The organism is Pseudoxanthomonas sp. GW835-FHT14C01, assembly GCF_058793715.1.
The window spans coordinates 1,110,761-1,226,103 of sequence record NZ_JBXAGB010000001.1 but is presented as its reverse complement, the minus strand read 5'-3'; the positions used below and the strand labels follow the sequence as shown (position 1 = coordinate 1,226,103).

Annotated in this window: 90 protein-coding genes, 1 tRNA gene and 1 pseudogene (1 of these 92 cut by a window edge); 58 read left to right on the top strand and 34 right to left on the bottom strand. The window is 68.0% G+C overall.

Annotated elements, in window-relative coordinates:
* From AC1Q5B_RS05360 to AC1Q5B_RS05325, 8 genes and pseudogenes are all read left to right on the top strand, one after another.
* Positions 1 to 1,628: pseudogene (locus tag AC1Q5B_RS05360) on the top strand (hybrid sensor histidine kinase/response regulator) (it extends 1,840 nt beyond the left edge of the window).
* Positions 1,629 to 1,892: 264 nt separating this feature from the next.
* Entirely contained in the window at positions 1,893 to 2,291 is a 399-nt protein-coding gene (locus AC1Q5B_RS05355) for a hypothetical protein (protein ID WP_492630685.1), read from the top strand.
* 57 nt (positions 2,292 to 2,348) lie between these two features.
* Positions 2,349 to 2,786, top strand: coding sequence for a YbbD-related protein (locus AC1Q5B_RS05350; RefSeq protein WP_492630684.1), 438 nt, complete (start codon positions 2,349 to 2,351; stop codon positions 2,784 to 2,786).
* A gap of 59 nt (positions 2,787 to 2,845) precedes the next feature.
* Positions 2,846 to 3,160, top strand: a complete 315-nt coding sequence (locus AC1Q5B_RS05345; protein ID WP_492630683.1) for a hypothetical protein — start codon at positions 2,846 to 2,848, stop codon at positions 3,158 to 3,160.
* Between the two features lie 89 nt (positions 3,161 to 3,249).
* Positions 3,250 to 3,630, top strand: a complete 381-nt coding sequence (locus tag AC1Q5B_RS05340) for a DMP19 family protein (protein WP_492630682.1) — start codon at positions 3,250 to 3,252, stop codon at positions 3,628 to 3,630.
* Between the two features lie 60 nt (positions 3,631 to 3,690).
* Complete coding sequence (locus AC1Q5B_RS05335; RefSeq protein ID WP_492630681.1) at positions 3,691 to 4,107, top strand: hypothetical protein; 417 nt, start codon at positions 3,691 to 3,693, stop codon at positions 4,105 to 4,107.
* Positions 4,108 to 4,615: 508 nt separating this feature from the next.
* A complete protein-coding gene (locus AC1Q5B_RS05330) occupies positions 4,616 to 4,858 on the top strand; it encodes a hypothetical protein (protein WP_492630680.1) in 243 nt (80 codons plus the stop codon).
* A gap of 73 nt (positions 4,859 to 4,931) precedes the next feature.
* Complete coding sequence (locus AC1Q5B_RS05325) at positions 4,932 to 5,324, top strand: Na+:solute symporter (RefSeq protein WP_492630679.1); 393 nt, start codon at positions 4,932 to 4,934, stop codon at positions 5,322 to 5,324.
* A 42-nt stretch (positions 5,325 to 5,366) separates the two neighbouring features.
* Here the strand turns inward: AC1Q5B_RS05325 and AC1Q5B_RS05320 are convergent, their stop codons facing one another.
* Positions 5,367 to 6,035, bottom strand: coding sequence for a response regulator transcription factor (locus AC1Q5B_RS05320; RefSeq protein ID WP_192203304.1), 669 nt, complete (start codon positions 6,033 to 6,035; stop codon positions 5,367 to 5,369).
* Between the two features lie 117 nt (positions 6,036 to 6,152).
* A complete protein-coding gene (gene acs, locus AC1Q5B_RS05315; RefSeq protein ID WP_492630678.1) occupies positions 6,153 to 8,096 on the bottom strand; it encodes an acetate--CoA ligase in 1,944 nt (647 codons plus the stop codon).
* A gap of 321 nt (positions 8,097 to 8,417) precedes the next feature.
* Here acs and AC1Q5B_RS05310 point away from each other — a divergent pair, with 321 nt between their 5' ends.
* From AC1Q5B_RS05310 to AC1Q5B_RS05300, 3 genes are all read left to right on the top strand, one after another.
* Positions 8,418 to 9,800 carry a DcaP family trimeric outer membrane transporter gene (locus AC1Q5B_RS05310; RefSeq protein WP_492630677.1) on the top strand — a complete coding sequence of 461 codons (1,383 nt, stop codon included), beginning with the start codon at positions 8,418 to 8,420 and terminating at the stop codon, positions 9,798 to 9,800.
* 11 nt (positions 9,801 to 9,811) lie between these two features.
* A complete protein-coding gene (locus tag AC1Q5B_RS05305; RefSeq protein WP_492630676.1) occupies positions 9,812 to 11,476 on the top strand; it encodes an MFS transporter in 1,665 nt (554 codons plus the stop codon).
* A gap of 125 nt (positions 11,477 to 11,601) precedes the next feature.
* Complete coding sequence (locus AC1Q5B_RS05300) at positions 11,602 to 11,982, top strand: tautomerase family protein (protein ID WP_492630675.1); 381 nt, start codon at positions 11,602 to 11,604, stop codon at positions 11,980 to 11,982.
* A 6-nt stretch (positions 11,983 to 11,988) separates the two neighbouring features.
* Here the strand turns inward: AC1Q5B_RS05300 and AC1Q5B_RS05295 are convergent, their stop codons facing one another.
* On the bottom strand, positions 11,989 to 12,324 hold the full coding sequence (locus AC1Q5B_RS05295; protein WP_492630674.1) for an EF-hand domain-containing protein: 336 nt from the start codon (positions 12,322 to 12,324) through the stop codon (positions 11,989 to 11,991).
* A gap of 119 nt (positions 12,325 to 12,443) precedes the next feature.
* Here AC1Q5B_RS05295 and AC1Q5B_RS05290 point away from each other — a divergent pair, with 119 nt between their 5' ends.
* The 4 genes from AC1Q5B_RS05290 (at position 12,444) to AC1Q5B_RS05275 (ending at position 17,571) form a co-directional block, all read left to right on the top strand.
* Positions 12,444 to 13,277, top strand: coding sequence for an ABC transporter ATP-binding protein (locus tag AC1Q5B_RS05290; protein ID WP_492630673.1), 834 nt, complete (start codon positions 12,444 to 12,446; stop codon positions 13,275 to 13,277).
* Positions 13,270 to 14,088, top strand: a complete 819-nt coding sequence (gene mutM / locus AC1Q5B_RS05285; RefSeq protein WP_492630672.1) for a bifunctional DNA-formamidopyrimidine glycosylase/DNA-(apurinic or apyrimidinic site) lyase — start codon at positions 13,270 to 13,272, stop codon at positions 14,086 to 14,088. The genes AC1Q5B_RS05290 and mutM overlap by 8 nt, the downstream gene beginning before the upstream one ends.
* Positions 14,089 to 14,169: 81 nt before the next feature.
* On the top strand, positions 14,170 to 14,736 hold the full coding sequence (locus AC1Q5B_RS05280; RefSeq protein WP_492630671.1) for an ECF-type sigma factor: 567 nt from the start codon (positions 14,170 to 14,172) through the stop codon (positions 14,734 to 14,736).
* 24 nt (positions 14,737 to 14,760) lie between these two features.
* Positions 14,761 to 17,571 (top strand): serine/threonine-protein kinase, encoded by a 2,811-nt coding sequence (locus tag AC1Q5B_RS05275; protein ID WP_492630670.1) that lies wholly within the window; start codon positions 14,761 to 14,763, stop codon positions 17,569 to 17,571.
* A gap of 6 nt (positions 17,572 to 17,577) precedes the next feature.
* On the opposite strand, the gene AC1Q5B_RS05270 is transcribed toward AC1Q5B_RS05275, so the two are convergent.
* Both AC1Q5B_RS05270 and AC1Q5B_RS05265 read right to left on the bottom strand, forming a co-directional pair.
* The gene (locus tag AC1Q5B_RS05270) at positions 17,578 to 18,201 is read right to left on the bottom strand and encodes a thymidine kinase (RefSeq protein ID WP_492630669.1); all 624 of its coding nucleotides are present in this window, start codon (positions 18,199 to 18,201) and stop codon (positions 17,578 to 17,580) included.
* Positions 18,202 to 18,224: 23 nt separating this feature from the next.
* On the bottom strand, positions 18,225 to 18,941 hold the full coding sequence (locus AC1Q5B_RS05265) for a sel1 repeat family protein (RefSeq protein ID WP_492630668.1): 717 nt from the start codon (positions 18,939 to 18,941) through the stop codon (positions 18,225 to 18,227).
* 97 nt (positions 18,942 to 19,038) lie between these two features.
* On the opposite strand from AC1Q5B_RS05265, the gene AC1Q5B_RS05260 reads away from it, so the two are divergent.
* From AC1Q5B_RS05260 to AC1Q5B_RS05245, 4 genes are read left to right on the top strand one after another with little or no spacing between them, the layout of a single operon-like run.
* Entirely contained in the window at positions 19,039 to 21,015 is a 1,977-nt protein-coding gene (locus AC1Q5B_RS05260) for a UvrD-helicase domain-containing protein (protein ID WP_492630667.1), read from the top strand.
* Positions 21,016 to 21,073: 58 nt separating this feature from the next.
* On the top strand, positions 21,074 to 21,460 hold the full coding sequence (locus AC1Q5B_RS05255; protein WP_492630666.1) for a hypothetical protein: 387 nt from the start codon (positions 21,074 to 21,076) through the stop codon (positions 21,458 to 21,460).
* Between the two features lie 20 nt (positions 21,461 to 21,480).
* On the top strand, positions 21,481 to 21,870 hold the full coding sequence (locus AC1Q5B_RS05250; protein ID WP_492630665.1) for a VOC family protein: 390 nt from the start codon (positions 21,481 to 21,483) through the stop codon (positions 21,868 to 21,870).
* Positions 21,867 to 22,400 carry a DinB family protein gene (locus AC1Q5B_RS05245; RefSeq protein ID WP_492630664.1) on the top strand — a complete coding sequence of 178 codons (534 nt, stop codon included), beginning with the start codon at positions 21,867 to 21,869 and terminating at the stop codon, positions 22,398 to 22,400. The genes AC1Q5B_RS05250 and AC1Q5B_RS05245 overlap by 4 nt, the downstream gene beginning before the upstream one ends.
* Positions 22,401 to 22,402: 2 nt before the next feature.
* Here AC1Q5B_RS05245 and AC1Q5B_RS05240 read toward each other — a convergent pair whose 3' ends face one another.
* A complete protein-coding gene (locus AC1Q5B_RS05240; RefSeq protein ID WP_492630663.1) occupies positions 22,403 to 23,053 on the bottom strand; it encodes a YceH family protein in 651 nt (216 codons plus the stop codon).
* A gap of 114 nt (positions 23,054 to 23,167) precedes the next feature.
* On the opposite strand from AC1Q5B_RS05240, the gene AC1Q5B_RS05235 reads away from it, so the two are divergent.
* From AC1Q5B_RS05235 to AC1Q5B_RS05225, 3 genes are all read left to right on the top strand, one after another.
* Positions 23,168 to 24,079, top strand: a complete 912-nt coding sequence (locus tag AC1Q5B_RS05235; RefSeq protein ID WP_492630662.1) for a 5'-nucleotidase, lipoprotein e(P4) family — start codon at positions 23,168 to 23,170, stop codon at positions 24,077 to 24,079.
* Positions 24,076 to 24,801 (top strand): orotidine-5'-phosphate decarboxylase, encoded by a 726-nt coding sequence (gene pyrF / locus AC1Q5B_RS05230; protein ID WP_492630661.1) that lies wholly within the window; start codon positions 24,076 to 24,078, stop codon positions 24,799 to 24,801. Before AC1Q5B_RS05235 ends, pyrF begins: the two co-directional genes overlap by 4 nt.
* Before the next feature lie 868 nt (positions 24,802 to 25,669).
* The gene (locus AC1Q5B_RS05225) at positions 25,670 to 26,149 is read left to right on the top strand and encodes a GNAT family N-acetyltransferase (protein WP_492630660.1); all 480 of its coding nucleotides are present in this window, start codon (positions 25,670 to 25,672) and stop codon (positions 26,147 to 26,149) included.
* Positions 26,150 to 26,386: 237 nt separating this feature from the next.
* Here the strand turns inward: AC1Q5B_RS05225 and AC1Q5B_RS05220 are convergent, their stop codons facing one another.
* Positions 26,387 to 27,445, bottom strand: a complete 1,059-nt coding sequence (locus tag AC1Q5B_RS05220; RefSeq protein ID WP_492630659.1) for an IS110-like element ISPa71 family transposase — start codon at positions 27,443 to 27,445, stop codon at positions 26,387 to 26,389.
* A 153-nt stretch (positions 27,446 to 27,598) separates the two neighbouring features.
* Positions 27,599 to 28,522, bottom strand: a complete 924-nt coding sequence (locus tag AC1Q5B_RS05215) for an IS110 family transposase (RefSeq protein WP_083537669.1) — start codon at positions 28,520 to 28,522, stop codon at positions 27,599 to 27,601.
* A 234-nt stretch (positions 28,523 to 28,756) separates the two neighbouring features.
* On the opposite strand from AC1Q5B_RS05215, the gene AC1Q5B_RS05210 reads away from it, so the two are divergent.
* Entirely contained in the window at positions 28,757 to 29,116 is a 360-nt protein-coding gene (locus tag AC1Q5B_RS05210; protein WP_492630658.1) for a hypothetical protein, read from the top strand.
* Positions 29,117 to 29,206: 90 nt separating this feature from the next.
* Here AC1Q5B_RS05210 and AC1Q5B_RS05205 read toward each other — a convergent pair whose 3' ends face one another.
* Together AC1Q5B_RS05205 and AC1Q5B_RS05200 are read right to left on the bottom strand one after the other, a co-directional pair.
* Positions 29,207 to 30,211, bottom strand: a complete 1,005-nt coding sequence (locus tag AC1Q5B_RS05205; protein WP_492630657.1) for a hypothetical protein — start codon at positions 30,209 to 30,211, stop codon at positions 29,207 to 29,209.
* A gap of 243 nt (positions 30,212 to 30,454) precedes the next feature.
* A complete protein-coding gene (locus AC1Q5B_RS05200) occupies positions 30,455 to 31,795 on the bottom strand; it encodes an ISL3 family transposase (RefSeq protein WP_492630656.1) in 1,341 nt (446 codons plus the stop codon).
* Positions 31,796 to 32,034: 239 nt separating this feature from the next.
* On the opposite strand from AC1Q5B_RS05200, the gene AC1Q5B_RS05195 reads away from it, so the two are divergent.
* From AC1Q5B_RS05195 to plsB, 3 genes are all read left to right on the top strand, one after another.
* Positions 32,035 to 32,970, top strand: a complete 936-nt coding sequence (locus AC1Q5B_RS05195; RefSeq protein ID WP_492630655.1) for a hypothetical protein — start codon at positions 32,035 to 32,037, stop codon at positions 32,968 to 32,970.
* Positions 32,856 to 33,347 (top strand): excalibur calcium-binding domain-containing protein, encoded by a 492-nt coding sequence (locus tag AC1Q5B_RS05190; RefSeq protein ID WP_492630654.1) that lies wholly within the window; start codon positions 32,856 to 32,858, stop codon positions 33,345 to 33,347. The genes AC1Q5B_RS05195 and AC1Q5B_RS05190 overlap by 115 nt, the downstream gene beginning before the upstream one ends.
* Positions 33,348 to 33,467: 120 nt before the next feature.
* Positions 33,468 to 36,152, top strand: a complete 2,685-nt coding sequence (plsB, locus tag AC1Q5B_RS05185; RefSeq protein WP_492630653.1) for a glycerol-3-phosphate 1-O-acyltransferase PlsB — start codon at positions 33,468 to 33,470, stop codon at positions 36,150 to 36,152.
* A 15-nt stretch (positions 36,153 to 36,167) separates the two neighbouring features.
* Here the strand turns inward: plsB and AC1Q5B_RS05180 are convergent, their stop codons facing one another.
* The 6 genes from AC1Q5B_RS05180 to AC1Q5B_RS05155 all read right to left on the bottom strand — a co-directional run bounded on the left by AC1Q5B_RS05180 (position 36,168) and on the right by AC1Q5B_RS05155 (position 41,955).
* Entirely contained in the window at positions 36,168 to 36,734 is a 567-nt protein-coding gene (locus AC1Q5B_RS05180) for a hypothetical protein (protein ID WP_492630652.1), read from the bottom strand.
* A gap of 4 nt (positions 36,735 to 36,738) precedes the next feature.
* Entirely contained in the window at positions 36,739 to 37,326 is a 588-nt protein-coding gene (locus AC1Q5B_RS05175; protein ID WP_492630651.1) for a hypothetical protein, read from the bottom strand.
* A 68-nt stretch (positions 37,327 to 37,394) separates the two neighbouring features.
* The gene (locus AC1Q5B_RS05170) at positions 37,395 to 38,222 is read right to left on the bottom strand and encodes a hypothetical protein (protein WP_492630650.1); all 828 of its coding nucleotides are present in this window, start codon (positions 38,220 to 38,222) and stop codon (positions 37,395 to 37,397) included.
* A gap of 47 nt (positions 38,223 to 38,269) precedes the next feature.
* Complete coding sequence (locus AC1Q5B_RS05165) at positions 38,270 to 38,656, bottom strand: hypothetical protein (RefSeq protein WP_492630649.1); 387 nt, start codon at positions 38,654 to 38,656, stop codon at positions 38,270 to 38,272.
* Between the two features lie 135 nt (positions 38,657 to 38,791).
* Positions 38,792 to 39,820 carry a hypothetical protein gene (locus tag AC1Q5B_RS05160; protein WP_492630648.1) on the bottom strand — a complete coding sequence of 343 codons (1,029 nt, stop codon included), beginning with the start codon at positions 39,818 to 39,820 and terminating at the stop codon, positions 38,792 to 38,794.
* A gap of 173 nt (positions 39,821 to 39,993) precedes the next feature.
* Positions 39,994 to 41,955, bottom strand: a complete 1,962-nt coding sequence (locus AC1Q5B_RS05155; RefSeq protein WP_492630647.1) for a hypothetical protein — start codon at positions 41,953 to 41,955, stop codon at positions 39,994 to 39,996.
* Positions 41,956 to 42,277: 322 nt separating this feature from the next.
* Here AC1Q5B_RS05155 and AC1Q5B_RS05150 point away from each other — a divergent pair, with 322 nt between their 5' ends.
* Entirely contained in the window at positions 42,278 to 43,396 is a 1,119-nt protein-coding gene (locus AC1Q5B_RS05150; protein ID WP_492630646.1) for a helix-turn-helix transcriptional regulator, read from the top strand.
* A gap of 11 nt (positions 43,397 to 43,407) precedes the next feature.
* Here the strand turns inward: AC1Q5B_RS05150 and AC1Q5B_RS05145 are convergent, their stop codons facing one another.
* Complete coding sequence (locus AC1Q5B_RS05145) at positions 43,408 to 44,127, bottom strand: N-acyl amino acid synthase FeeM domain-containing protein (protein WP_492630645.1); 720 nt, start codon at positions 44,125 to 44,127, stop codon at positions 43,408 to 43,410.
* 281 nt (positions 44,128 to 44,408) lie between these two features.
* The gene (locus AC1Q5B_RS05140) at positions 44,409 to 44,675 is read right to left on the bottom strand and encodes a YdcH family protein (protein WP_492630644.1); all 267 of its coding nucleotides are present in this window, start codon (positions 44,673 to 44,675) and stop codon (positions 44,409 to 44,411) included.
* Between AC1Q5B_RS05140 and ttcA the strand changes: the two genes are divergently transcribed.
* The 4 genes from ttcA to AC1Q5B_RS05120 all read left to right on the top strand — a co-directional run bounded on the left by ttcA (position 44,674) and on the right by AC1Q5B_RS05120 (position 48,139).
* Entirely contained in the window at positions 44,674 to 45,585 is a 912-nt protein-coding gene (gene ttcA / locus AC1Q5B_RS05135) for a tRNA 2-thiocytidine(32) synthetase TtcA (RefSeq protein WP_492630643.1), read from the top strand. The genes AC1Q5B_RS05140 and ttcA overlap by 2 nt on opposite strands.
* A gap of 65 nt (positions 45,586 to 45,650) precedes the next feature.
* A complete protein-coding gene (locus AC1Q5B_RS05130; RefSeq protein ID WP_492630642.1) occupies positions 45,651 to 46,553 on the top strand; it encodes a recombination-associated protein RdgC in 903 nt (300 codons plus the stop codon).
* Positions 46,554 to 46,593: 40 nt separating this feature from the next.
* On the top strand, positions 46,594 to 47,418 hold the full coding sequence (locus AC1Q5B_RS05125) for a YgjP family zinc-dependent metalloprotease (RefSeq protein WP_492630641.1): 825 nt from the start codon (positions 46,594 to 46,596) through the stop codon (positions 47,416 to 47,418).
* Between the two features lie 256 nt (positions 47,419 to 47,674).
* Positions 47,675 to 48,139: a hypothetical protein gene (locus tag AC1Q5B_RS05120; protein ID WP_492630640.1), complete on the top strand. Its 465-nt coding sequence runs from the start codon at positions 47,675 to 47,677 to the stop codon at positions 48,137 to 48,139.
* Here the strand turns inward: AC1Q5B_RS05120 and AC1Q5B_RS05115 are convergent.
* Positions 48,119 to 48,964, bottom strand: coding sequence for an alpha/beta fold hydrolase (locus tag AC1Q5B_RS05115; protein ID WP_492630639.1), 846 nt, complete (start codon positions 48,962 to 48,964; stop codon positions 48,119 to 48,121). The two genes, AC1Q5B_RS05120 and AC1Q5B_RS05115, sit on opposite strands and share 21 nt — an antisense overlap.
* A complete protein-coding gene (gene hemH, locus AC1Q5B_RS05110; protein ID WP_492630638.1) occupies positions 48,961 to 49,923 on the bottom strand; it encodes a ferrochelatase in 963 nt (320 codons plus the stop codon). Before hemH ends, AC1Q5B_RS05115 begins: the two co-directional genes overlap by 4 nt.
* A 118-nt stretch (positions 49,924 to 50,041) precedes the next feature.
* Between hemH and AC1Q5B_RS05105 the strand changes: the two genes are divergently transcribed.
* The 4 genes from AC1Q5B_RS05105 (at position 50,042) to tatC (ending at position 52,494) form a co-directional block, all read left to right on the top strand.
* On the top strand, positions 50,042 to 50,899 hold the full coding sequence (locus tag AC1Q5B_RS05105) for a lipid-binding SYLF domain-containing protein (RefSeq protein WP_492630637.1): 858 nt from the start codon (positions 50,042 to 50,044) through the stop codon (positions 50,897 to 50,899).
* A gap of 81 nt (positions 50,900 to 50,980) precedes the next feature.
* Positions 50,981 to 51,202 (top strand): Sec-independent protein translocase subunit TatA, encoded by a 222-nt coding sequence (gene tatA, locus AC1Q5B_RS05100; RefSeq protein WP_492630636.1) that lies wholly within the window; start codon positions 50,981 to 50,983, stop codon positions 51,200 to 51,202.
* 24 nt (positions 51,203 to 51,226) lie between these two features.
* The gene (gene tatB, locus AC1Q5B_RS05095) at positions 51,227 to 51,739 is read left to right on the top strand and encodes a Sec-independent protein translocase protein TatB (protein ID WP_492630635.1); all 513 of its coding nucleotides are present in this window, start codon (positions 51,227 to 51,229) and stop codon (positions 51,737 to 51,739) included.
* The gene (gene tatC / locus AC1Q5B_RS05090) at positions 51,736 to 52,494 is read left to right on the top strand and encodes a twin-arginine translocase subunit TatC (protein WP_492630634.1); all 759 of its coding nucleotides are present in this window, start codon (positions 51,736 to 51,738) and stop codon (positions 52,492 to 52,494) included. The genes tatB and tatC overlap by 4 nt, the downstream gene beginning before the upstream one ends.
* 148 nt (positions 52,495 to 52,642) lie before the next feature.
* Here tatC and AC1Q5B_RS05085 read toward each other — a convergent pair whose 3' ends face one another.
* Both AC1Q5B_RS05085 and AC1Q5B_RS05080 read right to left on the bottom strand, forming a co-directional pair.
* Entirely contained in the window at positions 52,643 to 53,527 is an 885-nt protein-coding gene (locus AC1Q5B_RS05085; protein ID WP_492630633.1) for a BPSS1780 family membrane protein, read from the bottom strand.
* Positions 53,528 to 53,557: 30 nt separating this feature from the next.
* Positions 53,558 to 54,289, bottom strand: a complete 732-nt coding sequence (locus AC1Q5B_RS05080) for a glutamine amidotransferase (RefSeq protein WP_492630950.1) — start codon at positions 54,287 to 54,289, stop codon at positions 53,558 to 53,560.
* 91 nt (positions 54,290 to 54,380) lie between these two features.
* On the opposite strand from AC1Q5B_RS05080, the gene glyQ reads away from it, so the two are divergent.
* The 8 genes from glyQ (at position 54,381) to AC1Q5B_RS05040 (ending at position 67,379) form a co-directional block, all read left to right on the top strand.
* Positions 54,381 to 55,316, top strand: a complete 936-nt coding sequence (gene glyQ / locus AC1Q5B_RS05075) for a glycine--tRNA ligase subunit alpha (RefSeq protein WP_492630632.1) — start codon at positions 54,381 to 54,383, stop codon at positions 55,314 to 55,316.
* Positions 55,313 to 55,969, top strand: coding sequence for a glutathione S-transferase family protein (locus tag AC1Q5B_RS05070; RefSeq protein WP_492630631.1), 657 nt, complete (start codon positions 55,313 to 55,315; stop codon positions 55,967 to 55,969). Before glyQ ends, AC1Q5B_RS05070 begins: the two co-directional genes overlap by 4 nt.
* A gap of 4 nt (positions 55,970 to 55,973) precedes the next feature.
* Complete coding sequence (glyS, locus tag AC1Q5B_RS05065; RefSeq protein WP_492630630.1) at positions 55,974 to 58,070, top strand: glycine--tRNA ligase subunit beta; 2,097 nt, start codon at positions 55,974 to 55,976, stop codon at positions 58,068 to 58,070.
* Between the two features lie 240 nt (positions 58,071 to 58,310).
* Positions 58,311 to 60,095: an autotransporter assembly complex protein TamA gene (locus AC1Q5B_RS05060; RefSeq protein ID WP_492630629.1), complete on the top strand. Its 1,785-nt coding sequence runs from the start codon at positions 58,311 to 58,313 to the stop codon at positions 60,093 to 60,095.
* Positions 60,096 to 60,178: 83 nt separating this feature from the next.
* A complete protein-coding gene (locus AC1Q5B_RS05055) occupies positions 60,179 to 63,925 on the top strand; it encodes a translocation/assembly module TamB domain-containing protein (RefSeq protein ID WP_492630949.1) in 3,747 nt (1,248 codons plus the stop codon).
* A gap of 2 nt (positions 63,926 to 63,927) precedes the next feature.
* Positions 63,928 to 64,989 (top strand): winged helix DNA-binding domain-containing protein, encoded by a 1,062-nt coding sequence (locus AC1Q5B_RS05050; RefSeq protein WP_492630628.1) that lies wholly within the window; start codon positions 63,928 to 63,930, stop codon positions 64,987 to 64,989.
* 81 nt (positions 64,990 to 65,070) lie between these two features.
* Entirely contained in the window at positions 65,071 to 67,212 is a 2,142-nt protein-coding gene (locus AC1Q5B_RS05045) for a S46 family peptidase (RefSeq protein ID WP_492630627.1), read from the top strand.
* A complete protein-coding gene (locus AC1Q5B_RS05040) occupies positions 67,209 to 67,379 on the top strand; it encodes an oxidoreductase-like domain-containing protein (RefSeq protein ID WP_492630626.1) in 171 nt (56 codons plus the stop codon). The genes AC1Q5B_RS05045 and AC1Q5B_RS05040 overlap by 4 nt, the downstream gene beginning before the upstream one ends.
* Before the next feature lie 129 nt (positions 67,380 to 67,508).
* On the opposite strand, the gene mnmG is transcribed toward AC1Q5B_RS05040, so the two are convergent.
* Both mnmG and AC1Q5B_RS05030 read right to left on the bottom strand, forming a co-directional pair.
* Positions 67,509 to 69,398 (bottom strand): tRNA uridine-5-carboxymethylaminomethyl(34) synthesis enzyme MnmG, encoded by a 1,890-nt coding sequence (gene mnmG, locus AC1Q5B_RS05035; protein ID WP_492630625.1) that lies wholly within the window; start codon positions 69,396 to 69,398, stop codon positions 67,509 to 67,511.
* 451 nt (positions 69,399 to 69,849) lie between these two features.
* The gene (locus AC1Q5B_RS05030) at positions 69,850 to 70,503 is read right to left on the bottom strand and encodes a hypothetical protein (RefSeq protein ID WP_492630624.1); all 654 of its coding nucleotides are present in this window, start codon (positions 70,501 to 70,503) and stop codon (positions 69,850 to 69,852) included.
* A 137-nt stretch (positions 70,504 to 70,640) separates the two neighbouring features.
* Here AC1Q5B_RS05030 and AC1Q5B_RS05025 point away from each other — a divergent pair, with 137 nt between their 5' ends.
* The 3 genes from AC1Q5B_RS05025 to AC1Q5B_RS05015 are packed head-to-tail and all read left to right on the top strand — an operon-like array spanning position 70,641 to position 72,683.
* A complete protein-coding gene (locus tag AC1Q5B_RS05025) occupies positions 70,641 to 71,603 on the top strand; it encodes a threonine ammonia-lyase (protein WP_492630623.1) in 963 nt (320 codons plus the stop codon).
* A complete protein-coding gene (locus AC1Q5B_RS05020; protein WP_492630622.1) occupies positions 71,600 to 72,208 on the top strand; it encodes a YdcF family protein in 609 nt (202 codons plus the stop codon). The genes AC1Q5B_RS05025 and AC1Q5B_RS05020 overlap by 4 nt, the downstream gene beginning before the upstream one ends.
* A gap of 46 nt (positions 72,209 to 72,254) precedes the next feature.
* Positions 72,255 to 72,683 carry a ketosteroid isomerase-related protein gene (locus AC1Q5B_RS05015; RefSeq protein ID WP_492630621.1) on the top strand — a complete coding sequence of 143 codons (429 nt, stop codon included), beginning with the start codon at positions 72,255 to 72,257 and terminating at the stop codon, positions 72,681 to 72,683.
* 13 nt (positions 72,684 to 72,696) lie between these two features.
* Here the strand turns inward: AC1Q5B_RS05015 and bioC are convergent, their stop codons facing one another.
* The 4 genes from bioC to bioB form a co-directional block, all read right to left on the bottom strand.
* Positions 72,697 to 73,596 (bottom strand): malonyl-ACP O-methyltransferase BioC, encoded by a 900-nt coding sequence (gene bioC, locus AC1Q5B_RS05010; RefSeq protein WP_492630620.1) that lies wholly within the window; start codon positions 73,594 to 73,596, stop codon positions 72,697 to 72,699.
* A complete protein-coding gene (gene bioH / locus AC1Q5B_RS05005; protein ID WP_492630619.1) occupies positions 73,593 to 74,369 on the bottom strand; it encodes a pimeloyl-ACP methyl ester esterase BioH in 777 nt (258 codons plus the stop codon). The genes bioC and bioH overlap by 4 nt, the downstream gene beginning before the upstream one ends.
* Before the next feature lie 55 nt (positions 74,370 to 74,424).
* Entirely contained in the window at positions 74,425 to 75,624 is a 1,200-nt protein-coding gene (bioF, locus tag AC1Q5B_RS05000; RefSeq protein ID WP_492630618.1) for an 8-amino-7-oxononanoate synthase, read from the bottom strand.
* Positions 75,625 to 75,741: 117 nt separating this feature from the next.
* Positions 75,742 to 76,818: a biotin synthase BioB gene (gene bioB, locus AC1Q5B_RS04995; RefSeq protein ID WP_492630617.1), complete on the bottom strand. Its 1,077-nt coding sequence runs from the start codon at positions 76,816 to 76,818 to the stop codon at positions 75,742 to 75,744.
* A gap of 61 nt (positions 76,819 to 76,879) precedes the next feature.
* Between bioB and AC1Q5B_RS04990 the strand changes: the two genes are divergently transcribed.
* Positions 76,880 to 77,587 (top strand): ComF family protein, encoded by a 708-nt coding sequence (locus tag AC1Q5B_RS04990; RefSeq protein WP_492630616.1) that lies wholly within the window; start codon positions 76,880 to 76,882, stop codon positions 77,585 to 77,587.
* Between the two features lie 14 nt (positions 77,588 to 77,601).
* Here AC1Q5B_RS04990 and AC1Q5B_RS04985 read toward each other — a convergent pair whose 3' ends face one another.
* Both AC1Q5B_RS04985 and ubiA read right to left on the bottom strand, forming a co-directional pair.
* Positions 77,602 to 79,356, bottom strand: coding sequence for a hypothetical protein (locus AC1Q5B_RS04985; RefSeq protein ID WP_492630615.1), 1,755 nt, complete (start codon positions 79,354 to 79,356; stop codon positions 77,602 to 77,604).
* A gap of 127 nt (positions 79,357 to 79,483) precedes the next feature.
* The gene (gene ubiA, locus AC1Q5B_RS04980; RefSeq protein WP_492630614.1) at positions 79,484 to 80,377 is read right to left on the bottom strand and encodes a 4-hydroxybenzoate octaprenyltransferase; all 894 of its coding nucleotides are present in this window, start codon (positions 80,375 to 80,377) and stop codon (positions 79,484 to 79,486) included.
* A 79-nt stretch (positions 80,378 to 80,456) separates the two neighbouring features.
* On the opposite strand from ubiA, the gene AC1Q5B_RS04975 reads away from it, so the two are divergent.
* Positions 80,457 to 80,533, top strand: a tRNA-Arg gene (locus AC1Q5B_RS04975).
* A gap of 190 nt (positions 80,534 to 80,723) precedes the next feature.
* Here the strand turns inward: AC1Q5B_RS04975 and AC1Q5B_RS04970 are convergent.
* On the bottom strand, positions 80,724 to 83,459 hold the full coding sequence (locus tag AC1Q5B_RS04970; RefSeq protein ID WP_492630613.1) for a protein kinase domain-containing protein: 2,736 nt from the start codon (positions 83,457 to 83,459) through the stop codon (positions 80,724 to 80,726).
* A gap of 222 nt (positions 83,460 to 83,681) precedes the next feature.
* Here AC1Q5B_RS04970 and AC1Q5B_RS04965 point away from each other — a divergent pair, with 222 nt between their 5' ends.
* The 6 genes from AC1Q5B_RS04965 (at position 83,682) to AC1Q5B_RS04940 (ending at position 88,144) form a co-directional block, all read left to right on the top strand.
* Positions 83,682 to 84,500 (top strand): OmpA family protein, encoded by an 819-nt coding sequence (locus tag AC1Q5B_RS04965; protein ID WP_492630612.1) that lies wholly within the window; start codon positions 83,682 to 83,684, stop codon positions 84,498 to 84,500.
* 61 nt (positions 84,501 to 84,561) lie between these two features.
* Complete coding sequence (locus AC1Q5B_RS04960; protein WP_492630611.1) at positions 84,562 to 85,506, top strand: hypothetical protein; 945 nt, start codon at positions 84,562 to 84,564, stop codon at positions 85,504 to 85,506.
* Positions 85,493 to 86,305: a hypothetical protein gene (locus AC1Q5B_RS04955; protein ID WP_492630610.1), complete on the top strand. Its 813-nt coding sequence runs from the start codon at positions 85,493 to 85,495 to the stop codon at positions 86,303 to 86,305. Before AC1Q5B_RS04960 ends, AC1Q5B_RS04955 begins: the two co-directional genes overlap by 14 nt.
* Position 86,306: 1 nt before the next feature.
* On the top strand, positions 86,307 to 86,612 hold the full coding sequence (locus tag AC1Q5B_RS04950; protein WP_492630609.1) for a hypothetical protein: 306 nt from the start codon (positions 86,307 to 86,309) through the stop codon (positions 86,610 to 86,612).
* A gap of 67 nt (positions 86,613 to 86,679) precedes the next feature.
* The gene (locus tag AC1Q5B_RS04945) at positions 86,680 to 86,952 is read left to right on the top strand and encodes a DUF4282 domain-containing protein (protein WP_492630608.1); all 273 of its coding nucleotides are present in this window, start codon (positions 86,680 to 86,682) and stop codon (positions 86,950 to 86,952) included.
* A gap of 70 nt (positions 86,953 to 87,022) precedes the next feature.
* Positions 87,023 to 88,144, top strand: coding sequence for a hypothetical protein (locus AC1Q5B_RS04940; protein WP_492630607.1), 1,122 nt, complete (start codon positions 87,023 to 87,025; stop codon positions 88,142 to 88,144).
* Between the two features lie 204 nt (positions 88,145 to 88,348).
* On the opposite strand, the gene AC1Q5B_RS04935 is transcribed toward AC1Q5B_RS04940, so the two are convergent.
* Positions 88,349 to 88,702, bottom strand: a complete 354-nt coding sequence (locus tag AC1Q5B_RS04935) for a helix-turn-helix domain-containing protein (RefSeq protein ID WP_492630606.1) — start codon at positions 88,700 to 88,702, stop codon at positions 88,349 to 88,351.
* A gap of 295 nt (positions 88,703 to 88,997) precedes the next feature.
* Here AC1Q5B_RS04935 and AC1Q5B_RS04930 point away from each other — a divergent pair, with 295 nt between their 5' ends.
* The 4 genes from AC1Q5B_RS04930 (at position 88,998) to AC1Q5B_RS04915 (ending at position 108,618) form a co-directional block, all read left to right on the top strand.
* Complete coding sequence (locus AC1Q5B_RS04930) at positions 88,998 to 91,130, top strand: hypothetical protein (RefSeq protein WP_492630605.1); 2,133 nt, start codon at positions 88,998 to 89,000, stop codon at positions 91,128 to 91,130.
* Between the two features lie 35 nt (positions 91,131 to 91,165).
* On the top strand, positions 91,166 to 101,695 hold the full coding sequence (locus AC1Q5B_RS04925) for an Ig-like domain-containing protein (protein ID WP_492630959.1): 10,530 nt from the start codon (positions 91,166 to 91,168) through the stop codon (positions 101,693 to 101,695).
* 2 nt (positions 101,696 to 101,697) lie between these two features.
* Positions 101,698 to 105,234, top strand: a complete 3,537-nt coding sequence (locus AC1Q5B_RS04920; RefSeq protein ID WP_492630604.1) for a hypothetical protein — start codon at positions 101,698 to 101,700, stop codon at positions 105,232 to 105,234.
* A gap of 720 nt (positions 105,235 to 105,954) precedes the next feature.
* Positions 105,955 to 108,618: a serine/threonine-protein kinase gene (locus tag AC1Q5B_RS04915; protein ID WP_492630603.1), complete on the top strand. Its 2,664-nt coding sequence runs from the start codon at positions 105,955 to 105,957 to the stop codon at positions 108,616 to 108,618.
* 51 nt (positions 108,619 to 108,669) lie between these two features.
* On the opposite strand, the gene AC1Q5B_RS04910 is transcribed toward AC1Q5B_RS04915, so the two are convergent.
* A complete protein-coding gene (locus AC1Q5B_RS04910) occupies positions 108,670 to 112,392 on the bottom strand; it encodes a hypothetical protein (protein ID WP_492630602.1) in 3,723 nt (1,240 codons plus the stop codon).
* An 11-nt stretch (positions 112,393 to 112,403) separates the two neighbouring features.
* Positions 112,404 to 115,202, bottom strand: a complete 2,799-nt coding sequence (locus tag AC1Q5B_RS04905) for an OmpA family protein (protein WP_492630601.1) — start codon at positions 115,200 to 115,202, stop codon at positions 112,404 to 112,406.
* Positions 115,203 to 115,343: the final 141 nt, after the last annotated feature.

Here is a 115,343-nt window from a genome sequence, read left to right as displayed (position 1 = left end):
GCGGCTCGGGCATGGAGCTGGGCGAAGTGGTCGCCGTGCTCGACCAGGCCGGCCAGGAGCTGCGCTTCAACCGCGAGATCCTCTCCACCACGCTGGAGAACATCAGCGCCGGCGTCAGCGTGGTCGATCCGGACATGCGCCTGGTCGCGTGGAACCGCCGCTACCAGCAGATGTTCGGCTATCCCGACGGCATGCTGTACGTCTGACGCCCGGTCGCCGACCTGATTCGCTACAACGCCGAGCGCGGCGAACTCGGCGACGGCGACATCGATGCGCAGATCAACAAGCGTATCCGCTACATGCGCGCCGGTTCGCCGCACATCTTCGAACGCGTGCGCGCCGACGGCCAGGTGATCGAGATGCGTGGCCAACCGCTCCCCGGGGGCGGCTATGTCACCAGCTACAACGACATCACCGATTTCAAGCACGCCGAAGCGCAGCTGCTGGAAACCAACGAGACGCTGGAACAGCGCGTGGCCGAGCGCAGCGAGGCGGCCGAGCACGCGCAGCAGTCGCGCACGCGCTTCCTGGCGGCGATCAGCCATGACGTGCTGCAGCCGCTCAATGCGGCGCGCCTGTTCGTCAGCGCGCTGCGCGACAGCGAACAAGGAGCCGACGACCAGGCGCAGGAGCGCAAGCACCTGGCCGAACGCGTGGATGCCTCGCTGCGCGCGGCCGAAGAACTGCTGGACGGCCTGCTCGACGTGTCGCGCCTGGACGCCGGCGGGCTGCAGACACAGATCACCGATTTCGACGCGGGCGAACTGCTGCGCGAGCTCGCGGCGCAGTACGCACCGGTCGCGGCGGGCCGCGGCCTGAAACTGCACGTGCATGCGCGCGCGATCCCCGTCCGCAGCGACCGCCGCCTGCTGCGGCGCGTGCTGCAGAACTTCCTCGCCAATGCACTGCGCTACACGCGCGAGGGTCGCATCGTGATCGGCATGCGTGCGCAGGGCGAGCGGATCGCGCTGCAAGTCTGGGATACCGGCCCGGGCATCCCCGAGAACCACATGCGGCAGATCTACGACGAATTCCACCGCTACCAGCAACCCTTCGACTGGGGCGAGCGCGGCCTGGGCCTTGGCCTGTCGATCTGCCAGCGCATCTCGCGCCTGCTCCGGCACGAGCTGGATGCACGCAGCACGGTGGACCGCGGCAGCATGTTCTCCATCGTCGTACCGCGCGGCGCCGCGCTCAGCGAGCGACGCACATCGTCGCGGCGCACGCTGTCCAGCGAGTCGCTGGCCGGCCTGCGCGTGCTGTGCGTGGACAACGACCGCGAAATCATCGACGGCATGCAGGCCCTGCTCGGCCGCTGGCAGGTGGAGGTCATCACCGCCACGACGGTGGACGAAGCACTGGAGAAGGTAGGCGAAAGTCCAACCGTCATGCTGGTCGACTACCACCTGCACGACCGCCTCGACGGCCTGGCCACGCTGGATGCCCTGCGCGCCGCCAGCCCCGGCCCCATCGCCGGCGCCCTGCTCACCGCCGACGGCCGCGATGAACTGAAGCGCGAAGCGCGCGAGCGGGGCTATCGGTTACTGACCAAACCAGTCAAGCCCGCCTCGCTGCGCGCGTTCCTCGCAGCGCATCACGTGCCTGCACCGTCACTAGCGAGCGAATGAACGACGCAGCAGGCATGGACTCATGCCCGAGGCACATTGGCCGAGACGCTACCCCGCCGCCACGTTATCACCCCCTATACACCCTGATATCCCAAGGCTGCACCGCATTGTCGGATAACGCACGCGCCAAGAAGGCAGACCTCAGTTCATGGCCTCGCAAGGCACGGATCGGAAAGCCGTTAAGCCGTTGACGCCCACCCCGGCCTGACTGAATACTCGGCGTTATCACCCCATGTATGGGGTCTAATAGGTGTTAGGCCCCGATTGAACATCAATGCACTCATTGCGATTTCGACCATGCTCGTACCTGGCCTTCTCTATCTGGGAAAAATCTCTGCACTCAAGGACTCGAAGCGCTGGTTGCAGTTGAGTGTCTCGGCACTGGCTGTAGCGTTGGCTGCTTGGGTCATTGCTCTTCTCGGGTGGACTAATCAAGTCTTTGCTGTCGCAGCCTCAATTCCGCTCTTGCATCTCCTTCTGTTTCGCGCGTGCCATGCGCTATTCGTCAGACTGAAGAATCGGGAGCCAAAAGACGCCTCTCTTGTCTTTACTTCCGGATTGGCCGCTGACCGAGCCTTCGCTCTCGTGTATGTTCTTTTGGCAGTAGCCCTGGCGTTTGCACTTGTTGGGCCACTCATCTGGGGCGCAGGTGCTGCCGCCTAACAATTCATTCAAGCCGACGCCGCTTCGCGGCGCGGCTTAACTCAGGCGTTAGCGGGCATGACTAAACATACCTTCTGCTCCTTACTCATCGCCGTCTTTCTGGTCGGCTGCACTAACGACACATTAGATGCGTCGTACGACTCAACGTCAGATGCTGTAGCCGCTCAGGCAGTCTCGAAAGGCTGGATACCCCCATGGCTGCCACCGGAAGCGTCGAACCTCATGGAGGTTCATAACTTGGACTCAAGTTCGAGCGCACTGTCGTTCAAGATCCCGGATGGACAAGTATGGGAGCTTCCGTCTCATTGCCGCCCCGTTGGGTTCAGTGACACAAGCCCCTCCAAGTTCTCTCGGTCATGGTGGCCATCGACAGAAGAGCTAGGATCTTCCTTCGACTTCTTTCAATGCCAAGCGGATGCCTCACCAGATTTCACTTTTGTAGCAATCCATAAAATGGGCGGCCGCGGCTTGCACTGGCGCGCGTATGCCCGCTAACAATTCATTCAAGCCGACGCCGCTTCGCGGCGCGGCTTAATTCAGGTGTTAGGCCGCTGATGAGCGTTGTCGTTGTTTATGGTTTTTCCGGTCAGTACTCGGGATCGTCCGAGTACGAGTGGTCGCATCCGCATGTTGGCGTCACCCACAAGTGCATGCTGTTCCTGCTACAAGAGACTGACTTAGATGCTTATCCAGATGCTCTGGTCGAGTGCGAGCGGTATGGCTTCTCGGAGATCCAGTTCTCTGGTTGTGGAAAGCTCCAGACAGAAGTGCTCAACACGGATACGTACCGTGGCTTTTCGGGCTTCTATGAGGAGGCTCTGAGCAGTGGCAGCGCGCTGTTGTATTACCCAAACGACGCTACCCAGTGATCGGGACGCGGCCTAACAATTCGTTCAAGCCGAAGTCGCGTCGCGGCTCGGCTTAATTCAGGCGTTAGGCCCGCAAGGAACTGCGCCACATGGACAGGAACAACTTTCTTATCCAACTCTCTGAAAGCGACCGCACAGCTCACGGTCGTGTTGATTTCGCGGCCCAAACACCTCAGCAGCGGGTGTTCTCGGCCATCTGGGCACTTGAGAGCCAAGTCAATAGCGGCGGCTTTGAGAGCTTCTTTGAGTACGAAGATCCTGCCTTGGTCGCGTTCGCACCAGAAGCGCTGCAGAGAATTGGCGCGATCAGCTGTGCGGACATAGTCCGTCGTGCCGCCTCCGCAGCCCCTGGCCACCTGGACGATCTTGACTCTGAGTTCTATGCCTACCCAGACGATCTGACTGACTTGCTGTACAAGTACGTGGCGGCCAATCCAGACACATTCGGCCCCACCGCTGGCGGGGCCTAACAATTCATTCAAGCCGAGCCGCTTCGCGGCGCGACCTAACTCAGGTGTTAGGGGGGCTAAGTGAGTCTTTTCAAACAACAACCCAATCATCCGTACCGCAACCTACTCGTTTCTACGCTAATTGGCGTCTTCGCAGGCAGCTTCCTTTACTCGATCTTGCTCGCCACGTTTCATTCAACATCCTGGCGGCAAGCGGCGACCCTTATCGCAGATTCGCTATTCACGTCATTCATTGCGTATGTATTTGCTGCCGCCGCGCTCATGGTGTATGCCCTGCCGCTTATGTGGTGCTGCCTGCGGATGCGCGTTGCCGGACCAGCTGTCGCTCTAGCCATTGCCACGCTTCCAGGCATCTTCCTACTTGTTGTTGGCGGGAGCTATCAGGGACTCATGTGGATTCCCATTCTGATCTCCGTATCCACAGGCATCTGTTTCGTACTGCTGGCTTATCGTGGCGCGCCCCTAACAGATCAGTAGGCCCCCATGAGAACTATCAGATTCGTTGCTAGGATTCTCTGCACCATCGGCATCTTGATTGTAGGGGTCTATACGACAATCGCTATTGCGGTCGCGTTCTTCATCGTTACTGACACACGCGCTCCCGGCGATGTCATGCTCTACGACAGTGCCACCCCGACTCTTTTGCAAACGTTGATCTTCATTGGGGTCGGCTCAACATTCGTTTGGCGGCCTTGCGTTTCTGCGTCACAAGCTGTCCGGATATGACTGAAGTTGATCCGATGTTGCATGCCACAACTATGGCCCAACAGCTCATTCAAGCCCCAGCCGCGTCGCGGAAAGACATAGGGCGTAGTCCTTCCATGTCCGGTCGATCGACGGCGCGAGACGGCCATACCCGATCAACATAAGGTCCTGACAGGGGCACAAGCTTGGGTGAGCGGTCATATCCCAGAGGGCCGCATCACGCCATACCAAGCCACGCATCTTGCGCGTACGATCGTCGGATACTCTATCGGAGGCTTTCATGCAGAAGGACAACTACTGGTTCCAGGCCAAGCGCTACGGATGGGGCTGGGGCATGCCATTGCGATGGCAGGGCTGGCTGGTCTATGGCGTGGCGCTGGGGCTGCTGGTTTCGATCTTCCTCTTCTTTCCTCCCCAACGTAATGTCGTGCCCTTCCTGATCGGCACGTGGGCCGTGCTGCTGGCGCTTGTCGCGGTCTGCTGGCTGAAGGGCGAGCCGCCGCGCTGGCGCTGGGGCAAGTAACCACTGCATGTGACCGCGACAAACGCGATGCATCCTGCTTGTCGACCGTCTTTCCAGTAGGGAGCGCAATTGCATGCTGGTATCCCGCAAGCACGCCCTGATCGGTGGCATCGCTGCCATCATCCTCGTCATTGCCTTGCAGGCGTTCAACAGCGCCGGTTGCTATGACCACACCTTGCCGACGTTCCTGCAGGTGCTGGGCACGTTCCTGCTGGTGCCGCTGCTGCCGGCGCTGATCTCGTTGTCGACCGCCAACCCGTTGCGGGCGGTCGGGGCCTGCCTGCTGTTCGCGCCGTGGCTGGTGTTCGCCTATTACACCGACTGCGTGCGGCCTTACCAGGGCGGTGGCGCGTCGATGATCTACGTGGCGGTCCTGCTATGGGGGACGCCCTGCGCCATCGCGGGTGCGCTGCTCACCGGGCCGGTGATGCGGCTGTTCGGCGTGTCGGTGGCACCTCGACGGTAGCCCGCCGCCACGCACCGCCCATCCTCACGAAAGCGTACGCGCCTATTCCGCCTCTTCCGGCGGCAACACGATCCCATCCGGGTCCACCGCCAGGCGGCCAGCGGCCAGCACCGCCTGGGTGCGGTTGGTGACATGCAGCTTGCGCAGGATGGCGGTGACGTGGGCCTTGATGGTGGCTTCCGAGACGCCGAGATCGTAGGCGATCTGCTTGTTGAGGCGGCCGGCGCCGAGCATCTGCAACACCTTGAACTGCTGCGGGGTGAGGTCGCGCAGGCGCTGCGCGGTCTCCTGCTCGTCACGGCTGGTGGCGGGCGCGTTGTGCGCTTCGTCCGGCACCCAGCGTTCGCCGTCCAGCACCGCGCCGATGGCCTGGCCGATGGTGTCCGAGTCGGCGGACTTGGGAATGAAACCGAGCGCACCGTGGTCCAGCGCGCGGCGCATCACCGCCGGCTCCTCGCGCGCCGACACGATGACCACCGGCAACTGCGGATGCAGCGCGCGCAGGTGCACCAGCGCATTGAAGCCGTGCGCACCCGGCATGTTGAGGTCCATCAGCAGCAGGTCGGCATCGGGATGCGCGTCGACCAGCACGTACAGCGCGTCGACGCTGTCGGCCTCGTGCAGCTTCACCCCCGGCATCACGCGCTGCACGGCGCCGCGCAGCGCCTCGCGGAACAGCGGGTGGTCGTCGGCGATCAGCAGGGTGGGCATGGCGTTGCGGTCCATCGTGGGGGAAGGGTAATCCGTGGGGGTCGTGCTGCACAGGTGCGGACGTCTCGTGCCCGCACCGTGCTGGTCCTTCGCCTCCCCGCGAAGGACCGGTCGTACTTACTTGACCTTGCGTTCGGCGACCAGCGATTCCACCACCGACGGGTCGGCCAGCGTGGAGGTGTCGCCCAGCTGCTCGGGGGCGTTCTCGGCGATCTTGCGCAGGATGCGGCGCATGATCTTGCCCGAGCGCGTCTTCGGCAGGCCCGGCGCCCACTGCAGGTGGTCGGGCGTGGCGATCGGGCCGATCTCCTTGCGCACCCACGCCACCAGTTCCTTCAGCAGCTCGTCGCTCTGCGCTTCACCGGCCTTGAGGGTGACGTAGGCGTAGATGCCCTGGCCCTTGATGTCGTGCGGGAAACCGACCACGGCCGCCTCGGCCACCTTCGGATGCGCGACCAGCGCGCTTTCCACTTCGGCGGTGCCGATACGGTGGCCGGAGACGTTGATGACGTCGTCGACGCGGCCGGTGATCCAGTAGTAGCCGTCCTCGTCGCGACGGCAGCCATCACCGGTGAAGTAGGTGCCGGGATAGGTGCGGAAGTAGGTGTCGATGAAGCGCTGGTGGTCGCCGTACACGGTGCGCATCTGGCCCGGCCAGGAATCCAGCAGCACCAGGTTGCCTTCGGTGGCGCCGTCGAGCTGTTCGCCATTGGCGTCGACCAGTGCCGGCTTCACGCCGAAGAACGGCAGCGTGGCCGAACCGGGCTTGAGGTCGATGGCACCGGCCAACGGGGTGATGAGGATGCCGCCGGTCTCGGTCTGCCACCACGTATCGACGATCGGGCAACGGCCGTCGCCGACCACGTCGTAGTACCAGCGCCAGGCTTCGGGATTGATCGGCTCGCCGACGCTGCCGAGCAGGCGCAGCGAGGCGCGCGAGGTCTTCTTCACCGGCTCTTCGCCTTCGCGCATCAACGCGCGGATGGCGGTGGGCGCAGTGTAGAAGATGGTGACCTTGTGCTTGTCGATCACGTCCCAGAAGCGCGAGACGTTGGGATAGTTGGGCACGCCTTCGAACATCACCGCCGTGGCACCGTTGGCCAGCGGGCCGTAGACGATGTAGCTGTGGCCGGTGACCCAGCCCACGTCGGCCGTGCACCAGTAGATGTCGTCCTCGCGCAGGTCGAACACGGCCTCATGCGTGTAGCTGGCATACAGCAGGTAGCCGCCGGTGGTGTGCAGCACGCCTTTCGGCTTGCCGGTGGAGCCGGAGGTGTAAAGGATGAAGAGCGGGTCCTCGGCGTTCATACGCTCGGGCTCGCACTCGGCCGGCTGCGCGTCGACCACGGCGTCGAACCAGCGGTCGCGCGGCATCTGCATGTCGACCGCGCCGCCGGTGTGGCGCACGACCAGGACGGTTTCCACCGAGTTCGTGCCGGGAAGTTTGAGGGCAGCGTCGACGTTCGCCTTCAGCGGCACCTTCTTGCCGCCGCGCAGGCCTTCGTCGGCGGTGATGATCAGCTTGCTGCTGCAGTCGGCCACGCGGTCGGCGATGGAATTGGGCGCGAAGCCGCCGAACACCACCGAGTGGATGGCGCCGATGCGCACACACGCCAGCATGGCGACGGCGGCGTCGGGGATCATCGGCAGATAGATGGTGACGCGGTCGCCCTTCTGCACGCCCAGTGCGCGCAGCGCGTTGGCCAGCTTGCAGGTGCGTTCGTACAGTTCGCGGTAGGTGACGCCGTAGGACGGCGTGTCGGGGCCGTCGGGTTCGAACAGCAGGGCGACCTTGTCGCCGCGCTCGGCCAGCTGGCGGTCCAGGCAGTTGACGCTGGCATTGAGTTCGCCGTCGGCGAACCAGCGGATGCGGAAGTCATCAAGCGCGTAGTTGACGTCCTTGATCTGCGTGGGCTTCTTGAACCAGTCCAGCCGCTCGGCCGCCTTGCCCCAGAACGCCTCCGGATCGTCGATCGACGCCTGGTAGTCGCGCGCGTACTGCTCGCGCGTGATGCGTGTCTTGGCGGCGAATTCCGGCTTGACCGGATACAGGTCAGTCATGAGGTCCTCCCGGGACGTTCAAGGGATGCGTCGATTCTGAAGCAAGCTGGCCGGAAGGCGCGCGTCCCGAGGGACGACGTTGGCGCATCCGGGGTATCGAGTTTGACGCATGCCGGCGTGCGGCATTGCAGCATCCGGCTTAGACGATGGTCTTAAAGTACGCGCGCCGCGCCCTGCGACAGAACGCCGCACCCCTGTTTTTGCAGGGGTTTGCTTTTGCTGCACCGCCGTTACGACTAATGGCGAATAGGCGGTGCCGGCACGCAGGCGCAAGTCTCCCCTCAGCCGCGCAACGCGGCCATCAACCTTTCGGGAGGGGTTATGACCCAACGTTCCGCACTCGCGCGACGGCCACTGGCTGCCGCGCTGTTCGTCGCCTTGATCGCGCCGGGGATGGCGTTCGCACAGACCGCCAAGGAAAAGGCGCTGGAGGCCCGCGTGGCCGACCTGGAGCGGCAGGTGCAACTGCTGCTGTCCGCACAGCAGCAGCAACAGACGCAGATCACCACCACGCAGGAGCAGGTGACGCAGGTGCAGGCCAAGCAGGCCGCCGCACCGGCCGCGTTGCCCGCGGGCAAGCAGCCGATCCAGAGCACCACCATCCTGACCGCCGCCAATCCGGGCACCACGTTCTCGTACGGCGGCTTCATCAAGATGGACGCGATGGTCACCGACACCAGCGACGGCCGCATCGCCGACGGCAACTCCGGCCGCCTGTTCTACGTGCCCAGCACCATCCCGGTGGGCGGCCCGACCGCCGACGGCGGCGATCCGTACACCGACTTCCATGCGCAGTTCTCGCGCTTCTGGCTGAGCGCCGACCATGTCACCGACAACGGCGACAAGTTCAAGGGCTTCGTGGAGATGGACTTCTTCGGCGGCGGCAGCAATGCGCTGGCCGGCAACGAGACCGCGACCAATACCTACGCCGTCAGCCTGCGCCACGCCTACGTGACCTGGAACAACTGGCTGGCCGGCCAGACCTGGTCCAACTTCATGGACGTGGCCGCGCTGCCGGACGCGGTGGACTTCGTCGGCCCCACCGACGGCACGGTGTTCGTCCGGCAGGCGCAGGTGCGCTACACCAAGGGCCCGTGGTCGTTCTCGGCCGAGAACCCGCAGACCACCGTCACCCCGTACCTCACCGGCACCCGCTTCAACAGCGGCGACAACGTCATGCCCGACCTCACCGCGCGCTGGCTGACCAAGGGCGACTGGGGCCATTTCACCGTCGCCGGCATGGTGCGCCAGTTCAAGGTGCTGGACGACACCGACACCGGTGCGTCGGTCAGCGTCTCGGGCAAGTTCAACCTGGGCAAGAACGACGACATCCGCTATGCGGTGAACGCCGGCCAGGGCATCGGCCGCTACCTCGCCTTCGGCGTGGGCAGCGACGTGGTGACCGAGGCGAACGGGGATATCAGCGCGCTGGACGGTTACGGCGGTTTCGTCGCCTGGCGGCACGTGTTCAGTCCGAAAGTCCGTACCAACCTGATGTATGCGGCCTCGCATTTCGACAACGACGCCGCGCTGACCGGCTTCGGCGTCACCGAGCGCACGCAGTCCATGCATGCCAACCTGATCTACTCGCCGTTTCCGAAACTGGACATCGGCGCGGAGCTCATCTACGGGCAGCGTTCGCTTGAGGACGACCGCGAGGGCGACCTGAAGCGTCTGCACACCACCGTCAAATACACATTCTGAGGGGAATGCACATGAGTTCCACGTCTGCGCAGCATGCGCCGAAGGGCGAGCTGACGAAGGGCCACAAGAAGGTCATCTTCGCCTCCAGCCTCGGCACCGTCTTCGAATGGTACGACTTCTATCTGTACGGGTCGCTGGCGGCGATCATCGCCAAGCAGTTCTTCAGCGGCGTCAACCCGACCACGGGCATGATCTTCGCGCTGCTGGCGTTCGCGGCGGGCTTCTTCGTGCGTCCGTTCGGCGCGGCCTTCTTCGGCAGCCTCGGCGACCGCATCGGCCGCAAGTACACGTTTCTGGTCACCATCCTGATCATGGGCATCTCGACCTTCCTGGTCGGCGTGCTGCCCAACTACGAAACGATCGGCATGGCCGCTCCCGTCATCCTGATCGTGCTGCGTCTGTTGCAGGGCCTGGCGATGGGTGGCGAGTACGGCGGCGCGGCCACCTATGTGGCCGAGCACGCACCGGACGGCAAGCGCGGCCTGTACACGGCCTTCATCCAGACCACCGCGACGCTGGGCCTGTTCCTGTCGCTGCTGGTGATCCTGGCGTGCCGCCTGTCGCTGGGCACCGAGGCGTTCGAAGCCTGGGGCTGGCGCATTCCGTTCCTGGGCTCGATCGTGCTGCTGGGCATTTCGGTGTGGATCCGCATGCAATTGAGCGAGTCCCCGCTGTTCCAGCAGATGAAGGCCGAGGGTAAGGGTTCGAAGACGCCGTTCCGCGATTCGATGAAGGGCGGGAACCTGAAGCTGATGCTGCTGGTGCTGTTCGGCGCCACCGCCGGCCAGGCCGTGGTGTGGTACGCCGGCCAGTTCTACGCGCTGTTCTATCTGCAGAGCATCCTGAAGGTCGACTCCACCGTCGCCTACCTGCTGATCGCCGCCGCGCTGTTCCTGGCCACGCCGTTCTTCCTGTTCTTCGGCTGGCTGTCGGACCGCATCGGCCGCAAGAAGATCATCATGGCCGGCTGTCTGTTGGCCGCGCTGACCTACTTCCCGATCTTCAAGGGCATCACCCACTACGCCAACCCGGGCGTGGAAGAAGCCAGCCGCACCTCGCCGGCCGTCGTGGTCGCCGACAAGGCCACCTGCTCGTTCCAGTTCGACCCGATCCCGGGCACGCGCAAGTTCACCAGCTCGTGCGACCAGGCCACCGCCGCCCTCGCCCGTGCCGGCGTGCCGTACAGCGTGCAGTCGGCACCGGTCGGTTCGCTGGCGCAGGTCAATGTCGGCCAGACGTCGGTGGCATCGTTCGAAGCCGCGGGTCTGGCAGGCGATGAGCTGAAGGCGAAGACGGCAGCGTTCGGCGGCGAACTGAAGACGGCGCTGGGTGCGGCCGGCTACACGGAGAAGGCACCGACGGATCGCATCAACGTGCCGATGACGATCTTCCTGCTGTGGATCCTGGTGATCTACGTGACCATGGTGTACGGCCCGATCGCCGCGTACCTGGTCGAGCTGTTCCCGACGCAGATCCGCTACACCTCGATGTCGCTGCCGTACCACATCGGTAACGGCTGGTTCGGCGGCTTCCTGCCGGCGATCTCCTTCGCGCTGGTCGCGGCCACAGGCAACCTGTACTACGGCCTGTGGTATCCGATCGGCATCGCGGTGATGACGCTGGTCATCGGCACGCTGTTCCTGCGCGAAACCAAGGACGTCGACATCACCAAGTAATACGGGTCCTCCCCCGCCGACCCCTCGCAGGGCCGGCAACCTCGACGCCGGTCCTCGTGGCCGGCGTTTTCCTTTGCATGACGGCGGCCCGCTAAGCTGGCCACCCTTTGCTCCGGGAGCGCCCCATGCCGCTGGTCACCGTCACCGTCCGCGCACCGAAGGACGACGCCTTCAAAGCGTCCATCCTCGACGCCGTGCACGCCGCACTCGTCGCGTCCGGCGTGCCGGCCACCGACCGCTTCCAGCGCGTGCTGGAACTGTCGGCCGAGGATTTCCGTTTCGACCCGTCCTATCCGGACGTCGCGGGGACACGCGATGAGGACTTCGCGCTGATCGAGATCCTGTGGTCGGTCGGCCGCAGCGTGAAGGTCAAGAAGGCGCTGCTGGCCGACCTGATGCAGCGTCTCACCGCCGCGGGCCGCAACCCGGAGAACGTCATGGTCTGCTTCAAGGAAACGACATGGGAGAACTGGGCGTTCGCCGGCGGACGCCTGATCCACACCTGAGGCGATCTACCGCGGTGGCGCGGCCAGTTCCTTTTCGCTGAGGAAGCCGTCGCCATCCGCGTCCTGGCGCCTGAAACGCGCGGCGAGCTGGGCGAGGTGGGCGTCGCGGCTGATCGGCTTGCCGCGACCGCCCGGCAGTTCATCGACGGACAGCACGCCGTCGCGGTTGCGGTCCATGCCATCGAACGCGTAGCTCATCCAGACCTGGTATTCGGCCAGGCTGACACGCCCGTCGCGGTCGGTGTCCATGCGCGCCAGATACTCGCCGGTGGCGGTGACCTGGGCCGACGACGTCATCGGCAGGCAGGCAAGCGCGAGGAGCGGGAGCAGGAAGCGGGGCATGACCGCATTGTAGGCCGGGCGTCGCCGGGCACGTGATGCGGTCGCTCCCATCGGACCACGGTTCCCGGCAGGCCGGCGGATTCGGGTACGCTGAACGCGCACCACTCCTCCCCGCACCGATGACCCTGCCCGCCTCCCCCGCTGCGGCCACGTCCGCCGCGCCGCTGTTCGAACTGGACCGCGCCACCGTCGTGCGCGGCGCCACCCGCGTCCTGCACAACCTGTCGCTGAGCATCCCGCTGGGCCAGCACACGGCGATCCTCGGGCCGAACGGGGGCGGCAAGTCGACCTTCATCAAGCTGATCAACCGCGAGCTGTATCCGCTCGCGCGCGAGGGCGATGCGCCGGTGAAGGTGTTCGGCCTGCGCCGCTGGAACGTCAACGAACTGCGCAACCGCCTGGGCGTGGTGACCAGCGACCTGACCCGCGACCTGCAGCAGATGCCTCACCTGCGGGTGGAAGACGCGGTGGTCACCGGCTTCTTCTCCAGCTTCGTGGTACCGCCGCACCGGCAGATCGACGCCGGCATGCACACGCGGGCGCGCCACGCCCTGGAACAGGTGCGGGCGTCGGCGCTGGCCGACCGCCACGTGGCGGAACTGTCGACCGGCGAGATGCGGCGCGTACTGATCGCGCGTGCGCTGGTGCACGAGCCGGAAGCACTGCTGCTGGACGAACCCACCGCCGGGCTGGACCTGGTGGCGCGGCAGCACTTCCTCGGCCTGATGCGCCTGCTCGCGCAGCGCGGGATCACCCTGGTGCTGGTGACGCACCACATCGAGGAGATCATTCCCGAGATCGACCGCGTGCTGCTGCTGCGCGATGGCGCGGTTTACGCCGACGGCGACCGTGCGGCCATGCTGACCGACGCGCACCTGGGCCACGCCTTCGGCGGACCGGTGCGCGTGCGCTGCGAGGACGGCTTCTACAGCGCGGTGCCCGGCCATGCCTGAGCTGCCCGAGGTCGAGACCACCCGCCGCGGCCTGGCGCCGCATATCGAGGGCAAGCGCATCCAGGCGGTGACGCTGCGCCGCCCCGACCTGCGCTGGCCGATCCCGCCGGAGATCGTGCGGGACCTGCCGGGCCAGCGCATCGACGCCGTGCGCCGGCGCGCCAAGTACCTGCTGGTGGATACCGCCGCCGGCAGCGCGCTGCTGCACCTGGGCATGTCCGGCAGCCTGCGCGTGCTGCCCGCGGATACGCCGGTGACGACGCACGACCACGTCGACATCGCGCTGCAGGACAAGGACGCCCGCGTGCTGCGCTTCAACGATCCGCGCCGGTTCGGCTGCCTGCTGTGGCAGCCGGTGGGCGAGATCCACCCGCTGCTGCAGGGGCTGGGACCGGAGCCGCTGTCGGACGCTTTCGACGGCGACTACCTGTTCGACCTGAGCCGCGGCCGCAAGGCGCCGGTGAAGACCTTCCTGATGGACCAGGCGGTGGTGGTCGGCGTGGGCAACATCTACGCGGCCGAGAGCCTGTTCCGGGCGGGCATCTCGCCGCTGCGCGCCGCCGGCAAGGTCTCTCGCGAGCGCTACGTGGCGCTGGCCGGGGCGGTGAAGGACATCTTGGCCTACGCCATCACCCGCGGCGGCACGACGCTGCGGGACTTCCTGAGCCCGGACGGGGCGCCCGGCTACTTTGAGCAGGAGCTGTCGGCCTATGGCCGCGGAGGCGAGCCCTGTCCGCGCTGCGGCCGACCGATGAAGCACGCCAGCATCGGTCAGCGCGCCACCGTCTGGTGCGGGCACTGCCAGCGCTGATCCCCTGAGGGGTGCCATTTCAATCACGTCATGTGAGGTAAATGACGTTATATTCGCGCCCTTGGCACGTGGGGAAGACGTATGGCCGACGCATCCGACATCACCTTGTGGCTGGACTCGGCCCGTAGTGGCGACCGTGCCGCGCTGGACCGCGTCCTGGCCACGCTGTACCAGGAACTGCACACCATGGCGCGTCGCCAGCTGTCCGGCCAGCACGGCTACACGCTGGACGCCACCGCGCTGGTGCACGAGTCCTACCTGAAGCTGCTCGGCTCCACCGGCACGGCCAAGTTCGAGGACCGCGCGCACTTTTTCGCCTACGCCGCGTCATCGATGCGCAGCGTGGTGGTGGACTACGCCCGCAGCCGGCTGGCCCGCAAGCGTGGTGGCGACCTCAAGCGCGTGGCCGACATCCCGGAAGAAGTGGAAGGCAACCTGCGCCTGGACGAGGACATGCTGGCGCTGAACGACGCGCTGGAAAAACTGGCCGCCGCCGACGAGCGCCTGGCCCAGGTGGTGGAGATGCGGTACTTCGCCGGGCTGTCGGAACTGGAGATCGCCGAGCTGCTGCAGCGCTCCGAGCGCAGCATCCGCCGCGACTGGCAGAAGGCGCGGCTGTTCCTGCTGTCGGCGATGGCGGACAGCTGACCCCGCCCACATCGCGCCGTACCGATGGACGTCGAACGCTGGAAACGCCTGTCCCCGTTGCTGGACGTCCTGCTGGAGCTGGAGCCGGAGGCGCGCGCCGAACAGCTCGAAATCCTCCGCGCGGACGATCCTGACACCGCGCGCGACGTCGAAAAGCTGCTCGCGCTGGAAGAGGAAGGCGACGGCTTCATCGACCAGCCGCTGGTCGACAAGCCCGGCCAGCTGAGACCGGGGATGCGCATCGGCCCGTACCAGCTGGAGTCGCTGCTGGGCGAGGGCGGCATGGGCCTGGTGTGGCTGGCCACCCGCGCGGACGGCCTGTACAAGCGCCGGGTCGCGCTGAAGCTGCTGCGGCCCGGGCTGGCCGATCCCAACCTGCGCCTGCGCTTCACCCGCGAGCGCGAGATCCTCGCGCGTCTCGAGCATCCCAACATCGCGCGCCTGCTCGACGCCGGCATCGGCAGTGAAGGCCAGCCGTATCTCGCGCTGGAATACGTCGAAGGCGTGTCGATCACCGACTACTGCCAGGCCAACAATGTCGGCCTGGATGCGCGGCTGGCGCTGTTCCTGCAGGTCTGCGAAGCGGTCAGCCACGCGCACGCCAACCTGATCGTCCACCGCGACCTCAAGCCGTCCAACATCCTGGTGACGCCGAACGGCGACGTGCGACTGCTGGATTTCGGCATCGCCAAGCTGCTCGACGATCCCGAGCCGGTGCCGGTGCACCCGCGCACCGAAGTGCGCGCCTTCACCCTGCACTACGCCGCACCGGAACAGGTGCGCGGCGAACTCGTCACCGCGATGACGGACGTGTATTCGCTCGGCGTGGTGCTGTACGAACTGATCGCCGGCACCAAGCCCTACCGCCTGCGCCGGCAGACCGACGCCGAATGGGAGCAGGCGATCCTGGCGGTGGAACCGCTCAAGCCCTCGGTCGCCACCCTCCGCACCACCGATGGCAGCCGTAGCCAGTGCCCGGAGGCACGCCGCACATCGCGCAAGCTCGCCGGCGATCTCGACAACATCACGCTGAAGGCCCTGCAGAAGGCGCCCGAACAGCGATATCTGTCGGTCGAAGCGCTGTCGCTGGACCTGCAGCGGCATATCGAGGGACGTCCCGTCCACGCGCGCCCGCAGAGCGTCGGCTACCGCGTGCACAAGTATCTCGTCCGCCACCGTTGGGCGCTGGCGACGGGAGGACTAGCCACCACCGTGCTGGTGGCCGCGCTCGCGGCCAGCGTCTGGCAGGGACGGCAGGCCATGCGCGAGACCGCGCGTGCGCAGGCGATGCAGGATTTCGTGATCGGCCTGTTCGACAACGCCAGTGCGTCGCAGCAGGGCAACACCTTCGATGCCCGCGAACTGCTGGCGGCCGGCGAGCGCCGAGGCGAGCGGGAGCTCGCCCACCAGCCGCGCGCGCAGGCGGAATTGCTGGGAGTGATCGCCCGGTTGCGCCTCGGCCTGGGCGACTACCACGAATCGCTCGCGCTGCTGGAGAAGCAGGCGCGCGTGCTGGCGGTGACCGACGATGCGCCCGACAGCCTGCGCCTGCAGGCCGCCACGCAGCATGGCCGCGTGCTGCGCCTGCTGGGCCGCTCGCGGCAGTGCGTACAGGCGATGACGCCGATGGAGACGCGCCTGCGCACCCTCGAATCGCGCATGCCGTTGCGGGTGGCGGAGTTCCAGTCGCAGAACGGCCGCTGCCGCGCGGACGCCGGCGAGAAGCAGCTTGCGCGGCAGATGTTCGACAGCTCGCTGGATATCCGCCGCGGCCTGAAGGACGAGGCCGGGGTCGCGGAGAACATGCGCGACCTGGCGCAGCTGGATGTCGAACTCGGCAACGCCGATGCCGGCGCGCGCGGCTACCGGGCGGCGCTGGCGCACCTGCAGGCGCATGGCTTCGCGCGGCACCCGCTGGCGGTGGAGATCCTGCGCAGCCTGGCCATCCTCCACCGCAACCGCGGCGAAACGGACGCTGCGCTGGCCAATTTCGAGCGCGCGCGCGACATGGCCGTGGACATCCACGGACCGCAGCATCCGATCACCCAGGCCGTGCGCCGCCAGGTGGCCGCGGTCCATGTCGACCTCGGCCAGCTGCAGCGGGCCGAAACGGAGATGCGCGAACTGCACGCCCTGACCCTGCAGACGGTGGGTCCGCAACACCGCGACGCGGCGGCCAGCTGGAACTCGCTGGGCATCATCGCGTGGGAGCGCGGCGACAACGAAGCCGCCGTGCGCGACGTCGCCCATGCGGTGGATATCCTGCGCCATCTGGACAACGAACAACTGCTGCCCAGCAGTCTGTTCAACTACGGCATGGTGCTGCACAGCGCGGGCCGCGACGCCGAGGCGCTGGCCATCCTGGAGGAAACCCGACGGATCCGCGTGCGTACGATCGGCGCCAGCCACCCGCTGGTCGGCGAAACCGATCGCATGATCGGCGAAGTGCTGGCCGCGCAAGGCGAACTCGAGGCCGCGACCGAGCACTTCGACCGCGCCGTTCGATTGACCCGCGTCGGTTTCGGTCCCGACCACCCGCGCACGTGGTTCGCCGAGCTCTCGATGGCGCGCCACCTCACGCGACTGGGTCGTCCCGCCGACGCGCTGGCGCCCTTGCAGCGTCTGGCGCGACACGAAGGCGACGGAAGCGAAGCGCCCAAGTTGCGCTGGCAGGCCCGGGCCTATCTCGGCGAGGCGCGCTGCCGTCTCGGCGCGCAGGAACGCGAACGCGGCCGCAACGAGCTCGCCGCGCTGGTGAACGAACTGCGGGTAGCGCAGCCGGACGGCGGGGTGATTCCCCGGGAGGCGGCGCAGATCCTCGCCGCCTGCCGCTAAGGCCGCTCACTCCAGCGGCAACGCGGGCTGCAACGGTTCGATGCGTCCCTCGCCGCGCGCGATCTTCTTGAACTCGGCGCGGCTCACCGACACATAGCGCTCGTTGCCGCCGATCTCCACCTGCGGCCCATCCTGTACGGCCAGGCCCTGCTCGTTGACGCGCACGGTCATGGTGGCCTTCTTGCCGGTATGGCAGATCGTCTTGATCTCGCTGATCTCGTCGGCCCACGCCAGCAGGTACTGGCTGCCCTCGAACAGCTCGCCGCGGAAATCGGTGCGCAGGCCGTAGCACAGCACCGGGATGCGCAAGGCATCGACCACCTCGCTGAGCTGCCAGACCTGCGCCCGGGTGAGGAACTGCGCTTCGTCCACCAGCACGCAATCGAGCTTGCCGTGGGCGGCGATGTCGTCGCGTATCCGCCGTTCCAGATCGTCATCCCGCTCGAACGCCGCCGCCTCCGCCCGCAGGCCGATGCGCGACGCCACCACCCCGGCCCCGGCGCGATCGTCCAGCCGCGGCGTCAGGATCGCGACCCGCATCCCGCGCTCCCGGTAGTTGTGCGCGGACTGCAGCAGCGTGGTGGTCTTCCCGGCATTCATCGCCGAATAGTAGAAGTAGAGCTTGGCCATGGCGCGGATTCTAGCGCGCTGCGTTACCCACCCTCACCCGTCGTCGGCTTCGCCGGGACGTTCTCCGGTTCACCCACCCTGACACGGCCTTTGAGCGGTGCTTTCCACATGGCGTCCTGCAACTGCCAGTACTTCTCGGGTTGCCAGTACTTGGGGTCGTAGTATTCGTTGCCGCTCAATGTCATCCCACTGTCGACCAGTGGACCGGTGTTGGGAATGATGGTGAGGTTGCCGACGAAACCCACGCGGCTGCCGGTGATGCGTCCCGTCGCGCGGCGCAGGACCCTCTCCAGCCGTGGCTTCGCGACGTCGTCACCGTACTCCGCCAGCACGTCTTGTCCACGCACGATGGCGTCCTGCCGTCCCGCCTCGCCAAGCGCAGTCCACATGCCTTCGCGCCGCACCAGGAAATCGTGGTACAGCCGTTCGGCTGCGATATCCATCCAGGCGTACGCCAGCGGGCGATCGGCCGCGACGCCGATGCCGTTCCAGTACATCTCCGCGATCACCGCCTGCGCGGGCTTGTCACCGTAGTAAGCCGCGCGTTTGAGCTCGGTCAACGCAACGGCGTAGTCCTGCTTTTCATAGGAACGAATGCCCTCGGCCCGCCAGCGCAGGTCCGGGTGCGCGGCCAGGAATCCCTCCGTCAATACCGCCGGATCGATCTTTTCTTCAGCCAGGAGAGAGCCCGGCGGGAGCAGGGCGAAGACGACCAGCACGCAACGGTGGAAAGCGTTCATCGTGGCGAACCTGTTCCAGGAAGCCGTCAGGGGCCCATGCTAGGAGAAGCGGGCAGCCGTTGTCTGTAAACTGATGGCCTACACAGCAGTACTCGCCATGCACGGTCTCAACCCCCCCCAACGCGCCGCCGTCCTTCACAGCAAGGGCCCCCTGCTGGTGCTCGCGGGCGCCGGCAGCGGCAAGACGCGGGTGATCGTGGAGAAGATCGCGCACCTGATCGCCGGCAACCACTTCCCGGCGCGCCGGATCGCGGCGATCACCTTCACCAACAAGTCCGCCAAGGAAATGCGGGAGCGCGTGTCCAAGCGCATCCGCGGCGATGCTGCGGAAGGGCTGACGATCTGCACCTTCCACGCGCTGGGATTGAAGTTCCTGCAGATCGAGCACGCCGCGGTGGGCCTGAAGCGCGGGTTCTCGATCTTCGATGCCGACGACGCCCATGCGCAGGTCAAGGACCTGATGTACGGCGCCAAGCCCGACGACGTGGAAGCGGCAAAGAACCTGATCTCGCGCGCGAAGAACGCCGGCCTGTCGCCCGACGAGGCGCTGGCCGAAGCGCGCACCAATCGCGAGAAGGACGCCGCGCTGCTGTACCAGCGTTACCAGGACCGCCTGACCACGTTCAACGCGGTGGACTTCGACGATCTGATCCGCCTGCCGGTGCAGATCCTGGAGAACAATCCCGAGATCACCGCGGCGTGGCGCGAGCGCATCGGCTACCTGCTGGTCGACGAATGCCAGGACACCAACGACGCGCAGTACCGCCTGTTGAAGGCGATCGCCGGCGAACGCGGTGACTTCACCTGCGTGGGCGACGACGACCAGAGCATCTACGCGTGGCGTGGCGCGAACCCCGACAACCTGCTGCAGATGGCGAAGGACTACCCTGCCCTGCAGATCATCAAGCTGGAACAGAACTACCGCTGCAGCAACCGCGTGCTGCGCGCCGCCAACGCGCTGATCGCCAACAACCCGCATGAGCACCCCAAGGCGCTGTGGAGCGACCAGGCCGACGGCGAGCGCATCCGCGTGTGGGAATGCCGCGACAATGAGCATGAAGCCGAGAAGGTCGCGGCCGAAATCTCGTTCGTGCACGCGTCCAAGAGCGCGGCGTGGAGCGACTTCTGCATCCTGTTCCGCGGCAACCACCAGTCGCGCGCGCTGGAGAAGGCGCTGCAGCTGCTGCGCATTCCCTATCACCTGACGGGGGGTACGGCGTTCCTGGAGCGCCAGGAAGTAAAGGACGCGATGTCGTGGCTGCGGCTGCTGGTGAACCCCGACGACGACGCCGCGTTCCTGCGCGCGGTGCAGTCGCCCAAGCGCGAGGTCGGCGCGACCTCGCTGGCCAAGCTGGCCGAGATGGCCCAGCACGCGCACCTGCCGCTGTCGCGCGCCGCCGAGTCCATGGGCGCGCTGAAGGCCTTGCCGCCGCGCGCGGCCAACGGCCTCAGCGCCTTCGTCGACATCGTGCGCGACCTGCGCCGGCATGCCGAGGAGCTGCCGCCGGCCGACCTGGTGCGTCGCCTCAGCGAACGCTCCGGGCTGCTCGCCGACCTGCGCTCGCAATGCAAGGACGAAGCCTCGTTCCAGCGCCGTCGAGCGAACCTGGATGAGCTGGCGGACTGGTTCGAAGGCGGACCGCGCGGCAGTTCGGCCGGCGATCTCGCCGCGCAGCTCGCGCTGCTGTCCCGCAACGACAAGGACGACGGCGGCAACCAGGTGCGCCTGATGAGCCTGCACGCGGCCAAGGGCCTGGAGTTCCGCTACGTGTTCATCGTCGGCTGCGAGGACGGCACGCTGCCGCACGAAACCAGTGTCGAGGAAGGCAACCTGCAGGAAGAGCGGCGCCTGATGTACGTGGGCATCACCCGCGCCAAGGAACAGCTGTGGCTGAGCCACAACCGCGAGACGCGCCGCTTCGGCGAGCGCATGCGCCTGCAGCCGAGCCGCTTCATCAACGAACTGCCTGCCGACGAACTGCAACGCGACGGCGCGGATCCGGTCGCCGATGCCGAGCGCAAGAAGGAGCGCGCCAGCGCCGGCTTGGCCGCGATCCAGGCGATGTTCGACTGACCCGCGACGCCGGCGGTTGCGCTACGCTGCGCGGCATCGCACTCCGATGGACCTGGGCATGACGCGCGACAGCAAGGCTTGGCGGTGGATCGGCTTCCTGATTGCCCTCGTCGGCGTGGGCTTTCCCTACTGGCAGTTGCCGCCGGAACTGGCGGGGCTGCCACGCGCGCTCTACGGGCCCGGACTCGTCGCCGTCGGCGTGATCGCGATGCTGCTGCGCGCCTTCGGCACCGGCCGTTTCGCCACGCTATGGCTCCTGATTGCATGCGCGGTGCCGGCAGCCGTGCTCGTGCGGATGGCATGGGATGCGATGCGTCACCTGCCACCGACCGGCGCGCCGGTGGCGGACGTCGTGGTCGCCGGCGTGCTCGGACTCGGCGCATCCCTGGTCGGCATGCTCATCGGCAGCCTGTTCCTGCTGCGCAGCAGCCGTCGCCCGAAGTGACCTCCTTCGGGGCTTTCGTCATGGAACCGCGCCTCTCCGACATCCGCCAGATCGCCATCACCGTCGGCGACGTCGACACGGCGCTCGCGTTCTATCGCGATGCGCTGGGACTGAGCTTCCTGTTCCAGCCTGCACCGACCCTGGCCTTCCTGCAGGCCGGCGACGTACGCCTGATGCTGACCACGCCTCAGGGTGCCGGTGCGGTCGGCGCGAATTCGATCCTCTACTTCAGCGTGGACGACATCGTCGCCACGCAGGCCGCGCTGGTAGCGCGCGGCGCCACCGAAGAGCGTCCACCGCAGCTGGCCGCACGCATGCCCGACCACGAACTGTGGACCGGCTTCCTGCGTGATCCGGACGGCAATCCGGTCGGGTTGATGGAGGAGAAGCGCAGCGGTGCCGACGCATGAGCGCCGATGCGCGCGTTGCGATGATGGCGTCCTACAACGCATGGATGAACCGCCGTCTGTACGAAACGGCCGCCACGCTGTCGCATGAGGCTCTGGTTGCGGACCGGGGCGCGTTCTTCGGTTCGATTCTCGGCACGCTCAACCACCTGGTGGTGACCGACACCATCTGGCTAAAACGCTTCGCCGCCGCGCCGGACGCGCCCGCCGTCCTGGCCGCGCTGGACGACACGCCGATGCCGACCGCACTGGACGCGATGCCGTATCCCACGCTGCCGTTGCTACGCGAACGCCGCGAATGGCTGGATGCGCTGATCCTGCAGTGGGCGGCCACGCTCACAGCGGACCGCATCGCCTCATCGCTGATCTACACGAACACGAAGGGCGTGAGCTTCACACGCGGCGTGCTCGGCCTGGTGACCCATCTGTTCAACCACCAGACCCACCATCGCGGCCAGATCACCACGCTGCTGTCGCAGGCCGGTGTCGACATGGGCGCCACCGACCTGGTGGCGATGCCCGACGCCGAGTGATCTCACCCGTTGTGCGTGGCCAACAGGCGCTCGACCTGTTCGCGCAGCGCGGCGATTTCGCCTTCCAGCGCGGCGACCCGCGCTTCCAGTTCCACGTTGGCTGGCTCGCTCGCCGGCGATGACGACGAACGCGCTGAGATCGCCGCGACATCCACGGGTCCGCTCAACAGGTGCGCGTAGCGGTCCTCACGCTGGCCGGAACCGCGCGGGATCTGCACGAGCAGCGCCGGTTCGCGCTGCGCCAAGCGATCGAGATGGTGGCGCACGTCGTCGGCATCGGCGAACTTGAACAGCCGTTCGCTGCGCGCAAGCAGTTCGTGCACGGTCTGCGCGCCGCGCAGCATCAGCAGCCCCAAGAGCACGGCCTGCTGCTGGGGGATGCCGAAGAACGCCGCCGTGCGATGCTCGTAGCGCTCGGCGCGCGAGGAAAACACCTGCTTCGCCAAGCCCTTCTGTTCCAGTTGCCGCAGCGCGTGATTGACCGCGCCCGGATCCAGCGCCATCACCGGCTCGCGCGCGGTCTTCTGGTTGGCGGCGGCCTGCGCGGCGTTGACCGTCAGCGGATAGGTTTCCGGCGTGGTGGCTTCCTTCTCGATCAGGCAGCCGAGCAGGCGGGCCTCGGCGGCATTCAGGACGGGCGCGGTGTCTTCCATGGAGGCATCGGGAACAGGAACGGGGCCGGCAGGATAACCCGCACGCCGTTGCGCCGAACGACGGGCGTAACACCGGTCGGCTAGAATTCCCGCACATTCGAAATGGGATCTTCCATGCGCGTTTCCCTGCTTGCCGCCGGCCTGGCGGCGTCGTTGCTGACCCTGGCCGCCTGCAAACGCACCGAACCCGCGACGGCACCGGCCGACGCCGCCGCGCCTGCTCCCGCTGCGGCCGCGACCACGAAGCCCACCGGCACGCACGACAACCTCAACGCGGTGGCATGGGTACAGACCTCGGTCGAGTACCGCGCGATCACCACGCAGACCTTCCGCGCGGCGGCCGACCATCTGGACATCGCGCTGAAGGAAAAGCACTGGGACGCACTGGTGCCCAGCGAGCGCGGCAACGCCGCCACCGGCCTGAAGCCAGCGGTGGTGATGGACGTGGACGAGACCGTGCTGGACAACTCGCCCTACCAGGCCCGCCTGATCCGCGACGGCAAGGAATACGACGAAATCAGTTGGGACCAGTGGGTCGCCGAGAAGAAGGCCAAGCCGCTGCCGGGCGTGGTCGATTTCGCCAAGGCCGCCGCCGCGAAGGGCGTGACCATCCTCTACATCTCCAACCGCGCCGTGCACCTGAAGGAAGCGACGCTGGCCAACCTGCGCGAGGCCGGTTTGCCGGTCGCCGACGACAGCGTGTTCCTCGGCCTGGGCACGGTGCTGGAAGGCTGCGAGCAGAACGGCAGCGAGAAGAACTGCCGCCGTCGCCTGGCCGGCCAGCAGTACCGCGTGCTGATGCAGTTCGGCGACCAGATCGGCGATTTCGTGCAGGTGGAAGCCAATACCCGCGACGGCCGCCAGGCGCTGTTCGACGAATACGACGACTGGTTCGGCGAGCGCTGGTGGATGCTGCCCAATCCGACCTACGGTTCGTGGGAGCCGGCGCTGTTCAACAACGCCTGGGACCAGCCGCCCGCCGCCCGCACGCAGGCCAAGCGCGACGCGCTGGACTACGCCCCGTGAGCACCCGCGGTCCGGTCGCGCTGAGCGCCCGCGAACGCCTGATCTTCGCGCTGGACGCGCCGTCCGGCGCCGACGCGCTGGCGTGGGTGGACCGGCTGGGCGATGCGGTGCAGTTCTACAAGATCGGCATGGAGCTGCTGGCCAGCGGCGACTACTTCACCGTGCTGGATGCGCTGGCCCGCCGCGACAAGCGCGTGTTCGTCGACCTGAAGTTCTTCGACATCCCCGCCACCGTGGCCGGCGTGATCCGCGGGCTGTCGCGCTGGCCGGTGACCTACGCGACCATCCACGGCTGGCACGCCGGGATGATGGAGGCCGCCGCCGAGGCGCGCCAAGGCGAGCTGCGGCTGCTGGCGGTGACCGTGCTGACGTCGATGGACGGCACCGATCTGCGCGCCATGGGGATCAATGGCGGCGAACCTGCCGATATCGTCGTACAACGTGCGCTGGCGGCACAGGCCGCCGGCATCGATGGCGTGATCTGTTCCGGGCAGGAAGCCCGCATGATCCGTACGGCGACCGGAGCAGGCTTTTCCATCGTCTGTCCGGGCATCCGCCCCGGCGGCCCGGTCGGCGACGACCAGAAACGTACGGTCGGAGTGGCCGAGGCCTTCGCGCTGGGGGCCGACGCCATCGTGGTGGGCCGGCCGATCAGCAAGGCCGCCGATCCGCGCGCGGCGGCCGAAGCGATCCAGACGGAAATCGCCGCTTCATTCAAATAAAATCAATAACTTGAAGCGAGTTATTTCAAGTATTGCTTTAGTATTCGGGCGCAGGTAGGCTGTGCGCATCCGGCCTCAGGGCCGGAGATGTGCCACAACACTTCGTCCTCCGGCTTCGGCCGGATTTCAGGAGGTCCGCGACGTCGCAAGACGCCCGGCCTCCTTTTTTAGGGTATCCGGATTTTAGTGTGGGGTGCGGGGTTTAGCTGCTTCTGGCTCCTGAGCGCCTGTCTGTAGGTTCTTCCGCTCTTGCCTGTCCTCCTGGATCAGTCTCCAGTGTGGGATTTGGCTTTCCCCAGGTTGGACAGCCTCCGGCTGGCAGGATTAGGGTTTCGGTCACTTGGCCGAACGCATGGACGCATGGGGAATTCGGATCACCGACGCTGGTTTGTATGGTTGGCAGCGCTTCTGCTTGCGGTAGCAACGCCTGCTGCGGCCGCTTCAGATCGGCTTGCCAGCCTGAAGGCGCAGTTGCTATACGCCAATCAGTTGGGCGCTGAGCGCCAAACAAACTGGACGCTGCCGCCAATCATTCTCGGCAGCGGCACCTAATGGATTGGGCATGCCTGCTCGGTTCGGCGACTTAGGTGCCGGCGTCGGCACACCACTGACACCTGCTCCATGAGCCGCAAAGGAGGTGGGGTGGTGCAGGTAAGTTCACCCCATGAGGGTCGCTCCGGTTGGGGGTCAAACGAGGGCAGCGCGCTCTCGGCAAGGTCTCCGTGGGACCGGTTATACGTCAGCTTGTTAGCCGGACCCAGTCGCCCTAAGATCGAACCGTATCAAGGGGATAGCCCACCATACGGTGCGCTGTGGATAAGTCGTATAACCGGACCCAGGAATCAGGCTATAAGGTAGTTAGGCCGTGATGACAGATATCGACGTAGCCGTTGCCGATAAAAACGAATTGCCCGTGGCGCAGCGATTCTACGAGTCGCGTGGATATGGTGGCGCGGCCGTCGTTCCGTCGGATTTTGTCGTGCTCGCAAAGGAGCGCGATAGGGTTGTTGGCGTCGGCCGCTTGTGTCAGGAGCATGATTTGCTCTGGCTCCGCGGCATGCAGGTTGAGCCACAATTTCAGGGTCAAGGCATCGGCGCCAGAATCTTGAAACGATTAGATGAAGAAATCAGCAACCGCTGGTGTTGCTGTCTACCCTACGATCACTTGGTCAACTTCTATCGCCAAGCAGGATTTGAGCAAGCCACAGAAAATTTGCCAATGGCGCTTGGTGAACGCTTAGACAGCTATCTGTCTCGGGGGCTTAAGGTCGTGGCAATGATTCGGGGCGCGGAGTCACGGCCTAACAATTCATGTATGGACTCCTCCGTCAAGCAGTCGTTGCCGTAAGTGATCGCTGATCGTCGGGAAGCGGTGCGGTTGCAGTCGTGTATCCGGCCTTGGGGTGGGCGTTGATGCCCGGGCCATCATGGAATCCACGGAGCGGGTGCCTATCGTTCAAGCGGCCTGCCAGGCCAGCATTGTTATCGGCGTTGTCCGCTCCGGGACCGAACCCTTCGCCATGATCAAGATCGTGTCAGGCAACTCCCGAAGTTGAAGCGGTGAACCTGTGTCGGAGCCGTCGCGCTACGCAGCGCGGGGTCGCTCGCTGACGTGGCGCGGATCGAACGGCATGCCGTGGTGTTCCATCGCCCACAGCCGTCGGGCCAGCTTGTTGGCCAGTGCGCAGGCGGCCTTGTTGTGACCTCGGGCGTCCTGGATCTTTAGCGCCCAGGCCTGCAGCGGATCGAGGGCTTGTCCGCGCCGCTGCTTCATCCGCGCCGCCTGCAGTACCGCGCGGGCGCCGTGGATCAGCAGCGTTCTTACGTAGACATCGCCGCGCTTGGTCAGGCCTCCCAGCCGGCGCTGCTGACCCGAGGAATGCTCGCGCGGGGTCAGGCCCAGCCACGCCGAGAACTGGCGTCCGCTACGGAAGCGCGACAGATCGCCGGCACTGGCCCGCAGCGCGGTTGCCGTCAGCAGACCCACGCCCGGGACCATGCGGTAACGCTGCACTGCCACGTCCCGCGAGGCGAATTCCTCCAGCCGCTGTTCGATTGCCAGCATGTCCCTGGCCAGCTGCGACAGCCTGTCGATCTGCTCGGCCAGGCTGTGGCGCAGCGCCATCGGCAGGTCGTTGTCCCCGTCTTCCAGCGCATCGCGCACGGCGGCGGGCACCTTGGTCGACCCCAGCGGCACGGCCACGCCGAACTCGCGCAGCACGCCCCGCAGCAGGTTGAGCGTGGCCGTGCGTTCGGCCTTGAGGTGTTCGCGCAACCGATGCAGCGCCTGGATGCCCTGCTGCTCCGGGGTCTTGACCGGCACCGGCGCAATGCCGGCGCAGCGATCAGCTTCCAGTATCCCGGCCACGTCGTTGCGGTCGGTCTTGTTGCCGCGCACGTAGGGGCGCACGTCCCGCGCAGGAAGCAGGCGCACCGCGTGGCCCTGGCGCTGGAAGCGGCGCGCCCAGCAGTGCGCACCCCCGCAGGCCTCCATCAGCACCCGCAACGGCGGCCGGGTCTCCAGCGACCGGATGAACGCCCTGCGCGAGAGGCGCTTGCGCTCGATGATCCGGCCCTGCGCATCGGCGAAGGCCAGCTCGAAGACCTCTTTTGCCAAATCGATGGCGACGGTACTAGCATGCATGGCGTGGACTCCTCTCGTGATCCCGTGTCCTGATGGAAACATCAGTCTGGCTCTTCGAAGCCTTTTGGTGACGCGGGAGGAGTCCATCCCATCATTCAAGCCGACGCCGCTTCGCGGCGCGGCTTAATTCAGCAACTGTCTTCCGATGAATGGTCAGGCCGCCATCGAGGCTCCTGCCATCAGCTCATCGCGACGCCGTGCATTGACGATCGTCAGCAGCTTTCGCATGCAGGCCACCAGGGCGACCTTGGCCACCTTCCCGCGTTCGCGCAGTTGCTGGTAGTGCGCTTTCATCACCGGATCCCAGCGCACGGCCGATAAGGTGGCCATGTAGAGCGCCACACGTACGGGTGCACGACCTCCGCGGATCCTACGCTTGCCTCGCGTCTGGCCGCTGTCGCGGTTCATCGGAGCCACACCGACCAGTTTGGCGATCTGCTGCCGCGTCAACGTGCCGAGCTCGGGCAACAGCGCCAGGCTCGTGGCTTGGAAGATCGGCCCCATACCTTTGGAGGATCGCAGCGCCGGCGTCAGGTGTTCATCCAGCAGTTCCTTCATCTCACGATCGATGGCGGCCAACTCGTGCCGGAGCGCGGCGACCGTACGCGCCATCAGTTTGCCGATCGTGGCCGGCGCCATGGCCGCTTGCTGCTTCTGCGCCTGCAGCGTGGTCACGACTTGGCCGCGACGCCTCAACCAGCCTCGCAGGTCGCGTTGCCAGGGGGCGGCCGCCTCGTAGCGGCGCAGTCGCCCAGCGAACAACCGCGACAGCAGGCACAGCAGCCGCGCATCGATCTCATCGGTCTTGGCCAACTCACCGGTGGCTCGGGCGAAATCCCGTGCCTGGCGCGGGTTGATCCGGGCCACCCAGAGGCCGGCATCGCAGCAGGCATCGAGCACCGCGTCCTCGTAGCCACCGGTCGCCTCGACCACCACCCGCGCCTCGACGACCGCTTTCAACCGTTTGATCAGCTTGCCGATCCCGGCGGCAGTATTGGCGAAACGCGCCACCCCGGGCGCCCCATCGATGGCCACATCCAGTGACGCCTTGCCTACGTCGATTCCCACTGCCGTCATGCCCGCTTCTCCGCTAGAGTTGGCCTGTCGAGAACATCGCGCCCGAGGCCCACGCTTATCAGTTCGAGGGAAACCTCGATCAACTGTCCGGGCGCAGGGCGCGAGATCCGGCGTGCGGCCCCTGCTGAATTACGGTGCGGCTACACCGAGGCGTTATCGGGCGCGCACGCCGGGTTCTCGGCCACTACAGTAGGGAAGTTCAAAGACATAAGGCGTTAGGCCAAAAGGGGGGGTATGAACTGGACGCTTTTCATGATTTCCGCGGCGATCTGGGTATTCTTCACCGAGCACCACATCTGGACTATGCGCTTTAAGCAGATGAGTGAGGCCGGGCTAGAGGTGCCATCTCAGATATCGTCGGCGAGCAACCTGTTAGGCAACATCGCCGCGCTTAATCTCGTCATCTTCTTCTTCGTTTACGGGTTCCGTGTTAGCTGGCTTTGGGGAGCCGTCACTGTCTTCGGGGCATACCTGGTGGGCCTTGTTTACATGCTCGTATCGGCCAGGCATCACGGTACTTTTCTGCACAAGATCGGATGGGTCGCTATGCCCGCTCTCTCCGTGGCAATCTGGGTCGCTGCATTTGTGGCCTAACCAGTCATTCAAGCCGAACCCGCTTCGCGGGTATCTTAGCCAGCCTGGCCCAGAAAGCGCTGCGGATCAAAATGGGGACATAGGTGCTCCTTAGGATCCGTGACCAGACTGGGCCAACTTCTTCTGGATCTTCGGGAGGATGAACTTGGTGAGCTCGTTCAATGACTTTTCCACGGTCTGGCCACCGTAGAAATACCAAGCACGCTCCAACACACCATGCTTGTCGTATTCAAAGTGCCAGCGGGTGCCGTCATCCTCCTCACCGATTTCACTGGCCTCGGCAATGAGATACAGCATTTCGTCGTCCATTAGGGCATCGAGCGCTTTGAGCTCTGGGCTTGTGCCTTGGGAGATGGCCCTGATCAACCCGATTTCAAGGATTAGGTCCTTGTTCGCGGGTTCCGCGGCAGGTGCTTCATCCGTGGCCTGTGGTGCTGCCGGAACCGGCGTGGGAACTGGCGGCGCTTGGGCGGCTGGAGTGTCTGTCTCTTCGTCATCTGAATAGACACCTACAAGGAAGTTGAAGACCGTCGAGGCCACGGCCTCATCGAGCGCGAGCTTCTTGTTGCTGATCACGATACTGACGAACTTGTCCTTCTTGATGCGGTAGTCATGAACGACAAGGGCGCCTGCAAAGACCAAGATCTGATGGCACTGCTCTTCGGTGAAGGCATTTCGCAGGATGGTGGACAGCGGTTTGGCGTCGTCCTTGAAAGCCTTTGCGATCCGCCATGCGTGCCGTTCTATCTCGGAGAAATCGGCGTCCTTGGGGAGTTTCAGGTCATGTTTCCGGGACAGGTAGTTCACGATGAACAGTCCTTCCGGCGCCTTGGTTTCGGAATAGCCCGGGTGATACATGTCCAGGAACAGGGAGCGTCCCAGTGGTCCGCCGTCCCGGATAACATACTCATCGAGCAATCGGCCATAGGGTCCTTGGCCAGCCGCCCCAGCCCGCTGATATTCAATGCCGTTGCCGTTGGGATCCCGCAAACGATCCAGATAGAAGTGTTGCCCCTGTGCACCGTCACATCGGATCGGGTTGCCTTTGCATCCCAACGGGATGAAGGCCCGGCCATAGATATTTCGTAAGCTCATGACGCCTCCTGTTTCATTCGTCTGACCATCTGCCGTTCTGGCGCCACTCCCACGACGGCACGAACTCGCCCTGCCACAGGCCTGTCTGACGGGACTGCGCGATCTCTTCGGCGGCAACGTAGTCGGCTGAATAGCGGCGATATGCGAGCACCCAACCGTTGAGGACAAGCTAGGACTTGACGTCCTCGATGCAGGTCGGACGTGGCCAGTTTCACCGTGGCGGCGTTCGCAGTCATTGGGGGGTTACTCGAAATACCCATCTTCCAGCAGCCGCGCTAGTGTCGGGATGTAAGGTCCGTACTCAACCACGCGCTTAACCTGCTTCTTGCGGACCGACGCCATGCTCATCCGTTGGAACTCGAAGTTCGTAGTCGCCGAACCCTCGTCATCGACCAACACGGTCTCGACCACTGCCCCGTCCTTGCGCGCCTTGGCGTCGTAGAGCATCCGTGCCCGGATCACTTCGAAGCTGTAGCCCCTGCCCATGCGGTTCATATCCTTGGCCAGTCGGTTGACGGATTCAGTATAGGCGTTGGTGATCGGCTGCTCGAAGTAGGCAAAGATCTCGTCATGCCAGTTATGCACAGCGGTGGTGAGTTCCTTGAATGCGGGCGTCAGTTCCGCCGAGATGTTTCCCAACCATTTGACGCAGGCCGCTTCGGCGTCGGCCCGAGTCTGGTGATCCCAGATCGACAGGAAGCCTTCCTTGAGCGCGTGGGCCTCACCCAAGTGCGGGAATTGGCGGAACCACTCCATGGCCCGTGTCATGTCACCGCCCTTTAGGTCGTGCTGCCGCTTGAGCAGCAAGAACCGTTCGTCCTTGAGCTTGAGCCTTTGCCGGGCGGGCATGTCCTTGCGGATGCGCTTGCGCAGCTTCTCAAGCGCGTCGTTGGCCATCCGCTGGATATGGAATCGATCGACCACGATGCGTGCTTGCGGAAGCGTAGCGCGCACTACTTGCTTGTAGACGTGGTACATGTCCATCGCCACCCACTCAACCGAGTCCTTGTCCCGTAGGGTGCGGAAATAGGGCAGCAGATCGGCCTTCGCCCGGCTGGGCCGGAGATCGAAGACAGTCTTGCGCTCGACATTGGTGATCATGGCCCGGTACTGGCCGATGATCTTGAGTTCGTCGATACCGAGGATGCGCGGCGTTCGGAACCGAACCTTGGCCTCGAACTCCTCAACGAAGTCGTCGAAGATGTGGCGGATCGTCTTTTCGTCGAGCGCCACTTCCCGGGCGAGGGCGGCAAAAGTCTTGCTGAAGCTCTGCTCGCGGATGTAGCGCACCAGGCGGGCTGTGGCTTGGCGTTTGCCATCGAGGTCAGCCACCGGCTCGAACAACGTCTTGCCGCAGCGTGTGCAGCGATAGCGACGGCGCTGGATGAAGACCTCGACCGGCTTGCCATGCGACGGCGTGTCCTGGAAAGACTGTTCCTGCGATCCGTGGCCATGCAAGCGGCCGACTTCGCATAGCGGGCACGTGATCCAGCCCGACACGCCCTCGGCTTTGACAACGTAGCGGTCTTCGTCACTGACGACTTCGAGCGTCTTCAGGCTTCGCAATTGCAGGAAGTCGGTCACTCAGCCCCTCGGGAAAACCCACACTGAAATCCGTCTTTTACAATAACACGCTCACGTCCGAATCCAACAGTAAAATCCGTTGTTTGAAGTGAAAGCCACGGCACCTCAAAAACTCTGAACCCACACCAGATTCCGGATACCCCTTTTTTATGGCCCGGCGAGCGGCAACTTGCGACCGCCGTGCTTGCCGCCCCCGCTGCCGGCCGCGAAGATGCGGAGCGACTGGGGAGTCACATCGCATGAAGCCGAAGCCGTCCGCGTCCGTCCTGCGCGTGCTGGCAGCCGTCGGGCTGTCGCTGGCGCTGCTGGCCGCCTGCAAGAAGCAGCGCGAACCCGTGGAGCTCGCCGGTGCCGCCAGCGAGCCCGCCGCCGCCGTGCGCCAGCTGGCAACCCGCCTGCAGCACAACGACTTGGTCGGCTTCGCACGCGATGCGGTGCCGCCGGACGTCTACGTGCGACTGGATACCGCCTGGCGCGCCGGCCACAGTCGCTGGCCGCTGACCGAGCTGCCGCTGGACGACAAGCTGGTGCCGATGCTGGCCGCGCTGTCGGCCAAGGACGCGGAGAAGACGCTGCAGCGCAGCTTCGACCGCCAGTTCGCACGCCAGGACCGCGACCTCAAGGAGGCCGCGCGGACGCTGGGCCTGTTCGGCGTGCAGTACGTGAAGAACGAAGGCGACTACACCCAGGAAGAGCGCGATCACTACGCGCAGGTGATCGCCGCGCTCGGCGACTGGGCGCAGCAGGCCCCGCTCGGCGACCCGGCGCTGGCGCGTGCCACCCTCGCGCGCCTGGCCCCGGCCGCGCGCCGCAGCGGCCTGGTCACCGAACAGGCGCTCAACGACGCCGGCATGGGCGCCAGCCTGCAGCGGCTGACCCCGTTCTTCATCGAGGCCAAGGCGACGTTCGCGCGTTACGGCCTGCCGCTGGATACGACCTTCACCGACCTGCGTACCGGCCTGGTCGAGGAAAAGGGCGACACCGCTACGGTGCGCATCCACTACCCGCTGGGCGAGCGCGAGATCGATACCGTGGTCAGCCTGACCCGGCGCGACGGTCGGTGGTACCTCACCGACTACCTGAGGCACGCCGACGAGGTGCTGGCGGCCGCGCTGCCCGCACCGGACACGCTGGCGGCGCCGCCCGCCGACGAAGAGGCGCCGTCGCCGCCGTGACGAACCGGCGGGCCTGCGCGATCACGGCCTTCGCACTGGCCACGCTACTGGCGAGCGTATCCACGACGCAGGCGCACCCGGGCGGGATCGACAAACACGGTTGCCATACGGACCGGAAGACCGGTGAGTACCACTGCCATCGGGGGGGCGCCCCGGCTCGCACGACGCTGGTTGCACCCGCGCCGGCGCCCGACCGAGGACCAGCATCCTCCAGGCCTTCGCGCCTTGACGGCCCAGGGCCGGCGCGCGCTTTCCGCAACTGTGACGGGGCCCGCGCGCACGGCGCGGCGCCGGTGCGGCGGGGCGATCCCGGCTACGGGCCTCACCTGGACCGCGACAACGATGGCGTGGGCTGCGAGCCATACCGGGGCCGGTAAATCCTTGCGTTTCAGCTACTTGCAGGATGTCCTCCGGCCGCCCGAGGGTCTCCGGAATGCGGGCAGGGGCGGCGACGGACGCTGTAACCGCTTTCCAGCCGGCCACAGGCGTGCGCCATAATGCGGTCGATGCCTGAACAGAACTCCCTGCCGTTCCCGGACGCCCCCAAGCCGACGCCGCCGGAGAAGAAGCCGACGACGGATGCGGCGACGCCCGACGGTGCACCGGATCCGCTGCCCGGCGACGAAGCGCCGGTGACGGCAGGCGTGCCCATGGCACCGCCCGTGGCCGCCCGCCAGGCCAAGCGTCCGCTGTGGGCGCGACTGCTGGGCCGCCTGGCCGATCCGTGGCTGGCGCTGAATATCGAACCCGGCGTGCCGGCCGACCTGCTCGACGGGCGCCCCGTCTGCTACGTGCTGGAGGACTACGGCCTGTCGAACGCGCTGATCCTGGATCGCGCCTGCCGCGACGCCGGCTTGCCGTCGCCCCTGGTGCCGCTGCCGGTCGGCGGCAATCCGCTCGGCCGCAAGCGCGCCTACGTGGCGCTGTCGCGCCGCAACGCCAGCACGCTGATCCCCGACCAGGTCAGCGCCAAGACGCATTCCGGTTCGCTCGCCAAGCTGCTGCAGGCGCATCGCGCCCAACCGGACCTGGACGTGCAGCTGGTGCCGGTGTCGATCTTCGTCGGCCGCGCGCCGGACAAGCAGAGCGGCTGGTTCTCGGTGCTGTTCTCCGAGAACTGGGCCATCGTCGGCCGCTTCCGCCGCCTGCTCGCCATCCTGCTCAACGGCCGCGGCACCATCGTGCGTTTCGCGCCGCCGGTGTCGCTGCGCGGCACCGTCGATGAAGGGCTGGAGCCCGAACGCACGGTCCGCAAGCTGTCGCGCGTGCTGCGCACGCACTTCCATCGCATCCGCGAAGCCGTCATCGGCCCCGACCTGTCCACGCGCCGCCTGCTGGTCGACCAGGTGCTGGCGGCCGAGCCGGTGAAGGACGCGATCGCCGAACAGGCCAAGCGCGACAAATCCAAGCCCGAGGACGCGTGGAAGAAGGCGCACGCCTACGCCTGGGAAATCGCCGCCGACTATTCCAACCCGGTGGTGCGTTCGGCCAGCTTCCTGCTGAGCCATGTGTGGAACCAGATCTACGACGGCGTGCTGGTCCACCACCTGGACAAGTTCAAGGAAGCCGCGCCCGGCCACGAAGTCGTCTACGTGCCCTGCCACCGCAGCCACATGGACTACCTGCTGCTGTCGTACCTGCTGTACGAACGCGGGATCGTGCCGCCGCACATCGCCGCCGGCATCAACCTCAACCTGCCGGTGGTGGGCACGCTGCTGCGCAAGGGCGGCGCGTTCTTCATGCGCCGCAGCTTCCGCGGCAACCCGCTGTACTCGGCGGTGTTCACCGAATACGTCGCGCAGCTGGTCTCCGGCGGCTACTCGCTGGAGTACTTCATCGAAGGCGGGCGCTCGCGCACCGGCCGGCTGCTGCCGCCGAAGGGCGGCATGATCTCGATGACGCTGCGCGCCTTCCTGCGCCAGCCGCGCAAGCCGGTGCTGTTCCAGCCCGTCTACATCGGCTATGAAAAACTGCTGGAAGGCACCAGCTACCTGGACGAACTGAGCGGTCGGCCGAAGGAGAAGGAATCCATCTGGGCCGTGCTGTGGGGCATCCCCAAGGTGCTGCGGCAGAACTACGGCCAGGTGGTGGTGAATTTCGGCGAACCGATCCCGTTGAACGACGCGCTGGCCAAGCACGCGCCCGAGTGGGACGGCACGCCCGTGGGCGAAGAGGAAAAGCCCGCGTGGCTGTCCGACACGGTCGACGCGCTGGCGCAGCAGATCCAGGTCAACATCAATCGCGCCGCCGACGTGAACCCGATCAACCTGCTCGCGCTGGCGCTGCTGTCCACGCCGAAGCACGCGATGGGCGAAGCCGACCTGGTCGCGCAGATCGAACTGTCGAAGACGCTGCTGGCCGAACTGCCCTACTCCGACCGCGTCACCGTCACCCCGCACTCGCCGGACCGCATCATCTCCCACGCCGAGGAGATCAACATGCTGCAGCGGATCAAGCATCCGCTGGGCGACGTGCTGAGCGTGGACGACGACACCGCGGTGCTGCTGAGCTACTACCGCAACAACGTGCTGCACCTGTTCACCGCGTCGTCGTGGATCGCCTGCTGCTTCCAGAACAACCGTCGCATGAGCCGTGCCGGCGTACTGCGTCTGGGCCGTACGCTGTATCCGTTCCTGCAGGCCGAGCTGTTCCTGCCGTGGAGCGAGGACGAGTTCGCCGAGCGCATGGAGCGCACCATCGAAGTGTTCGTCCGCGAGGGCCTGCTGCAGCAGGTCAACGACGACGACGGCGGCATCCTGGCGCGCAGCGCCGGCCAGACCGACGAGGTGTTCCGCCTGCGCGCGATCGGCCACTCGCTGCAGCAGGCGTTCGAGCGCTACTACATCGCCATCTCGGTGCTGGTGAAGAACGGTCCCGGCACGCTCGGCGCGGCCGAGCTGGAGAGCCTGTGCCAGCAGGCCGCGCAGCGCCTGAGCCTGCTGTACGCACCGGCCGCGCCGGAGTTCTTCGACAAGACGCTGTTCCGCGGCTTCATCCAGAAGCTGCGCGAACTGAAGCTGGTCTGGCCCGACGAGAACAGCAAGCTGCTGTTCGACGAGCGCCTGGACGCCTGGGCGCGCGACGCCAAGGCGATCCTCGGCCGCGAACTGCGCCACACCATCGAGAAGGTCAGCCCGGAGGCGGCCAAGCCAGCCGAGCCGGCGGTGGCGCCGCAGGACTGACGGAGACGCTGCCGTCTACCGGCAGCGTCCCTTGCCGGGCCGATAGTCGACACTGCCGTCGCGCAGGTCCACGCGCAGCTCGCCTTCGTCGTAGATGGTCACGCGCAGCACGTGCCCACCTGAAATCAGCAAGGGTTCGCCACAACGCCACCAGGTGGAACTGACGCTGGCGGGTGCGGCCGCGGCGGCCGTTTCTCCGAGCAGGCCGGCCAGGGTGTAGCGATGCCTCTGCTTGCCGGCGGCGTCGTGCACCAAAAGGACGGGGCCGCGTCCCACCTGCGCCCACTCATCGAGTGTCACGAGCGTACCGTCATCCGTGAGCAACACGAAGACCGGAGCCGTGCGGTGCGGCAGCGCGAAAGTCGCGTCCTTCACGTACCGTTCCCCTGCCGCGTCATGGCGATACCTGACGGCCCGCGGCGCATCCGCGCCGCGCCGCGCCGGTTCCACGCGCACGAGTTGCTCGCCGGATCCGCTGGCCACCACCTGCACGCGTGGCGGCGCCCAGGAGTCGGCGCTTGCCCCCGCGCAAACAAGCAGGAACAAGCTCAGCGATGACCACGCGATGCACCGGCGGGCCATGACCTCAGAACCCGGTGCCCGCGGCGGCATCGCACTGCAAGCGCAGGAACTCCAGGGCATAACCGACGCGTGAAGCGAGATCGGCCGAACGAAGGTAGATGACCGACTCGCTCTTGTTGCCGGCAAACATCAGGTAGACATTGTCGCCTACTGTCCGAACCGACTTCAGTTCCGACCAGGAGAAGCCTGCCTGGTCGCCGTGCCGCTGGACGCCGCCATGCTGGGCGGAGAACCCGTCCGGTGCTGCCTCAGCGATCGGCATGCGTTTGCGCTCCAGCACGGGAGCGCCGGGATTCCTGCGCACGCGCAACTCGACTTCCACGCTGGAATAGTCGGACAAGAGCTTCGATCTGCATCGCCCGACAGATGAGGCGTCGATGATCTTCGCCTCGCCGTGCACCTGCGCGTCCATGTAGTACCCGCTGGCATCCCGCCCATTGACTGCCGACAGGGCAGTACTCACCGCTCCCTTCATGTACCCATTGCCGGGCAGCACGATGGACAGGAATTTCTGCGCGTTCTCGACGGTCTGCACCCCATCCTGGGCATGCGCCACGGCGGGCGACAACACCATCGCCAGCAGCATGCCCACGACGGACAGCCTGCTGCTTACAGTCGGACTGGCTTTCACGGTTTGCTCTCCCCTCATGACATGGTTCCTCACTGCCCTGAACTCCTAACGGTGCCGACGGTCTTGCAGGTCTCCTTCGGCGCAGCACACACGACGGGGCCGGAGCACTTGAACTCGAACCGGGGAGGATCGTTGGCGGGTCGCTTGGCCAGCTGCGCGACGGGCATCTGCGCCCACAACGACCTGTCCTCGCGGACGCAGGAGATCCCGCCCGCGTTATAGGCAGCATTGCCGGTATTGATCCTGCACAGATGGGCCGCATCCCGTGCGAATGCTGCGCGGGCATCGGCTTCGGCGGTCTTGAACATGGACGTCGGTGTAGTCCTGAAGGGCGCGCTGGTGCAGACCTTGCGCGGTTCGCCGGCGCTTTCGGGCAGACGGCCGCTTCCGCCCGCCGAGCCACCGCGCGCTTTCGCCGCCGCCTCGCGCATCTCCACCAGCCGCCGCGCCTCCGCCTCGCGATGGCCGCCGAGGCGCTGGGTTTCGTGCGCCACTTCCGCCGCCTTGCGATTGCGCTCCGCCTCGGCGGCCTTGCGCTGGAGCTCGGCTTGCGCCTCTCTTTGCCGCTGTTCGCGCTCGAGGCGCGCCCGTTCGGCGGCGGCGCCCGGGTTCGCCTTGTCGGCGGCAGCCTGTTCCGCGGGCGAAGCGGCCTTGCAGTAGCCCAGGGCGACGCACTTCTCACGGGTGACGCAGTAGCGGGCGTTGTAATCTTCGATCGCGATCGGGTAATTGACTGGCGCGCCAAGGCGCGCGAGATCGACGGTCCGTCCCTCGGCGCGGAGGGTGCTGCTGAAGCAGGAAGCGTCGATGGAAAGCTGAGCATGGGCCAGACACGGCGTCATCAACAGCGGAAGCATGAGCCATGCACCGTTCCTAGCAAATGCCCGGGAAAGAGTCCTGCGCATCAGAACCCCGTCCCCGATGTGGCGTCGCCTTCGATCTCCTTTGCATGAATCGCTGGCGTCGATATCTGCGAGGCGCATCGCGTCAACTTGATGATCGATGTCAGCTTGAAGTCCGCAACACCGTGGGCCGACGTCTTGTAGTTGCTGCAGCCGTACTCGCCGGCCCTGATGCCGGATGCGGTGTCGTAGTTGTAGTAGCGGCCGTACGACTTGTCCGCGCTCACGGTGTTCCAGCCCTTCCCGTTGTCGATCTCGAAGGTGGTAGCTCCCTGTTCGACCACTTTCGAGAGGAACAGGTGGGCGCCTTCCACCGTCTGCTGTTGCGCGTGGGCGTGGCAAGCAGCGGCCAGCAGGGCGAGGGCGCAGATCTTCTTGGTGATGCTCATTCGATGTCCCTTGTAGTTCCTGCGGGCGATATCCTGCCTGGCTGCTTGCTGCTGCCCGGCGAACACCGGAACCCGCACGTATTACGCAGAGCGTTGTCTCGATCCAGCGAGCATGCCTCCCCGGATCGATTCGGCTCAGTCGGTCTGCTTCGGCGCCGCGCGCAGCAGACCGCTGATGTCCTTCCCGTACAGCTCCATCTGCTGTCGGTACATCGCCTCCGCCGCGTCCTTGGCCAAGCGTTGCGTCTCCCCGGACGCCGCCATGTAGCCGGCCACCGCTTCCCGACACGGCCTGGCCGCAGTGATCTTGTCGAAGTCGTGCAGCGAGCCGTCGTCGAACCCCTTGCAGCTGGCGGCGACAAACGCGAGGTTATGCGCCTCGACTGCGCCCTTGCGATCACCGGACGCGAACAACGCCTTGCCGAGCGCATTGTTGAGCTCCGCGAAACGGATCGCGTTGGTGCCCTCGAACGGCATCGACCAGCCCTCCGTGTCGCCGCGCTGCAGCCACTGCAACGCGTTGCGGTACGCTACGATGGCGTCGGCGCGCACCGCCTTCGCGAGTGGATCGCTCTCAAGTTCGTTGGCGTAAGCGATCAACGCGTGGCCATAGCCGGTCTCCAGCTCTTCGCTGCGCACCACGCCCTCGGCGATCAGCGCCGTCGTCCTTTCGTTGTCGCGGTATTTGTCGATCTGCCCGTAATAGTGAGGCACCACCTGGCGAGGCAGGTCCACCACCGCGTCCGCATTCTTCAGGTCACCGGCCGCGACCAGCGCCTTCAGGAAATGGCCCTGCAGGCGCAGGTTGTCGATCACGGTGTGCGCATGCTTGCCGCCGTCAAAGTGCTTCTGCATCTCGGTATGCCCGGCGTACAGCACGGACAGCGCCCGCTCTGTATCGCCGGCCTCCACGAGGTGGCCGCCATGCACGGCAACCGCGTTCAGGCGGTACTTGAAGATTTCATGACGGACTCCATCATCCGCGTCCGGGGCCGCCAACGCCGTGTCGTAATGGCGGATCATCGCCTCGCAGTCGGCGTTCTTCTTCTCGCCGAAGCATTCATACGAGAGTTCGTTCGCCGCCTCGGCAGCGCGACGCCATTGCGGCTTTTCTTCTGCACCGGCTGGCGCCCCAGCGGCGACCAGCATGACCAGTAGCACCATGCACGCGCGCTGCGAGCGGGACGGGGCAGTGTATTGAAACGGCATCATGGAGGAGTTCTCGCTTCAGGCAGTGGAAGACATGGGATGGCGTGAAGGGGCAGCTGCGCAGTCGCAGGCCGTAAACCGGCATGCAGACAGCGAGATCGCCGAGCGGTTTCTCGCCTTCGTTTTTATCAGCACCCCGTCACGTCGGTCACGCGCACGATCACCTGCTCGACCGGGCACGACAGCGGCGAGCTGGGGATGGCGATCGCATCGCCCACGCCCATGCAGCTGCCACCGATGTAGTTGTGCTGGGTGCCCTGCACGCCGGCACCTTGGGCGGTTCCCGGGCAGCGGGCTTCGTAATGCACGGTGGCGCAACCTTTCACGCTGGTCTTGGGGCCGATGACGTAGTAACGACCACTGCCGCCCAAGCAGGTGTCGGCGCGCAGGCGCAGGCTGTTGCGGGCCTGCAACAGGCTCTGCTGCCATTCCTGCTGCTGGCGCTGTCGCGCCTGGTCTTCGGCCAGCTGCTGTGCGTCGGCCTGGCGCTTGCGCTCGGCTTCTTCCTGCTGCTTCCTGCGTGCCTGGTCGGCGGCCTGTTGTTGCGCCACGCGCTGCTGCTCCGCTTCCCGCGCCGCCTGCTGTCGCGCCTGCTCGGCGACTTGCGCATGGGCCTGCTGCTGAGCGACGGCGCTCTGTTGCGCCTGCTGGTGCGCGCGCCGTTGCTCCGCCTGCTCGGCCTGCTGGCGTGCCTGCTCCCGCGCCTGCGCTTCTTCCATCGCGCGCCGCGCATCGGCGACCCGCTGGTTGGCGCGGTCGACTTCGTCCATGTCCTGCTGGATCGTGGTCGCGACCGTGCTGAGGCCGCCCATGAACGCGGCGAAATTCGCCTCGCGCTGCGCTTCCTCTTCGCGGCGGCGCTGCGCATCGATCTGGCGCTGGTAGTCGTCCTGGACCTTCCAGCTGGCGTAGATGGTGCTGTATTCCTGTACAAGTGCGGGTGTCGCCGGCTTCAGCTCGTAGGTCGTGTCGTAGGCGTCGGACTTGCCGCCCAGCATGCCCGCCGTCCAGCCGTAGCTGCGCCACCTCGGCGTCCCGTCGCGCGCCACCCAGAAATCGGCGTTGCTCACCCAGCCCGTGTGCGGGGCCATGGTCAGCTTGATGGCCTCGGTCAGCAGGCTCTCGTAGTACTTCTTGCGCGTGGTGAATTCGAGCACCTGACCGCCCTCCTTCCAGCGCGCGCCCGTGCTGACGTAGTACTCCCCCTTCCGGGAGGTCACGTTCGTCAGCTTCAGTTCGCCCGGCTTCTTGTCGGAAGGCACGGCCGCGTAGGTGAATTCGCAGCTGGTGCTGAAGTCCGCCGGGAAGAAGCAGATCTGGAGGCCATCGCCTGTCTCGATGAAGCGGATGTAGCAGTTCTTGCCGCCGACCTGCGAGGGCTTGCACCACGTGAACGTCTGTCCGGCGAACGCCGACAGCGGACCCAGGCCGGTGATGACCGGCTCGGACGCCATCAGGGGCGTCTGCGCCGGCGGGTTCGCCGGCGCAAGCGCGGTCGCGGTCGAGGGCGCTTCGACGCCTGGTGCGGTCGACGGTGCGACCACGGCGCCAGCCGGCGCGTCGGCGGCCTCCGCAACCGCCGATGCCACCGTGTCCAGGGACATCGGCTTCATCACGTGCGTGTACTTCACGTCCGTGACCTGCTCGTCCTTGAGCTTGACGCCCTCGTACAACAGCTGACCATCACCTGCGAAGCGCAGCCGGTAGGGCAGCTTGACCATGCCCTCGCGCGCCCAGACCACTTCATCGGCGGAGGCGATGCGCCCCTGCCACTTCAGGTTCATGCCGAGCAGCGACGAGGTCAGCTGGAGCCGGCCTGGCGTGTCGCCCGGTCGGATGACGTTGGTCTGGACCACCTTGCCGTCGTGCGGATTGACCCACTGCTCGCGGAGTTCCTCGCCAGGCGACAGCCACTGCCAGCTCACGCGATATCCGTCGCCGAGTTGCCAACTGCGCTCGGCCAACCGCACATAGGGGCCCCACGCCGCGGTGTCGATGGCGGGCGCGATCGGCGCAGCCTCCTGGGCTTGCGCACTGCGAAAGCCGGCGACGAGACAGGCGAGAACGAGGAACACGCGGAGCAGGAGCATGATCGGATTCCGGACGGGACGGTCGGGGGGCCATGGCGCGACGCGGTGCCACGGCGCATTCCCTCGCAGCCTTATCGGCACCCCGCTCGTCTTCCTTGAGTCCGCGCATCCCCGGTCGCCATCTCCCCATGGCCCCGTGCGATCCGCCGCATGCGGCGATCACGCCCCCTTGCGGGACCATAACGACCTGCGGCGCGCGTGCGCACTCCCGTTCCGGACTTGACGCTGCAGAAGGATTCGGCTTGTGCAGGGACGCATTTCGTAATTAACTGCGACGAAGAGGGCGCCGCACGCGATCCGCGTACCGCCACAGGGGACACCGATGAACGACGACCACGCTCTCGCGCGCGTGATTGAGCCGCTGTACGAGGCGATCCTGGAGCCGGGCCGGCTGGACGACTTCACCCAGCAGCTCAGCCAGGCCACCGGCAGCCACCTCACCGCCATCCTCGGCCACGACGTCGCCTGCGGCCGTGGCAGCGTGGCGCGCCTGCACGGCGTCGACCCCGAGCAGGTAGCGAGGGAACTGCAGTCGCTCGACCTGCGTGTCGACCCGTGGGTCAGCCGCGCGACGCCCCACTTCGCCACGGGCCGCGTGTTCGACACCGAAGAACTGCTGCCCATCGCGCAGATGCGCCGCACCGACGCGTACAACGCCTACTACCGCATATTCGGCGTGGAGCAGCAGCTCGCGGCGGTGGGCCACTACGACGGCCTGAACTCGATCACGCTGTCGATCTGCCGCGACGACCGCCACCGCCTGTTCGACGACGAAGAGCTGGGGCTGTTCCGGCGCGTGGTGCCGCACTGGGTGAACGCCTACGCCATCATGCGCCGGCTCGACCTGCTGCAGCAGCGCGTGCAGTCGCTCGAGGCGGCACTGGACCAGTCGCCGATGGCGATGTTCACGCTGTCCGCCAACCGCCAGGTGCTGCGCGCCAATGCCGCCGGAGAGCACCTGCTAGGACTTGGCGTGCTGTATCGCGCATCGGGTCAGCTGTCCGCGCCGGGATGGCAGGACGCCGCCCTGCAGCAGCTGCTCGCACGCGCCACGCTGGCGCCGCCGGATGGCCGCGCAGGCGATGTCGAAAAGCTGGTGGTGCAGGCGCCCGGCATCGGCGCCGTGGCGATTACCGCGCATCCGTTGGCGCCGCCGTTGCTGGCCGGTGAAGCGGCGCTGCTGGTGTTCGCGCAACCCGTCGCCTCGGCGAATCCCGCGCAGCTGGAGCAGGCCCTGCAGCACCTGTTCGGCCTGACCGACGCCGAGCGCCGGCTGGCGGTGGCGCTGCTGCAGCATGCCGACCTCGCGTTGGCGGCGCAGGCCTGCAGCGTGGCGCTTTCCACCGCGCAGACGCGGTTGAAGGTGGTGTTCGACAAGACCGGCGAACGCAGTCAGCCCGCCCTGCTCCGGCTGCTCGGTGCGCTCAACGCGGTCTGCTGAAACGCCCCGGCTCAGGACATCGCATGGAACTGGCGCGTCAGCCACGCCTTCGACGGCAGCGCGCGTGCGGGCTCGCGGATCAGCCGGTGCAACGGTGATCCGCATTCGGACAGGTACGGCTCGTCCTCCATCACCAGCACCATGCGCAGCAGGTCCACGCCGCCGGGCAGGATCGCCGGCGGCAGGTATTCGCGGAAACCGTAGTGCTCGAACACACCATGCAGGAACGGCTCGCACGCCAGCAGGCAGAACTGGATGCGCGACTCCTGCGCCCAGCGGTAGGCCTCTTCCATCAGGCGGTCCACCACCGGCTTGCTGCGCTGGTCCGCCTGCACCGCGAAGCGCGTGCCCACCGCCACCTGCGACAGCGGCCAGCTGCGTGCGAACTCGTCGATCCGGAACAGGCTGCCGTACTCCACCTGCACCGCCAGCGGCGAGAAGTCGTGCAGGCGCAGCGTCGCGATCGCCTGCTGGCCCTTCTCCACCGCCAGCGTGGTGCCGCAATCGTCCAGGCCGTCGGTGACGCGCTTACTGCGGTCGCCGAACTGGCCCTGTTCGTGGAAGTACACCTCGCGGCGCAGGCGCGGCACGTCGCCCAGCGATTCTCCCGGCAGGATGCGCTGCATCCGCAGTCCAATGCCGGCCAGCGCGGCCTCGGTCGAGGCCGACGCGATCCGCGCCTCGCGCGCGGTCATCGGCATCCGGGGGTTGAACGGTTTGTCCTGCTCCATGCCACTCCCTCGCCACGGCGCGGCAGCGCACGGGGCCTGTGCTTCGGGAACCGCGGCGCCGGCAGGACGGCAAACGGTCGTTCGGTGAGGGACATCCCCACGCCCCGGCTATCAAGCAAGCATCGGGCCAACCGGGACGATCGGCGGAAAACACGCGGAAAGGAACCATTCCACGGGCGCGCGACATCGGCGCGGCGAGCCGCAGACCATGCTGGCCCGGTCAGGGGTGACGCCCAGCGTCAGATTCCAACGGCGCAGGTGGATCGGAAAGCGCCGCCGTGTCAGGCGGGCTCGTCCGGGATCTGCGCGCTCTCGAGCCGCGCGATGCAGTCCTTGAGCCACAGCTTGCGCTTCTTCAGGCGCTTGATCGCGACCTCGTCGGCGTCCGCCTCATCGACCAGGCGCACGATGGCTTCGTCCAGGTCGCGGTGCTCGACCCGGAGCGCGGCGATCTTCTCGGCGATGTCGGCGGGGTTGTCGATGTCCACGCCGCGAGCGTACACCGCCGGCGGCGAGGCCGTCACCGCGCCCCGGTACAATGGCGGCATGAGCACCGTCCTGCCCCTGCCCGACCCCGTCCTGCGCCGCCCTGCCGCCGATCCGCGTCGCGTCGCGCACGAGCAGGGCAAGCTGGCCAAGCGCCTGCGCCGGCAGGTGGGCCAGGCGATCGCCGACTTCGGCATGATCGAAGAGGGCGACAAGGTGATGGTGTGCCTGTCCGGCGGCAAGGACAGCTACACGATGCTGGACATCCTGCTGCAGCTGCAGAAGAAGGCGCCGGTGCGCTTCGACCTGGTGGCGGTGAATCTGGACCAGAAGCAGCCCGGCTTTCCCGAGCATGTGCTGCCGGAGTATCTGGAACGCGTCGGCGTGCCGTTCCACATCATCGAGCAGGACACCTACTCGGTGGTCAGCCGGGTGATCCCGGAAGGCAAGACCATGTGCTCGCTGTGCTCGCGCCTGCGCCGCGGCTCGCTGTACAGCTACGCCGAGGAGAACGGCTTCACCAAGATCGCGCTGGGCCACCATCGCGACGACCTGGTGGCGACGTTCTTCCTGAACCTGTTCTTCCACGCCAAGCTCTCGGGCATGCCGCCAAAGCTGCTGTCCGACAACGGCAAGCACGTGGTGATCCGCCCGCTGGCCTATGTGCGCGAGGACGACATCGCCGAGTACGCCGACGCGAAGGCATTCCCGATCATTCCCTGCAACCTGTGCGGCAGCCAGGAGAACCTGCAGCGCAAGCAGGTCAAGAAGATGATGGATGCCTGGGTACGCGACACGCCGGGCCGCATCGAGACCATCGCACGTGCGCTGGGCGATATCCGCCCGTCGCAGCTCAGCGACCCGAGGCTGTTCGATTTCCTGTCGCTGGGCCATCGCGACGGCGCCGCGCTGCCGGATGCGCACGCCTGGCTGGCCGGCGATCCGCATACCCACGCCGAAAACCGGCCGTAACCCTCACCCCTTCCATCGCCTTCGCCTGCACGGGCGGAGCGATCTTTCTTCACTCTGGATAGTCGATGTTCTTTCGCAATCTCACGCTGTTCCGCTTCCCCACTTCCCTCGATTTCTCCCAACTCGATGAGCTTCTCCCGGAAGCCGTCCTCAAGCCGGTCGGCCCGCTGGAGCTGTCCTCGCGCGGGTTCATTTCACCGTTCGGCCGCGGCGAAGAGGCGCTGTCCCACCGCATCAACGACGCGATCTGGCTGAGCGTCGGCGGCGAGGACAAGATCCTGCCCGGCGCCGTGGTCAACGACCTGCTGCAGAAGAAGCTGCTGGAGATCGAGGCGAAGGAAGGCCGCAAGCCCGGCGGCAAGACCCGCAAGCGGCTGAAGGACGACCTGCTGCACGAACTGCTGCCGCGCGCGTTCGTGAAGCCGTCGCGCACCGACGCACTGATCGACCTGGAGCTCGGCTTCATCGCCGTCGATGCGTCCTCGCGCAAGACCGGCGAGAACGTGGTGTCGGAAGTGCGCCGTGCGCTCGGCAGCTTCCCGGCGCTGCCGCTCAATGCGGAAGTGGCCCCGCGCAACGTGCTGACCGGCTGGATCGCGGGCGAACCGCTGCCGGAAGGCCTGTCGCTGGGCGAGGAATGCGAGCTCAAGGACGCGATGGAAGGCGGCGCGGTGGTGAAGTGCCAGAACCAGGAGCTGCAGAGCGACGAGATCGCCAAGCACCTGGAAGCCGGCAAGCAGGTCACCAAGCTCGCGCTGGTGCTCGACGACCACGTCTCGTTCGTCCTCGGCGAAGACCTGATCGTGCGCAAGCTGAAGTTCCTCGACGGCGCGGTCGACCAGTTGGAGAACACCGAGCACGACGACCTGCGCGCCGAACTCGATGCCCGCTTTGCGCTGATGGCCGGCGAACTGAAGCGCCTGTTCCTGGTACTGGAGCACGCACTGAAGCTCAGCAAGGCGGAATGAGCGCACACGGCCGCCGCGGCCGATCCGCTACCATCGCCCCATGCCGTCCCTGCTCCAGCGCCTGACCACCCGCACGCCCCGCAGCGTGGAGCGCGACACGGTGACGGTGCACCTGGAGGACGGCCGCAGCCTGGACGTCCAGCGCGTGCGCGACCCGCGCGCGAAACGGTTGAAGCTCAGCATCGACGAGCGCGGTGCGCGCCTGACACTGCCATGGCGCGCCAGCCTGGTGTCGGGCGAACGCTTCCTGCACCAGCATCGCGACTGGCTGGCCGAACAGCTCGCACGCCACGCACCGGACGACGACGCGCCCGCATGCGTCCCGGGCGTGACGGCCTACCTGCCGTTGCGCGGCGAAGAGATTCCCCTGCACTGGCACGAGGGCCGCTTCGCCCGGATCGAACGGCAGGAGAGCGGCATCCATGCGTACCTGCCCGCCCGCGTCAGCGACGCCACCCTGCGGCGGACATTGCGCGCCTTCTATGAAGCCGAAGCGCGCGCCGACATCGGCCGCTGGCTTCCCGCCTACCTGGGCGGCTTGCCGCGCGCGCCGCGCCAGATCCGCCTCAAGGTGATGTCCTCGCAATGGGGCTCGCTGGCGCCGGATGGCACGCTGACCCTGGACCTGGCGCTGGTGCTCGGCCGGCCCTCGGCCTTCGAATACGTCCTTGTCCACGAGCTCTGCCATCTGCTGCAGGCCAACCATTCGCCGGCGTTCTGGCGGGAGGTCGAGGCCCGCTTTCCGGCGTGGCGCGACGAGCGGGCGTGGTTCCACGCCGAGGGCCGCCGGCTCAAGGCGCAGCTGCACCGGCTTCTTGATGCCGCCGGGGACACCGGTCGCAACGCGGCCGTCCCGATGTCCTGAGTGAGACGTTCGTCACGAATTCAGGGGCAAGCCGGAGCCGGCGGGCCAGCAAGGAGCGTTGGGCCGCCGTCCGGCCCCTCTTTCCCGTCGTCGGCCCGTCATGAACCAGCGTCCGCCTGCATCCCGCCCGCCCGCCGTTCCCGACGCGGCGGACCATTCCCGTCGGGCCGGGCCCGGCAATGCCATGCGGGGGTTCTCGCTCTACAACCTTCCGCTCACCGAGACGGCGGCAAGCCTCCAAGCACGCCGCGCGCTGATGAGCCGCAAGAGCCTGTCGGTCGAAGAGGCCGGCGCCCGCGCCCGGGAGCGACGCCACGAGGCCAGCCGGATTCAGCGTTTCGACCGCTTGGGCAAGCTGCTCGTCCTGCTGTTGCCCGCCGCGGGCAGCGTGGCCTGGCTCGGCAGCGCCCATGATTCCATCCCGCTGCTGCTCGGCGGCTACATCCTGTCGGGACTGACGGCGGCGGGACTCATCGCCCGCCTGACGCGGACACCGGCCGCGGCGCGCGCGCCGCTGGAGCAGTACTACCTGCCCAACGAACAACTGGCGAGTGCGGAAGACATCGCACTGCTGCGGCGCTTGGCGCAACAGGACGGCGAGCTGGATGCGGTCACCACCGCCTGGTGGCGCAGCAGCGCGCCCATCCGCAAGGGCGACGTGGCGCTGGCCGTGGAATTCCACGCCGCCAAGCGGGCCGGTTCAGGACGCCAGGAAGCCTGACGCCACGGCCGCGACGCCGGCGGGATCTTCCATGTGCAGGTGATGCGTGCCGGCCATGACGTGCAGCCGGCCATCGGGCAGCCGGTCCGCGCGCTGCGAGCGCAACGGTTCGGGGAAATAGGGCTGCGCCGGGTGCGCATAGATCACCAGGGTCGGACAGGCGATGCCGGCCACCAGCGCCGACAGCTGCGCTTCGTCGAGGCGTTGCGGCGTGGGCAGCGTCAACCGCGGATCGCTGCTCCAGACGAAGCCGCCGTCCACCGGCTTGACGCCACGCTCGACCAGCAGTCGCGCCGCCGGTTCGCTCAACTGGTTGGCCAGCATGCGTGCCCGCATCGGCGCGGCCAGATCGGCGAACACCCGCAACTGCTTGCCGGGCAACGCCCGCGCCGCCGCGATCGCTTCGCGCCACCGGTCGGCGGTGCGTTCGACGGTTTCCGCCAGCCCGCCCAGGGCTTCGATCGCGACCAGCCGCTGCACGCGCTGCGGCACCGCCGCCGCCATCAGGCTGGCGATGCCGGCACCCATCGAATGGCCCAACAGCGAGAAGGTCTCCCAGCCCAGCGCATCGGCGATGTCGAGCACGGCGTTCACCGCCACCCCACTGGTGTATTCGGCGCCGGATGCCAGATGCGCGCTGCGGCCGTGGCCCGGCAGGTCGGGTGCCACCAGCTGGACGCCCGGCAGATGCCCGGCCAGCGGAATGAAGCTGGCGGCGTTGTCCAGCCAGCCGTGCAGTGCCAGCACGCGAGGCCCTTCATCGCCGCTGCGCAGTCCGGTGATGCGGCCCAGCGGGATGTCGACACTGAACTCGCGCAGCGTCATGTGCCCGTACCGTCCGCGCGCTGTGCCAGCACGGCCAGCGCGTCGGCGTGCAGGTCATCGTCGTTGAGGCAGGCGATGTAGCGCAGTTCGCCGCCGGCGTGGGCGAACTGCTCCGCGAAACCGATCCCGACTTCCTCCAGCGTTTCCAGGCAGTCCACCGCGAAGCCGGGACAGACCACATCCACCTTGCGTACACCTCGCGCCGCAAGGGCCTGCAGCGTGGTGTCGGTGGCCGGCTCCAGCCAGCGCTCCTTGCCGAAGCGCGACTGGTACGTCAGCGTCCACGCGTCGTCGCGCAGGCCCAGCGCCGCAACGATGGCCCGCGTGCTCGCTTCGCACCGCTGCGGGTACGGATCGCCCTGGCGCGCCAGCCGTTGCGGCAGGCCGTGGTAAGAGAACAGGAGATGCTCGCCCGCGCCGTGGCGTTCCCGCCACTGACGGATCGACGCCACCACGGCGGCTACCCAGCCGGGATCGACCGAGTAGTCGTCGATGAAGCGCACCTCGAGTTCCGCCGACGCGCGCACGACGACATCGCGGACCGATTCGGTGGTCGTCGTGGAGTACTGCGGATACAGCGGCAATACCACCACGCGACGGATGCCCTCAGCGCGCAGCGCCTGCAGCCGTTTGGCCAGCGATGGTTCGCCGTAGCGCATCGCATCGAGCACGCGCCAGTCCGGCAGTCGCGCCTGCAGGGCGCTGGCCAGGCGGCGCGTGTACACGGCCAATGGCGAGCCCTCCGGCAACCAGATGCTGGCGTACTTCGCCGCCGCCTTTGGCCCGCGCAGCGGCAGGATGAGGAAGTGCAGCAGCGGGCACCACAGCCAGCGCGTCAGCTGCACCACGCGATGGTCGTGCAGGAACTCGGCCAGATAGCGACGGACAGCGCGAGGCGTGGGCGCCTCCGGCGTTCCCAGATTGACGATGAGCAGCGCGGTGGCGGGCGAGTCGGGCATCCGCGTATTGTGGCAGAGCAGGCGCATCGCGCCGCCGCTGTCAGCACCGATTCATCCGCCCCCGCCTACTTTCAGGCAGTTGCAGCCTCCTGCTGCGAAATCCCCTTATGGAGCCGCCATGAACCGCACCTCCCGCCGCCTGCTGCCGCCCACCGCGCTCGCGCTGGCCGCCGCCCTGTTCGCCGGCCAGGCCATCGCGGGTCCCAAGGAAGACGAACGCGCCACCAACGCGGTGCGCGTGCTCAACGAAATCCAGCGCATCCCCGAGAACGGCATCCCCGACAAGCTTTTGGATGAAGGCCGGGCGATCGTCGTCATCCCCGATACGCTGAAAGCGGGCCTGGTGATCGGCGGCCGCCGCGGCCACGGCCTGATGTCGGTGAAGAATCCCGACGGCAGTTGGTCGCAACCGGTCTTCATCAAGCTCACCGGCGGCAGCATCGGTTTCCAGGCCGGCGTGCAGTCGTCGGACGTCGTACTGGTGTTCCGCAACGACCGTTCGCTGGACTCCATCGTCAACGGCAAGTTCACCCTCGGTGCCGATGCCGGCGTGGCCGCCGGTCCGGTCGGTCGCAACGCCAGCGCGTCCACCGATGGCCAGCTGAAGGCGGAAATCTGGTCGTGGTCGCGCGCCCGCGGCCTGTTCGCCGGCGTGGCGCTCGACGGCGCGGTGCTGCAGATCGACGACGACGCCAACACCGCCGTTTACGGCAGCGCCGCGACCCCGCGCGCGATCTTCGAGAGTCGTGCGGGCCAGCCGTCGAGTGCGGTGGTCGGCTTCCGCGACGAACTGGAGGAAGTCACCGAACTCGCCCGCGGCAACCGCGGTACCGGCGGCACCACGGCGCAGGCGACGGCCCGCGCGCCTGCACCCGCCGTTGCGCCGGTGGTCGTCGAAGCGCCTGCCCAGACGCAGGGATTCGAGCCCGTGCAGGACGGTGAAGTGCGCACCGAACCGCTGAACGGCAATCCCTGACGGAAGTAATGGGCGACGGATCGCCATCCCGGCGGTCCGCCTGCGCTATCCTGAGCGCCCCAACTTTCCTGCGAGCACACCATGGGCGGTTTGAGCATCTGGCATTGGATCATCGTGCTGGTGGTCGTATTGCTCGTCTTCGGCACCAAGCGCCTGCGCAACGCCGGCCAGGACCTGGGCGAAGCGGTCAAGGGCTTCAAGAAGGGCATGAAGGACGACGACAAGCCGACCGGGCAGTTGAACGACCAGTCGCGCACCGACGAATCCAGCGCCGCCAAAGAGCGCGACCGCGACGCCTCCTGATCGCGCGGCATCGCGGCCGCGGCCATGTTCGATATCGGTTTCAGTGAACTGCTGGTCATCGCGGTCGTCGCGCTGATCGTGCTGGGTCCCGAGCGCCTGCCCAAGGCGGCGCGCTTCGCCGGCCTGTGGGTGCGGCGCGCGCGCGCGCAATGGTATTCGGTGAAGGACGAGCTGGAACGCGAGCTCGCCTCCGAGGAGCTGAAGCGCAACCTCAAGGACGCCCAGGACGCCTTGCGCGACACCGAACAGCGTATCCGCGACAGCGCGCGGGAGACCGAACGCCAGTTCGAGGACGTGCGGCAGGCGGCGCGCGCCGATGCGGTCGCCCTGCGCGACGATGTCGAATCCGCCATCACGCCGCCCGCGCTCGCCAGACCCCCGGCGGCGGACGCTGCGGCATCCGCCGATCCCGCAATGGAAGACGAAGGCCGCCTCGCCTCGACGATCGATACGCACCATGGCGCAACGCAGGACGCGACGCCCGAGCCGGAGGCCGGCACGACCGCCGACCTGTTCCCGCCGAAGGATGCGCGATGAATCGCGGATCATCGGAACAGGAAGCAGAAAGCAGCCTGATGGAACACCTGCTGGAATTGCGCACGCGACTGATGCGCGGCCTGGCGGGTACCGCCATCATCCTGCTCGCGCTGCTGCCGTTCGTGCGACAGCTCTACGACCGACTCGCCCAGCCGCTGATTTCCCAGCTGCCCGCGGGCCAGGCCACGCAGATGATCGCCAGCGATCCGACGTCCGGGTTCTTCGCGCCGATCAAGCTGGCGTTCTTCCTCGCCCTGTTCCTCTCCTCGCCGTGGCTGCTGTTCCAGGCGTGGAGCTTCGTCGCGCCCGGCCTGTACAAGCACGAGAAGCGGCTGGCGATGCCGCTGCTGGTCTCGGCCATCGTGCTGTTCTACGCCGGCTGCGCGTTCGCGTATTTCCTGGTGCTGCCCAGCGTGTTCCACGCACTGACGGTGTTCACGCCGGACATCGTGACGCTGGCGCCGGACCCGGCGAAGTACCTGGACTTCGTGATGGTGATCTTCCTGGCCTTCGGCGTGAGCTTCGAATTGCCGGTGGCGCTGGTGATCATGGTGCTGCTGGGCTGGGTCACGCCGCAGCAGCTGCGCGAGGGCCGCGGCTACGCCATCGTCGGCGTGTTCGTCATCGCCGCGCTGATCACCCCGCCCGACGTGGTGTCGCAACTGATGCTCGCCATCCCCATGTGCCTGCTGTACGAGCTGGGCATTGTCGCCGCCGGCTGGCTGAAACCGAAGCCTGCCCCCGAAACGCCGTAATCGCGCGGCTCGGCAAGATAGTCTCGACCGCGGATGATCGCTTGTCGTAGAGCGGAGCGTGTTCCGCTGCTCTCCTGCCGACGTTGGTCGGCAGCTCAGCCGAGCAAGCTCGGCTCTACGGAACGCGGCGTCGGCGCCTGCGCCGGCGTCAGACCTCGATCCGGGACGGTGCTGACGGCGATGCGCCCGCAGCGACCGCCCCTTCACCCAGCATCTGCCGCCACGCGGCGTACGCCGCCCCGGCCAGCACCGGCATCACCAGCGCCATCAGGGTGAATTGCCACAACCCCATCGCGATGGTGCCGCCGACGGCCAGCGCCAGGATCGAGGCGACCAGCAGCGAGCCCATGCCGACGGCGAAGATGGCGATGCCGGCCAGCAGGTAGAACAGCAGCATCGCGGTCCAATTGTGCGCGCAGGCGCGCAGGCTGTTGCGCATGGCATCCACGACATGCGTGCCGGAAAACAGGATCTGCGGCGACGCGATGAACGTCATCCACTTCACCGCCACGAAGACGATGGCCACCAGCAGCAGCCACAGCAGCAGGCGACCGGCCGGCAGTCCTTCCACCAGCGACGGATCGGGCTGGCCCCCGGCGGCCGCGATGGCCTGCATCTTCTGGTAGACATCGGCCAGGTGCTGCAGTTGTTCGGTTCCTACCATCACGAACAGCAATGCACCCATCACGAGGGCGGCCAGGAGTTGCGGCAACAGCGTGGCCAGCAGTGCCGGCGCGTGGCCGTCCCGGACCGGTTGCAGCAGGTTCGACGGCTGCGCCGTGCGCCCCTGGTCCACTTCGCGCACCGCCCACAGCATGCCCGCGAAGAACAACGGCCCCGCCAGCACCAGCAGGAACTGCATCGCCAGCGTCATCGCCGGCAGCGTCACCGCCACCAGCGCCACGACCATCGACAGCAGGCCCCACAGCACGGCCAGCGTCGCCAGCGGCACCGGCGCCCGCTTCAGCAGGGCGAAGCCCGCCAGCAGCCATTCCGCGCCGGCACTGGCCGGCACCTTGTTGATCGTCGACATCGGGTTCTCTGAGGGAAGTGCAGCGGGGAATCAGCGCGCGTGCAGGCCGCGCGCATGGCGGACGAACCGCCGCAATAGTTTGCGGGCTTGCGGTGCCGCCGTCACGCTGCGGGCGATCGTGCCCGGGCAGCGGCCTTCGCTGCGCAGGTGCTCGGCCCGGGCGTGCACGTAGCCGCGCATGTGGTGGGTGGCGAATTCGGGGTGGAACTGGACGCCCCAGGCCCGGTCGCGCCAGCGGAACGCGTGACAGCCGTCCTGTTCGGACCGCGCCAGCACGGTGGCGCCTTCCGGCGGCCGCGCCACGGTCTGCACATGGGTCGCGTGGGCGGCGAACTTCAGCGGCAATGCGGAGAACAGCGGATCGTCCTGCGCGTGCGGGTGCAGGTCGATGTGGACCGTGCCGGACTCGCGCCCGGCCGGGTTGTAGGCGACTTCGCCACCGAGCGCGTGCGCCAGCAACTGGTGGCCGTAGCAGATGCCCAGCAGCGGCAGGCCTTCATGGGCGGCGTCGCGCAACCATTCGGCACTGCGCTCGCTCCAGTCGGCGCGGTCGGTAACCATCGCGGCGGAGCCGCTGACGATGACGCCGGCCAAGCCTTCGCGCGAGGGCAGCGCATCGCCGCGTTCGACGTTCGCCACGACGGTCTCGTGGGCTTCCAGTCCGGCCGCCACGCGGATCCAGTGCGGGAAGCCGCCATAACGCCGCATCGAGCGCACCGGCTGGCCGGTTTCGACGATGAGGAAGGGGGCTTTCACGGGCATATCCACGACAGTGTCGAACAGGCGAAAAGCGGCGGAAGGACAAGGGCTTGCCCGTATACTAGCCCGCTTTTCCGCAGTGCACGATAACGCGATGGCCGGACAAACCATTTCACCGGTAACCACCTTCCAGGGCCTCAGTTTCCAGGCCCTGATCCAGACCCTGAACCAGTACTGGGCCGACCAGGGCTGCGTGCTGATCCAGCCGCTGGACCTCGAAGTGGGCGCCGGCACCTTCCACCCCGCCACGTTCCTGCGCGCGCTGGGACCGGAGCCGTGGAACGCCGCCTACGTGCAGCCCAGCCGCCGCCCCACCGACGGCCGCTATGGCGAGAACCCCAACCGCCTGCAGCGTTACTACCAGTACCAAGTGGTGATGAAGCCGAACCCCGACAACATCCAGGAGCTTTACCTGGGTTCGTTGAAGGCGCTTGGCATCGATCCGCGCGTGCACGACCTGCGCTTCGTCGAGGACAACTGGGAATCGCCGACCCTCGGCGCTTGGGGCCTGGGCTGGGAAGTCTGGTTGAACGGCATGGAAGTCACCCAGTTCACCTACTTCCAGCAGGCGGGCGGCCTGGAATGCCGCCCCGTGCTGGGCGAGATCACGTACGGCCTCGAGCGTCTCTGCATGTACCTGCAGAACGTCGACAACGTCTACGACCTGGTGTGGACCGTCGGTCCGCAGGGCGTGGTGACCTACGGCGACGTCTACCATCAGAACGAGGTGGAACAGAGTACGTACAACTTTGAACACGCCGACGTCGCCGAGCTGTTCCACCGCTTCGACGCCTGCGAGAAGGAAGCGTTGAAGCTGGTCGAGGCCGGCCTGCCACTGCCCGCCTACGAGCAGGTCACCAAGGCCAGCCACAGCTTCAACCTGCTGGACGCGCGCCGCGCGATCTCGGTCACCGAGCGCCAGCGCTACATCCTGCGCGTGCGCAAGCTGGCGCAGGCGGTGGCCGAGGCCTACCACGCACAGCGCGAGAAGCTGGGCTTCCCGGGCCTGAAGCGGGACAGCGCCGCGTGATCCTGATCGGCATGTTCGATTCGCCGTTCGTGCGTCGCGTCGCCGTGGCGATGGGCCTGCACGGCGTGCCATTCGAGCACCGCGACTGGTCGGTCGGCCGCGACTTCGAGCGCATCCGCGAGTACAGCCCGCTGGGGCGCGTGCCCGTGCTGGTGCTGGACGATGGCGAAGCGCTGACCGAATCGGCGGTGATCCTCGACTGGCTGGATGGCCAGGCCGCCGACGGCGCCTCGCTATTGCCGCCTCACGGCGCGCAGCGCCGGCAGGCGTTGAAGCTGGTCGGCTATGCGACCGGCGCCGTCGAGAAGGCGCTGCTGCAGGTGATGGAGCGCGTGTTCCGTCCCGCCGAGAAAAGCCACCAGCCGTGGCTGGACCGCTGCAATGCGCAGATGCGTGGCGCACTGCAGGTGCTTGAAGCGGCCTGCTTGGACGCCGGTGACGCCGAATGGCTGGTGGGCGACCGCATCGGCCTGGCCGACATCACCTTGGCCTGCTACTGCACCTACGTGCGCGACGCGGTGCCGTTCGAGCTCGACGAATTTCCGGCATTGTCCGCGCGCCTGGCGCGCTACGAGACCTTGCCGGTGCTGAAGAAATACTACGTGCCGTTCGATGCGCCGGTGACCGGCGCCGCGGCCTCCGCGAAGGATTGAACCGATGAGCCAGACCTCCTCCCTGCTGATCGAACTCGGCACCGAAGAATTGCCGGTCAAGGCGCTGCCCGGCCTGGCGCAGGCCTTCTTCGACGGCGTGACCACCGCGATGGAAAAGCGCGGCATCGGCTTCGAGCGTGGCGACGCCAAGCCGCTGTATACGCCGCGCCGCCTGGCGGTGCTGCTGCCGGCAGTGGACGTCGAGCAGCCGGAACAGAGGTCCGAAGTGCTCGGCCCGTACCTCAACATCGCGCTGGACGCGAACGGTGCGCCGACCAAGGCGCTGGAAGGTTTCGCCGCGAAGGCCGGCATCGACTGGACGCAGCTGGAGCGCACCACCGACGGCAAGGGCGAGCGCTTCGTCCACCGCGCGGTGACGCCCGGCGCGAAGACCGCCGACCTGCTCGCCGACATCGTGCGCGAGGCGCTGGCCGGCATGCCGATCCCGAAGCCGATGCGCTGGGGCGACCACGATTACGCGTTCGCGCGGCCGGTGCACTGGCTGGTGCTGCTGCTGGGCAAGGACGTGGTGGATGCCGAGGTGCTCGGCGTGAAGTCCGACCGCATGAGCCGCGGCCACCGCTTCGAACACGACAAGCCCGTGTGGATCGGTCAGCCGGACGATTACGTGGACGCGTTGCGGAGCGCCAAGGTGCTGGTCGATGCCGACGCGCGCCGTGCGCGCATCGTCGATGAAGTGCAGAAGGCCGCGACGCAGGCCGGCGGCAGCGCGCGCATCACCGACGACAACCTGGAGCAGGTGGTCTGCCTGACCGAATGGCCGGCGGCGGTGCTGTGCAGTTTCGAATCCGCGTTCCTGGCCGTGCCGCAGGAAGCGCTGATCGAAACGATGGAGATCAACCAGAAGTTCTTCCCTGTTCTCAGCGACGGCGGCAGGCTGACCGAGCATTTCATCGGCATCGCCAACATTGAGTCGCAGAACGTGGACGAAGTCCGCAAGGGCTACGAGCGCGTGATCCGTCCACGCTTCTCCGATGCGAAGTTCTTCTTCGACGAAGACCTGAAGCAAGGCCTGGCGTCGATGGGCGACGGCCTGAAGACCGTCACTTACCAGGCCAAGCTGGGCAGCGTCGCCGACAAGGTCGCGCGGGTGGCCGCATTGGCGGAAACCATCGCGACGCAGGTCGGCGCCGATCCGGCGCAGGCGCGTCGCGCCGCCGGACTGGCGAAGAACGACCTGCAATCGCGCATGGTCAACGAGTTCCCCGAGCTGCAGGGCATCGCCGGCCGCCACTACGCCCTCGCGGCGGGCGAGCCGAAGGAGATCGCGCTGGCCATCGACGAGGCCTACCAGCCGCGCTTCGCCGGCGACGACATCGCACTGTCGCCGCTGGGCAAGGTGCTCGCGATCGCCGAGCGTCTCGATACACTCGCTGGCGGTTTCGCGGCAGGGCTGAAGCCGACCGGCAACAAGGATCCGTTTGCGCTGCGGCGGAATGCGCTGGGTCTGGCGAGGACGGTGATCGAGAGTGGGGTCAATGTCTCGATCAAGGATCTGATCAACAACGCCATCGAGGCGATCGGCCCGCTGCCGATCGGCAAGGACAACGCCTCGGCATCTGCCGATGGCAACGACCTCTACGACTTCATCCTCGACCGCCTCCGCAGCTACTACGCCGACAAGGGCGTACCGGCCGCGCATTTCAACGCTGTCGCGGAACTGAAGCCGGCCTCGCTGTACGACTTCGACACCCGCCTGGATGCCATCGGCACCTTCGCCACGCTGCCGGAAGCCGAAGCACTGGCGGCCGCCAACAAGCGCATCGGCAACATCCTGAAGAAGGCCGACATCGCCATCCCGCACGCGATCGACCGGTCGCTGCTGAACGACCCGGCCGAAAGCGCACTGGCCGAGGCGGTGGAAGCCGTGCTCGGCGAGACCGACGAAGCGCTGCACCACCACGACTACGTGACCGTGCTGAACCACCTCGCCCGCCTGCGTCCGCAGGTCGATGCGTTCTTCGACAGCGTGATGGTCAACGCCGACGATCCGGCCGTGCGCGCCAACCGCCTGGCCCTGCTCAAGCGACTCGCCGACCGTTTCCGCGCGGTGGCGGCGATCGAGCATCTGTCGGGCTGACGCCTTCGCATTGCGCCCCCTCCTCCGCTTGCGGGGGAGGGCTGGGGTGGGGGCGACCGCGATGCATGGACGGCCTGCGCAGGCATCCCGCGCGCCGTATCTCCCTCGCCCCCATCCCGACCTTCCCCCGCGTGCGGGCGAACGAGCGCATCGCGATGATCGAATGCTTCCGTGAACGATGCACCGCGTGATCGCACCCACCCTTCACCCCGCTTAACCCGCACCGGGTATCCTCCCCGCATGCGTCGATTCTCCCGCCTCGCCACCTTCGTCGTCCTGCTCGCCGCCACGGCTCCTGCCTGGGCCGCGGCCATCGTCGACAAGGTGCAGGTCGAGGGGCTCGAAGACGAACTGATGGTCGAGAACATCAACGCCGCGCTGTCGCTGAACGACTCGCTGGGCAAACGCCTGGGCGAGTCGCGGCTGGAATACCTGCTCGGCGAAGCCGTCGCCGAGACGCGCGAGGCGCTGGAGCCGTTCGGCTACTACTCGCCCACCGTCACCATCGACGCGCCGCGTATCGAAAGCGCCGGAGATGAGCGGTTGACCGTCGTCGTGCGCGTCGACCTGGGCGAGCCGGTACGGGTACGCCGGCGCGACCTGTCCATCGAGGGCGAGGGCGGCGAGGATCGCTACCTGAAGGAAGACCTGGCCGCGTTCGCGCCCAACGTCGGCGACGTCTTCGACCACACCACCTACGAGGCGAGCAAGCTGACCATCGTGCGGCGCCTGGCCGACCGTGGATACTTCGATGCCGACTTCACCCATCGCCGCGTCGAGGTCACGCGCGCCGACCACGCCGCCGACATCGCCCTGGGCTGGGTCAGCGGCATCCGCTACGACATGGGTGCCACCACCTTCCACCAGGACAAGTTCGACCCGGGCCTGCTCGACAAGCTGGTGTACTGGGAAGAAGGCAGCTACTTCCACCAGGGCAAGCTGGACCGCCTGCGCGAATCGCTGGTGGGCCTGGACTACTTCTCCAGCATCGACATCCAGGCCAATCCGGACAAGGCCGAAGACGGTCGCGTGCCGATCGACGTGAACCTGGAACTGGCCAAGCGCGACATCTACACCGCCGGCGTCAGTTACGGCACCGAGAGCGGTCCCGGTATCCGCCTGGGGCTGGACCGCCGCTACGTCAACTCGCGCGGGCACAAGCTGTCCACGTTCCTGGACTACGCGCAGAAGCGCAAGACGCTGCTGACGCAGTACCGCATCCCCGCGTTCAAGTGGCTGGACGGCTGGTACACCGTCGGCCTGCAGGCGAGCGACGAGCAGACCGACTACATCGACCTGCGCCACGTCGAGTTCACCGGCAGCCGCAGCGGCCAGGTCAGCGAGGACTGGACGGCGGTGGCGTCGATCCACGCGCTGCGCGAGCGTTGGCGCTACGTCGAGGACGATCCGCTCACCGGGCTGCCCGACACCACGGTGGAATACGCCACGTTCACCTACCCCTCGCTGCGCGCCGACTACACCAACTCGCCGGTCGGCTCGAACCGTCCGGACCAGCTGGCCGGCTCCATCCTGCTGCGCGGCGGCGTGGACGGCGCGGGCTCGGACGCCAACTTCCTGCAGTTCCACATGCGCGCGCGCTGGTCGCAGCGCTACAAGACGAACAGCGCGCTGATCGTGCGCGGCGAGTACGGCCACACCTTCACCAGTTCGCTGGTGGCGATGCCCCCTTCGCTGCGCTTCTTCGCCGGCGGCGACCGCAGCATCCGCGGCTACGCGTGGCGTGAAGTCGGTCCGCGCCGCGGCGACTACGCACTGGGCGCGAAGAACGTGCTGACCAGCAGCGTCGAATACGAGTTCTATCCGAAGGGCGGTCCGTATGGCGGCGCGGTGTTCGTCGACACCGGCAGTGCCTTCGATGGCACCCGCCCCGATCTCAGCACCGGCATCGGCGTCGGCCTGCGCTGGCGCTCGCCGGTGGGTCCGGTGCGCCTGGACGTCGCGCACGGCCTGAACGACCCGGATTCCAGCTTCCAGATCTACCTCAACATCGGGACGGATCTGTGAGGAAGCACAAGCTGCCCGACGACCTGACGCCGGAAGAGCGCGAAGCGCGCATCGCCGAACTGCGTGCGCGCCGCAAGGCGCGCATGCGCACGCTGGCGATCCGCAGTGCGATCGGCACCGGCGTACTGACCGTGCTCCTGTGCATCGGCCTGTACTGGCTGCTGCAGACCGTCGCCGGCCGCGACGTGCTGCTGGCGCAGATCAAGGCGCGGCTGCCGGCGGACGCCTCGCTCGAGTACCGCGAAGTCGAAGGACCGATCGCCGGCCCACTGACGTTGCGCGGCGTGGTCTTCCGCTGGGACGCGATCCGCTTCACGGCCGACGAGGTCTACCTGGAACCGGACCTGCGCCCGTTGCTCGGCAAGCGACTGCGGCTGGACGTGCTGAAGCTGCGCGGCGCGATGCTCGACGTGCCCGAAAGCGACGAGCCGTTCGAACTGCCGCACTGGCCGGACGTGCTGCCGCAGATCGAGATGCCGTTGGCGATCCAGGCCGATGCGCTGGAGATCGATCGGTTCCTGATCCGCCAGGGCGGACAGCCCGTCATCGACATTGCGCGCGCGACCGGCGCCATCGATATCGGCAACGGCTACGTGCATGCCGAGAAACTGGCGATCGCCAGCGACCGCGGCGCGTTCGGCGTGCACGGCAGCTATGCCCCGCGCGACGGCTATGCCACCGACCTCACGGCGACCGGCGTGTTCCCCGCCTCGCTGGGGCGCACGCCGGCGCGCATCGGGCTGGTGGCCCGCGGCAACCGCGCCCGCATGAACGTCGGCGTGTCCGGTGCCGCGCCGGCGCCGGTGCGCGCCACGCTCACGCTCCGTGGCGAAACCCGTCCGACCTGGAACTTCGCCGCGAAGACCGAGGCGCTGGACCTGTCGCTGCTCGGCGTGATGGACGACAGCACGCCGGTCGCCTTCGATCTGGTCGCCAAGGGCGCCGGTGGCGCAGCGGACCTGCGGGGCAGCGTGCAGCAGGGCGACATCGCGGTCGTCATCGAGCCCTCGCATGCGCGCATCGACGGCGAAGTGCTGACGGTGGAACCCTTGGCGATCCGTGCGTTCGACGGGTACGCCTCGCTGCGGGGCCGTGCAGACTTCACCGTGCCGGAGAATCCCGAGTTCCGTTTCGCGGTCAACGCGCGTGGACTGCGCTGGGGCACCGAGGCGGACAGCATGATCGGCGCCGAAGGCGACTTCGGCGTCGCCGGCAAGCTCGAAGCCTGGGCCGCCGTCGGCAAGGCCACGCTGACCCGCGGCGACGACAGCGCGGTGCTGGAGTTCGACGGCAGCGGCAACGCCGGACGCGCGCAACTGAAGACCCTGCGCGCCATCATGCCTACCGGCACGCTCGATGCGACCGGCACGGTCGGCTGGTCGCCGGTGCTGGACTGGGATGTCACCGCGACGCTGGCGGGCTTCGATCCCGGCTATTTCGCGGCCGGATGGAAGGGCAACGTCTCCGGCAACCTGGCCTCGAAGGGACGCCAGCGCGAAGATGGCCAGTTCCAGGGCACGCTGGACGTACCGAAGCTCACCGGTCGCCTGCGCGATCGCGCGCTGGATGCGCGCGGTGCGTTCGCGCTGGACGGCAACAACGGCTCGGGCGATCTCGCCCTGTCGCTCGGCGGCAGCCGCGTGACGGCAAAAGGCAAGGTCGGCGACACGCTCGATGTGGATGCCGCGTTCAGTCCGCTCAACCTGGCGGACCTGCTGCCCGATGCCAGCGGCACGCTCGCCGGCACGGTCAACCTCACCGGCGCACGCACCGCACCGAACATCGATGCCGACCTCGGCGGCGAGAACCTGCGCTGGAACGACTGGAGCGCCGGTGCGCTCAGCCTGCGCGGTCGCCTGCCGTGGCGCAGCGGTGATGGCAGCCTCGCCCTGCAGGGGCGTGCGGTGGACGTCGGCATGGTGCTGGACACCGTTACCGTCAACGCACGGGGCGCCGTGGAAGACCTTCGCGTCGAGGGCGATGCGCGCAATGCGATGGGCGCGATCACGCTGTCGGGCAGCGCCGAGAAGCGCGGCGCCAACTGGCAGGGTACCCTCGACGCCCTGCGCGTCGCCCCGTCGAAGGGGAATCCGTGGACGCTGCGGCAACCCGCGCGCTACGCGCAGAACGGCACCAACTGGACGCTGTCGGAAAGCTGCCTCGGCTCGGACATCGGGGGCGCGTTGTGCGCCAGCGCCAACTGGCCACGGCAGGGGCTGGAAGTCCGCGGCGAAGCCCTGTCGCTAGCGCTGGTGCAGCCCTGGTTGCCGCCGGCCGACGGCCGTCCGTTGACGCTGCGCGGCGAGTTCACGCTGGACGCGACGCTGCGCCCGGCCGGCAACGCCTGGCAAGGCGAGGTGCACCTCGCTTCACTCGATGGTGGCCTGAAGATGGGCACCACCGCGCGCGGCGAGATCATCCGCTACGACAACTTCACCCTCGACGTCGATTTCACTCCGCAACGCATCCAGGGGCGCCTGGGCACCGGCTTCAAGGGCGACGGTTACGTCGATGCGACGTTCAACACCGGCTGGGATGCGTTCGCGCCGCTGAAGGGCGACCTGTACTTCCACAACTCCCGCCTGTTCTGGATGGAGCTGTTCTCGCCCGATCTGGTGCGTCCGCAGGGCAAGCTGGCCGGCCACATCGGCGTCGCCGGCACGCGCGGGCGTCCGCTGCTGAGCGGCGAAGCGACACTTACCGAGTTCAGCGGCGAACTGCCCGCGCTCGGCGTGTCGCTGGCCGACGGTGGTGCCGAACTGGTTGCGCTGTCCGATGGCAGCGCGCGCATCGCCGGCAGCATGAAGACGGTCTCGTCCACCGGCGGCACCGGCACCGGCGGCGTGCTCAACGTGACCGGCACGCTGGGCTGGAACAACGACACCACGCCGCTGCAGTTCCAGGTCCGCGGCGACAACGTGCTCGTATCCGACACGACCGACCTGCGTGCGGTCGCATCGCCGAACCTGCAGGTGGGCTTCGCCGACAACACTATCCAGGTGCGCGGCGAGGTCGGCATCCCGTCGGCGACGATCGACGTGGAGAAGCTCGACGACGGCGTGTCCGCGTCGGAAGACGTGGTGATCCTCGACCCCGTCGATCCGGAGCGCGCGCCCAGTTCGCGACTGGACCTGGATCTCGCCCTGAAGGTCGGCGATCAGGTCCAGCTGAAGGGCTACGGTCTGGAAGGCACGCTGGCCGGCACGATGCACGTGCGCTCGCAACCGGGCCGCGAAATGCTGGCGACCGGCCGGCTCGACGTGGACGGCCGCTACGAAGCCTATGGGCAGAAGCTGCGCATTACCCGCGGCGAACTGACATGGAGCAACAACGCCGTTTCCGATCCGCGCATCAACATCCGCGCCGAACGCGAGGTGGTCAGCGCCGGCGTCACCGCCGGCATCGACGTCACCGGCCGCGCCAGCCAGCCGCGCGCACGCGTCTGGTCGAATCCGTCCATGTCCGAGTCCGAAGCCCTCGCCTACTTGGTGCTGGGCCGCTCGCTCAACACTGCGAGCAGCGACGAAAGCCAGCGCATCAATGCGGCCTCGTCCGCGCTCGGCGCCGGCGCCGGCCTGCTGGCTTCGCAGCTGGGCGCGAAGATCGGCCTGGACGACGCCGGCGTGCTGGAGTCGCGCACGCTGGGAGGCTCGGTGTTCGGCGTCGGCAAGTACCTGTCGCCGAAGCTGTACGTCAGTTACGGCGTGTCGATGGTCGGCTCCGGCTCGGCAGTCACGCTGAAGTACCTGCTGCGCAAGGGCTTCGACGTCGAAATCGAGTCGAGCACCACCGAGACGCGCGGCTCCATCAACTGGCGCAAGGAAAAGTAGCCGTGCCGCCGTCGCTGACGGCACGGCGTCTGTACGCACAGTGCATCAGCACGCCCGTCGCGGCCTCGCCCACCGATGCGGTGCGGCACATGACCGCGATGCAGGCGCAGGACTACCCTGCCGCCCTGTGGGCGGTCGGCCTGCGGACGAAGGAGGCGACGCTCGCGCAGGTCGAGGACGCCATCGTGCGCGGCGAGATCGTCCGCACCTGGCCGATGCGCGGCACCCTGCACCTGGTGGCGCGCGACGACATACGCTGGATGGTCGCGCTGCTGGCGCCACGCGTGCAGGCCGCGAACGCTGCCCGCCTCGCACGCGACCTCGGCCTGGATGCGTCGACCCTCGCACGCGGCCGACGCGTCGTGGAGCGCACCCTGGCGTCGGGCGCACCGGTCGCACGCGCCGAACTGTATGCGCGCCTGGACGCGGCCGGCATCGCCAGCGCGCATCAGCGCGGGCTGCACTTGTTGAACTGGCTGGCGCACGAGAGCGTGATCTGCCAAGGGCCTCGGCAGGGCAAGCAGCCCACGTTCGTGCTGATGGATGCCTGGGTACCCGCGAGTGCATCGCTCTCCCGAGACGAGGCGCTGCACCGGCTGGCGCTGCGCTACCTGCAGGGCCATGGACCCGCCACCACCGCCGACCTGGCGTGGTGGTCGGGACTGACGCAGAAGGATGCGCTGCACGCACTGGCGCTGGCCGCACCGGAACTGGAGCAGGAATCGCATGACGGCACGACGTGGTGGTCGCGTGCCGGCACGCCGGCGGTCCCGACATCATCGCGCGCGATCCACCTGCTGCCGGCCTTCGACGAATACCTGATCGGTTACCGCGAACGCAGCCCGGTGCTGGATGCCGCACTCATGCGGCGCGTATTCAGCGTCAACGGACTGGTGGCCCCCACGGTGATCGTCGACGGCCGAGTGGCGGCAACATGGAAGCGCGGCAGTGCGGCTGACGGCGACGTCGCACTCGATCCCTTGCGCGTGCTGGAAGATGTCGAACGCGCCGGCATCCTCCGTGCCGCGCAGCGCTGGCGACGCTTCCTCGGCGACGCTCGCTGAGGACGTGGCACCGCTGTCGTTGCCGCATCGCGGCCGGCCCGATATCGTCACCGTCTTCCTCGTTTCTGCTGGATGCTGACCATGCGCCGCCGACGTTCGACATCCGCCCTCGCCCTGGGCGTGGCCCTGTCCCTGCCCGCCCACGCCGACGAAGGCATGTGGATGCCGTCGCAACTGCCGCAGCTGGCCGAAACGCTGCGCGATGCAGGCTTCAAGGGCGATCCCGGGACACTGGCCGACGTCACTGCCGCGCCGCTGAGCGCCGTGGTGCGCGCGGGTGGCGGCACCGGCGCGTTCGTGTCGCCGGACGGCCTGATCCTGACCAACCACCACGTCGCCTATGGCGTGATCCAGTACAACAGCAAGCCCGGCCACAATCTGATCGACGACGGCTTCATTTCGACCGACCGCTCCGGCGAACTGCCGGCGAACCCGGATTTCCGCGTGCTGGTCACGGTGGGCTACGACAAGGTCACCGACACGGTGCTGCAGGAGACCGCCGGCAAGACCGGTCGCGACTACTTCGATGCGGTGGACCGCGCCAGCAAGGCCATCGTCGCCGACTGCGAAGCGAAGGGGGGCGTGCGCTGCAGCGTCGCCAACATGTACTACGGCACCGACTTCTACCGCATCACCCAGCTGGAGCTGCGCGACATCCGCCTCGTCTACGCGCCACCACGCGCGATCGGGAACTACGGCGACGAGATCGACAATTTCATGTGGCCGCGCCATACCGGCGACTTCACCCTGTTGCGCGCCTACATCGGCAAGGACGGCAAGCCCGCGCCCTACAGCCCCGACAACGTACCGTACGCCGCGCCAGCGCACCTCGCATTCGCCAAGGACGGCCCGAAGGCCGGCGATTACGCGATGCTGGCCGGCTATCCCGGCGTCACCTTCCGCCACCGCACCGCCGCCGAGTTCGAGGAACAGGTCAACTGGACGCTGCCGACGCGCGTGGCGGTGTTCGACCAGCTGATCGAGGTGGTGGAAGCCGCCGGCGCGGACGATGCCGACGCGAAGACGCGCTACGCCGCGCAACTGCAGTCGCTGAAGAACCAGCGCAAGCGCGCCGCCGGTGAGCTGGAAGGCCTGCGCCGCAGCGATGCGGTGCGTCTGCGTGCCGAGGACGAGCGCGGCATGCTGGCCACCGACGCCGCGACGAAGGAACGCGCCGACATCGACGCGCTGGCCGCAACGATCGCCAGCGGCTCGGCGGTGCGCGAGCGCGAGCTGTTGCTGAACCTGTTCGGCGCACAGTCGCAGCTGATGCGTGCCGCGATCACCCTGGAGCGCCTGCGCGTGGAGTCGATGAAGCCGGACGCCGAGCGAGAGAGCGGCTACCAGATGCGCGACCACGCCATGATCGAGGGCATCCTGAAACAGGTGCAGCGCCGCTATGCGCCCGGCGTCGAGAAGGCGCTGCTGACCGTCCTGCTGACCCGCTACCAGCAGTTGCCGGACGTCCAGCGGCTGCCGGCCTTCGATGCCGCCTTCGGACGCACGCCTGCATCGCTGCAGCAGTCGCTCGACACGCTGTACGCGGGCACGAAACTCGGCGACGAGACCGAGCGCCTGTCGCGCTTCGCTGCCGCACGCGAGGGCAAGCCCGTCGCCGCCGATCCGTTGATCGACCTGACCGTGAAACTGGTTCCCACGCAGCTGGCGCTGGAGCAGGAACGCAAGACACGCGACGGCGAACAACTTCGCCTGCGTCCCGCCTACATGCGCGCGCTGTTCGCTTGGCGCACGCAGCAGGGTCGGGCGCTCTATCCCGACGCCAACGGGACGTTGCGCGTCAGCTTCGGCAAGGTCGACGGCTTTTCGCCACGCGACGGCGTGCAATACACGCCGGTGACCACGGTGGCCGGCATCGTCGAGAAGAACACCGGCGCGGCGCCGTTCGATGCGCCGACGCCGCTGCTGGACGCCATCGCGACGGGCGATTTCACCGGCACCGAAGATCCGGCACTGAAGACGCAGACGGTCAACTTCCTGACCAACCTCGACACCACCGGCGGCAACTCCGGCTCGCCCGTGCTCAACGCGCGAGGTGAGCTGATCGGCCTGAACTTCGACAGCAACTGGGAATCCGTCAGCGCCAGCTGGATGTTCGACCCGCGCTACAAGCGCGCCGTCCACGTCGACATGCGCTACCTGCGCTGGCTGATGGCCAAAGTGTATCCGGCGCCGCACCTGCTGAAGGAAATGGGCGCACAGTGACGCCCGGCGACGACCCGCGTCCGATCGCACCCGAGCCGCCGCTGCCCAGCGACTGCTGCAACAGCGGCTGCCCGATCTGCGTACACGACCTGTATGCGGAACAGCTGCAGCACTATCGCGAGCAGTTGGCGGCGTGGATGGAACGGCATCCCGAACGTTCACTGTAGGAGCGACGTCAGTCGCGACCGCCGATTTCCTGCGGCAGCGAACCGTCGACAGCCGGTGGATGGGATGTCGTAGGTCGGAAGACGTGCGGTCGCGACTGACGTCGCTCCTACAGAGGCGGCAACGGCGGCTTACGCCACCCGCGTACGCCGCGCGCGCTCCAGGTGCACCAGCAGCAGCGAGATGGCGGCGGGCGTCATGCCGGGGATACGCTGCGCCTGGCCGACAGTCTCGGGCTGCACGCGGTCGAGCTTCTGCTGCACTTCGGCCGACAGGCCGCGCACGCTGGCGAAATCGAAACCGGCCGGGATCGGCGTGGACTCGTTGCGCTGCTGGCGCTCGATCTCGTCGCGCTGGCGATCGAGGTAGCCGGCGTACTTCACGCCGATCTCCACCTGCTCGGCGACCTGTGCATCGTCCACGCCGGGGCCGATCGACGGCACGGCGACCAGCTTCGCGTAATCCAGTTCCGGACGCTTGATCAGGTCGAGCACGTTGGTCTCGCGGCTGACCTGCACGCCGAGCGTGTCGGCGACCTCGCGGCCCAGCGCGTTCGCCGGCGTGGCCCACAGGGCGCGCAGGCGGCCGGTTTCGCGCGCGATGGCCTCGCGCTTCGCTTCGAAGCGCTGCCAGCGCGCATCGTCGACCAAGCCCAGCGAGCGGCCGGTCTCGGTCAGACGCAGGTCGGCATTGTCCTCGCGTAGCTGCAGCCGGTATTCGGCGCGGCTGGTGAACATCCGGTACGGCTCCTTGGTGCCATGCGTGATCAGATCGTCGACCAGCACGCCGAGGTAGGCTTCGTCGCGACGCGGCGACCACGCGTCCTTCTGCTGCACGAACCGCGCCGCGTTGAGGCCCGCGAGCAGGCCCTGCGCCGCCGCTTCCTCGTATCCGGTGGTGCCGTTGATCTGGCCAGCGAAGAACAAGCCGGCGACGGCCTTCGTTTCCAGCGACGCCTTCAGTCCGCGTGGATCGAAGAAGTCGTACTCGATGGCATAGCCGGGACGGGTGATGTGTGCGTTCTCCATGCCGCGGATGCTGCGCACCAGTGCCAGCTGCACGTCGAACGGCAGCGAGGTGGAGATGCCGTTCGGATAGATCTCGGCGACGTCGAGGCCTTCGGGCTCGACGAAGATCTGGTGGCTGGCCTTTTCGGCGAAACGCACCACCTTGTCCTCGATCGACGGGCAGTAGCGGGGACCGATGCCTTCGATCTGGCCGGAGTACATCGGCGAGCGGTGCAGCGCACCACGGATGATCTCGTGGGTTTGCTCGCTGGTGTGGGTGATCCAGCACGACACCTGGCGCGGATGATCGGCCACGCTGCCCATGAACGACATCACCGGCAGCGGATCGTCGCCGGGCTGCTCTTCCATCACGCTGTAGTCGAGCGAACGCCCGTCGATGCGCGGCGGCGTGCCGGTCTTCAGGCGATCGACCACGAAGGCGCCTTCGCGCAGGCGCTGGGCCAATGCGGTCGCCGGCGGATCGCCGGCACGACCGGCGGGGTATTGCGTTTCGCCGACATGGATCTTGCCGGCAAGGAAGGTGCCCGCCGTCAACACGACAGCTGGCGCGTGGAACGTCAGGCCGGTCTGCGTGATCGCGCCGCGGATGGCGCCGTTCTCGATGACCAGGTCATCGACGGCGGCCTGGAACAGCGTCAGGTTCGGCTGCGCTTCCACCGCATGCCGGATGGCGCTGCGGTACAGCGCGCGATCGGCCTGGCAGCGCGTCGCGCGCACCGCCGGGCCCTTCGAGGCATTGAGCGTGCGCCACTGGATGCCGGCACGATCCGCCGCCCACGCCATCACGCCACCCAGCGCGTCAATCTCCTTGACCAGATGGCCCTTGCCGATGCCGCCGATGGCCGGGTTGCAGCTCATCGCGCCCACGGTTTCCACGTTGTGCGTCAGCAGCAGCGTGCGCGCACCGGCGCGCGCGGAGGCCAGCGCGGCCTCGGTGCCGGCGTGGCCGCCGCCGATGATGATGACGTCGTAGTGGTGGAAGCTGGAGCTCATGGTCTGGGTCCGGTAGCAAAGGCCGGTGGGCGTTGGGCCGGTGCGGGAAGACGGGATGCGCATGGCGACCCGGCAAAGTTGGCACGCTTCCTGCTCTATTCCCATGCACCCGTCGTGGCAAGCGACCAGGGGCGCCGGGTTGGTAATTGGAACAGGGGCCAGCCATGCGCACGCCGGGGATGCCGGGGGCCGGTAGTCGGGGGACTACCGGCCCCTTTTTTGTGCGCGCAGGATACCAGAGCAAGAAAAAAGCCCGGCAAAGCCGGGCTTTTTGTTGGGTGCCGACGCCCGATGGGGCCGGAACAGGGGGGATCCAGATTTCCCCACCGGACGTCGACATTGAACCTTTAATTGCCGCTTACGTCAGAAAGCGACGCAACCGGTCAATCCAGGTTCGCAACCGCGTCAGCGGTGGAGGACAGGCGACGGACGGCGCCGCCGCGCGACCGCATTACCGCTCGAGTTCGCGCGTGCCGCCGTTGTCGCGCGGCGTGGCACGCGGCGGCGGAACGGGACGCTCCATGCGCTGGGGCGGCGCGGACCGTTCGGCACGCGGGGGTGGCGCCGCCCTTTCCATCCGCTGCGGGCGTTCGGCGGATCGCGGCATGGACGGAGACGGCATCACGCGCGGCGGCTGGTACCCGCCTTCACCCACACGGGGCTGGCTCGGTGCAGGCGCGACCTGGCCCGGACGACCCGGGATCATGGGCTGCGACCCACCCTCGCGCCAGCGGCCAGTCGGATCGCGCCACGGCGGCGGACGATTGCCACCCCCGCTGGTCGGCGGGGGACGGGGAGGCGGGTTGTCGTCACCCGGGCGTGGGGGACGGGGAGGACGCGGCGGGTAGTACGGGTAATGCGAGCCGTAATATCCGTAGTACGGATATCCGTAGTAATTGTTGTACCGGTAAGGTCCGCCGTACCCGTAACCATAGCTGCCATATACGCTGCCACCGTAGTAGCCGCCATACGGATCGTAGTACTGCGTGCTCGGCCGGCCGTGGTAGTAGCCGCCAGGGGCGGTATCGCCGACGTAGTCGTAGGTCGCACAGCCGCCCAGCGCCAGGCTGGCGAAGGCGATGGTCAAAAGAGATGAGCGCTTCATGGCGGAACCCCCGTTACTGTGCAGGGGCAGGATCGGCCCGGGGCATTGAATCCGTGCTTAACCCTGCCGGTACGGGTGGATCGGCGACCACCTGGCTGGCTGAGGTTCAGAGCGGAGCGATGCGCTAACCTTTCCTCATGCCGATGCCCCTGCCTGCTTTCGACGACGTCCTCGCCGCCGCCGCCCGTATCGCCCCACATGCCCACGCCACGCCCGTCCTGCGCTCCCGCGCGCTGAACAAGCTGGCCGGCTGCGAACTCCATTTCAAGGCCGAGCCGCTGCAGCGGACCGGTGCATTCAAGTTCCGCGGTGCCTGCAATGCGGTCTGGGCCCTGGACGACGCCACGGCCGCACGCGGTGTGGTGACGCATTCGTCGGGCAACCACGGCGCAGCGCTGGCGCTGGCCGCGCGTACCCGCGGCATCGCCTGCCACGTGGTGGTGCCCGAGGGCGCCAATGCCGTCAAGCTGGCCAACATCGCCCGCTACGGCGCGCACGTGCACACCTGCGCCGCGACCATCGACGCGCGCGAAGCCGCTGCGGCCCGCGTCCAGGCCGATACCGGCGCCACGCTGATCCACCCCTATACCCACCCGCACGTGATCGCCGGTCAGGGCACGGCTGCACTGGAGTTGCTGAACGCGTGCGGGCCTTTGGATGCGGTCGTCGCGCCGGTGGGCGGCGGCGGACTGCTGTCGGGCACTGCGATCGCCGTCGCGGCAACGGCGCCGGGGTGCCGCGTCGTGGGTGCCGAGCCGGAAGGCGCCGCCGATACCGCCGTGTCGCTGGCCGCCGGCGAGCGCCGCATCGACTTCACGCCCGATACGGTCTGCGACGGCCTCCGCGGCACGCTCGGAGAACCCAACTTCGCCCTGCTGCGTGCGCACCAGGTAGAGGTCATCACGGTGCCCGACGCTGGAACACTGGTTGCCATGCGCCTGCTCTGGGAATGCCTGAAGCTGCTGGTGGAGCCGTCGTCCGCCATCGCGCTGGCTGCCGTCCTGCAGCAGCGCGAGCGCTTCGAAGGACAGCGGATCGGCATGGTGCTGTCCGGTGGCAATGTCGATATCGATGCGTTGCCGTGGGGACGCGCCGCATGAGGGCGCGCAGGAAAGCATCGAAGCGCGGCGCCATCGGATGGACGTGGCGCCTGCTGATGCTGGCGTTGATCTGGCTGGCCGGCGTGGCCGCCTACATCATCTGGGTAGGCCAGCGCGACGACGCCAAGCCGGCCGACGCCATCATCGTGCTGGGCGCGGCCGCCTACGACGCCAAGCCGTCGCCGGTGTTCGAGGAACGCATCCGCCACGGCATCGACCTGTACAAGCGCGGCCTGGCGCCGACGCTGATCTTCACCGGCGGCTATGGCGGCACCGGCGCGCGGTTCTCCGAGTCCCAGGTCGCGCGTCGCTACGCGCTGCGCCAGGGCGTGCCGGAGAAGGCGATCCTGATCGAATCGCTGTCGCGCAATACGCACGACAACCTGCGCCAGGCCCGCGCGCTGATGCAACAGCACAGGCTGCACAGCGTCATCATCGTCAGCGACCCGCTGCACATGGCGCGTGCGCTGCGGATCAGCCGCGACCTCGGCATCCGCTCGGTCGGCTCGCCGACGCCGACCAGCCGCTTCCGCAGCTTCGCCACGCGCTGGCGCTTCCTGCTGCAGGAGGTCTATTTCTTCCATCGCGACCGGCTGCCGCGCTGACGGCATACCGTATGATCGGAACGTCGCCCACCCCACGGTAATCCGCATGAAAATCGACGGCACGCGCCGGCAGGACCGCGCCACCGAGCTCGTCCTCACCTACTACGCCGCCTTCAACCGCGGCGACTGGGAAGGCATGCTGGCCATGCTGACCGACGACGTGGTGCACGACCTCAACCAGGGCGCGCGCGAAACCGGCCGCGAAGCCTTCGCCACTTTTCTCGGGCGCATGAATGCCAGCTACCGCGAGCAGCTGCGCGACATCGTGGTGCTGGTGACCCAAGACGGCCAGCATGCGGCAGCCGAATACATCGTGCACGGCGAATACCTCAACACCGACGAAGGTCTGCCGCCGGCGAACGGACAGACCTACGTGCTGCCCGGCGGCGCGTTCTTCGATATCCGCGACGACCGCATCGCACGCGTCACCAACTACTACAACCTGCAGGACTGGATCCGGCAGGTCGGCGGCTGACGCCGCCCGCGCGTCACTCGCCGCGTCGCCGGATCGGAATCTTCGCCAGCGGCACGGCCGCGATGTCTTCGCCTTGCCCGCGGATCGGCGCGCCCGGCGGCGGTGCCCACGCGTGCGCGTAGATGACGTCCCACGTGCTCGGCAGCTTGCCGTCCGCGCGCCGAAGCGGCTCGTACGCCGCAGCCGCCGCGGCGAAGCGCGCGCGACCCGTCAACGTGTGGCGACGACGCTGCAATGCGTTGGTCGCGCCCATCGCGCGCAGTTCGCGCATCAATGCGGGCAGGTCGTCGTAGGTCAGCGTGAAGCGGTCGCGGTCGAGGACGGGATCGCGGAAGCCCGCCAGCACCAGCGCATCGCCGAACTGCGCGATCGGCGGAAACGGACTGACATGCGGCGTGTCGTCGGCGTGCGCGAAGGCATCGCGTAGTTCCTGCAGCGTTTCCGGACCGAACGTGGAACACACCAGCAGGCCGCCGGGTTTCAGTACGCGGCGGAAGCCGTTGAACGCGGCAGGCAGGTCGTCCACCCACTGCAGGCTCAGGTTGCAGAACAGCACGTCGACGCTGCCTTCGGCCAACGGCAGCGCGCGCAGGTCGGCGCAGACGCGCTGGAACGGCTTCCACCAGCCGACCTGCTTTTTCGCTTCGCGCAGCATCGGCAGCGCCAGATCCAGGGCGATGACCTGCGCCTTCGGCCAGCGCTTGCGCATCGCGGCGGCGGCGTGCGCGGGGCCGCAGCCGACGTCGAGCACGAGCGTCGGATCGGTGCCGTCAGCGCCCTTGCGCAGCGTCAGGTAGTCCAGCGATTCCATCAATCGCTTCTCGACTTCGTGCTGCAGTGCCGCCGCCGCGTCGTAACCCGCCGCCGAGCGCGAGAACGCGCGGCGGATGTGGCGCTGGTCGAAGGTGCTCATGTCGCCACGCCTTGCGGCAACGCCCGCATGAAGCGATCCACTTCCGCGGCGACCAGATCGGCATGGCCCAGGAACGGCGCATGGCCGCCACCGGCGATCTCGACGAACTGCGCGTCCGGTGCAGTTTCCGCCGCCGCCCGCATCGCCTTCGAGGGCACCAGCAGGTCGCGGCGACCGGCCAGCCACAGGCTGGGCGCGGACAGTGTGGGCAGGGTCGCGCGCAAGTCGGTCTGTTCGAGCAGCTGCAGGCCGCGCTGCAACGCCGCGGGCGCGGGCTCGCCGCGCGCGTAGAGATCCTGCTTCAACGTGCGCAGCTCGCTGCGGGCGTGCTCGGAACCCATCGTGTCGAGCGCCAGGAAGCGTTCCAGCGTACCGGCGTAGTCGTTGCGCAGGTCGTCGCCGAACTGCGCGAACACGCTCGCCTCCACCGCATGCGGCCATGCTTCTCCGCGGACGAAACGCGGCGTGGCCGCAACCATGGCCAGTCCGCGCACCTGCGACGACGTCGCTGCGGCGTGCAACGCGAACAGGCCACCGAGCGACCATGCCAGCCATGCAGCGGGTGGCGTGCGCGCGAGGATGGCCCCGGCGGTGGCTTCCAGCGTCAGCGCGACCTCGCTGTCGCGACTATGGCCGTGGCCCGGAAGGTCGACGAGATGGAGCGTGTAACGGTCGGACAGCCGCTGCACCAGCGGCGCGAACACGCCGCCATGCAGCGCCCAACCGTGCAGCAGCACCAGGGAGGGGCCGTTGCCGAGGGTTTCGATATGCATGCCGCGTATTGTCGCCGATCCCGCCCGGTGCGGGACCGCACGAGTGGCGATTCCGTCAGGCGACGGCGCCGTGCACGCGCTGCACCGCATCCCACGACCGCGCCAGCGTCGTCACCAGGCCGTCCACGTCCTGCGACGAATGCAGGGCGGACAGGGTGACGCGCAAGCGCGCCTTGCCATCCGGCACGGTCGGCGGGCGGATCGCCGGCACCAGGTAGCCGGCGCTGTCGAGTGCGGCCGACAGCGCCAGCGCGTTGCCGTCGCTGCCGCACAGCACGGGCTGGATCGGCGAATCCGATGCCATCAGTTGCAGCCCTGCGCGCTGCGCACCGCTGCGGAAGCGGTCCACCAGGGACTGCAGCTTCTCGCGCCGCCACTGGTCGCGGCGCGCGTGCTTGACCGCCACGCGCGTCGCCGCCGCCAGCGCGGGCGGCATCGCCGTGGTGTAGATGTAGGGGCGCGCAGTCTCGGCCAGGTGCTGGATCAGCGTTTCCTCACCCACCACCACGGCGCCGTAGCCCCCGAGCGCCTTGCCCAGTGTGACCAGCTGCAGCGGCACGTCGGCCACGCCCATCCGCGCATCCGCCACGCTGCCGCGGCCTTCCGGTCCGCGCACGCCGACGCCGTGCGCGTCGTCGACGAAGAACAGCGCCTGCTGCATGCGGGCGACCAGGCTCAACGACCGCAACGGCGCGGCATCGCCGTCCATGCTGAAGATGCCGTCGGTGACCAGCATCGCCGCACCGTCGGGCTGCAGCTTCAGCTGGCGCAGCGCGCCTTCGGGATCGAGATGCGGATAGCGGCGCAGCTTGGCGCCCGCCAGCCGCGTGGCGTCCAGGAGGCTGGCATGGTTGAGCCGATCCTGCACGCAGACATCGCCATCCTCGAGCAGCGCCTGCTGCACGGCGAGGTTGGCGAGGAAGCCGCTGCCGAACAGGAGCGCACGCGGATAACCCAGCCAGTCCGCGATGTCGCGCTCCAGGCCTTCATGCGACGCGCGGTGGCCGCTGACCAGATGCGATGCGCCGGCTCCGGCGCCCTCGCGCGCGGCGGCGTCCTGCAGCGCGTTCGTCACTTCGAACTGCTGCGCCAGGCCCAGGTAGTCGTTGCTGCTGAACTCGGTCAGCCAACGGCCGTTGACCTCGACGCGCACGCCATCGCGGCGCGCGACAGTGCGGCGCGTACGCTGCCGGCCCAGCGCGATGCGCTGCTGGCGCTGGGCGAGGATGCGGTCGTGCAGGTCGGTGCGGGTCATGTCGGCAGGCCTGGCGTGGGAGGGCGCCGGGGCGCAGGAAGGCCGTCGACGACGACACGCCGGTCCGCGTTTCCGCGCCAGCGTGCTGCGTCCTGTACCGCCCCCTGCTGCCCCGACTTACGCCGCCCGGCCGCAGGACGGCTCGGAACGGGTGATGTCGGCATGCACCGTACCGCTGCCCGGGGCATCGGTTCTGTGATGGTCGTGCACGTTTTCCACCTGCACCGCCATGGGCCGCAGACCGAGGCGGGCGAACAGGACCTGGTCGCGCGCCGTGTCCGGATTGCCGGTGGTCAGCAGTTTCTCGCCGTAGAAGATCGAGTTGGCGCCGGCCAGGAAGCACAGTGCCTGCAGTTCGTCGTTCATCGCCTCGCGGCCGGCCGACAGCCGTACCATCGACGCCGGCATGACGATGCGGGCCACGGCGATCGTGCGCACGAACTCGAACGGATCCAGTTCGGTGGTGCCGTGCAGCGGCGTGCCCGCCACCTGCACCAGCCGGTTAATCGGCACCGAATCCGGATGCGACGGCAGGTTCGCCAGCGCCTGCAGCAGGCCGGCGCGCTGGTCGCGCGATTCGCCCATGCCGACGATGCCGCCGCAGCAGGTCTTCATGCCGGCATCGCGGACGTGCTCCAGCGTGTCCAGGCGGTCCTGGTACTGCCGGGTATGGATGATGTCGCCGTAGAAATCGGGCGCCGTGTCCAGGTTGTGGTTGTAGTAGTCCAGGCCGGCGGCCTTCAGCGCATGCGCCTGTTCTCCGCTCAGCATGCCCAGCGTGGCGCAGGTCTCCAGCCCCAGCGCCTTCACGCCGCGGATCATCTCGGCCACCTTCGGGATGTCGCGATCCTTCGGCGAACGCCAGGCCGCGCCCATGCAGAAGCGCGAGGCGCCGGCCGCCTTCGCCTGCGCGGCCTTGGCGAGCACCTCGTCGGCGTCCATCAGCTTCTGCGCGGACACGCCGGTGTCGTAGCGCTGCGCCTGCGGGCAGTAGGCGCAGTCTTCGGGACAACCGCCGGTCTTCACCGACAACAGGGTCGAGACCTGGACTTCGGCCGGGTCGAAGTGGGCGCGGTGCACCGTCGAGGCGCGATGCAGCAACTCGGGAAACGGCAGGTCGAACAGGGCGAGCAGCTCGTCGCGCTGCCAGTCGTGGCGCACGACCGGCGCGTCGGGAAAAATGTGAGCGGACATCGCAGCCTCGGCGGAATACAGTCGGGAGAGTCTGGAAACCGGGCCTGGCCCTGTCAACCGCATGGATGCGCTGAAAGTTGACGGCTGGTGGCGCCATGCCACTTGCCTGCTGCTCCCTCCCCGTTGCCTGATCTGCCGCGAACGTGGCAGCAATGGCGTGGATCTATGCAGCTCGTGCAGCGAACAGCTGCCTTGGAACACCCTCGCCTGCGCGCGCTGCGGGTTGCCGATGCCCACGTCTGCCGGTGAATGCGGCGAATGCCTGCGCCATCCGCCCGCGCTGGCGCACACGCGGGCGGTGTTCGTTTACGGCTTCCCGCTGGATCGGCTGGTGCCGCGCCTCAAGTTCCATCGCGATCTCGCGGCCGGGCGCCTGATGGCGGCGCTCATGGCGGAGGCGCTGGCGACGGCGCCTCGGCCCGACGCGATCCTGCCGGTTCCCCTGCATCCGCGCCGCCTTCGCCAGCGCGGCTACGACCAGGCGCTCGAACTCGCCCGTCCGCTGGCCGAGGCGTTGTCCCTTCCCTTGCGGACGGACCTGCTGCAGCGTTCGCGCCCCACGGCACCGCAGTCCGAACTCCACGCCGCGGAGCGGCAGCGGAACGTCGCCAGGGCGTTCGTCGTCCCGCCCGCCATCACGCCACCCGCACATGTGTGCCTGATCGATGACGTGATGACGACCGGCGCCACCCTGCAGGCCGCAGCGCGCGTGCTGCTTAGCGCAGGCGCGCTGCGCGTGGATGCCTGGGTCTGCGCGCGCGTCCCCTGACGCGGCGCGCGGCGTCAGGGCGCGAAGCCGCTCGCGCTGACCCGGCACTGCAGCGTCAGCACGATCTGGCCGCCCGCAGGGAACGTCGCGATGGTCACGCCGGTGGCGCTGGTGAGGTCGGCCACCGGTACCGTGGCGCCCGGGCAACTGGCACCGCCCGAGGCGGCGCAGGCCGCCGTGGTCGCGGGGTCGCTGCAGTTGAGCCCGGCGCCCGGGGTGTCGCGCAGGACCGTACCGTTGGCCGCGCTCGGACCGGGATTGGTGGCCGTCACCGTATACGTCACCACGCTTCCCGACACCGCCGTGGTGGGACTGGCCGCCTTGGTGATCGCCACGTTGGCGCGCGGAACGCGGACGTTGCGGAAGCTGCAGCTCAACTGGTCGCCCGCCACCGGCGAGAAGGCGAACGTCGCGCCGGTGCCGCTCGGGGCCGATCCGCCGCTGCGTGCATTGGTGCAGGCGTAGGTCGTGGTGTAGTCGGCCAGGTTCGCGCCGCCCGCTCCCGTTTCCGAGAAGGTGTAGCTGGCGCCCGCCGTCGCCGGACTGACGATCGCCACCTGCGCTGGTGCGCTGGTCGCCCCGGTCGTCGTCACGGCAGCGCCGGCACCGGCACCTGTTCCGGCGATGGCCAGCGCGAACTGGTCCGTGGCCTGCAGGCGCCCATCGGGCAGTTCCTTGCTCAGCCGCAGGATCGGGCGCGCGGTGTTGGTCATGGTGCAGACGATCTGGTTGTTGGCCGCCGGCACCACGCTCCAGGTGGGCGAGGCACCGCCGGGCGTGAAGGCCACGCCGTTGCGCGTGCAGCTGATCGAGGCGGTATACGCACCCGCGAGCGTCGATGCGCTGCCGGCCGCCATGGTGTCGCGCAGGTAATAGGTCGTGCCGGTCGTCACCGGGAGCGCGCCGGTGCTGGCCTGCTGGCCGACATCGGCGCCGGACGTGGTCGCTTCGCGCACGGTGCCGGCGGTCGACGTGGTGCCGATCTGCACGGTGAACTGGTCCGTGGCGTCGGCGCGCGGCGCGCCCAGCACCTTGTTCAGCGTGATCGTGGTGCCGTTGCCGGTGATGGAACCGTTGCAGCCGTTCGCACTGGCGGCGGCGGCGGGATCCCGGAAGGCCGTCGACGGAATGATGGCCGGCGTGCCGCTGCCCGGCAGCGTCCAGCGCAGGCGCGCATGATTGATGCCGCCATGGTTGAGCCAGTACATGCGCACCAGCGCACAGCTGTTGGCGTTGGCGGCACTGAAGGTACCGAGGCTGACGTAGGTGTCCTCGTTGGCGGTCCAGTCGTTCACCGTGCCGACCGGGATGTCGTACGAGGCCGTCCGGTACGCCGTGTTGGCGTAATCACTCGAGAAACCGAGTTCGACGTTGTCGTCGTGCGCGATGCTGACGGTATAGGTACCGGCTTGCGGAAACTGGATCAACGCATACGACACGCGCCCCATCGCCTGCAGGTTGCAGGAGGCGGCACTGGTGGCCAGCGAATCCAGGTTGCAGAGATTGTTGGCGGCCGCACGGTAGTTGATGTCCGCCGCCGTGCCGGTGCGCACGGCATTGGCGGGGTTGGTGGCGATCGCACGCAGAGCGTTCAGGCGGGCCGCGCCGCTGCCGGTGTTGTTGGCGAACGTGGGCGCGCCAGCCGGGCCGGTGTAGACGGTGCCGACGCGATCGTTGCCGCGATAGTCCTCCCAACGCACCGTCTGCGCCGTGGCGTTGCCCAGGCATGCCGCCAACACCGCGCCGATCATCCAGCGCCCACGCCCCACGGAAAGGAAGCCTGCGATTCCCGCGCCCCTGCCTTGTTTTGCCATCTCGTGCGTCACACGCTGTCACATCGAATAAGTGTGAACCGTATCACGCAATTCACGCTTTATCGAACACGCACTCCGCCGTTCAGCGGGCCAGATCCAACGCCAGTCCGGCGAAGACCGCCGCACCCACCCAGTTGTTGTGCAGGAACGCGCGGAAGCATGCGTCGCGCTGCCGATGGCGGGCCATCCAGAACTGTGAGGTGACCAGCAGCATGGCGGCGACGAGGCCGGCCCAGTAGCAGGCGCCCAGCCCTGCCTGCCGCCCCACCAGGAACAACGCCACGAACACCAGGGCGTACAGCACGCCCTGGATGACCAGATCGAGATCGCCGAACAGGATCGCGGTGGACTTGGATCCGGCGCGCAGGTCGTCCTCGCGATCCACCATCGCGTACCAGGTGTCGTACGCGGTGGCCCACAGGATGTTGGCGCCATAGAGCACCCATGCCACGGTCGGCACCTCGCCCTGTACGGCCGCGAAGGCCATCGGAATGCCCCAGCCGAACGCCAGCCCCAGGTACACCTGCGGCAGGTAGGTATAGCGCTTGAGATAGGGATAGCTGGCCGCCAGGAACAGGCCGACGACGCTCAGCCACACCGTCAGGCGGTTCATCGTCAGCACCAGTGCGAACGCCACCAGCATCAGCACCGCGAACACCACCAGCGCCTCGCGGCCCGACACCGCGCCGGTCGCCAGCGGCCGACCGCGCGTGCGCTCGACCTGCGGATCCAGCCAGCGGTCCGCATAGTCGTTGATCACGCATCCCGCCGACCGCGTCAGCCACACCCCGGCCGTGAACACGAACAGCGTCCACCCCGGCGGCACGCCGTCGGCCGCCAGCCACAGCGCCCACCACGTCGGCCACAGGAGCAGCAGCACGCCGATCGGACGATCGCCGCGCACCAGCTTCCAGTACTGGCCCAGCCGCCCGCGCCAGCGCGACGTACCCGCCTCTTCGAAACGCTCGTATCCCATGCGCGAAAGGGTAACAGGCCGGTCCACCCGCCCGGATCGAGGCACCCGCGCCGGTTTGCGGCTAGAATGCCGGTCCCGTGCGCCTGTAGCTCAGCCGGATAGAGTAGTGGCTTCCGAAGCCATTGGTCGGGGGTTCGAATCCCTCCAGGCGCGCCATCTTCCCCGTGACAACGCCGCGTGTGCGGATAGCGCACCCTTGCACCGTGCCCGATGATTTTCGCCGTGGTGCCGCCGGATCCAGGGCGGGCCGGCTGCGACCAACAAGCCGCTACATCGCCTGATCGAGACGACGGACCGGAAGGCGTCCCGGGGGCTCGAAGGTATCCGTCGAGGCTGACCGCCCGTTCTACTCCGCGTTGAGGAGCTGGTTCCATGCCGTGAGCTGGTCCTGGTCCGACGCGCCGAGTTCGGTCAGCGAGATGACGGCAGAACCGAGGAGCGGACGGCCTTCGGCCGTGCGTCCGGACTGCATCAGGATCTGGCCACGCAGCGCCTGGAGGCGATGTTCCCAGCCCGGGGTGGAGTCGCCGGCCGTCAGCGCGGCGACACTCAGGCCTTCGGTCATGTCGAGCGCTTCCGCGAACCGTCCCTGTTCGGCCAGGTTGCCGGCCAGCGCATATCGGAAGCTGTGGGCGGCCACGTTGTCCTCCCCGAAGTGCTTGCGGAGCCCGCTTTCCGCCTGGCGCAGGTAGTCCAGGCCGGCCTCGCGGCTTCCGCAGTCGTACTCCTTGAAGCCGAGATTGCCCGTCTCTATCAGGGTGGCCTGGCGCGCTTCGCCATAGCGCTTCGCCATGCGCTCGCGCACCGTGCGGGCGATGGGGAGCGCCTTCATGCAGTCGCCGGCGTAGTCGTGGATGCTCGCGACCAGCGACAGCTGCACCAGGGTCGTGTAGTCGTCGGGGCCGAGGATGCGCTCGGTCGTCTTCGCGGCCGCTTCGGCGATCGGCAACGCTTCGGCGTAGCGCCCTAGGTTGCGCAGGGCGCGCGCCAGCATCACGCGATAGCCGGCCACGGTCGATTCGCCGATACGGTCGGGTCTGAGCAACGGGTCGGTGAGCAGCGCCTGCAGGAGCGGAATCGCCTCGCTCGCCTTGTCCGAGCGCAGCAGGCCATCGGCGATGTTGGAACGCACGAGCGCCGCCATCGATGCGTCGTCGGGTCGAAGTTTTCGCTGCAGCGCATCGGCGCGCCGGTGGGCCGCCAGCGAGGGCTCGACCTGGAGCTGCTGGAAATGGAGTTGTCCACGCGCGATCGCCGCATACAGGGCGACCTCGTTTTCGCCGTCCAGCCGGACCTTGCCGGCGAGCCTGTCGGCCTCCTCGAGTTGGCGTGTTCCCTCGGCGAAGGATTCGGGCGTGCCGGCATACGCCAGTGTCCGCACAAGGCCATAGCGCGCGATCAAGGTCTGCTCGTCATCCACGCCGAACGCACGGCCATAGTCCTGGACCGCCTGCCTGAGATGGCCGGCGGCGCGTTCGCGATCGCCCAGCGTGCGCCATGCGTCGCCGAGCGCAGCATGGATGCCTCCGCGCACCGCGGGATCCTGGTCGAAGCGCGCAGCCAGCGGCTTGCCCGCCTCCTCCAGCATCTGCCGCACCGTGGGATCGCGCTCGAAGCCTGCGCCGCCCGGGCTCAGTGCGCCGATCAGGTCGTCGCTCAGGAAGCGCGTCACCGCTTCCGCGCGCGCGGCCTGCATCGCCGCGCTCCTGCGCTGCTGTTCGCTCCGCCACCACAGGCCCGAACTGGCCAGCAATCCGATGCTCAACATCACGATGGTGGCGATAACCCACGGCCTGCGGGCCTGCGTGTGTTCCAGCGCGCGCTGCACTTGCTGCGCAGCCCGCGTGGCGGCGGCGTGCTGTTCCGCCTGCATCCGGCGCTGCTCCAGGGAAGACAGCCGCTCGATCAATTCGGCCACGCTGCCCAGGCGCTGCGCGGGGTCGCCATCGGTGGCGCGCCGGATGTCCTCCACGAGCAGGGGATCGTCGATGTCGCGTTCCCACCCCGGCGCCATCGGCCGGCGCAGGTCGCCGACCAGCCACTGGTACAGCAGCATTCCGAGCGCATACACGTCGCTGCGCACCGTGGCCGGCTGGCCGACGATCAGTTCCGGGGCGAGGTAGAGCGGCGTTCCGGAACTGTCGCCGCGGTGCGCCGTGGTGACGGTCATGCCCATGCCGGTGATGCCCAGTTCGGCCAGCCGTTCCGGCTGCAGCAGGCGGCTGTTGCCGAAGTCGGTCAGGCAGGGCTGCCATCCGTCGTCGCCGCGCGCACGCACCAGCACGTTGGCCGGCTTGATGTCCTTGTGCAGCACGCCGACGCCATGCGCGGCATCGACCGCAGCCGCGACGCGCAGGAAGAACGCGAGCTTGCGCGCACGGTCCCAGCCGGCGAGCGCACCCTGCGCTTCCGCCCACTCCGGCAGCGCCTGTCCGCCGTATTCGCACTCGAGGAAGAAGGGTTCGCTTTCGAAGTTCCAGTCCAGCACGCGGACGAAGTCGTCGCGTTCGCCCAGCGTGTCGCGCAACACGCGCATGAGCGTCGCTTCCCGCTTGATGGACGCCAGCCGTTCGCCGCCGCGGCTGAACTTGAAGACGCGCACGTCCCGGGTGCGGGGCTGGCATGCCAGCCACACCTCGCTGCCCAGGGTGCGCCCGAGCGGACGCTCCAGCAGGAAGTGTTCGCGGCCGGGGACGGGCTGGCCGGCGACGAAGTCCAGTGCCGTCCCCAGACGGTGCCCCTGCGCCACCCGCTCGACCGGACCATCCAGGCGATAGCCCACGCGGGGAACGGTGGCGATGCGGTTCTCGCCCGCGGCATCCAATGCCTTGCGCAGCTTGCCGATGGCGGTGGCCAAGACGTGGTCGACGGTGATCCGCCCGGTCCAGACCTGGTCGAACAGTTCCTCCTTGGTCACCACCTCGCCGACGTGGCGCAGCAGCACCGACAGCACCTGCAGGGGTTTGTGCTCGATATCGACGGCCAGGCCGGCGACACGCAGTTCGTGGCGGGTCTCGTCGAACTCGACGGTACCGAAGCGCCAACGGTAGAGCCGTGCATCGGGCGGAGGAGAGGGCGGCATGCGGCCGATGATAGCGTCGGTTTCCGAGCACCCGCATCCAGGGAAACGCCGAACCGGCGCGCTTGAAGGTTTCTTGAAAGCGCCGTGAGGACAGGGCGTTGGCGGCGCCCGCAGTCTTGCCCGACACCCGGCGGGAACCGGCGATAAGGGGCAGGCGTGGAGAGCAGGGGGCGACAGCGGACGAGGGGCCTGGGACTGGCGGCGACCGTGCTGGCGTGCGGCATGGCATGCACGGCCTACGCGCAGTCCCCCGGACCCGCGCGCAGCGTGCTGGGGCCTTGGGCGGGCACCTACGTCTGCATGCAGGGCCTGACCGGTCTGACGCTCGACATCACCGAGGCCACGCCAACCCGCGCCCGTGCGCTGTTCCACTTCTATGCCGATCCGCGCAATCCGCGCGTGCCGACCGGCTGCTTCACCATGGCCGGTACCTACGACCCCGGCAGCGGCCGTCTGCAATTGAAGGGAAAGGACTGGCTGCTGCGACCGGGCGGTTACGGCGTGGTGCATTTCGATGGCCATGTCGATGCCGCAGGCAGGTCTTTCACGGGCAAGGTCAGTGGCCGTCCCTCGTGCAAACAGTTCGAACTCGCGCGCGCGCCGTCGCCCGTCGAAGCGCCGGCGGCATGCGCGGTCGCGGCCGCACCGCCCCAGGCCGACCTGCGCGATGCCGGCCGCATCGGCGACGCACTGGCCGGCGAAGGCCGCATCGACCTCGACATCCGGTTCGATTTCGCGCGTGCCACGCTGCGGCCGGACAGCCTGCCGCAGCTGGACGAACTGGGCCGCATCCTGCTGGCGCCCGCGCTGGCCACGCACCGCATCGGCATCCACGGCCATACCGACGCGGTGGGCGAGGCCGCCGCCAACCTGCGGCTGTCGCAGCAGCGGGCCACGGCCGTCGCGGAGTACCTCGGCCAGGCGTTCGGCATCGCGCCGTCGCGCTTCGATGTGCAGGGCTTCGGCGAAAGCCGGTTGAAGCGGCCCGCGTCGCCGGAGGCGGAGGCCAACCGTCGCGTCGAGATCGTGCTGCTGGATTGAATCGCCGCGCCGCGCGCGTCGATCGCGCGCGGTGTAGCCCACCTGGAGAGGAATGATGCCGATGAAGAACACCGCGATGCTGGCCACGTCCCTGCTGTTGCTGTCCGCCTGCGGCGGCGGCGACGAATTGGCCGATGGCCAGGAAGAAGGCGGCGTGCCGCTGGACGAACTGGAAGAAGCCGCCATGGCCGGGCCTGACGGTCCGGCGCCGCTGCGTTGTCCTGCGAAGGTGCGCAAGGAGCTCGCCGGTCCGGACATCATCGGGCTCCGGTTGGGCATGACGCTGCCGGAAGCGATGGCCACCACGCGCTGCAGCCTGGGCGAAGAGGCCGTGGTGACCGAAGAGAAGCGCTGGCTCGACCGTCTCGACACCCATGGCGTTCCGCTGGGGACGCAGTTCTTCTCCGTCGAGAAGGGCAGCTACCGCCCCTGCAATTTCGCCCGGGAATGGCAGGAGTGCCGCGGCAAGTACAAATGGGAGCACAGCGACGAGATCGTCAGCGTCGCAACGCCGGGGGTGCCGGGCAAGGAAACCGCGATGGTTGTATGGCGCACCCAGAAGTTCCGCGATGGCCAGATGCCCTCGGTGGACGCCACGCTGGAGGCGCTGACCTCGAAGTACGGACAGCCGCAGGTGCGCGAGGACATCGACTCGCCGCGCGGCTACTCCGCCGGTACGCGCGACCTGCAATGGGTCTACGACCGCGCAGGCAATCCGCTGTCCGAGGCCAACCCCCTCTTCGGTCGGTGCCGCAACGGCGTGTACGGCGGTGGCGAGAACACGAGCGCCAGCTGGACCGAAGGCTGTGGTCTGAACATCAGTGCACGCATCGTGCTGAGCGGAAACAACCCCGGCCTGGCGATGGCGCTGCACACCGCGATGATCCAGCAGAGCGACACGTACGCCCATATCGAAGGCATGCAGGCGGAACTGCAGCGCATCGGCCAGAGCCGGCGCGATGCCGAAGTGAAGGAGGCCGGCGATGCCAGCGATGTCCGCCTCTGACGCGCGCATGCGCGTCCGCGTCCTGCTGCCCATGGCCTTGGCCGCCCTGCTCGCGGCGTGCGAGGGCGGGCGAACGCAGGCCGGTGACGCCACTGCGCCGCCGGACCCGCAGGGCGGCGCGGGCGCGGTCCCTGCGACAGCGGGCGCTCCGTCGCCTTCCACGCCTCCGGCATCGGCGGCGACCACGCCGGCGCCGGTACGGTTCGGCGAGCGCCAGCTCGATCATCCGGACCATCTGCAGATCCTGATGCTGGCCTACCGGCTGGAGGGACGGGCGCCTCCGATCGACGCGTGGGCGGCGGCGCAGTCGCGCGTGGTGTACGCGGACGAGTTCGCCCGTCCCGCCCTGCTGAAGGAAGAGCAGGAGCGCCTGCAGGGCATCTACGACGGCACTGCGGATGTCGGACGCCTGCGCATCAACGTCAACGCGCGGTTCGGCGAGTACGACGCCACGCGTGGAGGCTACTACCTGGACGCGTTCATGCCCGGCAGCGCCTTCGACTTCAGTGCGCAGCCCTCGCCCTCGGTCCCGGCGCAGCACATCAGCCTGCGGATCGACAACCCGGAAGAGCTGAATTTCTGGCCGCTGGATGCGGCGGCGGCCCAGGATGTGCTCACGCGCAACAGCGGCATCCGCAGCGTGGTGCTGGACAGCCGCTTCGTCATCACCGGGATCAGCCGCCGCAACGAGGGGCGAGTGATCACCGCGCGATTGGCCGGCTACGTGATCGGCAGCGACCACTACAACCGTCCCGCGACCTTCGGGGAGCGACGGTTCGATGCGGGCGGGGAGCGCTGACATGGCAGGCCTGCGCAAGACGACACCGGTGTTCATCGCGCTGCTGCTGTCGGCATGCGGCGCCGGGATGAGCGGGACGTACGAAGACGAGATGGGCCTGACGCAGCTGCGCTTCGAGCGTGGCGGCACGGTCGTGCAGTCCGCGGACCTGACGGGCGTGGAGCGGCAGATGCGCTACGACGTCGAAGGCGATCGCGTCCGCATGCGGCATCCCGATATCGAAGGCGCCACCCTGGTGCTCACCCGGGTGGATGGCGACACGCTGTCCGGCCCGATGGGCGTGACCTACCGGCGCGTGCGCGACTGAGTCGCGCAGGACGCCAGCCGCGCCAACGGCGCGGCATTCCATGACCTACGACGAGGAGAAACAAACCATGCGGGACTGGCTCTACTTCGACACGATGGTGACGCCCAAGATCATCACCTTCATCTACTGGATCCTCCTGGCTGGCGCCGTGGTGTCCGGACTGGTGCTGATGGTCAAGGGCTTCGGCCTGATGCGCTACTCCGGATTCGCGGGCTTCGGCATGGTCGTGGCCGCGCCGATCCTGGCCGTGCTTTCCGCCCTGCTGGCGCGCATCTACTGCGAAATCATGATCGTGCTGTTCAAGATCAATGAAGCGCTGCAGGACATCCGCCGCAAGTAGGACTCGCTCGACGATCCGGCGGCGGACCGTGCGTCCGCTGCTCCCATGTCCACTCGAAAGGAACAGCACCATGGCGACACGCATCCTGCATCTTGGCAGCGCATCCTCGCTGCCGGCACAGCGCACGAAGACGACATGGTCGAAGCGGCGCGCACGCCGCCTGCACGCACTGGCGCTGCTGATGTTGTTGCCGTTGCACGGGCTGGCGGTGGACCGCGGCAGGCAGGTCGTGGTCACCCGGCCCGACGATGCCGCCCGGCTGATGGATGCCGTGGAGAATGCGGCCTGGGCCGCCGACGGCAAGCCGGCCTCCAAAGCCGTCTACGTGGTCTACAGCACCGAGTGTGCCTGGAGCAAACGCCTGTTCGACGAGACACGCGCGCTAGCGGGCAACGTGCAGTTGCGCTGGATTCCCGTGGCGGGCAACACCGCCGCATCCGTGGTGGCCGGGCGCGACAGTGCGAGCGTCGGCGACGCCTTCGGTGGCCGGAGCGCGCGCGCCGTCGATGCCGCCGCCCAGCGCGGCGTGGCCTACAACCAGGGCGTGATGGACAGCATCAGCTATCAGCTTCGCCCCTACGATCGCTCGAAAACGTTCGCATTCCCGACCCTGGTGTACCGCAATGGCAAGAGCGTCAAGGTCGTCGCCGGCAATCCGCGCAACCTCGCCAGCCTGGCCGCCGAGGTATCGAACGAACCGCGCGCGGCGTCCCTGGTGCCTGCGGGCCTCGCGCTCGCGGCACAGCCGCCCACGCTCCTGCGCAGCCGCAATCTGCCCAAGTGGGCGCACCTCAACGACACGCCGATGATCTTCCGGGCCGCGCCGTCGCCGCAGGCGCCTGCCATCGATGACCTGGCCAAGGATTTGCTGGTGCCCGTGAGCGGCATCGTGGGAACGACGGGGTGGATCGAGGTGGCGCCGTGGGGCCTGGACAAGCGCAAGGCCTACGTTCACGACCCGCTGATGGCACGCATGGCCTTGCTGGATTACCGGGTCAAGCCGCAGGGTGGACAGTGGCAGGCCCCGTCGACGGTACAGGTGCGGGAGTTCCCGGATACGGACGCCCACGTCCTGGAGACGCTGAAGGCCGGGGAGCGTTATCGCCGCAGCGGCGTGGTGGAACAGGGTGGACGCGTCTGGGACCAGATCGTGCTTTATGCCGATGGCGCGGTGGGTTACGTGCAGCGGTGAGATCCCTCGAAGCGCCCGCCGACGGCCACGCGTTCTCGCGCGGCCCATCCTGGCCCTGTCGCTTCTTTCTGCAGTTTCCTCCCATGGGGTGCGCGGCCCCACGAGACCCGCGTGCGACACTGCCCGCTCTTCGGAAACGGGCGCGATCATCATTCGCCCTGCGCCCGCCAAGGCGGACGCCTGACAGAACGCGGCATCGACGGGCTAGGCGAGTTCTTCGATCAATCTGCAGACCGCGTGCCGCTTCTTCGCAGGCAGGCGTCTGATCGCTTCGAGCAACCGCGCTTCCGTGTCGTCCACCACGAACTCGATCGCCACCGCCGGCACTTCGGACGACGGAGACTCCGCCGGATCGCCACGCCCGGTCGCCAGCCATTCGAACGGCACGCGGGTGGCGACACTGACCGTCGCCAGATGTTCGACGCTGGGATGCGTACCTCCTTCGCGCTCCCACTGCGCCACCGCACTCCGGTACACCCCCACCGCGCTGGCAAGCTCGCTCTGGGACAGCCTGGCTTGCACACGTGCGCGCCGGATACGCAAGGCGATATTCGTCATCGTGCTTCCCTCAATCCTTTTCAGGTAAGCGCTTCTCAACAGGAAGCGGAACTAACCGACGTTTGTCTCGATTGCCTAACCCACCCATCTTTCCCCTGCAAAACGTCGCGCATGCAGACAGCGCAGTCAGCGCGGCTTAGCACCTTCGACGCAGCGCGCCATTGCCATGCGCTTCAAATCACATTAGTAACGCAACCTGCGTCAAGCAAGTGCCAACGCCGGTAACTGGATTTACTTGCTGACGCAGAGGGAGACACACGACGGTTCCGTACATCGACTACTCAGGGGTAGGTGGATGCACAGGCAGTTCGGGCAGACAGGAAGACTGCGCGCATGGGTCATCGCGACGGTGGCGATGCTCATGCTGTCCTGGGGACAGGCGTCGTTCGCGCAAGCGGGCTGCAGTACCGGAGCCTGCGTATCCGCGGGGCCGCGACTGGTCGCCGTGGACAGCACGCAGGGACCGGTCCTCAACCTCCTGTTCCAGGCGCTGCTTCCCGGCACGACCGTCAACCTGAGCGTGCTCGACTGGAACGCGCTGGCCGCTTCCGACATCAACCTCAATGCCCTGATCACGCGCCTGGGCGTGAACCTCGGCATCAGCGACACCTCGCAGGTGCTCAATACCGACATCACGCTGGCGCAGCTGCGGCTGGCGATGGTGCAGGTGCTGCAGGCCGATGGCCAGACGGCGGCCGCGAACGCGCTCAACCTGTTGCCGCTCAGCGTGGGCTCGCTGACCGGCTCCATCCGGCTGTCGCAGATCCTGCGCATCGATCTTCCGCCGGGCGCGTTGACCAACATACGGCTCGACCTGCTGGACCTGGTCACCGGGTCGGTGCAGCTCTACAACTTCCGCAACGTCCTCACCACGCCCACGCCCGTCACGGTCAACACCGCCGCGCTCGGCCTGACCGGCGTGGCGAACGTGCAGCTGTGGCTGCAGGTGGTGGAGCCGCCGGCCTACGCCTGCGGGCCGCAAGGCACCTCGTTCCACACCGGCGCGATCCGCTTGAAGTTCAATCTCGACGTCGTGCAGGGATTCAACCTGCAGGCCGTGATCAACGCGTTGAACGTGGCGGGGCTGGGACTGACGAACGTGTCGCTGACCGCCGACGTGCTGAAGCTGCAGTTGTACGCGGATGTGGCGCGCGCCGAAGGCACGATCACCGCGGTGGACTACGTCGCCGGCGCGGTGAGTTTCCAGGCGCGGCCGGGCCTGGTGAACCTGTATGCCGGCAACGTTGCCGACAGCCTGTTCTTCAACCGCTCGCGCGTGCTGACGCCCGCCGATGTCACCCCGTTGACGATCAACAACCTGGACCTTCGCTTCAACGTCAACCTGCTCGGCATCGGCCTGGTGTCCGTGCGCGTGCCGCTGCAGGTCACCGCGCGCGCCGCCGCGACCGGATCGCCGGCGTTGCAGAACTTCTCCGTCAATGCGCCATTTCCACAGACGCGCACGGCCAGCAGCGGGACGGTCAGCGCGGGCAGCCTGGTCACCAGCCTGCTCGGCACCCTCGATCTGCATGTGGTGAGCGGCTCGCCCGAAGTGACCCTGCTCGGCATCCCGATCCTGCCGCCTGCACTGCTGACGCCGATCCTCAACTCCGTCGTCAACGTCGTGGAGACCACGCTGCGCGGTCTCTCCACCGCGGTACTGCAGCCGGTGTTCAACCTGCTGCTGCGCGATCTGGCGGACAACCTGCTGGGGCTGCTCGGCATCCGCATCGGCAATGCGGTATTCACCGTCGAAGGCGTCGCGCGTTCCTGCTCGGCGACGCTGACGCTGGCGAAGGTGCTGCAGCCGGCGGCGGACCCCGGGCGCTTCACCCTGGCGATCACGCAGGGCGCGACGCCGATCGCGAGCGCCAGCAATGTCGGCAACGGCGGCACCACTGCGCCGGCGGTCACCACGCCCGGCCTCAGCTACACGCTGGCCGAATCCGCCGGCACCGGTACGCAGCTCGACCGCTACACCACCACGTGGGCTTGCGCGGACCAGGATGGCACCGCGATAAGTTCCGGCACCGGAACCAGCTTCGCCCTCACCGCGCCGGCGGCGAGCTCCACCGCGGTCGCCATCACCTGCAGCGTGACCAACACGCGCGCATTGCGTTCCGACGTATCGGTCACCAAGAGCGACAACCAGGCAACGTACACGCCGGGAGCCGGCAGCACCTTCGTCATCACCGTGTCGAACGCAGGACCGGATGCCGCCAGCGGCGTCGCGGTCAGTGACACGTTGCCGGCCGGCATGCGCCTGTCGGGACCGTGGACCTGCACGGCCAGCGGCGGCGGCAGTTGTCCCGCCAGCGGCGGCGCTGCCGGCGATGCGGCGGTCAACCTCAGCGTCAACGTCGATGCGGCCGGCACGGCGACGATCACCGTGCCCGTCGCCTACAGCGCAGACCCGGCCACGTACTGATCCCGAGCGCACTTCTTCTCATCGCGAGGCACCGCATGGACGACACCGCCGTGATGGACGCACGCTCCGCCTTCCGCCACCTGTTGCAGGGCGTGATGGCCGGCCTCGTGCTGATCGCGGCCATGCCGGCGGTGGCGCAGACGTATCCCGCCAACCTCGGCAATACGGCGACCGTCGCGCCGCCGGGGGGAGTGACCGATCCGGAACCCGGCAACAACAGCGGCACGGATACCAATGCGCTGGCCGCGGTCGCCTCCCTGAGTGTGCAGAAGACGGTCACCAGTGCATCGCCGGCGAGTCCGGGCAGTGCGGTGACGTACCGCATCGAGGTGGCGAACGCGGGACCGTCGGCCGCGCTCGGCGCCACCCTGTCCGACAACGTGCCGTCGCAGCTGACCTCGGTGACGTGGACGTGCAGCGCCAGTGCCGGTTCCAGTTGCGGCACCGCCAGCGGCACGGGCAACGTCGCGTTGAGCGGCAATCTCGCCGCGGGCGGCAGCCTGGTGGTGCTGGTCACCGCGATCGCACCCTCGCTCACGCCGGCGACGATCGGTGCGAACACCGCGACCATCGCGCCACCGCCCGGCACCACCGATCCCACCCCCGGCGACAACAGCGCCACCACGCCCACCATTCCGGTAGCGCCGCGTGCGCTGATAGCGCTCGACGACACCGCCGGCCCCATCGACGGCACGCCGGGCCAGACGAACGTCGTCAACGTGCTCGCCAACGACACGCTGAGCGGCGTGGCGGTGACGCCGGGCCAGGTGACGCTGGTGTCCTCGGCCTCGCCGCCGCTGACGATCACGGCGAGCGGCGCGGTCAATGTCGCGCCGGGGACACCGACCGGCACTTACACCGCCGGCTACCAGATCTGCGAGACCGCCGATCCCGGCAACTGCGCGACCGCGCAGGTGACGGTGTCGGTCAATGCGATCGCCACCGTGGATGCCGTCGACGACCTGTTGCCACCGCTCGCCAGCGGCACGGCATTGCCTGCGTTCAACGTGCTGACGAACGACACGATCAACGGTGGACCGGCGACGGGTCTGGTGACGTTGACGGCGGCCAACACGGGGCCGTTGCAGATCGCCGGCGATGGCAGTGCGACGCTGGCGCCGGGTACGCCCGCTGGCGTCTACACCACCAGCTACCGGATCTGCGAAATCGCCAATCCGACCAACTGCGACACCGCCAGCGCCAGCGTACGCGTGCTGCCTGCGCTGGTGGCCGCCGACGACAGCGCCGGCCCGGTCAACGGCAGCAGCGGTGCGGTCTCGGTGATCAACGTGCTGGACAACGACAGCGCCGGTGGCGCGCGACCGCAGGTGCCCGGCGCGGTCACGCTGGCGGGCGGCAGCACCGCGCAGATCGTATTCGATGCCGATGGCAGCATCACCGTGCCGCCCGGCACCGCGGCGGGCACGTACAGCGCGTCGTACACGCTGTGCTACGTGGATGCGCCGACGGTCTGCGATGGCGCCACCGTGCAGGTCGTGGTGGTGACGCCGGGCGCGCTGGTCGCCAATGCCGACACCTACACCGGCGTCAACGGCAGCGCAGGCACGCCCAATGCCGGCAACGTGCTAGGCAACGACAGCTTGAACGGCAGCGCCATCGGCGCCGGGCAGGTCGTGCTGACGCCGACCAACGCAGGACCGGTGACCATCGGCGCCGATGGCGTGGTCGCCGTCGCCGCCGGCACACCGGCCGGCACGTACACGCCCAGCTACCGGATCTGCGAAACCGCCGTGCCGGACAACTGCGCCAGCACCAGCGTCACCGTGGTGGTCGCGACGCTTTCGGCATCGCCGGATGCGCTGGGCCCTGCCCTGCCCGGCACGGTCGCCGGCAACGTGCTGGCGAACGACTTCGTCGACGTTGCGCCTGCGACATCGGCGAGCGCGGCGGTGACGCAGACCGGTGGCGCGCCGGGTTTCACCATCGCCGCCGACGGCAGCGTGACCATCGCCGCCGGCACGGCGGCGGGTACGCTGACCGGCAGCTACCAGGCGTGCCAGATCGCATTGCCCACGCTTTGCGATACCGCCGCTGTCAGCGTCGTCGTCGCACCCGGCACGCTCATCGCCGCCGACGACGCGCTCGGACCGGTCAACGGCGTGACCGGAGGCGCTGCGACCGGCAACGTGCTGGCCAACGACACGCTCAACGGCGCCGCCGTCGGCGCAGGGCAGGTGGTGCTGACGCCGGCCAACGCCGGACCGGTCACCGTCGGTACGGATGGCAGCGTCGGCATCGCGCCCAACACGGCGGCCGGCAGCTACGTCGCCGGTTACCAGATTTGCGAAACGCTCAATCCCTCCAATTGCGACACCGCCCAGGTGACCGTCACCGTCACCACGCTGGTGGCTGCGGACGACGCGCTCGGACCGGTCAATGGCGACACCGGCGGCGTCGCCGGCAACGTGCTGACCAACGACCAGCTCGACGGCCTGCCGCCGAGCGGCACGCAGGTGATATTGACGCCGGTCAACAGCGGTCCGCTGACGATCGGCGCCGATGGCACGGTGCTGGTCGCCGCCGGCACGCCAGCGGGCACCTACACCGCCAGCTACCAGATCTGCCAAGCCGCCTCGCCCGCGGTGTGCAGCGGCGCCAACGTGTCGGTCACCGTCATCGTCAACGCCGCTCTCAACGCGGTGGACGATGCGTTCGGGCCCGTCGATGGCGCCCTCGGCAGCGGCAACCTCGGCAACGTGCTGGCCAACGACACCCTCGACGGGACGGCCGTGGCCGCAGGCAGCGTCACCCTGATCAACCATTCCGGTGCGCCCATCGCCATTGCCGCCGACGGCACGGTGTCCCTTCCCGCCGGCACCGCGGCCGGCGTCTACGGCGGCAGTTACCAGATCTGCGAAATCGCCAATCCGGCCAACTGCGACGTCGCGACGCTGACCGTCAACGTGCGCGTCGCCGCGGCACTGGCAGCGAACGACGATGGCCCGTGGCTCGTCAACGGCGCCACCGGAAGCGCCAACGCAGGCAACGTGCTGGCCAACGACACCGTCGACGGCGCCGCCATCGTCGCCGGCAGCATCACCTTGATCAGCGCGGCGAGTGCGCCGGTCACCATCGCCGGCGATGGCACGCTCAGCGTGGCCGCCAATGCGGTGCCGGGTACCTACCTTGCGGGTTACCGGATCTGCGAGGTCGCCGCACCGGACAACTGCGATACCGCGGTCGCCACCGTGCGCGTATCGACGATGGGCGCGATCGACGACACGCTGGGACCGACGGCACCGGGCGGAGCGGCCGGCAACGTGCTGGCGAACGACGTCGTCGATGGCGCGCCTGCGACACCGGCGACGGTCACCCTCATCCAGACCGGCGGCGCACCCGGCTTCGCGATCGCCACCGATGGCACTGTGACCATTGCGCCCGGCACCCCCGCCGGCACGCTCACCGGCAGTTACCAGGCCTGCCAGGTCGCACAGCCGACGATCTGCGACACGGCGACCGTCAGCGTCGCCGTCGCCGCCGGCACGCTGGTCGCCAACGACGACACGCTGGGCCCGGTCGATGGCGCCGCGGGCGGCACGGTCGCCGGCAACGTGCTCGACAACGACACGCTCAACGGCAGTCCCGCCCTTGCCGGTCAGGTGGTGCTGACGCCGACCAACGCGGGACCGGTGACGATCGCCGCCGACGGCAGCGTCAGTGTGGCGGCGGGCACGCCTGCGGGCGCCTACATCGCCGGCTACCAGCTGTGCGAAGTGCTCAATCCGGGCAACTGCGACAGCGCCCAGGTCGTCATCGCGGTGACCACACTGATGGCCAACGACGATGCACTGGGACCGGTCAACGGCGGCCTGGGCGGCGTGGCCGGCAACGTGCTGACCAACGACCGTCTCGATGGCGCGCCATTCGCTCCAGCCGCGGTCGTGCTGACGCCGTCCAATGCCGGCCCCCTGACCATCGGCGCGGACGGCACGGTCACGCTCGCAGCCGGCACGGCGGCCGGTACCTACACCGCGAGTTATCAGATCTGCCAGACCGCGCAGCCGTCGGTGTGCGATGGCGCCAGCGTGTCGGTCACCGTCACCGTCAACGCGGTGCTGAATGCCGTCGACGACCTGCTGGGCCCGATCGACGGCATGACCGGCAACGCCAATGCGGGCAACGTGCTGGCGAACGACACGCTGGATGGCGCCGCATTGGCGCCCGGCAGCGTCACCCTGGTCAGCTCCCCCAGCGCACCGCTGGTCGTCGCCGCCGATGGAACGGTTTCGGTGCCTGCGGGCACGGCCGCCGGCGTCTACAGCGGCAACTACCGGATCTGCGAAACCGCCCATCCGGGCAACTGCGATACCGCGGTACTGACGGTCGTGGTGTCCTCGCTGGTGGCGAACGACGACACGCTCGGACCGGTGGCACCGGGCGGATCGGCCGGCAACGTGCTGGCGAACGACCTCGTCGATGGCGCGCCCGCCACGTCCGCCACCGTCACCCTTACCCAGGCCGGCGGCGCACCCGGCTTCACGATCGCCGCCGATGGCACTGTGACCATTGCGCCCGGCACTCCCGCCGGCACGCTCACCGGCGGTTACCAGGCCTGCCAGGTCGCGCAGCCCACCATCTGCGATACGGCCACCGTCAGCATCAGCGTCAGTGCGGGCACGCTGGTCGCCAACGACGACACGCTCGGACCCGCCAACGGCGTGACCGGCGGCGCGGTCGCCGGCAACGTGCTGGCCAACGACACGTTGAACGGCAGCGCCGTGACCGCAGGTCAGGTAGTGCTGACGCCGGCCAGCGCAGGACCGCTGACGATCGCCGCCGACGGCAGCGTCACCCTCGCCGCCGGGACGGCCGCGGGCGCTTATATCGCCAGCTACCAGCTGTGCGAAGCGGTGAATCCGGGCAACTGCGACACCGCGCAGGTGACCGTCGCGGTCACCACCCTGGTCGCCGACGACGATGCGCTGGGACCGGTCAACGGCAGCCTCGGCGGCGCGGCCGGCAACGTGCTGACCAACGACCGCCTCAACGGCGTGCCGTTCGCCGCGGGCGCCGTTGTGCTGACGCCGGCCAACAGCGGCCCGGTGAGCATCGCCGCCGATGGCGGCGTCACCGTCGCGGCGGGCACTGCCCCCGGCACCTACACCGCGAGCTACCAGATCTGCGAAGTCGCACAGCCGACCATCTGCGATGGTGCCAGCGTGTCGGTCATCGTCGCCGCCGATGCGGCCATCAATGCGGTGGACGATGCCTTCGGCCCCGCCGATGGCACGGCCGGCAGCAGCAACCTCGGCAACGTGCTGGCCAACGACACGCTGGATGGCGTGGCGGTGACGAGCGGCACCGTCACCCTGACCAGCACCGCGGGCGCGCCGCTGTCGATCTCGCCGGCCGGTGTGGTGGCGATCGCTCCGAACACCGCCGCCGGCGTCTACAGCGCCAGCTACCAGATCTGCGAAACCGCCAACCCGACCAATTGCGATGGCGCATCGATCACCGTCGTGGTGTCGTCGCTGGCGGCGAACGACGACACGCTCGGACCGGTGGCGCCGGGTGGACCGGCCGGCAACGTGCTGGCGAACGATGTCGTCGACGGCGCCCCCGCGACGCCGGCCACGGTGGTCCTCACCCAGACCGGCGGTGCGCCCGGCTTCACCGTGGCGCCCGACGGCAGCGTGAGCGTCACGCCGAATACGCCGGCCGGCACGCTCACCGGCGGTTACCGGATCTGCCAGGTCGCGCAGCCCACGCTCTGCGACACCGCCACGGTCAGCATCACCGTCGGTGTCGGCACGCTGGCCGCCAACAACGACGCGCTGGGCCCGGTCGACGGCGTTGCCGGCGGCGCGGTCGCCGGCAATGTCCTGGCCAACGACACGCTCAACGGCGCCCCGGTGACCACCGGCCAGGTCGTGCTGACGCCCATCAACGCAGGGCCGGTCAGCATCGCCAGCGATGGCAGCGTCAGCCTCATGCCCAACACGGCGGCCGGCAGCTACCTGGCCGGTTACCAGCTGTGCGAAACCCTCAACCCGGCCCATTGCGCCACCGCGCAGGTGACGGTCGCGGTGGCCACGCTGGTCGCCGATTACGATGTGCTCGGCCCGGTCAACGGCAATGGCGGTGGCGTGGCCGGCAACGTGCTGACCAACGACCGCCTCAACGGCGCGCCCTTCTCCGCAGGCGCGGTCGTGCTGACGCCCGCCAACAGCGGTCCGCTGACCATCGGCACCGACGGCACCGTGACCGTGGCCGCCGGCACGCCGGCGGGCACCTACAGCGCGAGCTACCAGATCTGCCAGGCCGCCTGGCCGTCGCTCTGCGATGGCGCCAGCGTCTCGGTCACCGTTGCCGTCAACGCGGTAATCAACGCCGTGGACGACGCCTTCGGACCGGTCGATGGCGCGACCGGCAGCGCCGGCCTCGGCAACGTGCTGGCCAACGACACGCGCGACGGCGTCGCCGTGGTGGCCGGCAGCGTCACGCTGACCAGCACCGCCAGCGCACCGCTCGTCATCGCCGCCGACGGCACCGTGTCCGTGCCGGCGGGCACCGCCGCCGGCGTCTACAGCGGCAGCTACCAGATCTGCGATATCGCCAACCCGGCCAACTGCGATAGCGCGACGCTGACGGTCGTGGTGTCGTCGCTGGTCGCCAACGACGACACGCTCGGACCGGTGGCGCCAGGCGCACCGGCCGGCAACGTGCTGGCGAACGACGTCGTCAACGGCGTGCCGGCCACGTCCGCCACGGTGACGCTCACCCAGACCGGTGGCGCGCCCGGTTTCACCCTCGCCCCGAATGGCGTCGTGACCGTCGCGCCGAATACACCGGCCGGCACGCTGACCGGCAGCTACCAGGCGTGCCAGGTCGCACAACCAGCGATCTGCGATACCGCCACCGTCAGCATCACGGTCAGTGTCGGCACGCTGGCCGCCAACGACGACACACTGGGTCCCGTCGACGGCATGACCGGCGGTGCGGTTGCCGGCAACGTGTTGGCCAACGACACGTTGAACGGCAGTGCCGTGACCGCAGGTCAGGGGGTGCTGACACCGTCCAGTGCGGGACCGGTGACGATCGCCGCCGACGGCAGCGTGAGCATCGCTGCGAACACGTCCGCCGGTTCCTACGTCGCCGGCTACCAGCTGTGCGAAGCGATGAATCCCGCCAACTGCGACACCGCGCAGGTCATCGTCACCGTCACCACGCTGGTCGCCAGCGACGACGTCCTGGGCCCGGTCAACGGTGGGCTGGGCGGCGTGGCCGGCAACGTGCTGACCAACGACCGTCTCGATGGCGCGCCCTTCGCCGCGAGCGCCGTTCTGCTCACGCCGGCCAACAGCGGCCCGGTGAGCATCGGTGCCGATGGCACCGTCACCGTCGCGGCGGGTACCGCCGCCGGCGCCTACAGCGCCGGTTACCAGATCTGCGAGGCCTCGTGGCCCTCGATCTGCGACAGCGCCAGCGTGTCGGTCGCCGTCGTCGCCAGCGCGGCCATCAATGCGGTGGACGATGTGTTCGGCCCCGTCGATGGCACGCCCGGCAGCGCCAACCTCGGCAACGTGCTCGGCAACGACACGGTCGACGGCGCACCGATCAACATCGCGGCCTTCACGCTGGCGAGCACCGCCGCCGCGCCGCTGTCGATTTCCCCCGCCGGCGTGGTGGCGATCCTCCCCAACGCCCCCGCCGGCACCTATACCGCCACGTACACGCTGTGCGACGCGGGCAACCCGGGCAACTGCGACACCGCCACCGTGGTCGTGCAGGTCGTGCGCGTGGACGCGCAGAACGACAGCTTCAGCCTGGCCAGCGGCACGCTCGGCGGTGTGGCCGGCAACGTGCTGGACAACGACATGCTCAACGGCAGCATGCCGAACGCGGCCACCGCCCTCTGGGGCGGCGTGTTCGACAGTCGGCTGGGCCTGGAACCGAACGGCGACGTGCGCGTGCGCGCCGGTACGCCTGCCGGCGCCTATGGCGGCACCTACACGCTCTGCGTGCGCAGTGCGCCGTCGATCTGCGCCACCGCCACGGTGACGGTGACGGTGGCGAGCGGCCCCGGCAGCCTCACCGCCGCCAACGACACCGGCAGCGTGGACGGCCGCAGCGGCGGCGTGGCGGTGGCGAACGTGCTCGCCAACGACACGCTCGGCGGTAGCGCGCCGACCCCGGCGCAGGTGGTGCTGTCGGTCGTGGCGCCACCGACGAACGCCGGCATCGTGCTCGACCTCGCCACCGGTGCGGTGACGGTGGCCGCGGATACGCCGGCGGGCAACTACTCGCTGCGGTACCGGTCCTGCGAGCGGGCCGAGCCGGCGAATTGCGTCGAAGCGCTGGTGATCGTCGCCGTCACCGCCGCCGCGATCGACGCCGTCAACGATTCCGCCGGTCCCGTCGACAGTGGAACGCCATCGGTAGTGAACGTACTGGCCAACGACACGCTCGCCGGCGCACCGATCGGCGCAGGCCAGGTGACGCTGGCGGTGGTGACCGCATCGCCCGCGCTCATCGTGCACGCGGACGGTCGCGTCGACGTGGTGGCGGGCACCGTGGCAGGCAGCTACAGCGCCACCTACCGGATCTGCGAAGTGCTCAATCCCGCCAACTGCGACCAGGCCACGGTCACGGTGGGCGTCGCCGTCATCGCGATCGACGCGGTGGACGATACCGCACCCGCACCGGTCGCCTCGGGCACCGGCGGCCAGGCCATCGCCAACGTCACCGTCAACGACACGCTGGGCGGCGTCGCCGTGGCGCTGAACCAGGTCCTGCTGACGCAGGTGTCGAGCACGCAGGCGAACGTGCGACTCAACGTCGCCACCGGCGCGGTCACCGTCGCGCCGCGCACGCCGGGTGGCACCTACACGCTGGTCTACCGGCTGTGCGAACGGCTCAACGTCGGCAACTGCGACGAGGCCACCGCCACGGTCACCGTCGCCCTGCCCAGCCTGGATGCGGTGGACGATGCGCCGGCGCCCTTGCCCGGCGGCAACGCGGTGCAGGACGTCGTCAACGTGCTGGCCAACGATCTCTACGATGGTGCGCCGGTACTGCCCGACCGCGTGATCCTGGCGCCGGTGACGGCAGGCCCGCTCAGCCTTCAGGCCGACGGCACCGTCGATGTCGCCGCCGGCACGCCGGGCGGCACCTACACGCTGGTCTACACCCTGTGTGATGCGCTGACGCCCAGCCATTGCGACAGCGCGACCGTCACCGTCGTGGTGCTCGCGACGACGCTGGTGACCGCCGACGATGCCGCGCAGACGCCGCAGGGCGAAGCCGTGGTGATCGTCGTGCTGGCCAACGACACCTTCGCCGGCGTCGCCGCCGATCCCACCTTCGTCACCGTGCAGGTGCCGCAGGCGCCGGCCAACGGCACCGTGGCCGTCCAGGCCGACGGCAGCCTGCGCTACACGCCGGCGCAGTACTACAGCGGCCAGGACAGCTTCGCGTACACCGTGTGCGAAGTGGCGGCGCCCGACAACTGCGCCACCGCGACGGTCACCGTCATCGTCCTGCCGAACACGGTGACGGCGGTGGACGACCAGATCAGCACGCGGACGCGCACCACCGTCATCGCCGTGCTGGACAACGACACGGTCAGCCATGCGCCGCTGAATCCGGCCTCCCTGTCGGTGGTCCGCGCGCCGGGCCATGGCGAAGCCCGCTGCGCGCAGGGGACGTGCACCTACACCGCCGCGGCCGGCTTCAGCGGACAGGACCGCTTCGGCTATCGCGTCTGCGACGTGTCGGTGCCCAACGCCGTCTGTGCGGAAGCGGACGTGGTGATCGACGTGGAAGCCGCGCCCGCCGTGCTGCGCGTGGCCAAGACCGCTGCGCAACGCACCGCGCGCATCGGCGACATCGTCCGCTACACGATCGTCATCGACAACGTCGGCGACGTCGATGCAGTGAACGTGTCGCTGATCGACAGCCTGCCGCCCGGGTTCGCGGTGGTCGCCGGGTCGATCCAGGTCGGCGATGCCGACGCCAGCGGCGCGCCGTCGATCGCGCGGCCGTTCCGCATCGATGCGCTCGACATCCCGGTCGGTGGCCGCGCGACGATCACCTACGCGCTGCGCGTGGGTGCCGGAGTCGGTCCCGGCGTGCACACCAACCGCGCGACGATGCGCGACACCGACGGCGCCGCCATCAGCAACGAAGCCACGGCCGACGTGCAGGTGGTCGGCGATCCGCTGCTGGAAGACAGCCTGATCATCGGCACCGTGTTCCACGACGTCGATGGCGACGGCACGCAGGATCCGGGTGAACGCGGCCTGGCCGGCGTGCGTGTGGTGTCGGTCGAGGGGCTGATCACCGAAACCGATCCCTACGGACGCTTCCACATCACCGGCATCAGCGGTGGTCGCTGGGCGCGCGGCCGCAACTTCCTGCTGAAGGTGGACACCGCCACGCTGCCGCCGGGGGCCCGTTTCACCACCGAGAACCCGCGCGTGCTGCGCATCACCCCCGGCGTGCCTGCCCGGTTCGACTTCGGCGTGCAGGCACCGCTGCCATCTCCACGGGAGGCGCCGGACGCTGGCGCCCACTGTCCCGACGGCCACTGCGGAGAGCCCTGACCATGCGCGCCTCTGCGTTGACGGGAATGATCGGCCTGGTCCTGCTGCTGCAGGCCGGCGTGGCGTACGCACAATCGGCGGAACCGCCCGCCGCCGTCCCCCATGATGCCGATCCCGCGTTCCAGGGACCGGCCGGCAGCCTGGGCCGCTTCGTCGTGGACCTGCCGCAGGGCGGCACGCTGTGGGCGATCGAGGATCCCACCCTCGGCGAACCCGTGCTCAACGTGCAGGCCGCCTCGATGGTGCCTTTCGAGGACGGACGCATCACCCAGCCGGTGCGCTTCCACGGCTACAGCAACTACGCCGCGTTCTATGACCGCCTGGAAGTCCGCGTCTACCGCGGCACCGACGTCGACCGCGTACGCCCCGTCGCCACGTTCGAGCTGCCGGTCGGCGCGGTGACGCAGGCGCAATGGGACGGCGTCCTTCCGGCGGATCTGCGTCCGCAGGTCGGCGACACGCTGCAGTATGTGGCGCGCGCCCATGCGGCCGACGGCAGCTTCGACGAGACCGCGGCACAGTCGATCCAGCTGGTGACGCCGGCCGACCACGCCCGCGGCGTGCAGGTGCTGCGCGACCAGCTGCAGCGCGAGCGCACCGAGACCGTCGACACGCTGGGCGCGGAATCGCTGCAGGTCAGCGATTCCATCTACGGCACCAGCAACCTGCGCCTGCGCAACATCCCGGTGTACGGCTCGCGCGTGCGCATCCTCGGCCAGCAGATCCCGTCGACGATGCAGGTCACCATCGACGGCCAGGTGTTCCCGATCGACCAGGAACGCAAGTTCGTCGCCGAGTTCCTGCAACCGGTCGGCACGCATCGCTATGCGGTCAAGGTCACCGACGGCAAGGAGGTGGTCGCCGAGACCGCGCTCGATGTCGACGTCACCGGGCGCTACGTGTTCGTCACGGCGCACGCGGACCTGACCCTGTCGCGCAACGAGGCCGGCGGCTCGACCGACGTGCTGGCCGACGACATCCAGCGCGACGACGGCTTCCTCAGCGAAGGCCGACTGGCGTTCTATGCGAAAGGAAAATGGCGCGGCAAGTACCTGGTCACCGCGCAGGCGGACACCTACGAGAGCGAACTGGGCAACCTGTTCGACGGCTTCTTCGATGCGCAGCCGTACGACATCTTCCGCCGCCTCGATCCGGACCAGTACTACCCGGTCTACGGCGACGACTCGCGCACGTACCGCGACGTGGACAGTCAGGGCAAGCTGTACGTGCGGGCGGAATGGGACCAGAACCGCGCGGTGTGGGGCAACTTCCTCACCGGTTTCGACGGCACCGAGTACGCGCAGTATCCGCGCGCCCTGTATGGCGCCGCGCTGGACTGGCGCTCGCGCGCGGCCACATCGCTGGGCGATCCGCGCAGCCTGCTGAAGGTGTTCGGCTCCGAGGCGCAGACCGCGATGGGCCACACCGAGTTCCTCGGCACCGGCGGCAGCCTGTACTACCTGCGGCACACCGACGTGTTGCCGGGGTCGGAACAGGTGGTGCTGGAAGTGCGCGATCCGACCAGCGGCCGCGTCGAAACGCGCGTGAACCTGCAGTCCGGCGTCGACTACGAGATGGACGACCTGCAGGGCCGCCTGCTGCTGACGCGACCGCTGAGCCAGATCACCCGTGAGAACGTGCGCACGCTGACCCGCGACGCACCTCTGGACGGCTGGCGGCATCTGCTGCTGGTCGACTACGAATACGTCCCGGCCGGCTTCGACAGCGACGACACCACCGTCGGCCTGCGCGGACGCCACTGGTTCGGCGACCACCTCGCGGTGGGCGGCACCTATGTCGACGAGAACCGTGGCGGCGACGACTATTCGCTGCGCGCCGCCGACGTCACGCTGCAGGCCGGCCGCGGCACCTACGTACGGATGGAGAACAGCCGCACGGAAGCGACCATCGCGCCCGTGTTCTATTCCGACAACGGCGGCCTGAGCTTCGTGCAGCGCAACCCGGCCACGGATGCGCGCTCGGGTACGGCGCGGCTGATCGAGGCCCGCGCCAACCTGCAGGAGCTGGGCTGGACGGAGAACGAGTGGTCGATGGGCGCATGGCGGCGCGAGGTCGATGCCGGCTTCTCTATCAGCCGGCAGGATTCCGGCGAAGCCGTCGAGGAGTACGGCGCGGAATTCCTCGGTTACCTCAACAAGGACTTCAGCCTCTACGGCCGCTACACGCACGCCGAGCGCGGCGCCAACACGCTGGAACAGACCCAGCTGACCGCCGACTGGCAACTCTCGGCCGACGGCCGCCTCGGCGGCGAAGTTCGGCAGGTGTCGGAAGAAATCTCGGGCGTCGGCACCGACGCCACCCTGCTGGCGGTGAGCTACCGGCAACGGATCGGCGCCACGTGGGAGCTGTACGGCGTGGGCCAGTACACGCTCGATGACGATGGCGGACGCTATGCGCGCAACGACCTGCTGACGCTCGGCGGCAAGTACCTGTTCGGCGACCGCTCCAGCGTGGGGCTGGAAGCGAGCAGCGGCAGCCGCGGCCAGGGCGCGAAGGTGGATGGCGAGTACCGCTTCGGTCCGGACCACACCGTGTACGGCGCCTACAGCTACAGCACCGACCGCACCACGCGCGATGCGCTGTTCGACCGCAGCCTGCAGACCGGCTGGACGCTGGGCCAGCGCTGGCAGCTCAACTCGCAGGTCAACGTCTACAACGAAAGCCAGTTCATCCAGGAGCGCCAGCGCGGCAGCGAAGGCCTGGTGCACACGCTGGGCATGGACTTCCGCCCTGCCCCGTCGTGGAATCTCGGCTTCACCGTCATGGACGGCACGCTGGATGCGACCACCGGCCGCGTCGACCGTCGCGCGTACAGCGTGAGCGGCGGGCGCACCGATGCGCGCACCGACTGGTCGAGCAAGCTGGAGTACCGTCGCGACAGCGGCGCCGAGCAGCGCGAGCAATGGGTCATCACCCATCGTCTGCTCCACCGCGTCAACGAGGACTGGCGCATCGCGCTGCGTGCGAACTATGCCGATACGCAGGACGAGCTGAATCCCGCTGCCGGCGCGAAGCTGGCCGAAGCGAGCCTGGGTTTCGCCTGGCGTCCGCACGACAGCACGCGCTGGGCCGCGTTCGGCAAGTACACCTACCTGTACGACCGCGTCTCTGCGGGCCAGATCGACGCGGACCAGTACGACCAGCGTTCGCACGTGCTGTCGCTGGAAGGCACCTGGCAGATGGCCGACCGCTGGCAGATGGCGGGCAAGCTCGCCGGCCGCTGGGGCGAGTACCGGCTGGGCCGCGGCGAAGGCGTGTGGCTGGACAGTCGCACCGACTTCGCCGCGCTGCAGTTGCGTTACCACCTGATCCGCAGTTGGGATGCGCTGGCCGAACATCGCTGGCTGCGCGTGCGCGACGGCGGCGACCGCAGCGGCTGGCTGGTCGGCGTGGACCGCCAGATCAGCGACCACTTCAAGGTCGGCCTGGGCTACAACTTCACCGACTTCAGCGGCGACCTGACCCAGCTCGACTACGACTACCAGGGATGGTTCCTCAACGTCGCCGGTTATTACTGATGGCGGTCGGCGCCTGGTTCCTTCGCGCTCTCCGGTAATCGCGGCACCGGTCGAGGCCGCGCCCGCAGCTGAACACGCCACCTCCGCCCTGCTCCGCATGTAGCAGGGCCTCCTCCCTTCGGCCCGCAGGCTGCGACGGTACTCTCGATCCTGCGGTGGCCTGACGACCACTGGGACAGCATGCCGATCGAAACACGCCGGGCATCGCGGGCGTGACATCAATGCCGGGCGCGCGGCCTTCTGCGGCAAAGACTCGATATCGCGGCACCAGTTCCTGACATCCTCCGATGGCATGCGGCGCTGTGTGCAGCTCGCACGCACGGGTTTGGCTTCGGATAGACCTCGGACACGGACCATGACGATGCTTAATGAGACAAGGCGCTTCCTTGGTCTGATGGTCTTCCCATCGACGTGACCCGTAGCAGAGCACCATCCGTGACCTTGAAACACGCCGTAGTGTTAATCGCGCCGCATTTCCTTACGGATGAGGATGTCTCTAATATGGCGTGGCTGTTTCAGCCCGTCCGGTCCGGTAGTTTCCCTGGCGCTTATGGACAAGATGGATTGGATTGCTGACGGCAGGTACGGACTGCCACGGGATGCAACGCTTCACGCAGTATCTTGCTCTCTCGCGGTTTTCTGTTTTTTCTCTTTGTTTTTCAGTGGCGTGCCCACGCCACCGCACGAAGCGCGATCACTGCCTTCTACCGACCGTCGACGATGTCCGATCTGGAAGCCCGCGCACTGGCGCTGTTCGACGAGTTCGCGGAACGCGCGCCACAGCAGCGCGATGCCGCCCTGCTGCGCCTGCAGGCGCAGGACCCCGCACTCCACCGGGTGCTGCTCAGGCTGCTGGCGGCGGATGCCGCCGGGCATCCGCTGGAAGACGTCGCCCTCGACACGCTGCTGGAACCGCAGGACGGCGACGACCTCGATGCGGCGATGGCCCGCATCGGCAACCGTCTCGGTCCATGGCGGATCGATCGCGTGCTCGAGTCCGGCGGCATGGGGACGGTCTACGCGGCCAGCCGCGCCGACGGCCAGTACGAGAAGCAGGTCGCGCTGAAATGCATGCGGGCCGGCATGTCGACGCCGGCGCTGATCGACGCCTTCATGCGCGAGCGCAACCACCTGGCGCAACTGGACCATCCGCATATCGCCACGCTGCTCGACGGTGGCATCGAGGACGATGGCCGCCCGTGGTTCGCCATGCGCCTGGTGCACGGCACCGCCATGGATCTGTATGCCGATCAGCGACGCCTTCCGCTGAGCGCACGCGTACGGCTGCTGCTGCAGGCCTGCCAGGCGCTGCGGTATGCGCACGCACGCCGCCTGCTGCACCAGGACATCAAGCCGGGCAACTTGCTGGTATCCGATGACGGCCGCGTGCAACTGATCGACTTCGGCCTGTCGGCGCTGGTCGATGGCCTGGAGGGCCAGCACACGCCTCGACTGGCCGTTTCCAGCGGTTACACCGCGCCCGAGGTGCTCGCCGGCGGTGTCCCGACCGCCGCGAGCGACATCCATTCGATCGGCGTGATGCTGTACCAGCTGCTGGTCGGCACCTGGCCACGCCCCCTGCAACCGCTGCACGCCGGGCTACTGGGCCGCGGGGTCGAGGTTCCCGCGACCGCACCGTCGGCGCTCGCGCTGGCCGCACCGGCCGGCATCGCGTGGCAACGCGCCGTCCGCACCACGCGCCGGCTGCACGACCGGCTGCGCGGCGACCTGGATGCGATCGCGCTGACCGCCGTCGCGCACGCGCCCGCGGACCGCTATGCCAGCGTCGAGGCACTGATCGACGACCTGGAGCGCTGGCTGGCGCGACGGCCGGTGGCGGCGCGTGGCGGTGGCCGGGCCTACGTGGCGTTGCGCTTCCTGCAGCGCAACGCGCTGGCCAGCCTGCTCGCCGGCAGCGTGATCGTGGTGGCGGCCGGCGGCGCGGGCGTACTCGGATGGTCCTACGTGCGCGACCGCCAGGCGCTGCGCGACATGCAGGCGGTGTCGGCCGTGTTCGAACAGACGCTCGGTACGGTCACGCTGTCGGGACTGTCCGAGGCGCGTCCCTCGTCGCGCCAGATGCTGGAACAGACCGAGCAGCAGCTGCGTGCCTTGCCGCTGCGCACGAATCCGACGATCAGGGCACGGGCCATGGCGTCGCTGGCGCGCAGCTATGCGGGCTTGGGCGACTATCGCCGTGCGCTCGCATTGGCGGGCGAAGCCCATCGCCTGCTGGCCGACGATCCCGCGGCGTCTGCCTCCACGCGGGCGATGCTGGCGATGCTGCTGAACCTGCAGGCCCGGCATGCCGACGCGCACGACATCGCCACGCGCGGACTGGAGCAGTCGGCGCATGCGCTGCCGGTCGCGGATCCCGCCACGCTCGGACTGCTGGTCGAACTCGCCCGCGCGCACTGGGGACTGGCCGAATACGATGCCGCCTTCAATGCCCTCGCCTTCGCGCAGGAAAGCGCGGGGCGTTCGTCCTCGCACGACGCCCGGGAAGCACGCGCCGCGCTGCTGCTTCTACGCGGGCAGTGGCATCTGCAGCTGCTGGATCTGGCCGCAGCGGAGCGCGATCTGCAGCAAGCCGATGCGGCCGTGCGCCGGGATGCGCCGGCCCTGGCGAACGATGTCGACGAGGCGCGATTGTCGCTGTTGCTCCTGCAGCAGCGACGGGCGGATGCCGAGCGTCTGGCCACGTCGCTGCTGGCCGATCGTCGCCAACGCCTCGGCCCGGCGCACCCCGACACCGCGCGCAGCCTGCGCCTTCAGCTGGAAGCGGCCGCACTCGCGCCCGATCCCGACGCGATCACCGAGACCGCGCTGCAGACGGCGCGCCGCGCCATCGCGCATGCCTACGGCACACGGCATCCCGAGTACGCACGTGCGCTGCTGCTGGAGGCCCGCGTGGCGTCGCGCCGTGACGCCGCCCATGGGCTCGCGCTCGCGCGGCAGGCCGCCACGCTGCTGGAGCAGACGTTGGGTCCGCGCCACCCCGCCACCCTGGACGCGAAGGAAACCCAGGCGCGCGTGATGATCGCCGTGGCGGGCGATGCGACGACAGACGAGACCGACGCCCTGCGCAACGAGGCGGCAGGCCTGCTGCAGGAATGCGTCCATGCCGCTCGCCAGCGTCGCTGGCCCGCACCGACCGCCCGGTACTGGCTTGCGCACGTGATGCTGCATCGCCCCGGACAGGTCTCCGTGCCTGACCGACGCCAGGCGGAAGCGTTGCTGCAGGACGCGCTGGTGGAAGCCCGCCGCCACCTGGGCGCCGACCATGCCACCACCGTGATGATCCGCGACGCACTGATCCGGGACTTCCAGCCGGCGGCTACGTCGGGCGCACCGCCAGACACAGGCGCGCCGCCCTCATCCTGACGTCGATCCCGTGGAGGTGCGCGGGCGGGAAGACCCGCCCGCGGGCAACGATCAGTACGTGCCGACCAGGTTGAGGAACCAGCCCTTGTGGTCGTAATCGAAGTCGGTCAGGTCGTCGCTGAACTCCGTGAAGTTGTAGCCCACGCCGATACGGAAGTTCTTGCCGAGATCGCGATCGACACCGAGCAGGACGCCCTGCTTCGAACCACCGTCCTCCACGTCGAGCCACCGGTACTCCGCCAGCGCATGCCACTTCGTGCGGAGGTCGTAACGCACCTGGGCCGCGCCGAACGTGGTCGCCGAGTCCAGCCACACGCCCGTGCCACGCCCCATGCGCACCTCACCCTCGCGACGCGCCAGCTTGCCCGCGAACTCCCAGCGCTGGTCGAGCTTGTACACGCCTTCGAACGACAGGATCTGCGACTTCTGATCGTAGTCCGCGCCACCGATCTGGCCGAGCGTCGCCAGGTCATACAGATAGGTGTACCTGCCGAACAGGCCCCAGCGCTGGTTGTTCCACGGACGGTAAGCGAAGCCGACGTTGCCTTCGATGAAGCGCGCGCCCGCCAGAGGATCCAGCTGGTCGTCGGTATCGGCGTAGTTCAATCGTGCGGCGATGCGCCAGCTTTCGTTGAACTTGTGGGTCAGGCGGTTCGTGCTGACCCACTGTTCCCGCTGCTCGGCGCCGCGGTCCTCGCGCCATTCCAGCTTGCTTTGCCAATCGGTATCCGGCGACGTCCGCCCGCCCGACACGCTGATCGCGCGGCGATCGACGTTACCGCCGTCAGAATTGGTCAGCTCGCCGTCGGACAGCGTGAAGCCCATGTTCCAGCCCTGGGCCGGATAGAAGTCCATGCCGAAGGTATGGGCCAGGCCCGAGACGTTGCGCTCCTTCAGGAACTGGCTTTCGTTGTACAGGTTGACCTGGTTGGACAGGCGCCACCGCTGGCCCAGCGTCCAGCCGTTCTGCGAGCTGCGGTTGAACACCGAGTCGTAGTCGGTGGTGTCGGTGGAATAGGTGTAGGCGCCATAGACCGAGTGTTCCGCGGTCAGGCGATGCTCGGCGTTGACCGTGGCCGCTTCGCCGCGATCGCCGGTCGTGACTTCCGCACCCACCGACGACTGGTTGCCGTACAGGTACTTGCCGCCCAGCGTCAGCGCGTTGTTGTCGGCGTACTGGCCGCCATCGTCATCCAGCGTCACCTGCCCGATGCCGTACAGCTCCAGGGAGCTGCCGAAGCGGTGCAGGTACTTCAGCGCGCCCAGCGTGCCGGCCGCATCGGCCGTCGTGCCCTCCTGGTCCACCCGGCGCACTTCCGCACTGAAGGTGCTGGCGTCGCTGACGCGCCATTCCAGTGTGGCCTGCGCCTGCGTCAGCGACTCCGCCCCGCTCTCGGCACGGGTGTATCGCGTGTACAGGCCCAGGTTGGGCGTGAACTGGCCCAGCAGCTCCGCGCCGTACTCGGTCACCGGACGGCCCGTGTCGTAGCGCGAGATGGAGTAGCCTGCGCTGGTATTGCGCCACCACGCGCCTACGCTCCAGTCCTGTTCGGTCCAGCCCAGCTCCTTGAAGTTGGCGCGCGCTTCCAGCGACTTGGCGTCGCCTTCGCGGAACAGCGCGGTGTCGTTCTGCTGGATGAAGCTCAGGCCGCCGTTGTCGGAGAAGAATACGGGGGCGCCGAACGATTCGGTCTGCGCGTACTCGGCCTTGATGTAGGTGCCCTTGCCGGCCTGCAGTGTCAGGTCGCCGGCAGCGAGCGTGTAGTCCTCGCCCGCGCGGTTCTCCTGCACATAGGTGGCGCCGACGCCGACGTGGTTGCCGAACCAGTGCTTGCCGCGGAAACCGGCGGTGACGTCGTCGGCATCGAAGCCGGACGGCACCCATTCGTAGTCGACGATCAGGCGCTGCTCGAAGCCGTCCAGCGGCAGGTCGCGCGTCAGCGTCGGCGTGTTCTCGCGGGTGATCTGGGCGAGCGGGCGCGTCAACAGGATGCGGCCCTGCAACTCGTCGATCTCGTAATCGGTGCCGCGTTGCAGGACCACGCGATTCTCGGTGCGCCCGGTGGTCAGGTCGCGGATTTCCAGCGTGACTACGTCCGAACCCGGCAACAGATCGGTGTGACGCAGGTAGTACAGGCTGCCGCCGGTACCGATGAACTCGTTGTGTCCCGGCGCGGTCTCGGCCTGCGAGCCGAACACGCGCAGTTCGCTGCCCGGATCGCCCCAGCGATTGGTTGCGTTGGAGCGCCAGTTCAGCGCCGCGCCGTAGAGCGAGCGCTGGTACTGCGCGTACTCGGTGCCGGTGATGCCGGTGCTGTAGTTGCCCCACAACGCCTGGTTCTTGTCCCAGTCCACGCGCAGGTAGAAGCGGCCCATCGTGTCCACGTCGCGGTAGGTCGTGGAGTCGTCGCCGTAGACCGGGTAGTACAGGTCGGGGTCGAGGCGTCGGAAAATGTCCTGCGGATCGGCCTTCGTGAAGCCGTCGAAAAGGCGCTCGAGATCCCGCTGCGTCGTGTCCGCCTGCGCCGTGACCAGATACTTGCCCGCGTACTTCGCCTTGCCGTAGAACGCCAGGCGGCCGTCGCTGATCACATCGTCCTGGTAGCGCGTGTCGTTGGCGAACGCGGCGCCCGAACCGCTGACCTTGTTCTGCGAGACGGTCACGTCGGCCAGGCCGACGCCGAAGAAGTAACGGCCGGTCACGTCCACGTCCAGCGCGTGCGTCGCGGCCCGGCGGGCGCCGCCGCCCTCGCTCCCGATGTCGCCCACCCCGATCTCGAAGCGGTGACGGCCCACCGGCACCAGATACTCGGCCACGAACTTGCGTTCCATGTCCACCGGATACTGTTCGCCGTTGATGGTCAGCTGGGCGCGGTCGGGAATGTTGCGTCCCTGGATGCGGATGCGCGAGCCGTACATCGGGATGTTCTGCTGGCGAAGGCCGTTGCCGGCGAACACGTCGTCCAGCTGGCGCTGCGCCTGTGCCTGCTCGCTCGACAGCGCTGTGCCGAGGGCGCGTTCCGCGCTCTCGCGCAGCAGGTTGGCGCCGCGCTCTGCCTCTTCAGGGGCAACCAGCTGCAGCGTCCGCGGATAGGTTTCGTCGAAACTGTCGCCCTCGCCGTAGGCGCGCAACACGTAGACCAGTTCGTCGCCTTGGCGGAACGGATACTTCGCGGGCAGCTCGCCCTGCCACTCGGCGTGGACCACTCCGGCTACCTCCAGCGGCACGGTGGCGATCGGCTCGATCAGGTCGGCATCGCTGCTCCGGTACAACGAGATTTCCAGGCGCTTGATGAAGGCCGGATAGTTGCCGCGCACGTAGAACTGCACCGGCCGGGTGATGCGTCGACCGTCGAACGACACGATGGACGGCGCGGATACCGATAGTTCCGGCTGGCCGAGCGTGGGGTCTTCGGTCGCCCAGATGACGCCACCCCCGGGCAGGTCGATGGAGAACTTGCCCATCGCCGTCGCCTTGCCCGGCTGCTCGGTCGCCACGGTCACGCGGCGATCCGGCTGCAGCGCCGGCGACGACGACTGTTCGCTGGTGCCCTCGGTGACCGGCCTGTCGTAGCTGCGCGTACGCAGCCGGAACAGCAGGCCATCCTCGCCGGCGCACTGCCGGTCATCGCAGTCCACTGGCTTCGCCGCACCGTCGGTGTTCACCGGCGCGGGCGCCGGCGGCGCAGACTGCGCGGCGGCGATCGGCGTGGCGCCCGCCAGCAGCCCGATCAGCGTGTAATCCAGCAGTTTCATCTTCATACGCTTCTTCATGATCCGCCCCTTCACTTGCGCACGCCGACAGGGGCTGTCGGATCGTTACTGGATTCCACGCGAACCCGTGCGCGCACGTCCGGGCTCAGTCGCTTGGCAAGGGCGTCGTAAACCGCTTTCGCACGGCGCATGCCCAGGGCGGTGTTGTAGGCATGCGAGCCGCGCACGTCGGTATGGCCGACGATGGCGATGCTGCCGCCGCCGCGCTTCTCGAGTGCGGCCGCAATCCTGTCCAGCAGTGGCTCGAACTCGGGCCGGATCGCCGCCTTGTCGGTATCGAACAGCACGGTACCCAGCAACGCCCCCCCTTCGTCCACGCCGACGACCAGCGAACCGGGGTCGTCGACGTTGCCGCGTACGCTGACCACCAGCGCCTGCGCGACGGTCGGCTCCAGCGTGTCCAGCAATGCCGTCTTGACGGCGTTGGCGCGGTCGAACGCCAGCGCCTGGGCATCGCCATTGGCGCTGATCACCACCTCGCCGCCGCCGTGCTTGCGCACCTGGGCCGCCATCGCCTCGATCACCGGCTGGTATTGCGCGCGCACTTCGGCGCTGCCCGGGGCGAAGAACACGTCGCCCAGCTCCAGCTCGACCTGCTCGCTACCGCCTTCGATCACCTGCTCCGGCAGCTTCACGCCGAAGTCGAAGCGAACCGGCACACCGGGAGTGATCCGGCGGAGCAGGGGATTGTCCGTGGTGAACTCGGCGCCCGCCGGCAGCGTGGACGGATCCACCTTGAGGACGAAGTTGCGGCCACGTTCCCATGCCCCGCCCGACATGCCGGCCAGGTGGTAGCGCCCGTACTGGTCGGTTTCGATCAGCAAGCCTTCCACCGACGCGATGCGGACACCCGGAATGCCACGTTCGTCGATGCCGGTGTTGCGGATGACGTAGTCGACCACGTAGCCGCCCTCGCCCTGCGCCACGCGGCGCTCGACCGTCGGCGCCGCCGCGGTCAGACCCTTGGCCGCCTCACCGGACTGCTCGATGCGGGTGTTGCCCGCCGCATCCATGCGCACCGTGACACCCTGGTCGCTGGTCAGCACGAAGTCATCGGTGAAGGCCAGTTCGCTCAAGCGCTGCCGGACGACCACGGCACGGGCATCCACCGGATCAGCAGGCGACTGGCGACCGCTGATCGTGCCCACCGCGATGCCATGCAACATCGGCGAACTGGCGTCCGGCTCGGGCTGCGGGCCGGCGCCGTGATCCACCGTGGTCGAATGGGCGATGTAGGCGCCCGGCGCAAAGCCGCCCTGCACCTTCACCCCGCTCAACGCGGCGCTGTCCTGCCAGCCGTCACCGTCGCGGTCGTTGAAGACCGTACCGAACAGCAGGCTGTCGTCCAGCATCGCATCGGCGGTCAGCTGGACTTCCGCGGTGGCCACGTTCGATACCGGCTCATCGGTGGGAGAACGCACCTGCGCCTGGTTGACGTGGGTGCCCGGACGGACACCCGCGCCCACCCGCATCACGTACACCAGCGTGGCGGTCTCGCCGGCACGCACGTCCACGCCAGCGAAACGCAGCGGCCGGTTACCCGAGACCGTCACCATCCGGTCGGCATCGGCTGCCAGCAGCGAACCCTCGACATACGTGAAGCCTGCCGCCGGTGTGTCTACGATGCTGCCGTTGACCAGATCGGTACTGCCCACGTTCTCCACCGTCAGCGTGTACCGGACCAGGTCGCCGATGCGCACCTCACGCGCGCCCGCGGACTTGCCCAGGCGGATTTCCGGCAGTCCGACCAGGTGCTCCGTGCTGCAGCTCTGGCAGGTCGGGGGCGGATCGGTCGGATCCGCACTGCTGGCCGCCACGACGTTCGTCACGCGCCCTGCCACCGACGCATTCACGGTCGCCTGGTAAGTGAACGCCTGCGTACCCACAGGCGTACCGGCCGGCAGCGTGCAGGTGATGGTCGTGCCGTTGTAGACACAGCCGGCCGGCATGGCACCCAGCGTCAGCCCGCGATCCGGCGTATCCACCAGGGTCACGGCGGAATCCAGGGCGGCCTGGCCGACCTGCACCGACAAGGTGTAGGTGATCACCTGCCCGGGCTGCACCGTCGCACCATTGGCGGGGTCGGAGCTCTTGTTCACGACCACCGTCGGGGTTGCCACCGGGGTCTCGATGTCGCACTCGTTCGCGCACACGGGGTTGTCGGTGCCGGTACCGATCACCGCATTGCGGACCACGCCGCTTGCCTGGCCATTGACGGTCGCCGTGTAAGTGACCGTGTAGACACCGGGCACCGTCCCTTCCGGCAACGTGCAGACCAGCGGACTGGCCGCGCTGCAGGTGTATGCGCCCGCTGCCGTTACCGTCCCGAACGTCAGACCTGCGCCGAGCGTATCGGTCAGCGTGATCGCGCTGGAGGTGGGCGCTGCCGCCACCGTCGCGGTCAGCGTGTAGGTGATGACATCGCCCGCGACCACGCGGGTCTTGCCCGCCGGCAGCACGGCCGACTTGCCATAGCTGACGATGGCCGGCAGCGGCTCGGTCACGATGGTTTCGGTCTGGCACGTCCCCTGGCAGGTCGGCGCGTCATCGCCCGCGGCCACCACCACGTTGCGGACGAAGCCGGTCGCCAGCTCGTTCACGAACGCCGTGTAGGTCACCAGATAGGTCCCCGGCGCCGTATTCGCCGGCAAGGTGCACACCAGCGGGTTGGCCGCGCCGCAACTCAGGCGGCCCGCCGTCACCGCGCCCAGCGTCAGGCCCTGGCCCAGCGTGTCGGTCAGGGTGACCGGCGACGTGGTCGCGGCATCGCCGACGACCACCTGCAGGTTGTAGGTCAGGGTATCCCCCACCGACACCTCGGTCTGGCCGATCGGAAGGACAACCGACTTGCCGAAAGTCACCACGGGGTTCTGCACCGGGGTGTCGATCGTGGTCGTGCAGCCCGCATTCGTGCTGCCCGCCGGGCAGGCCGGACTGCTCACCACCGCCGT

What these genes read in the sequence shown, in the direction of transcription:
- AC1Q5B_RS05350 (WP_492630684.1), top strand. Translation starts at nt 2,349, where the DNA reads ATGACTAAACATACCTTCTGCTCCTTACTCATCGCCGTCTTTCTGGTC.
- AC1Q5B_RS05345 (WP_492630683.1), top strand. Translation starts at nt 2,846, where the DNA reads ATGAGCGTTGTCGTTGTTTATGGTTTTTCCGGTCAGTACTCGGGATCG.
- AC1Q5B_RS05340 (WP_492630682.1), top strand. Translation starts at nt 3,250, where the DNA reads ATGGACAGGAACAACTTTCTTATCCAACTCTCTGAAAGCGACCGCACA.
- AC1Q5B_RS05330 (WP_492630680.1), top strand. Translation starts at nt 4,616, where the DNA reads ATGCAGAAGGACAACTACTGGTTCCAGGCCAAGCGCTACGGATGGGGC.
- AC1Q5B_RS05325 (WP_492630679.1), top strand. Translation starts at nt 4,932, where the DNA reads ATGCTGGTATCCCGCAAGCACGCCCTGATCGGTGGCATCGCTGCCATC.
- AC1Q5B_RS05320 (WP_192203304.1), bottom strand. Translation starts at nt 6,035, where the DNA reads ATGCCCACCCTGCTGATCGCCGACGACCACCCGCTGTTCCGCGAGGCG.
- acs (WP_492630678.1), bottom strand. Translation starts at nt 8,096, where the DNA reads ATGACTGACCTGTATCCGGTCAAGCCGGAATTCGCCGCCAAGACACGC.
- AC1Q5B_RS05310 (WP_492630677.1), top strand. Translation starts at nt 8,418, where the DNA reads ATGACCCAACGTTCCGCACTCGCGCGACGGCCACTGGCTGCCGCGCTG.
- AC1Q5B_RS05305 (WP_492630676.1), top strand. Translation starts at nt 9,812, where the DNA reads ATGAGTTCCACGTCTGCGCAGCATGCGCCGAAGGGCGAGCTGACGAAG.
- AC1Q5B_RS05300 (WP_492630675.1), top strand. Translation starts at nt 11,602, where the DNA reads ATGCCGCTGGTCACCGTCACCGTCCGCGCACCGAAGGACGACGCCTTC.
- AC1Q5B_RS05295 (WP_492630674.1), bottom strand. Translation starts at nt 12,324, where the DNA reads ATGCCCCGCTTCCTGCTCCCGCTCCTCGCGCTTGCCTGCCTGCCGATG.
- AC1Q5B_RS05290 (WP_492630673.1), top strand. Translation starts at nt 12,444, where the DNA reads ATGACCCTGCCCGCCTCCCCCGCTGCGGCCACGTCCGCCGCGCCGCTG.
- mutM (WP_492630672.1), top strand. Translation starts at nt 13,270, where the DNA reads ATGCCTGAGCTGCCCGAGGTCGAGACCACCCGCCGCGGCCTGGCGCCG.
- AC1Q5B_RS05280 (WP_492630671.1), top strand. Translation starts at nt 14,170, where the DNA reads ATGGCCGACGCATCCGACATCACCTTGTGGCTGGACTCGGCCCGTAGT.
- AC1Q5B_RS05275 (WP_492630670.1), top strand. Translation starts at nt 14,761, where the DNA reads ATGGACGTCGAACGCTGGAAACGCCTGTCCCCGTTGCTGGACGTCCTG.
- AC1Q5B_RS05270 (WP_492630669.1), bottom strand. Translation starts at nt 18,201, where the DNA reads ATGGCCAAGCTCTACTTCTACTATTCGGCGATGAATGCCGGGAAGACC.
- AC1Q5B_RS05265 (WP_492630668.1), bottom strand. Translation starts at nt 18,941, where the DNA reads ATGAACGCTTTCCACCGTTGCGTGCTGGTCGTCTTCGCCCTGCTCCCG.
- AC1Q5B_RS05260 (WP_492630667.1), top strand. Translation starts at nt 19,039, where the DNA reads ATGCACGGTCTCAACCCCCCCCAACGCGCCGCCGTCCTTCACAGCAAG.
- AC1Q5B_RS05255 (WP_492630666.1), top strand. Translation starts at nt 21,074, where the DNA reads ATGACGCGCGACAGCAAGGCTTGGCGGTGGATCGGCTTCCTGATTGCC.
- AC1Q5B_RS05250 (WP_492630665.1), top strand. Translation starts at nt 21,481, where the DNA reads ATGGAACCGCGCCTCTCCGACATCCGCCAGATCGCCATCACCGTCGGC.
- AC1Q5B_RS05245 (WP_492630664.1), top strand. Translation starts at nt 21,867, where the DNA reads ATGAGCGCCGATGCGCGCGTTGCGATGATGGCGTCCTACAACGCATGG.
- AC1Q5B_RS05240 (WP_492630663.1), bottom strand. Translation starts at nt 23,053, where the DNA reads ATGGAAGACACCGCGCCCGTCCTGAATGCCGCCGAGGCCCGCCTGCTC.
- AC1Q5B_RS05235 (WP_492630662.1), top strand. Translation starts at nt 23,168, where the DNA reads ATGCGCGTTTCCCTGCTTGCCGCCGGCCTGGCGGCGTCGTTGCTGACC.
- AC1Q5B_RS05225 (WP_492630660.1), top strand. Translation starts at nt 25,670, where the DNA reads ATGACAGATATCGACGTAGCCGTTGCCGATAAAAACGAATTGCCCGTG.
- AC1Q5B_RS05220 (WP_492630659.1), bottom strand. Translation starts at nt 27,445, where the DNA reads ATGCATGCTAGTACCGTCGCCATCGATTTGGCAAAAGAGGTCTTCGAG.
- AC1Q5B_RS05215 (WP_083537669.1), bottom strand. Translation starts at nt 28,522, where the DNA reads ATGACGGCAGTGGGAATCGACGTAGGCAAGGCGTCACTGGATGTGGCC.
- AC1Q5B_RS05210 (WP_492630658.1), top strand. Translation starts at nt 28,757, where the DNA reads ATGAACTGGACGCTTTTCATGATTTCCGCGGCGATCTGGGTATTCTTC.
- AC1Q5B_RS05205 (WP_492630657.1), bottom strand. Translation starts at nt 30,211, where the DNA reads ATGAGCTTACGAAATATCTATGGCCGGGCCTTCATCCCGTTGGGATGC.
- AC1Q5B_RS05195 (WP_492630655.1), top strand. Translation starts at nt 32,035, where the DNA reads ATGAAGCCGAAGCCGTCCGCGTCCGTCCTGCGCGTGCTGGCAGCCGTC.
- plsB (WP_492630653.1), top strand. Translation starts at nt 33,468, where the DNA reads ATGCGGTCGATGCCTGAACAGAACTCCCTGCCGTTCCCGGACGCCCCC.
- AC1Q5B_RS05180 (WP_492630652.1), bottom strand. Translation starts at nt 36,734, where the DNA reads ATGGCCCGCCGGTGCATCGCGTGGTCATCGCTGAGCTTGTTCCTGCTT.
- AC1Q5B_RS05170 (WP_492630650.1), bottom strand. Translation starts at nt 38,222, where the DNA reads ATGCTTCCGCTGTTGATGACGCCGTGTCTGGCCCATGCTCAGCTTTCC.
- AC1Q5B_RS05165 (WP_492630649.1), bottom strand. Translation starts at nt 38,656, where the DNA reads ATGAGCATCACCAAGAAGATCTGCGCCCTCGCCCTGCTGGCCGCTGCT.
- AC1Q5B_RS05160 (WP_492630648.1), bottom strand. Translation starts at nt 39,820, where the DNA reads ATGGTGCTACTGGTCATGCTGGTCGCCGCTGGGGCGCCAGCCGGTGCA.
- AC1Q5B_RS05155 (WP_492630647.1), bottom strand. Translation starts at nt 41,955, where the DNA reads ATGCTCCTGCTCCGCGTGTTCCTCGTTCTCGCCTGTCTCGTCGCCGGC.
- AC1Q5B_RS05150 (WP_492630646.1), top strand. Translation starts at nt 42,278, where the DNA reads ATGAACGACGACCACGCTCTCGCGCGCGTGATTGAGCCGCTGTACGAG.
- AC1Q5B_RS05145 (WP_492630645.1), bottom strand. Translation starts at nt 44,127, where the DNA reads ATGGAGCAGGACAAACCGTTCAACCCCCGGATGCCGATGACCGCGCGC.
- ttcA (WP_492630643.1), top strand. Translation starts at nt 44,674, where the DNA reads ATGAGCACCGTCCTGCCCCTGCCCGACCCCGTCCTGCGCCGCCCTGCC.
- AC1Q5B_RS05140 (WP_492630644.1), bottom strand. Translation starts at nt 44,675, where the DNA reads ATGCCGCCATTGTACCGGGGCGCGGTGACGGCCTCGCCGCCGGCGGTG.
- AC1Q5B_RS05130 (WP_492630642.1), top strand. Translation starts at nt 45,651, where the DNA reads ATGTTCTTTCGCAATCTCACGCTGTTCCGCTTCCCCACTTCCCTCGAT.
- AC1Q5B_RS05125 (WP_492630641.1), top strand. Translation starts at nt 46,594, where the DNA reads ATGCCGTCCCTGCTCCAGCGCCTGACCACCCGCACGCCCCGCAGCGTG.
- AC1Q5B_RS05120 (WP_492630640.1), top strand. Translation starts at nt 47,675, where the DNA reads ATGAGCCGCAAGAGCCTGTCGGTCGAAGAGGCCGGCGCCCGCGCCCGG.
- AC1Q5B_RS05115 (WP_492630639.1), bottom strand. Translation starts at nt 48,964, where the DNA reads ATGACGCTGCGCGAGTTCAGTGTCGACATCCCGCTGGGCCGCATCACC.
- hemH (WP_492630638.1), bottom strand. Translation starts at nt 49,923, where the DNA reads ATGCCCGACTCGCCCGCCACCGCGCTGCTCATCGTCAATCTGGGAACG.
- AC1Q5B_RS05105 (WP_492630637.1), top strand. Translation starts at nt 50,042, where the DNA reads ATGAACCGCACCTCCCGCCGCCTGCTGCCGCCCACCGCGCTCGCGCTG.
- tatA (WP_492630636.1), top strand. Translation starts at nt 50,981, where the DNA reads ATGGGCGGTTTGAGCATCTGGCATTGGATCATCGTGCTGGTGGTCGTA.
- tatB (WP_492630635.1), top strand. Translation starts at nt 51,227, where the DNA reads ATGTTCGATATCGGTTTCAGTGAACTGCTGGTCATCGCGGTCGTCGCG.
- tatC (WP_492630634.1), top strand. Translation starts at nt 51,736, where the DNA reads ATGAATCGCGGATCATCGGAACAGGAAGCAGAAAGCAGCCTGATGGAA.
- AC1Q5B_RS05085 (WP_492630633.1), bottom strand. Translation starts at nt 53,527, where the DNA reads ATGTCGACGATCAACAAGGTGCCGGCCAGTGCCGGCGCGGAATGGCTG.
- AC1Q5B_RS05080 (WP_492630950.1), bottom strand. Translation starts at nt 54,289, where the DNA reads ATGCCCGTGAAAGCCCCCTTCCTCATCGTCGAAACCGGCCAGCCGGTG.
- glyQ (WP_492630632.1), top strand. Translation starts at nt 54,381, where the DNA reads ATGGCCGGACAAACCATTTCACCGGTAACCACCTTCCAGGGCCTCAGT.
- glyS (WP_492630630.1), top strand. Translation starts at nt 55,974, where the DNA reads ATGAGCCAGACCTCCTCCCTGCTGATCGAACTCGGCACCGAAGAATTG.
- AC1Q5B_RS05060 (WP_492630629.1), top strand. Translation starts at nt 58,311, where the DNA reads ATGCGTCGATTCTCCCGCCTCGCCACCTTCGTCGTCCTGCTCGCCGCC.
- AC1Q5B_RS05055 (WP_492630949.1), top strand. Translation starts at nt 60,179, where the DNA reads ATGCGCACGCTGGCGATCCGCAGTGCGATCGGCACCGGCGTACTGACC.
- AC1Q5B_RS05045 (WP_492630627.1), top strand. Translation starts at nt 65,071, where the DNA reads ATGCGCCGCCGACGTTCGACATCCGCCCTCGCCCTGGGCGTGGCCCTG.
- mnmG (WP_492630625.1), bottom strand. Translation starts at nt 69,398, where the DNA reads ATGAGCTCCAGCTTCCACCACTACGACGTCATCATCATCGGCGGCGGC.
- AC1Q5B_RS05030 (WP_492630624.1), bottom strand. Translation starts at nt 70,503, where the DNA reads ATGAAGCGCTCATCTCTTTTGACCATCGCCTTCGCCAGCCTGGCGCTG.
- AC1Q5B_RS05025 (WP_492630623.1), top strand. Translation starts at nt 70,641, where the DNA reads ATGCCGATGCCCCTGCCTGCTTTCGACGACGTCCTCGCCGCCGCCGCC.
- AC1Q5B_RS05020 (WP_492630622.1), top strand. Translation starts at nt 71,600, where the DNA reads ATGAGGGCGCGCAGGAAAGCATCGAAGCGCGGCGCCATCGGATGGACG.
- AC1Q5B_RS05015 (WP_492630621.1), top strand. Translation starts at nt 72,255, where the DNA reads ATGAAAATCGACGGCACGCGCCGGCAGGACCGCGCCACCGAGCTCGTC.
- bioC (WP_492630620.1), bottom strand. Translation starts at nt 73,596, where the DNA reads ATGAGCACCTTCGACCAGCGCCACATCCGCCGCGCGTTCTCGCGCTCG.
- bioH (WP_492630619.1), bottom strand. Translation starts at nt 74,369, where the DNA reads ATGCATATCGAAACCCTCGGCAACGGCCCCTCCCTGGTGCTGCTGCAC.
- bioF (WP_492630618.1), bottom strand. Translation starts at nt 75,624, where the DNA reads ATGACCCGCACCGACCTGCACGACCGCATCCTCGCCCAGCGCCAGCAG.
- bioB (WP_492630617.1), bottom strand. Translation starts at nt 76,818, where the DNA reads ATGTCCGCTCACATTTTTCCCGACGCGCCGGTCGTGCGCCACGACTGG.
- AC1Q5B_RS04990 (WP_492630616.1), top strand. Translation starts at nt 76,880, where the DNA reads ATGGATGCGCTGAAAGTTGACGGCTGGTGGCGCCATGCCACTTGCCTG.
- ubiA (WP_492630614.1), bottom strand. Translation starts at nt 80,377, where the DNA reads ATGGGATACGAGCGTTTCGAAGAGGCGGGTACGTCGCGCTGGCGCGGG.
- AC1Q5B_RS04970 (WP_492630613.1), bottom strand. Translation starts at nt 83,459, where the DNA reads ATGCCGCCCTCTCCTCCGCCCGATGCACGGCTCTACCGTTGGCGCTTC.
- AC1Q5B_RS04965 (WP_492630612.1), top strand. Translation starts at nt 83,682, where the DNA reads ATGGCATGCACGGCCTACGCGCAGTCCCCCGGACCCGCGCGCAGCGTG.
- AC1Q5B_RS04960 (WP_492630611.1), top strand. Translation starts at nt 84,562, where the DNA reads ATGAAGAACACCGCGATGCTGGCCACGTCCCTGCTGTTGCTGTCCGCC.
- AC1Q5B_RS04955 (WP_492630610.1), top strand. Translation starts at nt 85,493, where the DNA reads ATGTCCGCCTCTGACGCGCGCATGCGCGTCCGCGTCCTGCTGCCCATG.
- AC1Q5B_RS04950 (WP_492630609.1), top strand. Translation starts at nt 86,307, where the DNA reads ATGGCAGGCCTGCGCAAGACGACACCGGTGTTCATCGCGCTGCTGCTG.
- AC1Q5B_RS04945 (WP_492630608.1), top strand. Translation starts at nt 86,680, where the DNA reads ATGCGGGACTGGCTCTACTTCGACACGATGGTGACGCCCAAGATCATC.
- AC1Q5B_RS04940 (WP_492630607.1), top strand. Translation starts at nt 87,023, where the DNA reads ATGGCGACACGCATCCTGCATCTTGGCAGCGCATCCTCGCTGCCGGCA.
- AC1Q5B_RS04935 (WP_492630606.1), bottom strand. Translation starts at nt 88,702, where the DNA reads ATGACGAATATCGCCTTGCGTATCCGGCGCGCACGTGTGCAAGCCAGG.
- AC1Q5B_RS04930 (WP_492630605.1), top strand. Translation starts at nt 88,998, where the DNA reads ATGCACAGGCAGTTCGGGCAGACAGGAAGACTGCGCGCATGGGTCATC.
- AC1Q5B_RS04925 (WP_492630959.1), top strand. Translation starts at nt 91,166, where the DNA reads ATGGACGACACCGCCGTGATGGACGCACGCTCCGCCTTCCGCCACCTG.
- AC1Q5B_RS04920 (WP_492630604.1), top strand. Translation starts at nt 101,698, where the DNA reads ATGCGCGCCTCTGCGTTGACGGGAATGATCGGCCTGGTCCTGCTGCTG.
- AC1Q5B_RS04915 (WP_492630603.1), top strand. Translation starts at nt 105,955, where the DNA reads ATGTCCGATCTGGAAGCCCGCGCACTGGCGCTGTTCGACGAGTTCGCG.
- AC1Q5B_RS04910 (WP_492630602.1), bottom strand. Translation starts at nt 112,392, where the DNA reads ATGAAGAAGCGTATGAAGATGAAACTGCTGGATTACACGCTGATCGGG.